Source organism: Serratia sp. UGAL515B_01, from assembly GCF_033095805.1.
Lineage (GTDB): Bacteria > Pseudomonadota > Gammaproteobacteria > Enterobacterales > Enterobacteriaceae > Chania.
This window is the reverse complement of sequence record NZ_CP109901.1, coordinates 517,485-632,827: the sequence shown is the minus strand read 5'-3', so window position 1 is coordinate 632,827 and position 115,343 is coordinate 517,485. Positions and strand designations below refer to the sequence as shown.

Genomic DNA, 115,343 nt, shown 5'->3' with positions numbered 1-115,343 from the left:
GCCGAAAAATCAAGACGATAGCGCTGGGTGCTAGCATCAATCGCAGGATGATTAAAATCTATAGTGAAATCTAAGCTGAATCCATTGTGCGGAGACAACTCGGCCCACTTATCACCATCTTCAACACGCACGGTATCTTTCAGTCGCAGGAACTTCTTCGCCGAATTCAACTCTTCAATGCCTGCATCCAACAGCAGAAAAACGAACGGGCTGGCGCTACCATCCATAATCGGAATTTCAGCAGCGTCAACTTCAATAATGATATTGTCGATGCCCAAGCCTGCCAGGGCAGCATTAAGATGTTCAACGGTAGAAATACGCACGTCATGCTCATTGACCAGGCAAGTACAGAGCATGGTATCACGCACGGATTTTGCATCAGCCGGAAAATCAACCGGTGGATTCAAGTCAGTGCGACGATAGATGACCCCGGTATTAGCCGACGCTGGGCGCATTGTCAAAGTAGCCTTTTTGCCGGTATGCAAACCGACACCAGTCGCCTGAACAATACGTTTTAAAGTCCTTTGTTTGATCATCGTGTTATCTCGCAGTGTTATCAATCCTACCAGCCCAGCATATAGCAAGGCTAGCGGAAAAGTGTAGCACAAAAAACGGAGATTCCAAATTATCGGGATATTCCTAGTCAGCCTGTTTGCGCAGGAAGGCTGGGATGTCCAGATAGTCAGGCTCTTTATTTGGCTGCGCGTTCTGATCGTTCACCACCTTAGCTACAGATTTAACTTCCTGTTGCAAGGGTGACATTCCGTGCTGTTGGTAACGATGCTCCATCACTGACTGGCTGGACTGTTTGTTAGTTACCAGAGTGATTTCTGGACGCTTATCCATACCGATACCAGTCGCAACAACGGTGACACGCAGCTCATCGTTCATTTCCGGATCCAACGAAGTACCGATAACCACCGTCGCATTATCAGAGGCGAATGCACGAATGGTATTACCTACAGTCTCAAACTCATCAAGACGCAGGTCAAAACCGGCTGTTATGTTAACCAACACACCACGGGCACCAGAAAGGTCGATATCTTCCAGCAGCGGGCTGGAAATTGCCATTTCTGCGGCCTCTTCAGCACGATCTTCACCACTTGCCACACCGGACCCCATCATCGCATAGCCCATTTCGGACATGACAGTACGCACGTCGGCAAAGTCGACGTTCATCAATCCTGGACGGGTGATCAGTTCAGCAATACCTTGCACAGCACCTTTTAGCACGTCGTTAGCTGCGCCAAACGCATCCAGCAGTGAAATGCCACGACCCAGAACTTTCAGCAACTTGTCATTCGGAATAGTGATCAGTGAGTCGACGTGTTTGGACAACTCTGCGATACCCTGCTCGGCAAATGCCATGCGCTTCTTGCCTTCAAAGTTGAAAGGCTTGGTCACCACGGCCACGGTCAGGATACCCAGATCTTTTGCCACTTCGGCAACAACGGGGGCTGCACCTGTGCCTGTACCACCTCCCATGCCAGCCGCGATGAAGACCATGTCTGCACCTTCCAGAGCGGTGCGCAGGGCTTCACGATCCTCTTCGGCCGAATTTCTGCCCACCTCCGGGTTAGCACCAGCCCCTAGCCCCTTGGTAATACCACTACCGATCTGGATCGTTTGGCCAACTGCCGTTTTGCGTAATGCCTGGGCGTCTGTATTAACGGCAAAGAATTCAACACCTTCGATACGCTCACGCACCATGTGTTCAACGGCGTTGCCACCGCCACCGCCGACGCCGATGACTTTAATCACCGCGTCATTGGTTAGTTCCATTGGTTCAAACATAGTTTCTCTCCGTTTTGTGCCTGTCGCTGCAAGATCAAAAAAAGACTTATGTATGATCTTTTTGTCTAAACGTTAAAACTCTTTTCTCAGCCAGCTATTGATACGCTTAAACCAATTGCCCACCGAGGCGCGTTTTTCTACTTCTGCCTCACTGTTCATGTGAGATTCTTTTCCGTAATGCAATAGCCCGACAGCTGTCGAATAGTAAGGTTCTTGTGCATAATCAGTCAGCCCCGTAATATTAAGGGGTTGACCAATGCGAACCTGAGTATGGAATACCCGTTGCGCGCAGGCAGCCAAGCCATCAATCTGAGCAGCCCCACCAGTCAGTACAATACCTGCGGCCAGATGATGTTTCACCCCTTGGCCCCGAAGTTGCTCTTGCAATTGCAAAATTTCATCGTTGACCAGATTCAATAACTCGGTGTAGCGCGGCTCAATAACTTCAGCCAGTGTCTGTCTTTGCAGACTACGCGGAGGACGCCCTCCGACGCTAGGAACCTCTACATTCTCATCCTTGCTGACAATTGCTCCAAGTGCACAGCCGTGTCGAACTTTTATCGCTTCTGCATCTGTTGGTGGCGTACCGAAGGCGTAGGCAATATCGCTGGTGACCACGTTCCCGGCATAGGGGATAACTTTAGTATGGCGCAGTGCACCACCAGTATAAACCGCTATATCCATGGTGCCACCGCCAATATCAACGACACAGACACCAAGTTCACGTTCATCTTCGGTCAACACTGCATAACTGGCAGCCAAACCGGCGAAAATAAGCTGGTCCACTTTCAGGCCACAACGTTCAACAGCTTTGACAATATTCTTCGCCATATCATTATGGCAGGTAATCAAGTGTACTTTAGCATGCATGCGTACGCCTGATAGACCAACCGGGTTCTTGATCCCTTCCTGATAGTCAATAGCGTATTCCTGGGGAATAACATGCAGGATACGGTGTTCATCACGTACACGCACAGATTTGGCAGTGTGTACCACGTTCTCTACGTCTTCCTGAGTCACTTCCTCTTCTGAAATAGGTACCATCCCAATTTCATTCTGACAACTGATATGTTTGCCAGATAATGCCAGATAAACCGAAGAAATCTGACAATCAGCCATCAGTTCAGCCTGATCGATAGCACGCTGTACGCATTTGACTACCGACTCCAGATCGTTAACGCCACCCTTATCCATTCCGCGAGACGGACAGCTACCCACCCCGATAATGTTGATCATGCCATCGGGTAGAACTTCCCCTACCAATGCGGAGACCTTTGCAGTACCTATCTCCAGTCCAACTACCAGTTTTCTGTCCGTCGACTTGATCATTGTTGTTTTGCCTGTGCCTGATTCTGTTGCTGATTGCTGTTTGTCCGATCGCCTGCCACCTGCCCGCTAACTGACGGATCGAAGAACGCCGGAGCCCAACCGACCGAAGCACCCGAGTCATAACGCAAGTCGACATAGCTGATACGTTTATTTTCCGCTTGCGCCTGTTGTAATAACACCGGATAAAGCCCAATAAAGCGTTGTAGACGCCCTACAGGGTCATCACGCCCCAGCTCCAACCGAACATCGTTATCCAAAACTAACTGCCATGAGTGCCGAGCAGTCATAGCCACCATTTTCAACGTATACTTGCTGGCTGCCAACACGCTGTTCATGGTGCGATAACCTTCCAGAACATCCTCTTCACTGCCTTCTGGGCCGTAAAGCAACGGTAATTTCTGTTTGCCTAAACGACCTGCCGGAACACTAAACGATTTACCGTCAACATCAATCATGTGCAAATCGTTCCAATATGCTACTGGAACGTATTCCACCAGATGGATCCTCAACTCATCAGGCCATTGCTTACGCACGCTGGCCTGCTTGATCCACGTCATACGTTCAATCTGCTGCTGAATAATGTCCACACCCTGTGTCATAAACGTTCCCGGCGCTCCCAGCGCCAGAATAGCCTGGCGAATATCATCGTTGGTGGTGTAATGGCGTTCACCTGTTACTACCAGCTTTGAAAGCGGTAAACGACTGGCATCTTTCATCCAACCAACAACTACCCATCCGCCCCACACAAGCGTTCCCAACACCAGCAGCAGAAAAATCATTCCTGCCAATTGGGTGCCGTTGCTACGACGCGTACCGTTATCCGTCTCGCGTTCGCGCGTATTTAGAGCAGCTTGCGGCATCTCAGTCGGCCAGCGCCAAAATTCTTGCGACCAACTGCGAGAAAGTTAAACCAAACTGACGCGCAGCCATCGGAACCAGACTGTGGCTGGTCATGCCAGGAGAAGTATTCACTTCCAAAAGATAGAAACCACTATCGCTATCCTGCATAACATCAACACGTCCCCAACCACTACAACCCAGCCCACGGTAAGCACGCAATGCCAGTTCAGCTATTTCGGCTTCCTGCTGTGCATCCAGGCCACTGGGGCAAAAATACTGCGTATCGTCCGAAAGATATTTGGCCTGATAATCGTAAAACACACCAGCCGGTTGGATACGTATAGAAGGTAGTACTTGATCACCCAGGATCGCCAGGGTGTATTCAGGGCCGCTCAACCACTTTTCTACCAGTACGTCATCATCATGGCGGAAAGCCTCTTCCAATGCGTTTTCAAGAGCGCTAAGTTCGATCACTTTGCTCATGCCAACGCTAGAACCTTCGCGACTTGGCTTAACGATCAATGGCAGGCCAAGACCGTCAATCGCTGCAAGCAAACTCCCTCGTTCACTGCCAAAATAGTGCTGACGACTCAGCGCAACGTAAGGTGCTACGGGTAGCCCCATAGATTGCCACACCATTTTGGTGCGCCACTTGTCCATGGTCAGTGCCGATGCCATCACGCCACTGCCGGTATAGGGTAGCTGTAAATAATCCAACAGGCCCTGTAACGTACCATCTTCACCACCACGGCCATGCAAGGCAATAAACACCTTGTTGAAGCCATGCTCTTTCAACTGTGTGACTGGAAAATCATGCGGATCGATAGCGTACGCATCAATCCCTGCTTCTCTCAACCCTGCAAGTACGGCAGCACCAGATTGCAAAGAAACTTCACGTTCTGCAGAGGCCCCACCCAGCAACACTGCAACTTTATCTGCCATGGTGCTCCTCCAATTTATTCAGTGCTTTCAGCTTCTGTTCTGCAAGTTTGCGCGCAATCTTACCAACATTACCCGCCCCTTGTACCAGCACCAGGTCATCACCTTGTATAAAGTGCGCTAAAGTCGCAGGTACAGTTTCCACGTCGGAAACCAAAATAGGATCAAGCTTGCCTCGATTACGAATAGTTCGGCATAAGCTACGGCTGTCGGCACCTGGAATAGGAGCCTCGCCTGCCGGGTAAACATCCAGCATCAGCAATACATCAACCTGTGACAAAACGTTCGCAAAATCATCGTACAAATCGCGAGTACGCGTATAACGGTGTGGCTGGAAAATCATCACCAACCGTTTACTTGGCCAACCCGCACGTGCTGCCTTGATAGTCGCATCAACTTCCGTTGGATGGTGGCCATAATCATCCACCAGCATCGCATTGCCCGACTTGCCGTTAACCCCTAACAGAGGGAACTCGCCCAGAAAATCGAAACGCCGTCCCGTCCCCTGAAAACCTTCCAAGGCAATTAGGATGGCCTCATCGGCGATACCTTCTTCCGTAGCGACTGCGACCGCTGCAGCCGCATTCAAGGCGTTATGCCTTCCTGGCGCATTCAAGGTGACTGTAAGCAGGGGTTTATCTTGGCGGCTCAGGGTAAAATGCCCTTGATGACCCACCTGGCGGTAGCTCTCTATGCGAACATCCGCATCTTCATTAAAGCCGTAGGTCGTGATATGGCGCCCAACACGCGGTAATAGCTCACGAACAACAGGGTCATCAACACACATTACTGCACGCCCATAAAACGGCAGGTTATGCAGAAAGTTAATGAAGGTCTGTTTCAAATTCTCGAAGTCACCATGGTAGGTATCCATATGGTCGGCTTCGATGTTGGTAACAATCGCCACCATCGGCTGCAAGTGCAAAAAAGACGCATCGCTTTCATCCGCTTCTGCAATCAGATAACGGCTGGAGCCCAAGCGTGCATGGGTGCCAGCTGCTTTGACCAATCCACCGTTAACAAACGTTGGGTCAAGGCCAGCCTCTGCATAAATGCTGGAAACCATCGCCGTTGTGGTTGTTTTGCCATGGGTACCAGCAATAGCGATACCATGGCGATAACGCATCAACTCCGCCAGCATCTCGGCCCGCTGGATCACCGGAATACGCGCCTCACGGGCTGCGACAATCTCCGGGTTATCCGCGGGGATAGCGGTGGAGACCACAACAACGCTGGCATCCAACACATTCTCTGGGCGATGATGAAAATAAATTGTTGCACCAAGTTCACTCAACTGTTGAGTTACCGCGTTCGGTGCCAGGTCGGAACCACTGATCTGATAACCTTCATTGGCCAACACCTCGGCGATACCACCCATGCCAGCGCCACCAATGCCAACAAAGTGTATGTGCCGGACGCGTCGCATCTCAGGCACGAAAGTACGTAATTTCGCCAATTGTTGTGTATTCATCACTCTCTCTATCCGGGTTCAATCTGCGAACCCCATCTGACCTATTCTTCATCAGGCCCGGCACACCAAGCCCTGTATTATTTGGCTACGCGAATAATTTCCGCTGCCACACGTTCCGTTGCATCAAGGATCGCAACCGTACGTGCTTTTTCAGCCATTGCCAGTAACGTTTGGCGATCCCAACTCGCTAGCAGATCAGCCACCACACTGGCAGTAAACTGAGGTTGTTCGATAATTTTTGCCGCACCAGCCTCTTCCAGCGGGCGTGCATTCCAGTATTGCTGGCGATCTTTGTGCTGAAATGGGACAAAAATGGCCGGTAATCCTGCCGCTGCCACTTCACTGACAGTCAGCGCACCAGAGCGGCACACCACCACATCCGCCCAAGCATAAGCCGCTGCCATATCATCAATGAACTCGGTCACTTTGTGTTGACTCTGCCCTAACCTTTCGTAGTCTTGCAAAACGGTTGTCAACGCGCCTTTACCAACCTGGTGCCAAAGCGTAATTCTATCGCCTAAAAGCGCGGCGACTTCAGGAACTGTCTGATTCAGTACACGAGCCCCCTGGCTTCCGCCAAACACCAATACGCGAACAGGCCCTAAACGACCACTCAAGCGTTCAGATGGTAGGGGAAGTGCCAGAACATCGGTACGAACAGGATTACCAACCACTGCTGCATTCGGAAAAGCTCCCGGAAAAGCCTGTAAAACCGTCCTGGCGATCCGGGCCAACCAACGATTGGTAAGGCCAGCAATGCCGTTTTGTTCATGCAGCACCACTGGAATACCGCATAACCAAGCCGCTAAGCCGCCAGGACCAGAAACGTAGCCCCCCATTCCCAGCACCACATCAGGCTGGTAGTTGTGCATAATCGTTTTTGCCTGACGTACCGCACGCCAGATCCTGACAGGAGCGGTAAGCAGAGCCTTCAGCCCTTTGCCGCGCAGGCCAGAAATACGAATAAAATCGATCTCTATCCCATGTTTAGGTACCAGATCGGCTTCCATCCTATCTGCAGTTCCAAGCCAGCGAACCTGCCAGCCCTGCGCCATCAGATGATGCGCGACAGCCAAACCAGGGAACACGTGCCCGCCGGTACCGCCTGCCATCACCATTAAACGCTTAGCTTTACCGCTCATCCGCTACCTCTTCACAAACGCCTGAGCTTTAGTCAGGCGTGTTTCATAATCAATGCGCAACAACAGTACAATCGCCGTCGACATAATAATTAGGCTTGAACCACCATAACTGATCAGCGGCAACGTCAACCCTTTGGTTGGCAGCATACCTGCGGCAGCACCAACGTTCACCAACGCCTGGAAGCTGAACCAGACGCCTATCGAACACGCCAGAAAACCGGAAAACCGTTGATCAATCTCCAACGCCCGGCGCCCAATCGACATAGCGCGAAAAGCGACGAAGAATATCATTAACAAGACCAAAACCACACCGATATAGCCCAATTCCTCACCTAAAATGGAGAAAATGAAGTCAGTGTGTGCCTCAGGTAAATATTCCAGTTTCTGCACTGAGTTCCCAAGTCCTTGCCCCCATAACTCTCCGCGCCCAAAAGCCATCAGCGATTGGGTCAGTTGATAGCCACTACCAAACGGATCGGCCCACGGATTCCAGAAAGAAGTGACACGGCGCATGCGGTAAGGCTCTGCAATGATCAACAGCACCACAGCAAACACACCGGAACCGATAATTGCCAGAAACTGCCACATTTTCGCCCCAGCAAGAAACAGCATCGCCAGAGTGGTAATAAACAAAACAACCACGGTTCCCAAATCAGGCTGCGCCAGCAGCAATACCGCCAATACTACCATCACCCCCATCGGCTTACAGAAGCCCCAAAAGTTGCTGCGAACTTCTTCAACCTTGCGTACCAGATAGCTCGACAGGTAGCAAAATAGCGCCAGCTTGGACAATTCGGCAGGCTGAATGCGCAATGGCCCCAGGGAGATCCAGCGTGATGCGCCATTAACGGAACTACCCACAACCAGAACGATTAATAGCATAACCATAGAAAGCAGTAGCATAACGTTGCTGTAACGCTGCCACACTTGCATGGGAATACGCAGCGTTACCAGTGCCAAAGCAAATGCTAAGGCAAGGTAGATCGCATCACGTTTGGCAAAAAGGAAAGGGTCCTCGGCCAAACGCTGGCCAATAGGCATTGATGCCGAAGTCACCATAACGAAACCAACAGTTGCCAGACCAAATGTCAGCCAAAGCAGGGTACGGTCATACAACACCATATTGACCTGATCGCTTTCACGCGACCCCATAACCCAATCTCTCAGTTTGTTAGCAAGACCAAACGTCGGCATCCGAAGTCTCATCCACCAAGCTCCTTCGCCAAACGGCAAAACTCATCGCCACGCTCTTCAAAATTACGGAACTGATCCAAGCTGGCGCAGGCTGGGGACAGTAGCACCATATCGCCCGACTTCACGCGGGAAGCAATGATTTGCATAGCTTGTTCCATCGTTTCAGTTCGCACAGACACTTCCGGGCGCAACCGTGCAAGCTGTTCTCCATCACGGCCAAAACAGTACAAGTGGATATTGCCACCCTGTAAATAACGCGCCAGCGATGAAAAATCAGCAGACTTGCCATCCCCCCCCAATAGCAGATGTAGAACCCCGTCGATATGCAACCCATTTAAGGCAGCTTCAGTGCTGCCAACGTTAGTCGCCTTAGAATCATTAATCCAGCGCACACCTTCATGCTCCCATACCAGTTGAAAGCGGTGCGCCAAGCCGGTAAAAATTGTCAAGGCTTTCAGGCTGGAAGCTCGTGGCACTTTGACGGCATCAGCCAACGCCAGAGCAGCAAGCGCATTGGTGTAGTTATGACGTCCAGTAAGTTTCATCTCGCGAGTATTGAGGATCTTCTCACCATTTACCCGCAGCCAGGTTTCCCCCTGCTGCCGATTAAGGTGGTAGTCACCGACGTCAACACCAAAGCTGATACAGCGTTTATCAGCACCATGCTCTGGCATAGTTAGCGCATCATCCGCGTTTACCACACAGACATCTGCATTTTCATAGATCCGCAGTTTGGCGGCACGATACTGTGGTAAACCCAATGGATAACGATCCATATGATCTTCGGTCACGTTCAGGATCGTGGCAGCAGCCGCACGCAGGCTGTGGGTGGTTTCCAGTTGGAAACTCGACAACTCCAACACGTAGAGTTCGTACTCGTTATTCAATAGGCTCAACGCTGGCAGACCGATGTTGCCACCAACACCTACCGCCCAACCTGCTGTTTTGGCCATTTCTCCGACCAGCGTAGTCACCGTACTCTTTCCGTTGGACCCGGTGATCGCCACGATAGGTGCCTTAGCTTCACGGCAGAATAATTCCACATCACCAACAATCTCTACCCCGGCATCTGCCGCTGCGTTCAAGAACGGGTTTGCCAACGCGACCCCTGGGCTGGCGACAATCAAATCTGCAGCCAGCAGCCACGCCTGATCCAGCCCCCCCAGATGCCGTTCAACGCTCTCTGGCAATTTATCCAACCCTGGCGGCGAAATACGGGTATCCATAACACGCGGCGTAACGCCTCTCGTCATAAAGAAATCAACACAAGACAGACCGGTGAGGCCCAACCCGATGATGACGATTTTTTTACCCTGATAATCCACCATAATTACCGTACCTTCAGGGTTGCCAGGCCAATTAGCACCAGCATCAATGAAATAATCCAGAAGCGTACGATGACGCGTGGTTCGGGCCAGCCTTTCAGTTCATAGTGATGATGAATCGGCGCCATGCGGAAAATACGTTGTCCACGTAATTTGAAAGACCCTACCTGCAAGATCACAGACAAAGTCTCTACCACAAACACACCGCCCATAATGACCAATAAGAACTCTTGGCGCAGTAGCACGGCGATGGTGCCTAACGCCCCTCCCAATGCCAAAGAACCAACGTCACCCATAAAGACCTGCGCCGGATAAGTGTTGAACCACAAGAAACCCAAGCCAGCACCGACTATTGCTGTACAAACAACCACCAATTCACCCGCATGACGCAGATAAGGGATATGCAGATAATTGGCGAAGTTCGTATTACCCGTCGCCCAAGCCACCAACGCGAACCCAGCAGCGACAAACACGGTTGGCATAATCGCCAATCCATCCAGCCCATCAGTCAAGTTGACCGCATTACTGGTGCCAACTATCACAAAATACGCCAGCAGCACATACAACAAACCAAGCTGTGGCATGATGTCTTTAAAAAATGGCACAACCAGCTCAGTGGCTGGCGTATCCTTTCCTACTGCGTACATGGTAAATGCGACCGTCAGTGCGATCACCGATTGCCAGAAATACTTCCAGCGGGCAATTAGCCCCCTGGTATCCTTGCGCACGACCTTGCGGTAATCATCAACAAAACCCACGATTCCATAACCCACCAGCACGAACAGTACGCACCAAACATAAGGATTCGACGGATATGCCCACATCAAAACCGAAATAGTAATTGAGGTCAGGATCAAGATACCGCCCATAGTCGGCGTACCACGTTTACTAAAGTGTGACTCTGGGCCGTCGTTGCGTACCACCTGACCAAATGACATTTCCTGCAGGCGCTTGATTACCCTTGGCCCCATCCACAGAGAGATAAACAGCGCAGTCAACAGGCTGACAATGGCTCTGAACGTCAGGTAAGAAAAGACGTTGAAACCCGAGTAATATTTAACTAAATGCTCGGACAGCCAAACTAACATGGTGCTTTCTCCTGTAAAGCGCGTACTACCTGCTCCATTGCGGCACTACGTGAGCCTTTAATTAACACGGTAATTACCGCATATGCTGACAGTAATTCCGCAACGCGCGCGGTCACTATTGTCTTGTCCTGACAATGTTCGCCGTTACTGGCAGCAGAACACAGTATTTTACTAAATGGCCCAACGCCGATGACTTTATCAATACCGGCTACTCGAGCAGCTTCACCCAACTGACGGTGATACTCTTCAGCTTCCTCCCCCAACTCAGCCATATCGCCGACGACCATCACGCGATAGCCGGGCATCTCAGCCAACGTCTGTACAGCGGCCTTCATTGACCCCACATTGGCGTTGTAACTGTCGTCCAGCAATAACTTGTCTTCTGCCAACACAATGGGGAATAATCGCCCCGGTACGGCTTGAAGTTGTTTTAATCCAGCGCTTACCGCTTCAAGTGATGCACCAACCGACATCGCCAGCGCTGCAGCTGCCAACGCATTAGCAACGTTATGGCGTCCCGGTAGCGGCAATACGATCGCCATCATTCCGAACGGGCTATGCAGAGTAAAATGAGTTTGTCCCCCTTTCACTTGTACATCGCTGGCATAGAAATCGACTGCTTCATTTGCCTGCAGCGAGAAGCGCCAGGCTTTTTTACCCTCTAATTGCACCCTCCAGCCTGGCTGGTCATTACTATCGGCATTGATAATTGCAATACCGTTCGCAGGCAAACCAGAATAAATCTCTCCTTTAGCCTGAGCGACACCAGCCAGTGAGCCGAAACCCTCTAGATGTGCGGCTGCCAGATTATTTACTAGCGCACTCTGCGGTTGCGTCAACGAGGTGGTATAGGCAATTTCACCAATATGATTCGCCCCCAACTCAATGACGGCAAAATCGTGCTGCGGCTCTAGACGAAGCAACGTCAGCGGTACGCCAATGTCGTTATTGAAATTACCGGCGGTGTGCAGAACATTGCCGCACTCGCGCAAAATTGAGGCTGTCATTTCCTTCACCGAGGTTTTGCCCGATGAACCGGTCAGCGCCACAACTTTAGCGGGTACCTGCTGGCGTACCCATGCACCAAGCAGACCCAAGGCAAGGCGAGTGTCTTTTACAATCAGTTGTGGCACATCCACCAATAAGCGCTTACTTACCAGGAGTGCACCGGCACCTGAGTCAACAGCATCAGCGGCAAAATCATGCGCATCAAAACGTTCGCCTTTAAGCGCAACAAACAGACAACCCGTAGTGATCTGCCGCGTATCCGTTGTCACTTCAGTAAGTTGGCAATCAGCGCCGAGCAATTCAGCGCCCAATATATCGGCCAACGCCTTAATTGAGACAGAGATCATGCCACACCTCCCAACAACCGTGCGACAGTAGTCCGATCAGAGTAATCTAATCGGCGGTTACCCACTAATTGGTAATCCTCGTGACCTTTTCCCGCCACCAAAACCACATCTTGTTCTTTTGCCTGCATAATAGCACTGGTAACGGCCTCTGCACGTCCATGGATCACCTGCACACGCCCCGAATCCAGCAACCCGGTCAGAATATCTTTGATGATCGACTGTGGATCTTCAGTACGGGGGTTATCGTCTGTCACGACTACACGGTCAGCAAACTGCTCGGCAATCCCTCCCATAAGTGGGCGCTTACCTTTGTCACGATCGCCTCCACAGCCAAACACACACCAAAGCTCTCCCTGACAATGCAGGCGAGCCGCTTCGAGGGCTTTTTCTAGCGCATCGGGGGTATGGGCATAATCTACTACAACGGTCGGTTTACCAGGGGCATTGAATACTTCCATACGGCCACAAACGGGCTGTAATTGATTGGCGGTTTTAACCAGTTCATCCAACGAATAACCGAGTGATAACAGTGTTGCCAGGGCAAGAAGCAGGTTACTGACGTTGAACGCCCCCATCAGACGACTTTCAATTTCACCCTCACCCCAACTTGAGCTAAAGTGAACGGTTGCGCCGTTATCGTGATAGTTCACCGCAATTGTTTTCAACCAACGCCCGCTGCAATCAGGCAACGAATTATCTTGCATAGTGACAGCAACTGCATCCGGTAATTTTGCCAACCAGCGCCGTCCGACTTCATCATCAGCATTGATGATTGCGTGCCCGACGTCATGATTAGCAAACAATGACCATTTCGCTGCTTCGTAGCTGGCCATATCACCATGGTAATCCAGATGATCACGGCTCAAATTGGTAAATACAGCAGCAACAAACGGTAAAGCAGCTACTCTGTGCTGCACCAGACCATGTGAAGAGACTTCCATTGCGGCAAAGGTTGCCCCAAGCTCCGTAAGGTCATGCAGGATATGCTGAATATCTACCGCTGAACCGGTAGTATTTTCTGTTGGGCAAATTTGATCCAGCAGCCCGTTGCCGACTGTTCCCATTACAGCCGCTTTCTCACCCAGCAGTTCACTCCATTGCGCCAGCAATTGTGTCGTAGTGGTTTTACCATTGGTACCCGTAACGCCAATCAAACTAAGGCGTTCTGCAGGCTGATGATAAAAACGCCCAGCCAAAGCAGAAAGACGCTGATTGAGCTGGTTCAAGTAGATCACTGGCACGCCATGCAGTTCACAGACTTTACCGTCTTCTGCCAGCCCTTCAGCCTCAGCGATAACAGCAGCAACACCTTGTGCGATGGCTTGCGGAATATACTGGCGTCCGTCCGTCTGATGCCCAACAACGGCTAAAAACAGATCCCCGGCAGCCGCGATACGGCTGTCTAATATCATTTCCCTAAGCCTGCGCTCGGGTGCTGATGGCACCCACGGAGCGAGTAAATCGCGCAAATTACGATCTGCCACCTGAACCCTCTTTACTGTTTATGACTAATTCGCTTTTGTCACCGGCAGGCAGCGCATCTGGCTCAATATTCATGATCCGTAGCACGCCTCCCATAATGGCACCGAACACCGGTGCAGAGATCGCACCGCCGTAATAGCTTTCACCTTGTGGGTCATTAATGACCACTACCAAAGCAAAACGCGGTTGGCTGGCAGGCGCTACGCCAGCAGTATAAGCGATATATCTGTTGACGTATTTACCATCCGGTCCGACTTTCTTTGCTGTACCAGTCTTAATCGCAATGCGGTAACCCTTAATGGCAGCTTTCACACCCCCACCGCCAGGTAAGGCGACGCTCTCCATCATATGCACCACCGTGCGTACTATTGGCTCAGGGAAGATTCGCTCCCCGGCAACCGGAGGATCGACTTTAGTGATCGATAGTGGGCGATATATGCCCAAACTGCCGATCGTTGCGTAGACTCGCGCTAACTGTAACGGTGTTACCATTAGCCCATAGCCGAAAGAGAAGGTGGCCCTCTCTATGTCAGACCACCGTTGTTTTTTTGGGTATAAGCCACTGCTTTCTCCGACCAGCCCCAAATTGGTCGCTTTTCCCAGCCCAAAACGTGAGTAAGTATCTACTAACGCTGAGGATGGCATCGCTAACGCCAGCTTTGAAACGCCGACGTTACTCGACTTCTGCAAGATCCCAGTAATGGTCAGTTCCGAATAACGTGCCACGTCTTTAATCTCATGGCCGTTAATGCGGTAAGGGATGGTATTGAGCACGCTGTTTTCTTTCACCACGCCATGCTGCAATGCCGTCATTACCACCATCGGCTTCACTGTGGAACCAGGTTCAAAAATATCGGTTATGGCACGGTTACGCATGGTGTCTTTTGGCGTATCCATCATATTGTTTGGGTTGTACGAGGGGCTATTGGCCATCGCTAATACTTCGCCGGTATTGACATCCACCAGCACGGCAGTACCGGACTCCGCCTTGTTGAAAGCCACTGCATTGCTCAGCTCCCGGTAAACCAAGGCTTGCAAACGTTCATCAATGCTCAATGCCAGATTATGCGCCGCCTGGCTGTCCACGGAAGAAATATCCTCGATGACACGACCGTAACGGTCTTTACGTACAATGCGTTCACCGGGTTGACCTGTCAGCCAGCGATCAAAGCTCTTTTCAACCCCTTCAATTCCTTCACCATCGATATTAGTCACACCAATAATATGAGAGGTTACTTGCCCTGCGGGGTAATAACGCCGAGATTCCTGACTTAGGTAGATCCCTGGCAGCTTCAGCTTATGGACGTAGTCACCTATTGCCGGGTTAACCTGGCGTGCAAGGTAAATAAACCGCCCTTTCGGATTGGCATTAATTCGATTCGAGAGCTGATCAAACGGAATTTCCAACGCTTCAGAAAGCGCCTTCCAACGCGAATCCAGCGTGATCCCACCATGCTCGTTTAGTTCTTTCGGATCTGCCCAAACGGCATTCACCGGGACACTCACGGCCAGTGGGCGCCCTGCTCGGTCACTGATCATGCCGCGTGCAGTAGGGACCTCCTGTACGCGTAATGAACGCATATCACCTTCTTTTACCAGTCGTTCAGGATTGATTACCTGCAGATAAGCCATACGCACGATGAGTCCCCCCAACGCCAGTAAAATACAGCCACACAACAGCGCAAAACGCCAGCTGACAAAGCTGGCTTGATCTTCCTGACGTTTGAGCTTACCTGGCCGTACTGCTTTCATGCGTTTCTCTTTTTGCTCCGTGTCGTTATTTCGGCTAAATCATTTATGGTTTGACGATGATATTTTCCTGTGAGGCATCAACGTGCTGCATGTGTAACTTCTCGATGGCGACTTGTTCTACACGACTATGATCGCCAAGCGCGTTCTCTTCCAAAATCAGGTTTCGCCATTCGATATCCAGCGCATCCCTCTCTAAAACAAGCTGCTCACGTTCAGCTGTCAACAAGCGCGTTCGATGCGCCGTCGTCACCACAAAAACAGCGGAAACCAGCGCGGCCAGCAAAAGAATCAGCGGGATCTTGCCATTACGCAGCAAATCACCGCCAATAACGCCGACTAAGCTGTGACGCTCGCCAATCACACTGGCATCCTCTCTGCTATACGTAGCACTGAGCTGCGAGCACGTGGGTTTTCCGCAACCTCAGTTTCAGAAGGCATCATTTTGCCCAATGCTTTTAGTGTGCGCCCCCCCATCTCACGAAGCTGTGCCTCTGTTAGCGGAATACCCGCTGGAACCTGTGCGCCACGGCTGTGATGACGCATAAAACGTTTGACGATGCGATCTTCAAGCGAATGGAAACTGATAATCGATAGGCGCCCCTGTGGGGCCAGTATCGCCAGTGCGCCATCAAGGGCACGTTCGATCTCTTCGAGTTCGCTGTTGATATAGATACGGATCGCCTGGAAACTGCGCGTTGCTGGATGCTTATGTTTTTCACGGACCGGGCTGGCATTAGCGATTAAATCAGCCAGTTCCTTGGTACGCGTCATCGGTTGCGCAAGGTTCCTTTCTACAATGGCGCGAGCAATACGTTTGGCAAAACGCTCTTCACCGAAAGTTTTCAGAACCCAAGCAATGTCATCCGCCTCAGCTTTCATCAGCCATTGAGAGGCTGATTGGCCACTAGAAGGATCCATGCGCATATCCAGCGGGCCATCACGCATGAAGGAAAACCCCCGCTCAGCGTCATCCAACTGAGGGGACGAAACACCAAGATCGAGCAGAACACCGTCGATTTTACCAACCAAACCACGCTCCTGTGCGTAGTGTGATAGCTCAGAAAACGGACCGTGTATGATAGTAAAACGCGGATCTTCAATAGACTGAGCCGCAGCAATTGCCTGCGGATCACGATCAATTGCCAACAGGCGCCCTTCTGGCCCCAGTTGAGACAGAATCAAACGAGAATGGCCACCGCGACCAAAAGTACCGTCGATGTATATTCCATTACTGCGAATGTTAAGGCCATTGACGGCCTCATCCAACAGGACGGTTGTATGCTTATAGTTTTGCTGCATGCTTATAATGACAAATCCTGTAGCCGCTCAGACAATGGTTGCTGAGTGGACTGTTCAGCGTCGATATCATCCTTGACTTGTTGATACCAGGTCTGTTCATCCCACAGTTCAAACTTGTTGAACTGCCCAACCAGCATCACTTCTTTGGTAAGCCCGGCATGTTGGCGCAGCGTACTGGCTAACAGCAACCGACCGGCACTATCCATCTGACACTCGCTGGCATGCCCTAAAAGTAAGCGTTGAACACGGCGCTCAGCGGGATTCATGCTCGACAGACGAGATAATTTTTGCTCAATGATTTCCCATTGGGGTAACGGGTAAAGCAGTAGGCAGGGCTGATGGAGATCAATGGTGCAAACCATTTGACCTTGCGATTCCTCATTCAGTAAATCCCGGTAGCGGGTAGGTACAGCAAGCCGACCTTTACTGTCGAGGTTAACCATCGTTGCTCCACGGAACATGCCTGAGCTACTCCCTGGTGACTTTTTTCACCACTTTACACCACAATTTCCCACACACATGGAGTTTACGGAGGGTATGAAAACCTTGTCAAGCCAGAGAAAGATCGGTTAGGCAATATTTCTCTAGTCATTTTGCGAACGAACTCACGAAAGGAACTTTATTTATTTAATAAATAAAAAATAACACCATGATTAAAGAGGATTATTTTACAATCGAGAAAAATGAGAACAAAACCATCAAAATTGACGATTAAATAACTCAATGACTTCCTTCTGCCACACAAGTCTCACTTTTCAACATAGCAATCACAGATGACCACCTGTTTAAATCCGCATTGGAAAAAGGCTTAACCTTGGTTAGTTCATTTGAGCTTGAATGTCATAACCCATTGACTTAATGAGCATAATGAGGACTTGGCGACTTACTACGCACTATTTTACTTCAATTATCTCTTTAAAAAACACGCGTAAAATTACACCATTTGGAGATGGCTTACCATGCAATACAATTTAAATCTAGCTGGCAAGATTTTTTCCAAAACACCCGTTTACAATTAATCTCAGGAACTCAGCAAATTTAAGAGTATTCCCATTAACGGTGTCATAAGAATCATAAAACAAAGAAAACACCATAACACATTGTTTTAAATGAGTTAAATAAAAAGATCATTCTTAATTTATTGGTTTTCTCCTTCATCAAGCAGGATGAAACTCAAGCAAACGGTAAAAAATAAGGTGACTCCTTGATTAAAAGTAAAATATAAAAATGGCAAAGTGCTTATAGCAGAGTATTTAACTACTTTTATACATAAAAGAACATTAACGCTATAGAGTTTAAGAAAAACGCTTCTCTGATTTTTGCCTTGATGACAAGCTGTTAGCGCTTACAGTTTGTGAGTTGAACGCGACTTTCGCCACACTCAGAGACGTGCTTCAGAATGAGGGGCATACATACAAAACACCCCCCTTTTGATTTATTTTCGACTCAAACTTCCGCGGCGGAATAAATTGCGACGAATACGCGTCAGACCTGCTTTAGGCTTATGCGGTTCGTCAAGACTGGCAAGCACGAGTTCAAGCACCCTTTCAGCAACATCACGATGGCGCTGCGCCACAGCGAGCACCGGACACTCAAGGAAATCAAGTAACTCATGATCACCAAAAGTAGCAATGGCTAAATCTGCCGGCAAACGTCCATATTGTTTAAGCGTCACATCCATTACCCCCTGTAACAGAGAAAAAGACGTGGTAAATAGCGCCTGCGGCATAGGATGTGTTTTTAGCCATTCGGCAAACAGAATACCCGCAGCATCACGCTCGTAGCTGTTAGCATAGAGATAATCCACCTGGCGTTCATCATCCTGCCAAGCCTGACGAAAACCCTGTTCACGAAGGAAGCTGACTGAAAGTTCAGGCAGAGCACCAAGATACAGCACCGATTTAGCCGGGAAGCCGCGAAGTTCCTGTGCAAGAGCAAATGAGTCCTCCTGATCGGAACCAACGACGCTGATAAAATGCTCACGATCTAGGGCACGATCCAATGCAATAATCGGGAACGGATCGTTGGCCCAGCGTTGATAGAAAGGATGTTCAGGCGGTAGTGCTGTTGAAACAATGATCGCATCAACCTGGCGCTGCAGTAGATGTTCAACGCAACGCATCTCATTGTCCGATTGATCTTCAGAACAGGCAATAAGCAGTTGATAACCTCGTTGACGTGCCTGACGTTCGAGATAATTGGCAATACGCGTGTAACTGGTATTTTCAAGATCAGGTATCACCAAACCGATTGATCTTGTGCGGCCTGCACGCAACCCAGCAGCGACAGCATTTGGGTGATAGTTGTGTTCCCTGACTACGGCCATCACTTTCTCGACGGTTTTATCACTGACACGATATTGCTTCGCTTTGCCATTGATGACATAACTGGCCGTAGTGCGCGAAACGCCTGCGAGACGCGCGATTTCATCCAGTTTCACGTTAACCCCTTTAATGACGCTGAAAATAGAATAGAAACAAAATTGCGGTTATACCTTAATCGCTTTCAACTTGCGCGCAAATGCAGCTGATTGAAAGGATAAAGATAAAAGTAACCCTGCCTCACAGGCACTATGATTATTCACCCCTGTATTTGGATCTAACAGCAGAACTCATTGATGAGCAATCGCTTTTGCAGATAAGGTGCCAGTAAAAGGGCAAAAAGTAAAAAGAAAGGGCGTGGTCTGCAAGCCACGCCCTCTATCCAGAACCAGACTGTTGACGTATGTTAAAAAGGTTTTAACCTATATTCTTCCGTTGCACTAGGCTGTGTATCTAAGACGAAAAAATACCTTGTCATCAACCTCAACAGTAAAGCAACTTTAACGCATGATCTTGTCACCGCGCGATACACCTACAATTCCCGAACGCGCCACTTCAACGATTTCAGCCACTTCACGTACAGTATTGAGGAAAGCATCGAGTTTATCACTGGTGCCCGCTAGCTGGACGGTGTAAAGGGAAGCGGTCACATCAACAATCTGCCCACGGAAAATATCTGTACTACGTTTTACTTCTTCACGCCCATAGCCACTAGCCTGGAGCTTCACCAGCATAATTTCGCGTTCAACGTGCGCCCCCTGGATCAATTCAGTAACACGCAGCACATCGACCAGTTTATGCAGCTGTTTTTCAATTTGTTCCAGGATCTTCTCATCTCCCACCGTCTGGATCGTCATACGTGACAGAGTAGGATCGTCCGTTGGTGCCACCGTCAAACTTTCTATGTTATAGCCGCGTTGAGAGAACAGTCCGACAACGCGCGACAACGCACCGGATTCATTTTCCAGTAAGACAGATAAGATACGGCGCTTCATCAAGTTCTCTCCGTTTTGCTTAACCACATTTCGTCCATGCTTCCACCGCGGATCTGCATCGGATAAACATGTTCGGTTTCATCGACGGTCACATCAACAAACACCAGACGTTCTTTTTCTGCCAACGCCTGTACCAACTTGCTTTCCAGCTCATCGGGTGTGCGAATTGCTATCCCTACGTGACCATAGGCTTCTGCCAGTTTGACAAAGTCTGGTAGGGAATCCATGTAGGACTGTGAATGACGGCCAGAATAGATCATATCCTGCCATTGCTTCACCATTCCGAGATAACGGTTGTTCAAGTTAACCACAACAACGGGCAAGTTGTACTGCAACGCGGTAGATAACTCCTGGATGTTCATCTGAATACTACCGTCACCAGTGACACACACTACCGTTTCTTCCGGCAGAGCCAGTTTTACCCCCAGTGCTGCAGGTAATCCGAACCCCATCGTTCCCAGCCCCCCGGAATTGATCCAACGACGCGGCTTATCAAACGGATAGTAAAGTGCAGCAAACATTTGGTGTTGACCTACATCAGACGTAACATAAGCATCACCTTTGGTCAGGCGGTGCAGAGTCTCAATTACAGCCTGGGGCTTAATCGTTCCGCTGTCTTTGTTGTAGCTTAGGCAATTACGCGCGCGCCATTGTTCAATGGATTGCCACCAATCACGCAGCGCATCAAAATCTTGTATTTGCCCATCCTGCTTCAGCAATTCCAACATCTCCATCAGTACCAGTTTGGCATCACCAACAATCGGGATGTCGGCATCAACCGTTTTTGAAATGGAGGTTGGATCAATATCAATATGTAATACTGTCGCATCCGGACAATATTTGAGCAGATTATTAGTAGTACGATCATCGAAACGCACACCGACAGCAAAAATAACGTCAGCATGGTGCATGGTGTTATTGGCTTCATAAGTGCCATGCATTCCCAGCATACCAACGCTTTGCCGATGAGTGCCTGGAAACGCACCAAGCCCCATCAGTGTGCAAGTAACCGGAAAATTGAGTTTTTCTGCCAACTGCAACAGCTCCTGGTGACAACCTGCATTGATCGCCCCGCCCCCTACATACATCACCGGTTTTTTGGCCGATAGCATGGTCTTCAGTGCACGTTTTATTTGCCCACGGTGCCCTTGAACCGTGGGATTGTAGGAGCGCATGCTGACTTCTTTTGGGTAGGAATATGGCATTTTCACTGCTGGACCAACGATATCTTTAGGCAGATCGATAACCACCGGCCCTGGACGGCCAGTAGAAGCTAGGTAGAATGCTTTCTTCAATACGGAAGGAATATCTTCTGTGCGTTTAACCAAAAAACTATGTTTAACTACAGGGCGGGAGATCCCGACCATATCGCATTCCTGAAAGGCGTCATAGCCAATCAGCGAGCTGGGAACCTGACCAGAAAGTATCACCATCGGGATAGAGTCCATGTAGGCAGTGGCAATGCCAGTTATAGCATTGGTTGCTCCTGGGCCTGACGTGACCAGCACAACCCCTACCTCTCCCGTAGCACGCGTATAGCCGTCGGCCATATGCACTGCACCCTGCTCATGCCTTACCAGTATATGATCTATTCCCCCAACCGTGTGGAGGGCATCATAAATATCAAGTACTGCACCGCCGGGATAGCCGAATACGTGCTTAACACCCTGGTCAATCAATGATCGGACGACCATCTCGGCCCCTGACAACATTTCCATGAGTTCGCCTCCAGGCTTACATATCTTCTATAACGCCAAAACACGGCGTCTGTAATGGGGATGACCCCCAAAAATTAATGAACTATCTAGGCTGTGTCCCTTAATTGTCCGTGGTGCCGTCGCAGACCCAAAAGCCCATTATCAAGGCGGAGGGTGAGGGGCAGAGTGCGGTCCTCTGTTCAAGCCCGACAACACAAAGAATGGGCTTTTGGGGCGCGCCCCTAAGGGCTGGGGCCATTTGCGCGTATTGCTGCGTTGTTCGCCGTTTATTTGGCCCACCAAACCTCACGGCTCACGCCTTGCTCTGCGCGTAAATGATCGCCAGCGGCTGTCGCGTACAGTTATGGGACACAGCCTAGGCTTTATCTCTTAACATAACGTTTGACTCAGGGTCAGGCAAACGACATAAAAATTAACAAAAGTAAGGGTATTGCTATCTTGCTGAGGATCGCCGGTCTAAAGTGACAATCCACTAGCTGGACGGAATTTCAGCTAGACATTGTTTTGCACAGTGAAACAATTACAGAAGTATTACTATCTACCCAACGCTCGTGGCATGAGTACCATCACTTTTCCTGATACATTGACTCAATCTCATTGTGATAATGCTGCAAGATGATCTTACGTCGTAGTTTTAGCGTTGGGGTCAGTTCCCCCAACTCCATTGAAAAAGCCCTCGGCAATAGAGTAAATTTTTTCACCTGCTCAAAGAGAGCCAGCTCCCTTTGCAACTCACACAACCGATTTTCGAACATTTCAATAATCTGACCGTTACGCAGCAACTCAAGTCGATCATGATACTTTAGGTTTATCGATTTGGCATATTCTTCCAGCGACTCAAAACTTGGCACAATCAACGCCGAAACAAACTTGCGTGCATCAGCAATGATAGCCACTTGTTCAATAAATCGATCTTGTACCAAGGTTCCTTCTAGCATTTGCGGGGCTATGTATTTACCGCCAGAAGTTTTCATCAGATCCTTTAACCGTTCGGTAATAAACAAGTTACCGTTATCATCGATCGCACCAGCATCACCAGTCTTGAGCCAACCGTCGACGGTAAACGCGCTTGCTGTTTCCAACGGCTTATTGAAATAACCACGCATAACGATTGGGCCGCGAACCTGTATTTCACTCTCGTCACCAATCCGCACGTCTATTCCCGGCAGCGGTTTACCAATAGAGCCAAAGCGAAAATTATTTTCTTCCCAGCAAGATACCGTGGCACAGGTCTCTGTCATACCGTAACCGTATTTTATGTTCACTCCCATCGCCTGGAAGAAAAGGATGACATTGTCATCCAGCCTGGCACCAGCAGCAGGCAAAAATCGAACACGACCACCTAAGAGTGAGCGTAATTTGCTCAACACCAGCTTATCTGCCCAACGATGCGAAAGATCAAACAGCTTGCCAAGCGGTTTTCCTGCTCGTTCCTGCAAGAATTTTCGCTCACCGCAAACAATAGCCCAATGAAATAAAGCTCGACGCAACCATGGAGCACGCGCAACTTTCTCATGCACTGCACTGAAAACCTTCTCATAAAAACGCGGTACTGCACACATTAGTGTTGGCTGTACGGCAACCATCGCTTCACGCACCCACTCGGTGTTTGGTAAATAAACATTCTGCGCACCGGTATGCATAATGAAGAAGCTCCAGGCACGCTCAAAAACATGCGACATCGGCAAGAAACAGAGGGAGACATCATCCTCAGTTACCGTCAGACGATCGTCATGCAATTGCAATTGTGCTGCCATATTTTGGTAATCGAGCATTACGCCTTTCGGCTCTCCAGTTGTACCCGAGGTGTAGATCAGCGTAAACAAGTCCTGCAAGTTACTCTCGGCAATCCGTTGCTGAAACAACTTATTAAAACTTTTAATTTCAACCGCTTGCTCAAAATGACTCAGGTACTCAGCAATATCGCAACCACGCAAATCGGCAGTATCATCGAACACAATAATATGTTTGAGTTGTGGGCACAGGCCACGAAGTGCAATTGCTGCATCTAGTTGCTCCTGTTCGCCGACAAAAACAACACGAATATCAGCATCATTGATTATAAATGCCGCCTGGGTAGGCGTATTGGTGGCATAAAGCGGTACACTGACAGCTCGCAACTGCAGGATCGCCAGATCAGCTAACGACCAAGCCATGCAGTTATTGGCAAAAATAGCGATGCGTTCCTGAACCTCCACACCGAGAGCAAGCAAAGCACAAGCAATATGATGGGTGTGTTGCCCGACCTGCAACCAACTCAGCCGTGTTTCTCCCTGAGGGGACCACTGGCGGAAAGCCGTACGCTCAGCGCGGTAGGAAATCTGATGTTGTATACGATGAACAAGATGGTATTGCGATAAAGTGTTGGTCATAAGCGCCCTGAGCCTGAAATGAATCAAACAGTAGACCGTGATCGAAATTTAAGCTTTCACATATCAGCTTACACGTGTTTACTTTTTTTGCGCAGTCTACCTACTCTATCTAAGCCAGAAAAGGAATTTCAGCGTAGTTGTGTGAGCTTAAATTCAGATTACTTTCACTACTTCGCTGCTGGATTTCGACAAATTGAGAGTCCTTCAGTATTACTGTAAGTACAGGTCGCTATCGAGTAACCCCCGATGACTTCACTCAGATAAGCGCTTCAGATGAGTAATAATTATACCTAAACAAATCGTTCGGAATCGATTTGCATGCCATAGAGGAAGCAACAAAAATGTAATTTCTGAATAGATGTGCTGAATACCGCGACATTTTAAGCTTCAGACGAGTTGGACATGGAACACAGACTCGCAGCGAGTCTTTATTTAGCGACTTGTGTCACATATCAACACCGCGTGAAAAAATTTATAAAATTTTCATTCAACGTGTGAGATAAAGATAAATACTGCAGTGATTCATTTAGTTTAAAACACCAATTATAACTTTTTTTTCAGAATTTCATTTCAAATAATTAAGAAATTTAAAAGTCACCGCTTAAAAAAGAGAACTTTCTTGATTGCTAGCAAACATGTTATTACCTCTTCCCCAATATCTACCAGCATTAACCCTACGCACACGCAAGTACGCAGGGTTAATAAATCACTGACTTAACGCAATAATTCAGATTGACTCAGCACGGACTTCATCCATTGATGTCCCTTATCACGTTCAGCGGACTCATGCCAAGAAAGATAACAAGCCACACTTTTCTTTTTCCATGGCAATTGAATTAATTTTAAACCGAGCATTTCCGCATGTTGCTGAGCAAACCATCGCGGGGTAATTGCCACCATTTCAGTCATTGAAACAATATTCAATACGCTGAAAAGATCGGTACATTGTTGCGTGATAACCCGCTGTATCACTTCTTCTCGGTAGTAGGGTTTACTAAAAGAGCAGAAACGTTCTAACGAAATGACTGCATGCTGCTCAGCCAACAGTTGTTCTTGGGTAAGACTATTCAACAACCGTGGATGTGAGTGTGCCGCAACCAGGATTAACTCATCATCAAATAATGTAATATTTTGAAAGTCAGGCTGTTCAAAGCGGGTATAACCAATAACGAAATCCATTTCTTGGTAACGTAACTGGTGCTCAATGTTCTTACTTAAATCGGATTTTGTCTGCAACCGCACATTAGGTGCCATTTTTTTGACGTTGTTGATTATTTTGGCTGTCAGACGTATGTCTAGCGGGCTACAAATAGAGAGCACAAAAGTACGCTCGCTGCTCAGGGCATCAAAACCTGCTCCAGGCAGCTCATTTTGGACCAATTGCAATGCCTGCCGTACGGGACCAAAAAGCTGGCGCGCACGCATAGTGGGTTGGATCCCACGGCCAAAACGAACAAAAAGCTCATCGTTGAACATAACTTTCAAACGCGCTACCGCATTACTTACCGCAGGCTGTGACATACCCAACGAATTTGCCGCACGAGTAATATTCTGCATCTGCATGACGGCATCAAAAACAGTAAGCAAATTAAGGTCCACGCTACGCAGGTGAATATCACTGTTTTCTTTTTCCAAGACAGTTCCTGAATTATATTCAGACATCTCACGCTCCACTAAGTCCTATGTAGATAATTCCGCCAACATGCAAGGCAATGTCACAGAAAGTGTGGTGTCATTGTTCCTGCATAGCAGAATTAGTTATCCCTATTGACTATCTACTGTAGATAACAATCGAGCATCATCCTATAAAAATGGTACAACACATTATATTAAGGTTTGGTTTGCAAACATATCACATCTGAAAAACCCATCTGAAACGTGCCAAAATTGTGTCCCTTAATTACACGTTATCGCCACTGGCAGTTATTTGAGTGCAGGGCAAAACTCGAGCCTTGAGTTAAGACATGAAAAAATAAGCAAAAAATAACGTCACAATGCAATCAAATGGGGCCACCCAAAAATCCCGTTCGTTCTTTGCGTTGTCAGGTTTGGATTAGCCTATCGATACCTTTAACATTGGCGACGTGCTTTTAGGGCTGCAACAACACCATAGACAATTAAAGGGGTACAACCTAATGACTCTCAAAATTTGGCAGGTAAACACCTGAGTAGCGAGCTCTTGAATAGCACTCATCAACTATCTGAACAGACCATAAAATCAGATGATGGACAATTATACACGATTCGAATAAGGAGATTTAGTCCCACTTCATTGACTCTCATGTATCATTCAATCCAATTAATATGTATAAACAATATAAAAAGACCATAAATTCACATAGTGAATACAATGGTGACTTTAGATTGTTTGCATCATCCTGTACCTACTCACCTTTTTGCAATTGGAGAGTTTAACCGAGCAGTTATTAGAATCAATGCCACAGCACAATATCGATGCAATTTATGCTAAAAAAATCGCAAAACAACTCCTTTTCTTCATCTAATCACCTTTTTTCTGCCTGTTGACCGGTAACGCCAGTTACTATGCTGTGTTTTAATTGCTTGCTAACACCACTGGCGATCTTTGGAGCACAGTGCTAAACGTGAACTGCATTGTAAGGTATGCCAAATAGACGACGAAAAATGTACCAATGCACTCAATGAGCACCAACCAGGAGGGCACTTCGGCAATTAAAAAACAGCCTACAGCACGCCTTCTTTTCCAGAAGGTATTGACATAACAAAGCCAATAAAGTATCAATCATGTAACGAAATAATTTTTGAGAAACCGATTGTGATGAACCGCACTAACCGCCTACTAAGCCTACTACTAAACGCATCTCTATTGCGCGGTATGCTGGTGGCCAGAGTTCAGTACTGATTCAGCCAATCATCTATAAGAACCCGCGCTACTGCGCGGGTTTTTTTTTGCCCGCTTAGCGTGAAACACATACGACAAGGAAAGACACGATGAGCCAACAAGTCATTATTTTCGATACCACATTACGTGATGGAGAGCAGGCATTACAGGCAAGCCTGAGCGTAAAGGAAAAGATTCAGATCGCCATGGCGCTGGAAAGGATGGGGGTCGATGTAATGGAGGTCGGTTTCCCGGTTTCTTCCCCTGGTGATTTTGAGTCCGTACAGACCATCGCACGCCAGATCAAAAATAGCCGAGTTTGCGGCCTGGCTCGCTGTGTTGATAAAGACATCGACGTCGCTGCCGAAGCGTTGCGCGTTGCCGAAGCTTTCCGTATCCACGTGTTCCTGGCCACCTCTACCTTACATATCGAATCAAAATTAAAACGTTCTTTCGACGAAGTTCTGGAGATGGCAGTACGTTCCGTGAAACGTGCCCGCAATTATACCGATGACGTTGAGTTCTCTTGTGAAGATGCAGGCCGCACGCCGATTGATAACCTGTGCCGAGTAGTCGAGGCCGCAATCAATGCTGGTGCTACCACCATCAATATTCCAGATACTGTCGGTTACACCACACCGAATCAGTTTGGCGGCATCATCACTACACTGTATAACCGCGTACCTAACATTGATAAAGCCATTATTTCCGTTCACTGTCACGACGATTTAGGTATGGCAGTGGGTAACTCTATAGCCGCAGTGCAGGCGGGGGCACGGCAGGTGGAAGGAACATTGAACGGTATTGGCGAACGTGCCGGTAACTGTTCACTGGAAGAAGTGATCATGGCGATCAAGGTCCGTCAGGACATTATGAATGTGCACACTAATATCAATCATCAGGAAATTTACCGTACCAGCCAGTTAGTCAGTCAACTGTGCAATATGCCAATCCCGGCCAATAAGGCTATCGTAGGCTCCAATGCCTTCGCGCACTCATCAGGCATCCATCAGGATGGCGTGTTGAAAAATCGTGAGAACTACGAAATCATGACACCGCAGACCATTGGTCTGAAAGATGTGCAGTTAAATTTGACCTCGCGTTCCGGCCGTGCTGCGGTAAAACACCGTATGGAAGAGATGGGCTACAAGGAACAGGATTACGATCTGGACGTTCTGTACACCGCTTTCCTGAAATTAGCCGACAAGAAAGGCCAAGTTTTTGATTACGATCTGGAAGCATTGGCTTTCATCAATAAGCAGCAGGAAGAGCCAGAGCAGTTCAGCCTGGAATACTTCAGCGTACAGTCCGGTAGCAGCATTATGGCAACCGCTTCGGTCAAGCTGATCTGCGGTAATGAAGAGAAATCAGAAGCCGCTACCGGAAATGGCCCGGTAGATGCCGTTTACCAAGCCATCAACCGCATTACCGAATACCCTATTGAACTGGTAAAATACCAACTGACCGCTAAAGGTCAGGGACGCGACGCGTTAGGTCAGGTTGATATCGTGGTTTCTTATAACGGCCGCCGTTTTCACGGCGTTGGTCTGGCAACCGACATTGTTGAATCTTCTGCCAAGGCAATGATTCACGTGCTGAATAATATTTGGCGCTCACAGCAGGTAGAAAAAGAAAAACAGCGTCTGCAGCAAAATAAACATCAAAATAATCAGGAAACGGTGTGAACATGACGAAGACTTACCATATTGCCGTCTTACCCGGAGACGGAATCGGCCCGGAAGTAATGTCCCAAGCACATAAAGTTTTGGATGCTGTCCGCCAGCGTTTTGGTATCCGCATCACCACCAGCGAGTACGACGTTGGAGGTATCGCCATCGATCGTCATGGCACACCGTTACCAGCAGCAACCATCGCTGGTTGTGAACAAGCCGATGCCATTTTATTCGGCTCAGTTGGTGGCCCAAAATGGGAACATCTGCCACCGGCAGAGCAACCTGAGCGCGGCGCACTGTTACCTCTGCGTAAACATTTTAAACTGTTTAGTAACCTGCGCCCCGCACGTCTATACCAGGGGCTAGAGGACTTTTGCCCACTGCGTGCCGACATAGCAGCAAGGGGTTTCGATATTCTGTGCGTTCGTGAGCTGACCGGCGGGATCTATTTTGGTCAGCCAAAGGGGCGTGAAGGCCAAGGTATGCATGAGCATGCTTTCGACACCGAAGTCTATTACCGCTTTGAGATCGAACGTATTGCGCGAATCGCCTTTGAATCTGCGCGTAAACGTCACCATAAAGTCACGTCTATTGATAAAGCTAACGTCTTGCAAAGTTCGGTTTTGTGGCGTGAAGTGGTTTCTCAAGTGGCGAAAGAATATCCTAATGTGTCGCTGTCACATATGTATATCGACAATGCCACCATGCAGTTAATCAAAGATCCATCCCAGTTCGATGTCATGCTGTGCTCTAACCTGTTCGGCGATATTCTGTCTGACGAATGCGCCATGATCACCGGTTCAATGGGTATGTTGCCGTCTGCCAGCCTGGATGAACAAGGCTTTGGCCTCTACGAACCCGCTGGGGGTTCTGCACCAGATATTGCGGGCAAAAATATCGCCAATCCGATAGCACAAATTCTGTCGGCCACTCTGTTGCTGCGTTACAGCCTAGGGGCAGATGAAGCTGCAGATGCAATTGAACGCGCTATCAATCAGGCATTGGAACAAGGTTATCGTACTGCCGATCTGGCAGGTGGTGGCAAAGCAATAGGTACGAATGAAATGGGTGATATTATTGCCCGCTTTGTGGCTCAGGGAGCATAAATCATGGCTAAGACGTTATATCAGAAATTATACGATGCCCACGTGGTTCATGAAGCGCCTAATGAAACACCACTGTTGTATATCGATCGCCATCTGGTACATGAAGTAACCTCTCCACAGGCTTTTGATGGTCTACGAGCAATGGGCCGTAAAGTACGCCAACCTAGCAAAACGTTTGCCACCATGGATCACAACGTTTCAACCCAGACGAAAGACATCAATGCCAGTGGTGAAATGGCACGTATTCAAATGCAGGAGCTGATCAAGAACTGCGCGGAATTCGGTGTCTCACTGTACGACCTGAATCACCCTTTCCAAGGGATTGTCCATGTTATCGGCCCTGAGCAAGGCATGACGCTGCCGGGCATGACTATTGTGTGCGGCGATTCCCATACAGCAACACACGGTGCTTTCGGTTCGTTAGCCTTTGGTATTGGCACCTCAGAAGTTGAACACGTATTGGCAACCCAGACCCTGAAACAGGGACGTGCCAAGACGATGAAAATTGAAGTAACGGGTGATGCCGCTGAAGGCATTACAGCAAAAGACATTGTGTTGGCGGTGATAGGTAAAACCGGCAGTGCTGGTGGTACAGGTCACGTTGTCGAGTTCTGTGGTAAAGCGATCGAGCAACTGACCATGGAAGGCCGTATGACGCTGTGTAACATGGCAATTGAAATGGGGGCAAAAGCTGGCCTGGTTGCTCCAGATGAAACCACCTTCAGTTACCTGAAAGGCCGTCAGTTTGCACCCACCGGTGACAACTGGGAGCAAGCAGTTGCCTATTGGCGCACGCTGAAATCTGATGCGGATGCGCAATTTGATACTGTTGTCACCTTACGTGCAGAAGACATCGCCCCGCAGGTTACTTGGGGAACCAACCCTGGTCAGGTTATCGCTGTCGATCAGATGATTCCAACGCCTGACTCCTTCAGCGATCCCGTTGAGCGGGCTTCAGCCGAAAAAGCGTTGGCTTACATGGATCTGAAACCTGGCATTAAGCTGACTGAAGTTCCCATCGACAAAGTGTTTATCGGTTCCTGTACTAACTCACGTATTGAAGATCTGCGCGCTGCGGCAGCCATCGCCAAAGGCAGGAAGGTAGCGGCTGGCGTTCAGGCTATCGTGGTACCGGGATCAGGCCCGGTAAAAGCTCAGGCGGAAGCAGAAGGTTTAGACAAAATCTTTATCGAAGCGGGTTTTGAATGGCGCCTACCGGGCTGCTCCATGTGTCTGGCAATGAACAATGACCGTCTAAACCCAGGCGAACGCTGTGCATCTACCAGCAACCGTAACTTCGAAGGCCGTCAGGGCCGGGGTGGCCGAACTCATTTGGTCAGCCCGGCGATGGCCGCTGCTGCTGCTGTTACCGGCCATTTTGCCGATATCCGTGAATTACACTAAGGAGCACCACCGTGGCTAAATTTACTCAACATACCGGCTTAGTGGTGCCTCTGGATGCGGCTAACGTCGATACCGACGCCATTATTCCCAAGCAGTTTCTACAAAAAGTAACGCGTACAGGCTTTGGTCAACACCTGTTCAATGATTGGCGTTTTCTGGATGACGCAGGCCAACAGCCAAACCCAGAGTTTGTTCTGAACAAGCCGCGTTACAAAGGGGCCAGCATTCTGTTAGCGCGAGAAAACTTTGGCTGTGGTTCATCACGCGAGCATGCCCCTTGGGCACTGAGCGATTATGGCTTTAAAGTGGTGATAGCTCCTAGCTTCGCGGATATTTTCTACGGTAATGCGTTTAACAACCAGTTACTGCCGGTCACACTGACCGAACAGGACATCGATGCACTGTTTAAACTGGTAGAAGAAAGCGAAGGCATAAAGTTCGTTGTCGATCTGGAAAACCAGACGGTGAACGCTGGCGGCAAAAGCTACCCATTTGAGATTGATAGCTTCCGTCGCCATTGCATGATTAACGGTTTGGACAGTATTGGGTTGACACTGCAGCACGAAGCGGAGATCTCTCGCTTTGAAGCGCAGCAACCCGCATTTCTGAACTAATCATCGCCAATGACTAATGGATTTTGAGATACAGCCAGGCGGCCACTGAGCAACAAACCAGTCACTGGGTAAACCAAGTGACTGGTGCGAGTAAAAGCAGCAGTCACTCCTACAGTTTGAAAGACGAGTGTTATTACCAGTACCCCAACCACTTCCACCACAACCCACCAATCACCATCCAGATCAACAGGTTGACCACACTCATAACAAAACCGGTTTTCCACCATTCTCCCAATGTCGTATAACCCGAACCAAAGATGATCGGCGCAGTACCGGTGCCATAATGGGTCAATGACATCATCAGTGAGGAAGAGAAAGCCAGGATCAAGCCAAGCAGCGCAGGGGGAGCGCCAAGAGCAATGCCAGCGGCAAAGAACGCGGCAAACATCGCCGTAACGTGCGCGGTAGCACTGGCAAAGAAATAATGCGAATACAGGTAGATAAGCGTCAGTAAAATTGTCCCGCCAACCCAACTCATTCCCATACTTTTGATACCTGCTCCCACCGTTTGTGAAAGCCATTCTATCAAGCCCAGTTTACCCAAATAGGTTGCCATCATAACCAATGCGGCAAACCAGACGACTGTATCCCAGGCCCCTTTATGTTTGAGTACGTCTTCCCAGCTCAATACCCCTGTTGCCAGCAAGACTGCCAGGCCAATCAACGCGGCAGTGGTTGGGTTAACTGCCAACGACGAGCCAAAAATCATGGCAGGGATCCCTGCCCATAGGAACAGCAACAAAGCAAACACGCCCAGTGTAATTTTCTCGGGCAACGTTATCTTACCGAGTGCTTGGAGCTTCTCTAGGGCAAAACGCGGTGCATCAGGCGTACTTTTAATTTCCGGTGGATAGAGCAGATACACCACTAACGGCACCATTATCAGCGAACAGATCCCAGGCACCAGAGCAGCAACCGCCCACATCGACCAGGTCAGTTCGAACTCAGAACCAGTGCCTTTAGCGATAAGGTTAACAATCAGTGGATTAGGCGCCGTTGCCGTAATAAACATTGCAGAGCTAACCGGATTGATGTTGTAGTTCACCAGTGCAAGGTAGCGGCCAATTTTGCCAGAAGTATTGAGTTCAGGCTTTGAGGCAAAACTATCGGCAATAGATTTCATGATTGGGTGAATAATCCCACCGCCACGAGCTGTATTACTTGGCGTCACCGGTGCCAGCACGGTTTCAGCCAAAGTTAACGCATAGGCAACCCCCAATGTTTTTTTGCCAAATAACGAAATGAAATAGTAACCAATGCGCGCACCCAATCCGGTTTTATTCAGACTGAGTGAAATCATGATAGAAAAACCGATTAACCAAATCAGTTGGTTGGAGAAACCGCTTAACGCGTCATCAAGCGCTGCTCCAGGGTTACCTGGATTGGTTACACCTGTTACGGCGACCAGCGCAATGGCAATGATGGAAACGGCACCAATCGGCATCGCCTTGCCTATGATGGCAATAATGGTACCAATAAAGAGCGCCAACAAATGCCAGGCGTTAGGAGTAACCCCAGCAGGCACCGGGATCACAAACCAGATGACCAGCGCGACGATAATGGCACAAAGGGAAGGAACAGGCTTGAGCGGTGTTAGTTTGTCCATAACATACCCACGTTCATCAAAGGAGCGACATCTTGTTACCAAGATGGAAATAGAGCGCGGAGTTCGCACTCTGAGCTCATTTATCTTAGTAAACAGGGGGCAACGTTATCAATGACCTTCATCAATTAACATCATGTTACACTTATCGCACCTTGGCACACATCCACAGAGCCAACAGAGCCAGCACGGTGAGCAGCCAATAAACCATCTTAGGTTGTGTCCCTTGTAATACCCCTGCCAGGATTACCCCGGTAGAAATACTGTTGGTAAACAGCGTGGTCTCTCCCTGGACTCCCCAGCATTAACTCCTGAAAATACAGCATGCCAATCCCGGCAATAATGCTAATACAGATGGCGTTGAGTAGGCTGTTGCCGGCGGTCATTATGCAACAGAGCAGGATAGGCTTACGCCGATCGCCATGGGCATCAGATCGTTTCGCCAGCAAAAAGCTGACGATAATCCCGGCGACGGCATTGGCGGTATAAAACATACCAACCCACAGCGGACAAACTTTTACCTCTGTGGTCAAAAGTGCTCAAAAGTGGTCAGCAATAGTCTTCACGTCGGAGCCTGTAGCGCTCCGGCAATACCGGTAAGCAAGGCAATCATCAGGAAGCGGCAAAAACGGGATTAAAACGGCGTAGAAACCTAAGCATGAAATTCATACCAGCATCCCTGACCAGAAGACGAAACGCTTATGCTACAAAAGGAAAATGCCGGAAGAAAGCGTCAACAGCGGATAAAAATGCCAGTGGGTTACCCCACTGGCTGGTGAAAAGCACCATTACTCAGAAACACTTTTCAGAGAAACAGAACGAAGCCACACTCATAAACCAAATAGGTTTTAAAGTTGCAATCAACAACGCCGCAGCTTTAAAAATGAGGGAATGCCTTTGCACTGTTTCAACTGCAAGAATTATCTGCGTAATATAAGGAAAGATAAATTGACGAATTATGCCTGAGAGTTCCTCTTTTATGCCCACATCGCGCTTACAACAGCAATTTATTCGCCTATGGCAGTACTGCCAAGGCTTACCAACCGAAACCACACTGCAGGAATTGGCAGAAGTGCTCAGTTGTTCACGTCGCCATATGCGTTCTCTTCTAGGGACCATGCAGCAGGCAGGCTGGCTGACCTGGCAGAGTGAGTCAGGACGCGGGAAGCGTTCGCTGCTAAAATTCCACTACACGGGTCTGGCTCTGCGACAACAGTGGGCCGAAGAGTTACTGGAGCAGGATCACATTGACCAGCTTGTTCAACTGGTCGGGGATAAAAATGCAGTACGCCAGATGTTGCTTTCGCAGTTAGGGCGCAGTTTTCGGCTGGGTAAGCATATCCTTCGTGTTCTTTACTATCGCCAGCTTTACAACCTGTTACCCGGTTCGGCACTACGCCGTTCAGAAACGCACCTGGCGAGGCAGATATTTAACGGTTTGACGCGCGTAAATGAGGAAAATGGGGAACTAACATCAGATTTATCACACCACTGGCAAACGATTACTCCGCTCCATTGGCGCTTTTATCTTCGCCCGGCAATCCATTTTCATCACGGCCGTGAATTGGAAATGGAGGATGTTATCTATTCGTTGAGTCGCCTGAAGCCACAATCTCTGTTTTCCCATATAAGCCAGATTGTTTCGCCAACGCCCCATGTTATCGATGTGCATTTACACACACCTGATTATTGGCTTCCTTGGCTGTTAGCCAGCGTGCATGCCATGATCCTGCCGCGTGAATGGCAAAGCCTGCCAGATTTTGCCCGCCATCCGATCGGTACAGGCCCTTATCGTGTCATACGCAATCATCAAAGCCAGATGAAAATCCACGCCTTTGATGACTATTTTGGCTATCGCGCGCTGATCGACGAAGTCAATATCTGGGTCTTACCGGAAGTGAGTGAAGCATTAGTACACTGCGGCGTACAATTGCAAGGGGATGATACGGGCAATAATGAATTGGAAAGCCGCTTGGAGGAAGGTTGCTACTTCCTGCTGTTTGACCAGCGCTCAATGCTGGCCGCAGCCCCTGAGATCCGCCGTTGGCTATGCGAGCTGATCAATCCAATCGCACTACTGAGTCACGCTGGCCCGTTGTATCAGCGTTACTGGGCACCGGCTTATGGAATTCTGCCTCGCTGGTTACATAATCGTGCGTTAGGGCTGCAACCCAAACCCGCAGGATTGAGTGCGTTGACACTGACGTTCTACAGCGAGCATTCTGAGTTTCATGCCATTCAGCAAGCCATGGCGGCGCTTCTGGTCGAGCATGATATCAAACTTAATGTACAAATCGTCAGCTACGACACCTGGCATAAAGGCGGTGCAGAAAGCGATCTGTGGCTTGGTAGCGCCAATTTTACTCTGCCATTGGAGTTTTCACTGTTTGCCACATTGTATGAATTACCGCTAATCCAACACTGTCTGAGTGAAGATATTACCCGGGATGCCGCACTGTGGCGCAAGAACTGCCTGCCAATGGCGGAATTTTGTCAGCGTCTGGTCAGCAGCCACCAGCTACATCCCTTGTTTCACCACTGGCTGCAACTACACGGCCAACGCAGTATGCGTGGAGTTAGGATGAACACCCTCGGTTGGTTTGATTTTAAATCTGCCTGGTTTGCGCCACCGGAAACATAATCGCCTTTCACCAGAGCCAGTTAATCTTTATAATGCCAGCGTCTCAACGGGGTGCGGAACACAACACTGTTGGTATAGGGCAAACAAGCCGTATTTTTCCGCTGAGAACACACCCGTCGAACCTGATCCGGTCAATACCGGCGGAGGGATTTGAGCATGGCGGGTTAAATGTCTTTTACCAATGCCTTCAGATACCTTTGCCCCTTACTTTTCAGGAGTGCAAAGTGGTCAAAAAATACCTACCCTACCTATTACTGCTCGCGGCAATGCCAGCGCTGGCAAAGCAAACGCTGACGGTCTATACCTATGATGCCTTCGCCGCCGAATGGGGGCCCGGTGCCGCGGTGAAAAAAGCCTTTGAGGCTGAATGCAACTGCGAACTGAAATTCGTTGCCTTGGAAGACGGCGTTTCGTTACTCAATCGCCTGCGTATGGAAGGTAAGAACAGTCCTGCCGACGTAGTTCTTGGGCTAGACAATAACCTGTTGCATGCCGCACAACAAACCGATTTGTTCGCTACCAGTAATGTCGATACCAACAAACTCAACATACCTAGCGGCTGGCAAAACAAAACTTTTGTACCTTTTGATTATGGATACTTTGCCTTTGTCTATAACCAAGACAAGCTGAAAAACCCACCTAAAAGCCTAAAAGAGCTGGTCAGTAGCGACCAACCTTGGAAGATCATCTACCAAGACCCGCGAACCAGTACGCCCGGGCTTGGCCTGCTGCTCTGGGTACAAAAAGTGTATGGTGATGAAGCGCCTCAAGCCTGGCAAAAACTGGCGAAAAAAACGGTTACCGTGACTAAAGGATGGAGTGAAGCTTACAACCTGTTTCTGAAAGGCGAAGGCGACATGGTGCTGAGCTATACCACCTCCCCCGCCTACCACCTGATAGAAGAGAAAAAAGATAACTATAGATCGGCAAATTTCAGTGAAGGACATTACCTGCAAATTGAAGTGGCAGGAAAGTTGAAAGCCAGCAAGCAGCCGGAACTGGCTGAACGTTTTATGGAGTTTATAGTTTCACCGGCTTTCCAGAATACCATTCCTACCGGTAGCTGGATGTATCCCGTCATCAACACGCAACTACCTGCCGGTTTTGAACAGATGACACAGCCACAGAAGGCGTTGGAATTCAGCGCAGAAGAAGTCGCACAGCAACGCAACAACTGGATACGTGCATGGCAAACCGCCGTCAGCCACTGATCCCTTGCTGGTTATGGCCAGGGCTGATTGCCGCGACATTGATCGGGATTGTTGCTCTGGCAGCAATCGGGTCACTGTGGCGACATGCACCGGGCAGTGACTGGCGTAGTCTATGGCAAGATGCTTACCTGTGGCACGTAGTACGATTTACCTTTTGGCAGGCGTTACTGTCCGCCTTGATTTCGGTTATCCCCGCTATCTGGCTGGCCCGTGCCCTTTATCGTCGGCGCTTTCCTGGCCGCGATCTGCTGTTGCGCCTGTGTGCCATGACGTTGGTGCTCCCTGTTCTAGTGGCAGTATTTGGCATACTGAGCGTCTATGGTAGACAAGGCTGGTTAGCAACGATCTGCGGTTGGTTAGGCGTTAACTACAGTTTCTCTCCTTATGGTCTGCAAGGTATTCTACTGGCCCATTTATTCTTTAACCTACCGCTGGCCACACGTTTGCTGTTACAAACGCTGGAGAACATTCCTACTGAACAACGCCAATTGGCGGCACAATTGGGAATGAACGACTGGCAACAGTTTCGTTTTCTGGACTGGCCAGCACTACGCCGCCAGATCCTGCCCAGTAGCGCATTGATTTTCATGCTCTGTTTTGCCAGTTTCGCTACCGTGCTTTCGCTGGGGGGGGGCCACAAGCAACAACCATCGAACTGGCTATCTATCAGGCATTGAGTTACGACTACGATCTCAGCCGAGGGGCACTACTGGCGTTGATCCAACTGGGGTGCTGCCTGGGACTGGTAGTCATTAGCCAACGGTTGAGCCAAGTACTCCCTGTAGGCCATACCCACGACCAACGCTGGCGCAATCCGGAAGACAACGTCTGGCAACGTAGCTGTGACACGTTGTTAATAGCAGCCACACTCTTGTTAATGCTTCCTCCCTTGCTGGCCGTCATTGTTGATGGTGCTAATCAGACCTTCGTTACCGTGCTACAACAACCGGTACTGTGGCAAGCCCTCTTAACCTCACTGCGTATTGCGCTCTGCGCTGGCTTGCTGTGTATCCTGTTAACCATGATGCTACTGTGGAGTAGCCGAGAGCTGAAACTGCGACAAAAAATTACCTGTGGGCAAACGCTGGAACTAAGTGGCATGGTGATCCTGGCGATGCCAGGTATCGTGCTAGCAACCGGTTTTTTCCTACTGTTGAACGACACTACTGGTCTGCCTCAATCTCCTTATTCTCTGGTAATCATCACCAATGCATTGATGGCCGTACCTTACGCGTTGAAACTATTGGAAAACCCCATGCGCGATCTGGCCGAGCGCTATAATCCCTTGTGCCTGTCACTGGATATCCGTGGCTACCAGCGGTTACGCTGGATCGAACTGAAAGCCCTAAAACGCCCGCTGGCACAGGCATTAGCTTTTGCCTGTGTGCTGTCGATTGGTGATTTTGGCGTAGTCGCCTTGTTTGGTAACGAGCAGTTCAAAACCCTACCTTTTTATCTGTATCAACAGATTGGGGCTTACCGCAGCAATAACGGAGCCGTCACCGCATTACTGTTATTGTTACTCTGCTTCCTGTTGTTTTCTCTGATTGAACGTTTACCGGGTCGCCATGCTGACACTTGAAAAACTGACTTACCTGTACGAGCACCTACCAATGCGTTTTGACCTACACATAAGGCCAGGAGAGTGCGTTGCCGTACTGGGGCCAAGCGGGGCAGGCAAGAGCACCCTGCTCAGTTTGATCGCTGGTTTTCTCACCGCCGCCAGTGGAAAATTGCTGCTGGGCGGACACGATCATACCCGCACATCTCCGGCCAAACGCCCGGTTTCTATGCTGTTTCAAGAAAACAACCTGTTTGCTCACCTCACTGTGTCACAAAATATCGGCCTAGGGCTAGACCCAGGCTTGAGATTGAAAACAGAGCAAAAAAAACAGTTACAACAGATTGCCCATCAGGTCGGGCTAGAAGGACATTTGCAGCGATTACCCTCACAGCTTTCCGGTGGGCAACGGCAACGGGCAGCGCTAGCACGTTGTCTGATCCGCCAACAGCCGATTCTGTTACTTGACGAACCTTTCTCTGCACTTGATCCCGCCCTACGCAGCGAAATGTTACAGTTACTCAACGACGTGTGTCGCCAACGCCAACTCACTCTACTGATGGTGTCGCACAACATTGACGATGCCGCTCGCATAGCGCCACGAACCTTGCTGGTAGTTGATGGCCGCATTTATTATGACGGTGCCACTCAGGCATTGATCGATGGCACTACGTCTGCAGCTCGTGTGTTAGGTATCCCACTCAAATCGTGATCTACCACGCGTTTTTTATGCTGAGCCAAGAAACCTGTTGTGTGAATTTTGCACCTGTGGTTTTATAAAATCCTGTTTTTTATTACTGATGATAAGGTTCCCTGTGATCGCATCCTCACTGACTTCGACTCTACTAGTTGCCGCGCTACCAGCCGCGGTAGTCGTCGTGCGTGTGGTGGTGGTCGTCGGCAATGCGCCGTAGGGTCCGAATCAACGTATCGATTCCCAAACTCCGCCGGCGCAACCAGGCGGGGTTTCTTGTTTTAGTCCCCTGCCCAGCGATGTGAACCGGCCCTAAGAAAGGATAGGAACATGGCAATTTCGGGCACGCCTCACCAAGGCCAACGCTTCACCGGTGCGCAGTTGATTATTCATCTGCTGGAGCGCCAAGGTATTACTACCATTGCAGGTATTCCCGGTGGTGCCGCGTTACCGCTGTACGATGCGCTGAGTCAAAGCCGCGTCATCAAACACGTACTGGCTCGCCATGAGCAAGGTGCCGGCTTTATGGCCCAGGGCATGGCGCGTACTAACGGCAAGGCGGCTGTTTGCATCGCCTCCAGTGGCCCAGGCGCGACCAATCTGGTCACAGCGATTGCCGACGCCAAACTCGATTCAATCCCGCTGGTATGTATCACTGGCCAAGTTCCCTCCTCAATGATCGGCACCGACGCCTTTCAGGAGGTTGATACCTACGGTATTTCAATACCAATCACCAAGTACAACCATCTAGTCCGTGATATCCGCGAACTACCGCAGGTGATTTGTGACGCCTTCCGTATCGCCGAATCGGGTCGCCCAGGCCCAGTATGGATCGACATTCCGAAAGACGTTCAAACCGCAGAAATTGACTGGGACCAGTTACCCCCCATCGCCGTACCTGACGCAGCCCCTGCCTTTGATCGCCTGCAGGTCGAGCAAGCCGCAGCGATGATTAATCAGGCCAAACGCCCGATAATGTATTTAGGAGGGGGGATCATCGGTGCAGAAGCTCATCAACCCGCACTAGAAATGGCAGAACGTGCAAACCTGCCCACCACCATGACGCTGATGGCACTGGGCGCAATGCCTGTTGAACATCCACTGTCTTTGGGAATGTTGGGAATGCATGCCGCACGCAGTACCAACTTTATCCTACAGGAAGCCGATCTGTTGATTGTACTGGGTGCCCGTTTCGACGATCGCGCCATCGGTAAAACCGAGCAGTTCTGCCCGAACGCAAAGATTATCCATGTAGATATTGATCGTGCCGAACTCGGCAAAGTGAAACAGGCCAATATCGCTATTCATGCCGATGTCGGGCAGGTGTTGCAACAACTGTTACCACTGATTGAAGCACAACCACGAAGTGAATGGCTGAAAACCGTTAACGACCTCAAGCGTGAGTTCCCGTTCAATATGCCAAACGTGGAAGATCCTCTAAGCCATTACGGTTTAATAAAAGCCACTGCTCGCTGCGTGGACGAAAATGCGATTATCACCACTGACGTGGGCCAACATCAGATGTGGGTCGCACAGGCTTACCCACTTAGTCGGGCGCGCCAATGGCTGACATCCGGGGTTTAGGCACTATGGGATTCGGCCTGCCGGCTGCGATAGGTGCCGCACTTGCCGCACCACAACGTAAGGTATTGTGTTTTTCCGGTGATGGTAGCCTGATGATGAATATTCAGGAAATGGCGACCGCTGTTGAACACGATCTAGATATAAAAATCATTCTGATGAACAATCAGGCGCTAGGGCTGGTGCACCAGCAGCAGACATTATTCTATCAGCAACATATCTTTGCTGCGGCTTACCCTAAACGCACCGACTTCCTGAAAATTGCCGCCGGTTTTGGCCTGGATACTTGCGATCTTAACGCGGAAGAAGATCCACAAGCCGCGCTGATGGCTGCGATCCAGCGCCCTGGTCCGTGCCTGATCCACGCGCTGATCGACATCAACGAAAAAGTATACCCTATGGTACCGCCGGGTGCCGCCAATATCGAAATGATTGGAGAATAAGCCATGCACTCACTACAGAAAAATCCACAGGTGATCCTGGAACTGGCGGTACGCAACCATCCAGGCGTAATGACTCACGTTTGTGGCCTTTTTGCCCGTCGCGCATTTAACGTAGAGGGCATTGTCTGTCTGCCGCTGAAAGACGGCACACAAAGCCGGATTTGGCTGCTCGTCGACGACGATCAGCGTTTAGTACAGATGATCAGCCAGGTTGAAAAACTGGAAGATGTGCTTCAGGTTAAACGCCATCACGAAGACGTTCGCGTGTTTGAGCAGTTAGAAGCATTCTTCCAGTAACCTTCTGCCATTGGATTTCAAGCTGCAGTCAATATTACTGCGGCTTGAAAAACATCAAGACGGTCAAGCGATCAACACTTTCTGCAAGAGCTTCCAGTAAACCGGCATCAACGGGTGTATAGACAGATAATACCAGCACACCAACGTTGCTACCCAACTCAGGCCACAAACAAATCGCAACCGGAGAGAATAGAGCCAGCGAGCCGACGGGCTAATGCCATTCTTAACCTCACGCCACCAGTGCCAACTCAGCCAAACGGCCAGCCCAAACAGCACCACTGCACCAAACAACAACCATTTGAATTGCCCGCTATCGGCGCTAGCGGGAATATAGATCGCTACTCCTGCCAAAATACCCGGTAAGAAATAGAACGGTGGCCAAATAAGGCAAGCGATAATGTTGGGTAAAGCAAATTTATAAGGAGGCAAATCAAGCATTCCGGCAACCATCGGCACAAGCGGGCGCATAGGTCCGATAAAGCGGCCAATCAATACGGTAACCATACTGTGCTGGTAAAGCGCGTGCTCGGTTTTATCCATCATCGCTTTGTTCTTCTTAAAAAATGACAAACGATGCAACGGCTCTTTGAAAGAACGTCCGATAAAATAGGAACACCAGTCCCCGAGCAGACACCCAATTACGCAGGCAGCCCATCCCATATAGAAATTCACCTGACCACCGCCAATCAGCGCACCAATGCTGGCCATCAATATCGTACCCGGCAATAACAAACCGACCAACGCTAATGACTCAAGAAATGTAACAAATACGATGACCACCAAGGTTAATGCCAACGAATGGGTAAGTAACTGTTGTAAGTAGGCTTCCATTAGACCTCTTTTCTTTAGCAAAAAACGCATGGCCGATAAATGACACGGAGTAGACAAAACTGAGCGACTCTTTAAATTGTATCCATAGTTGGTCAATCAGGCCAACTATGGACAGTTACTGTATAAAAAAACATACTGTAGATAATCATTAATCGTCGCTTTCTAGACTGGGATCAGAGTGAAGTCACTGCATCAGGGGTTCCTACTTACCCGCCATTGGCATGATACCCCGACCGGCACCGAAGTTGAGTTCTGGCTGGCCACCGACAGCGGGGCACAAAGGTTAAGGTTAGCTCCTCAAACGTCTGTCGCATTCATTCCCGCCGAACAACGTCAACGGGCTGAGTTGTTGCTGGGGAAAGAACAGCATATCGAGTTGAAATCCCTACCTCTGCGGGATTTTCACTCACGCCCTGTATTTGGCCTCTATTGCCGCCAACATCGCCAGTTGCTCAGGTTGGAGAAGCTGCTAAAAGAAGGCGGTATCAACGTATTTGAGGCCGATATCCGCCCACCGGAACGCTATCTTATGGAGCGTTTTATTACCGCGCCAGTATGGTTCAGCGGCGAACCGAATGGTAAGGGGCAATGGATCAATTGCCAGATGAAACCCTCACCCGATTATCGACCAACGCTGAAGTTGGTATCGCTCGATATTGAAACCACCACCCACGGCGAACTTTATTCGATTGCTCTCGAAGGATGCGGCCAACGCCAAGTGTATATGCTTGGCCCAGCTAATGGCAGTAACGAACCGCTGGATTTCGATCTGGAATACTGTAACAGCCGTCCACAACTGCTTGAACGTTTAAATCAATGGCTAGAACAGCACGATCCCGATGCCATTATCGGTTGGAATCTTGTTCAGTTCGATCTGCGAGTGCTGCAAAAACATGCTGAGCGCTACCAGATCCCACTACGTTTTGGGCGCGGTGGCAATCTACTCGAATGGCGCGAACATGGCTTTAAACAGAATCATTTCTTCGCCAGTGCAACTGGGAGATTGATTATTGATGGTATCGAAGCGCTAAAATCAGCAACCTGGAACTTTCCCTCATTCAGTCTGGAATATGTCGCAAAAACCCTGCTTGGGGAAGGTAAATCGATCGACAATCCTTACCAACGAATGGCAGAGATAGACCGGCGCTTTGCCGAAGACAAACCCGCTCTCGCACGCTATAACCTGAAAGATTGCGAACTGGTAACGCGCATTTTTGCCAAAACAGAGCTACTGACCTTCCTGCTAGAACGCGCAACCGTCACAGGCTTGGCTGTGGATCGCAGTGGTGGCTCAGTAGCAGCATTCAGCCATCTGTATATTCCACGTATGCATCGTCAGGGGTTTGTTGCTCCCAACCAGGGTGAGTTACCGGAAGAGCATAGCCCAGGCGGTTTTGTGATGGATTCCCAACCCGGCTTATATAACTCCGTGCTAGTGCTGGATTATAAAAGCCTGTACCCGTCAATAATTCGTACCTTCCTTATCGACCCTATAGGGTTGGTTGAAGGGCTGCAACATCCCGATGAGGAAAGCTCAATACCGGGATTCCGTCATGCCCGCTTCTCACGTAACACACACTGTTTGCCTGAGATTGTTCGTCAGATCTGGCAGGGGCGTGAGGAGGCAAAACGGCAGAACAATAAACCACTATCTCAGGCACTGAAGATCATTATGAACGCTTTCTATGGTGTACTGGGGTCAAGCGGCTGCCGTTTTTTTGATCCTCGTTTAGCCTCATCGATCACCCTGCGCGGTCATGAAATCATGCGCCAGACAAGAGAACTGATCGAACAAAAAGGCTATCAAGTGATCTATGGCGATACCGACTCAACGTTTGTATGGTTGAAAAAAGCTCACAGCGAGCAACAGGCCGCTGAAATTGGTCGCAAACTGGTTGCTCATGTGAATCAATGGTGGCAGCAACATCTACAGAACCAATATGGATTAGAAAGCACACTTGAGCTGGAATTCGAAACACATTATTCGCGCTTTCTTATGCCTACCATTCGGGGTGCAGAACAAGGCAGTAAAAAACGTTATGCCGGATTAATAACCAGGCCAGATGGCACTGAAGAGATAGTATACAAAGGCCTTGAGACGGTGCGTTCAGATTGGACTCCGCTGGCACAGATTTTCCAACAACAGCTCTATCAGCGTATTTTTAAACAGCAGCCTTATCAGGATCTTGTACGTGATTACGTTACCAAAACGCTGAATGGTGAATTTGACGATCAACTGGTATACCGCAAGCGCCTGCGGCGTAAACTGGGTGAGTATCAGCGCAATGTTCCTCCTCATGTTCGGGCAGCACGTATAGCAGATGACTACAACCGCCAACAAGGGCGACCATTGCAGTATCAGAATGGGGGGTGGATCAGCTATGTGATGACCATTTCCGGGCCTGAACCACTGGAAACCCGACAATCGGTGATCGATTACGATCATTATCTTGAACGTCAGCTTAAACCGATAGCAGACGCTATTCTTCCATTCCTGCACGACGATTTTGCTACACTGGTAACAGGCCAAATGGGGTTATTCTGATGAGTTAAAAGGCGAGATAGGCATCACCTTGTCAGATTTTACATCCATTTACCGTGTTCCTGGATGACATAAGAGAAGAAAATCATTGGGTTTTACAGGTGACGAACGCTTCTCCTTACATTACCATAGCGCCCTTTCTGCATTCTGAACCCATACTAGGCTGTGGCCCTCAACTGCATGCGAGTACTGCTGGTGGTCATTTGAACGCAGGGCGTGAGTCGTGAAATTTGTTGGGCCAAATAAGCGGCGAGCAACGCAGAAATGCTCTCAAATAGCCTCGCCCTGCGGCTTGTCCCCAACGTTTATATTCAGTGTTGTCGCGCTTTAAAGACCACATTGTCCTTCACCCTCAGCCTTTATGACAAGCTTTTGGGTCTGCGACGGCACGACGTGCAGTTAAGGAACACAGCCTAATAACGCCATTTGTCCGTGCCGTAACCAGATGCATGCATGGTAGCTATACTGCAGCCAAATGAATGCAAAGGGGTTCTATACTACTCTACATAACTCAAGTTGCGTGAAGGTAACGAGTCACTGAGTGCTGCCAACACAATGGCAACCTGAAGTATGACGGGTCAATCCAGCGTTAGCTGGAAAAATGCAGTGGATCGTAGACAGTTGAAACAGGTTATCGAGGCCCAACACCTGCCCGATAATAAGACTTACTTAATAAGAATCGAGCCAACAAACTATGCCTTTTACACTTGGTCAACGCTGGATCAGCGATACGGAAAGCGAATTGGGATTGGGAACTGTTGTAGCACTGGATGCGCGCATGATTACCCTGCTTTTCCCCGCAACCGGTGAAAACCGTCTCTATGCCAGAAACGACTCGCCAATTACCCGCGTGATGTTCAACCCAGGCGATACTATCAATAGCCACGAAGGCTGGCAGTTACATGTAGAGGAAGTCAAAGAGGAAAGTGGTCTGTTGACCTATATCGGAACTCGTCTTGATACACAAGAAAGTGGTGTATCAATGCGTGAAGTGCTGTTAGATAGCAAACTCACCTTCAGCAAGCCACAAGACCGCCTGTTTGCCGGACAGATTGACCGCATGGATCGCTTTGCACTGCGCTTTCGTGCCCGTAAATACCAAAGTGAGCAATACCGTCTGCCGTTTGCTGGCCTGCGCGGCATGCGTGCAAGCCTGATCCCACATCAGTTGCATATCGCCTACGAAGTAGGGCAACGCCATGCGCCGCGCGTACTGCTGGCGGATGAGGTCGGCCTGGGTAAAACCATTGAAGCCGGTATGATTGTTCATCAGCAACTGCTGGCTGGCCGCGCCGAGCGCGTGCTGATCGTGGTACCAGAAACCTTGCAGCATCAGTGGCTGGTTGAAATGATGCGCCGCTTCAACCTGTATTTCTCACTGTTTGATGACAGCCGTTATGCTGAAGCAGTGCAAGACAGCAGCAACCCATTCGAAACAGAACAGTTGGTGATCTGCTCATTGGATTTTGTTCGCCGTAACAAACAGCGCCTTGAGCAGTTGGCTGATGCCCACTGGGACCTTCTGGTGGTAGACGAAGCGCATCATCTGGCCTGGAGCGAAGAAGCACCGAGCCGCGAATATCAAGTGATTGAACAACTGGCAGAAAACACTCCTGGCGTATTGTTGTTAACCGCTACACCAGAGCAACTGGGCCAGCAAAGTCACTTTGCACGTCTGCGTCTGCTAGACCCTAGCCGCTTCCACGACTACGAAGAGTTTGTGACAGAACAGCAGAAATACCGCCCGGTTGCCGATGCTGTGGCACTGTTGCTAAGTGGTGAGCGTCTGGCTGATGACAAACTCAACCTGCTGGGAGAGTTGATCGACGAGCAAGACATCGAGCCACTGCTGAAAGCAGCCAACAGCAACACCGATAACAGCGAACAGGCACGTCAAGAGTTGGTCACCATGTTGATGGATCGCCATGGTACAAGTCGTGTACTGTTCCGCAACACCCGTAACGGTGTGAAGGGTTTCCCCCATCGCCAGCTACACCAAATCAAACTGCCATTACCAACGCAGTATCAAACAGCGATCAAGGTTTCCGGTATTATGGGCGCCAAGAAAAGCGTGGAAGCACGCGCACGCGATATGCTCTACCCTGAGCAAATTTATCAGGAATTCGAAGGGGAGAATGCGACTTGGTGGAACTTCGATCCACGAGTCGAGTGGCTACTGGACTACCTGATCGCCAACCGCCATGAAAAAGTGCTGGTGATTTGTGCCAAGGCTGCTACCGCACTTCAGCTCGAACAGGTATTACGTGAACGCGAAGCGATCCGTTCTGCGGTATTCCATGAGGGGCTAACAATTATAGAGCGTGACCGTGCAGCTGCTTACTTCGCATCCCAAGAGGAAGGTGCGCAGGTGCTATTGTGTTCTGAAATAGGTTCTGAAGGACGTAACTTCCAATTTGCCAGCAAGCTGGTAATGTTCGATCTGCCCTTTAATCCTGACCTTTTGGAACAGCGTATTGGTCGTCTAGACCGTATCGGCCAGATGCACGATATCCAAATCATGGTGCCTTATCTGGAAAACACGGCACAGGCTGTGCTCGGCCGCTGGTTCCATGAGGGGCTGGATGCCTTCGAGCACACCTGCCCGACCGGCCGCCATATTTACGACAGCTGCTACGAGCAACTGATTGGATACCTGGCTGCACCCGCAGAACAAGAAGGCCTGGATGAATTTATTCATACCTGTCGCCAGCAGCACAACCAGCTTAAAGCTCAATTGGAACAGGGCAGAGATCGCCTTCTGGAAATGCACTCCAACGGAGGTGAAAAAGCTCAGGCACTGGCAGAGGCTATTGCAGCACAAGACAATGACATCAGCTTGGTCAGTTTTGCGCTAAACCTGTTTGACATCGTTGGTATCAACCAGGATGACCGCAGCGATAACCTGATTGTTCTGACGCCGTCCGATCATATGTTGGTACCGGACTTTCCTGGATTACCGCAGGATGGATGTACGGTGACCTTCGATCGTGAACAAGCATTGTCGCGTGAAGATGCGCAGTTTGTCAGTTGGGAACATCCTATCATCCGTAACGGTCTGGACTTGATCCTCTCCGGCGATACAGGAAGTTGTGCTGTTTCCTTACTCAAGAACAAGGCGCTACCGGTCGGTACCCTGTTGGTTGAACTGATTTATGTGGTTGAGGCTCAGGCACCCAAACACTTGCAACTGACTCGTTTCTTGCCACCGACACCGATCCGGATGTTAATGGATCGCAAAGGAACCAATCTGGCAACACAAGTTGAGTTCGAAAGCTTCAATCGTCAGTTGAACTCGGTCAATCGCCACACCTCAAGCAAGCTGGTCAACGCAGTTCAGCAAGAAATACACGCCATGTTGCAGCAGGCTGAAATTTTGATTGAGGACCAGGCTCGCGGATTGATCGAAAGCGCTAAACACGAAGCAGATGACAAACTCAGCACCGAGTTAGCACGTCTAGAAGCGCTGAAAGCGGTTAATCCAAATATTCGTGATGATGAAGTCGAAACATTGGAATTCAATCGCCGTGAGGTATTGCGCAATCTGAACGAGGCAGGATGGCGTCTGGATGCCATTCGCGCAATTGTCGTAACACATCAGTGAGTTAATATGCGGGGAAGGAGCTTCCCCGCATAACGCGGTACCCACATGCCTGCTATTTCTGATGTACTAAACCAGAAGAGGGAAAGTAAATTCTCTAGCCAGTTCTTTGAACACTTCCGGTGACAGCGGGTATTTAGTTTTCCCTGCGGCATCCGTAATTGTATAGTTTGAAGGCGTCAATAGCCTGCTACCATCTGTAGTAAAAATTGCAATCAGCGGACCCTTATTGAATGGTGACTTATTATCAAACGTGATGATTTGACGGTTTATTTCCAGTTCCCCAAGAGATACGCTGCTATAGTTAGTGGCAAAACGGTATCCGATATTCCAATTCTGCTCGCCTGCCTGTTTAAAATTGAAATAATAAAAATCAACGTCTTTCGTCACCTGATACTGAGTTTCTTGAAAAGTGACAATACGCCCATTCAACGGAACAATAACCCTGGGGCTCTTGAGGCCTAAACCGATATCAACCAGATAAGCGTTTCCCTCAACATGGATAATGCTCAACACATGGGTTTCTTGCAAAGCAAGCCAATCGTTAGTCGCGTTATCGTAGACGGTTGCAGTGATCAGACTAGTCGAAACCCCATTCTCCTTCATCACCTCGTAAAACAGAGAGTTCAATTCATAGCACAAGCCTCCTTGCCCTTTTGTCAGTATCTTTTGCTCGACATACGCCCTTGTGAAAGGCGTGTCTGGTGAGTTAAAAACGCTCAGATTATCGAACGGTAATGACAATTGGCTGTATGCAATAATTTTATTGATTCCAGCTGGCGTCCAACTCACTTCTTCATTATTCAGCCCTATTCGTCGATAAAAAATTTGGCTGAGATTACCCATGGTTATCACTCAATTTTGACTCATCCGCAACAAATGAACGGATTTCAGGTGCAATAATATTGGCTAATACATCGATATTATTTTTTACCAATGCTTCCGGTAAAGCACCGGTATCAACATGAGCAAGAAACTGTTGTTGTTTGTAAAGCCGATACTGATATTTCAGTTTTTCTATAATAGTGGCTGGTGACCCAATCATCATCGCATTGTCTATGGCCAAGCTACGATGCAGAAACTCTTTCGGCACGGAATCAGAGCGCAATTCTTTCGTCATACCGTTGAAGTAAGGGTAGAACTCCTCGACCGCCTGTTCGTCAGTGTGTGCCGTATGGAACCAACTGGTGGTTGTAATCGGCAGGTCGAACGCTTGGTGCCCCGCTATTTCAGCGGTTTTCCGGAAGGCATCGATCGCTTGTTTGAAATTCAGCGATTCGCCCGCTAATGTGGTCAACATCATCGGCAACCCTCTTTTAGCCGCAGCGACAGCACTGCTGCTGTGCCCCCCAACAGCATGCCAGATCTTCAACTGCCTATCCTGCGGTTGAGGAAAGATTCTGGCATTAACCAGCGGAGGCCGAAATTTACCCTGCCAGTTTATCGGCCGTTTTTCTCCACTTGCACGATTAATAGTGGTGAGCAAGTCGATTTTTTCGTCGAACAATGCCTCGTAATCATTTGCAGAGTACCCCAGCAGACTAAAACCGCCCACTCGCGATCCCCTTCCAACAACAATTTCCGTCCGACCATTTGACAGCAAGTCTAAGGTTGCGAAATCTTCAAATGTACGGACAGGATCCAAAGTACTGATCACGGTTACGGAGCTCATCAACGTAATTTTTTGCGTAGCTTGAGCAATGGCACCAAGGATAACGGTATGAGCTGCGCTGACAAAACCTTCTTGGTGACTTTCACCAAGCGCATAAACATCAAGCCCCTCAGCTTCCGCCTGTATTGCCATATCAACCAATTGCCTAATACGTTCCTGCTCAGTCGTTTTTTTATTAGTAAGCGGATCACGCAGATGTGCCCCGATAGACGAGATACCTATTTTGAAGTGAGTTTTTTTTTCACTCATAACTTAATTCCCTTATGCCACTGATAAAATACTCAATATGTGATTGTAAGAATTGATGGAGGATGGCCGATATACAGCCTAATCTCAGCCTTTATAATTTATTTAGTCAGGCGACCATATACGCACCGTTATTGAAATATGTTGAAATGATTTTGTAGGATACTCTGGATTTTTTAGCCTGCGCCGCGACCTTCGCTTTAGCCTCCTCAATGGTTAAAGCTCTGACGCTGACGCTCTGAGCAACACTGCCAAATGAAACCAGATTAATTGCCACGGCTACAACAAATTTGTTGACGCTTTTCATGATAACCTCCTTTAATCATAAGGTTTATTTGTATTATCATTACCTTGATGTAGCAATAATACTCATAGTTATAGTAAGTTGAAACTACAACTCTCTGTACAAGTCTTTCAAAAAAAATGAACGCCATAAATAATCAACTTATCATGTCCAAAAATAAAGCCATTGAAGTTGATCTAGACCTATTCAAATTATAATTAGGCTACAAAAATCCCCAGACGCATAGCTAATCATGTGGTTAAGATGAGCGAGCGTCAGAATCGCATCAAAAAAATCATTATCAACCTCTACATCCAATAATACTGACCTCACTTTTTCCTGATTTTCGCATTTCTTTATCATTTCAGGGCTTATTTAACTTTTTAAGTTGTATAAGACTAACCTTCCTTCATCTTTTTATCACCCCAGAATAAACCAGAAGAAAAGAGAAGAAAATTAGGAAACATGAAGCAACACGAAGGATAACTTTGATATGGCTTCCTGTGTTTAAGCTTATTTTCATAAGTCCGCCTAGAGAGGCCCACAGAACTCCAACAGGAAAAAGAATAATGAGGAATACAGCCATAGCGTAAACGAAATTATCAATAGAAATAAAAGCCGTTTCCGGAATGATAGAACTGGAAAAAATTAATGCCTTTGGATTCAATAGAGTAGTAATGAAAACTTGGATGAAATCTGATTTTCCCTCTTTAGGTTCATCAAGATTTGAACTTATTCTCCACATTTTAAAAGCCAACCAAAATATATAAATAGCACATGTTATTCTTGTCCATTGAAAAATAGATGGTAAAAAATTTTCTATAGATAATAAAAAAGCACCCCAAAACGTAATTGCAAGGAAGTATCCAAACGCTTCAGCAAAAACTAGAGGTATCGTTTTAGATAGTCCGTTACGAACACCTGAAGACAGTAACAAAGTATTAGTAGGTCCTGGTATGATTAAAATAAGAGCGACATAACCTGCCATAGCGAGAAATTCATTTGATACTTGCATTTTTCTAATCCGTAAACGTGACTTAAGTATTGGAATACTTTTATTGTAGCCTAAATTTCGTATTTTTTACTCAGTGACAACATATTATATAAAAATTTTAGATATTGTAAAAAATTAATAAATTCACCTTATTCACGTAGTATATTTTTCGGTGCCTATGTGAGGGTAACTTGTCAAGATACATAAGATCGAGGCAACTACCCCATTCGTTAACAGAAAATATGCTACCTCATTTACATTCATCTATAACTAATTTTCACTTATTTTTTCAGGGGCTGGTTGTTATCAAAATATAATTTATATTTTTTACTGGTTTTTCTGGTCATGTATTCAATAAGTTGATGCTGCATCAAACGTAATATTAGCGTTCAAAGAAAGTATCGATGATCTTGTCGGCATTTCGGGTCGTGACGCACGATTTATTGATAGTGATGAATAGTAAAATACCCACCGATGATCTTATCGTGCATTTCCTCTGACTTCGAAAAGCAAATTGTTCTGCGGGTCAGTCGTTTGATATGTGTGCGAAGATTAGGATTATGCCGTTCTATCCTTTGGGTATATTTCTTGCTCACCACGTAGCTTGTTGCACTTAACAGGACCTTATAAACCGGCCACGCATCTGTCATATAAAAGGCAATGTTAAATTTGCTTAACAGGGCCAACAATCGTTGCAGAGTCGAGGTATTTCTCGGGCAGAAGACGTGGGCCAGAGCCCGTTTGCGGATACGGTCATCAGCGTAGAACAACCACCGGGGATTGGCTTTACACCGCACGTAAGACCACTGTTCATCGGCTTCACAGCAGATAACGACTTCCGCTTTAGCGGTCGATATTCTCAGCTACCTGTTTTGGCGAAATTTTTTTAAGTGCCGCAGAACGGTATTGAGGCTGATGCCGAGAACCCGTGCGGTATCGCGACATCCAGAACCATTCATCGCCATATTAACAATGGTTTGGTGTGTGTCTGGTTTGGCACCGGAATAGCTAAAGTTGAGCTGAAAGGTCTTTGAGCAGAGCTTGCAGATGTAACGCTGGGCACCGGATCCTGAATGTCCGTTACATCGTACACCCTGGGTTTCATTGCACTGAGGGCAGACGACATCAACTTTTGCCATGAATTTTATCCAAAGTGCGGAGCATACGCGATCAGCAAGTCTGCGTCACGACCCGAGATTAAATACTATTGAACTGAGCTCCTGAAATAATACAGGAGCGATTTAGGAGTTACATTATATAATAATGCCAATCAGTATATGGTCATAATTTCCTTGTATGAAAGTTAACCACTCAGTGTGTTCAGCTTTAATCATCTCGTTTCATTTTTATTATATCACCATTTTCATTCATACGATAATCATCGCCATCATACATAGTGAAAATTATTCTTTTATGCTTGTCATTATCAACCGTGAATATTATTTTTTTTTCAATGCAGTTTTTATTGGTTTTCATGTCATCAAAGCATCTTCTATCATATTTATCTTCTTTATAGCCTTCCCCAAAATCCCAGAAGGTAACAGAAAATAAACCATCTTGTGTAGGATTAGGGATGTTGTATTTTTCTTTCAGCATGTCTTTGTTTTCTAACCACCATTTTATTTTACCTTTATCAGTAAAAGGAAAGTTTTTTACCAGAATATCACTGTATTTAACTCTCTGATGTACATCGATAATTTCTACCGGATGTCGCAAAATCCAGAGTCCCAATCCCAACAGGATACTACAAAAAAAAATTATACTAATATATATTTTAATTTTCATTGCGTCTCCCTGTAATCTCTACAGTAGCTTCCATGTTAGTCATGAATGGTTTATAAACAAACTGATTGAATCGCTGCAGTACGAACCAAATACGAAATAATAAAGAGTAATTGCGAAACTTTCTAATATCATCGTCATCCAGTCCAAAGTGATCTTGAACATTATAATGCACAACAGCTCGGTAGCGGTCATTGTCAATCTGTAGAGATCTTATAGTGATATGTGCAGCATATATATCATGTACGGTAATACCTAGTCCGTTAACTCTATCCTGCAACCTGTCAAATTTTGGAAGTATGCCACCGAGGATAGCTTCTGTTATGTCAATCTTATTATCTGCCGGATAACATCTGTTTTCCCAGTCTATATACTTAGTTAAGGCTTTTTTGATCCGTAAGTATGTGCTATTGCCTAACACATCACTAAGAATTTGCTCTTTTAACGCTGCATTTAACAACATATCCCTAAACGGCACACCATTACCTTTCTGCATATGGTCAATCATCTTTCCGATAAGTTTCTGGTAGGGACCGTAAAAAGAAACTTGCTTTGAGAGGCTACGAAACTCATCAAAAAGGATATTCGCGCATTCTTGCCGTGTTATCTTCTTGCTTTTCAGATCCGTATCAGCCTCAAAGCCATAACCATAAGATCGGAGTTTTAGCTGTTTAGCCAACGTTAGGGTGTACGGGTTAACCTTGCTGGACACATCATTCAGTTTAAAATCATTTTTTAACTGCGTTTCGCTGAGATCACCACACCGCATATCATCAGCACCGTAATCATCCATGCGTCTTTGCGTTCTGAATACAGTACAAGGAAAGCGCAACGCTTCTACAGGTGATTGGGTGGTTTCTGACATAGAAAATTCCATTTTGTTGTTAACGGCTTCTCATCTTCCATATCAGACCAAGGGTTTACCCTAAACTGGGCTGTGGGAATGACTAGAAATGGAGTTTTATCAGGGTATTATAATCAAAAATAGTTCAAGTTGCAGGAGGTTAAGGAAATTGTAAACACAACTCGAAGTATGAAAATTATATACCTGCATCCATCCAATGCAAGAATATTCAATCTTTCCCATCAACGCCTTATGATAAGTACTACTGAAGGGCTAATGGTGTGCTCAACTCATTGACTTAAGAACATCAACAGAAAATCACTTTTTCAATGTATCGAGATAATCCGCCCATTTTTGCAGCCAAACCTTACACTCAGCCTTGTAGCGGTAGAGATCGTAAGTGCCTTCGATACCCTTACGTGAATGGCCTAAAACGGCTTCAGCGACTTCATTGGGGCATCCAATAGGGCCAAGCCAATACGCACGGTTCTGCGTAAATCGTGTGGTGTCCAAGGCTCTATATCTATCATTAAGCCCAACTTGCGTAACCGGTTTGAAGCCTCATTGAGGAAAGGCTGAGTGATCGGTTTGTTACGCCCACGGGAAGCAAAAAGATGATGGGCCGTAGAACACGGCGGAGGCGTGATGTAATGCGCCGCAAGCTGCTGGCTCATATGCTGCAAGGGTTGGAAAGCTTGGCTGTCTACCAATTTGTCTCTACTCATCGAGGTCTGATATGTGCGTTAGAGCACGATGGGTTTATTTCTTACCGCTTGATTGATGAAAGTTGGCATCATCCATACTTAAAGATCAATTTGAAAAATCAAGCATCGTAGCAATTTACCTTGGATGAGCAGCGGCTGGTGCATCTATTGTCGTCTAGCCGCTTTTAATGGCATTATGGGAAGCTCGTATTACTTGTACGCGAGATTAAATACTATTGAAGTGAGCTCCTGTATTATTTCAGGAGAGATTTAGGAGTTGCATTACATAATAATACCAATCAGTATATGGTCATACTTTTCTTGTGTGAAAGTTAACCACTCAATGTGTTCAGCTTTTATCATCTTGCTTCATTTTTATTATTTTATTACTTTCTCCCAATAGATATCTACTTCCATTGAATGAAAAAAATGGTTCTTCATTATTGAACTTATAAATAGTCATATATTTTTCTTTTTCTATACAGTTTTTATCAGTTTTCATATCATTGAAACATAATCTGTCATATTTCCCTTCTTCTTTATAACCATCTCCAAAATCCCAGAAAATAATAGTGAAACTTCCATCAGGTGCATGTTTTGGAATATTGAATTTAGCTTCCAGCATATCTCTGTTTTCAAGCCACCAATTTATTTTCCCTTTATCGGTCAATGGGAAATTTTTCACTAAAACAGAACTGAAATTATAATCTTGATGAACTGCAATAATTTCTACTGCACGGTTTGAGAGCCATAGAAAATAACTAGTGATAGCAATAAAAATCAGTAATAGTATACAGATGTTTTTTTTATTTTTGCTTGTCATTACGAACTCCTGTAATTTCTATGGTAGCTTCCATGTTCGTCATGAATGGTTTATAAGCGAACTGATTGAATCGCTGTAGTACGAACCAAATACGAAATAATAAAGAGTAATTGCGAAATTTTCTAATATCATCGTCATCCAGTCCAAAGTGATCTTGAACATTATAATGAACAACAGCGCGGTAGCGGTCATTGTCAATCTGTAGAGATCTTATAGTGATATGTGCTGCATATATATCGTGTACGGTAATACCTAGTCCGTTAACGCGATCCTTCAACCTGTCAAATTTTGGCAATCTCCCAAAAGATATAGCATTTCTAATAGCGCTCTCTTTTTCTGCTGGATAACACTTGTTTTTCCAGTCTATATTTTTATCAAAAATTAATTTCAATAATAAACGTGAACTATTATCTGATGATGTATCCTCAAGAATTTGCTCTTTTAACGCTGCATTTAACAATATATCTCTGAACGGTGCACCATTCCCTTTCTGCATATGATCAATCATCTTTCCGATAAGTTTCTGGTAGGGACCGTAAAAAGAAACTTGCTTTGAGAGGCTACGAAACTCATCAAAAAGGATATTCGCGCATTCTTGCCGTGTTATCTTCTTGCTTTTCAGATCCGTATCAGCCTCAAAGCCATAACCATAAGATCGGAGTTTTAGCTGTTTAGCCAACGTTAGGGTGTACGGGTTAACCTTGCTGGACACATCATTCAGTTTAAAATCATTTTTTAACTGCGTTTCGCTGAGATCACCACACCGCATATCATCAGCACCGTAATCATCCATGCGTCTTTGCGTTCTGAATACAGTACAAGGAAAGCGCAACGCTTCTACAGATGATTGGGTGGTTTCTGACATAGAAAATTCCATTTTGTTGTTAACGGCTTCTCATCTTCCATATCAGACCAAGGGTTTACCCTAAACTGGGCTGTGGGAGTCACTAGAAATGGAGTTTTATCAGGGTACTATAATCAAAAATAGTTCAAGTTGCAGGAGGTTAAGGAAATTGTAAACACAACTCGAAGTATGAAAATTATATACCTGCATCCATCCAATGCAAGAATATTCAATCTTTCCCATCAACGCCTTATGATAAGTACTACTGAAGGGCTAATGGTGTGCTTAACTCATTGACTTAAGAACATCAACAGAAAATCACTTTTTCAACGTATCGTGATAATCTGCCCATTTTTGCAGCCACTCTTTACACTCAGCCTCGTAGTGGTGGAGGTCATAAGTACCTTCAATACCCTTGCGTGAATGCCCTAAAACGGCTTCAGCAACCTCACTGGGGCATCCAATACGGGCCAAGCCAGTTCGCACGGTTCTGCGTAAATCGTGTGGTGTCCAAGGCTCTATATCTATCATTAAGCCCAACTTGCGTAACCGGTTTGAAGCCTCATTGAGGAAAGGCTGAGTGATCGGTTTGTTACGCCCACGGGAAGCAAAAAGATGATGGGCCGTAGAAGATGCTCTGAGTGATTCAAGAAAGGCTATCGCCTGGCGCGATAACTGAACATGGCGCTCAATACCTGTCTTGGTTTCTCGCAGGTGGATTGTCCCTCTTTGCAGATCAACATTATCCCACGCCAGTGCACAGACTTCCCCAGTACGGCACCCTGTTAGAAGCGTCAATTGCAAAACATTTTTAATATTAGACGGGTAACTCGATGTTGGTAGCCACCGCAGAAATTGAGCTAATTCGCCGTCGGTTAGCACTCGCTTGCCGGGCGTAGAGGTCAGTTTCATCTTGGCTTGTGTCAGACTGGCTTTGGCCAGCAACGCTGGGTTAACAAAATTTTCATCCAGCTTGCCCAGTCCAAGAGCAAACTCGTAAGCCGCACAGAGTTCGCGTAGAATAATTCCGGCAAGCACATTAGCGCCGCGTTGAACAACAGCCATAACTAGATCGACAACATCCTTACGGGTGACTTCCTGCGCAGGAGACTGGCCGATTTTATCCACCACATCTTTGGTTAAAGTTCTTCGGGTAGCGTACTGGCTTTGCGGTTTTCTGGCTCCTTGGATGATTTTGTTATCTTTTCCATGACGATCTTCAATATGTTGGGTCAAATACAGTTCGACCAAATCTTTGACGGTGAAAACAGCCTTTTTCTCAGCGAGTTCCGTTTGCTGTTTGTGGTGCCTTTCTGCTTTCAGTTCACTGGCAGGGCAGCGACCTTCATTCTTTACCAGCTTAAGTGTTTGTAGTTCAGTACGAGCCTGAGCAAGTGAGATATTAGGGAAATGACCGATCTTAACTTGGGTAAGTTTGTGAGTCAGGGGACTGATGTAACGGTAGAAGAAAGTTTTAATGCCGGTAGCGCCGCAAGTAAGCCGTAATCCCCTATTTTCGCCGGTATCAGCTTTATCTTTGTCACCGGGTTTCATGGCTTCAATGGCTTTGGTTGACAGTGGTTTTCTCTCTTTTTTTTCCACCTAGTTAGCTCCATGTGTAAGTAACTATAGTATGACTGATTATACCATAGGCAAACTAACAAACTACATTATGACCTATACTAAAAAGTAGGATTCAGTGGTTTTGGATGAGATTTGATGGGACAACAAAAGATGAAAAAAACCATAAAAATATTTAAAATCAAATAAATAACACACAAAAAAGCATTAAAATCAGATAGAGATAAACTTATATGATAGTAATTTACCAGGATGAACATATCATCGTGATCAACAAGCAAAGCGGGTTGCTTTCAGTTCCTGGGCGTTTGCCGGAAAATAAAGACAGTCTGATGACGCGTCTGCAGGTGAACTTCCCTAAAGCAGAGTCGGTACATCGTCTGGATATGGCTACCAGCGGCGTCATTGTCGTTGCGTTGAACAAGCCTGCCGAGCGCGAGCTCAAACGCCAATTCCGTGAACGCGAGCCGAAGAAATCTTATATCGCTCGTGTTTGGGGACACATGGAACATGATGAAGGATTGGTAGATTTACCGTTGATTTGCGACTGGCCAAACCGGCCATTACAGAAAGTATGTTTTGAAACCGGTAAATCAGCACAGACTGAATATCTGGTCCTTTCTCGTGATGCAGATGGCAGTACACGTGTAAAACTAACGCCCATTACCGGGCGTTCGCATCAGTTGCGCGTTCACATGCTTGCATTAGGGCACCCCATCCTCGGGGACAGCTTTTACGCACATCCCGAAGCCAAAGCGATGGCTCCGCGTCTTCAATTACACGCGCAAGAACTGCGTATCACTCACCCTGCATATCAGACACCTATGCATTTTCACGCTGAACCAGATTTCTAATTCGAATCAAAAGGGGCCCCCTAAATCGCGCCCCCATTTTGATAAATAGAGGACTTATTTAAAACCTTTCTCGCGCTTGATCAGATCATAGGCAGCCTGTATTTCCTGCGCTTTCTGTTTAGCCATTTCCATCATTTCCGGTGGCAAGCCTTTCGCTACCAATTTATCAGGATGATGCTCACTCATCAGTTTGCGGTAGGCCCTTTTTATGGTTGTTGCATCATCGCCAGTGCCGACACCCAATACTTTACACGCATCTTCCAGCGTAGGGCCTTGTTGCGTTTGTTGATAGCCACCATGGGAATAATATCCCTGCTGTCCCCCACCAAACTGTCGACCACCTTCCATCATGCTCAGGAACTGATCGAACTGCGCCTGGGAAATACCCAATTCCTCGGCTATCACATACAGTACCTGCCTTTCATTCGGGTGCAGAGAACCATCAGCAAAAGCAGCCTGGATTTGAATCTCCAGAAACATGCGAATCAGATCAAAACGTCCAAAACAGATGCTACGCAACTGCTGTAGCGTTTCGCGTAACGGAAACTGGCTCTCTTTACCTTCACGAAATGCATTCTGCGCAGCTGTACGAGCTTCGCCATGTAACTGCAAACGATCCATAAACAGGCTAGCTATCTGTATATCAGCTTCAGTGACACGCCCTTTTGATTTGGTCAGATGCCCCATCACTTGAAAAGTGGTGCGGAAAAACAACGTCTGCCGCGTCTGTTGATCGGAAAAAAAACCCCGACTGCGCTTATTTTTACGCGCAGTATCGATCATATGGCCAACAATCAGCCCTAAAACTACTCCCCAGAATCCAGCACCAGACCAAACGGCGACAATCACTCCAAGCAGTTTTCCCCAATACGGCATAGATTCCCCAACTATCGATCATAATTCGCACATCCCCTTTATTAACTTGAAGTTAAAGCACTAATGGCTAAATGCAGTTTCGCAATCACATACCGGGGTATGAAATTGGAGAGGCAAACTCCCCTTACCCTGCTATAACTTCAATTACTTCGGGTAGTTCAACCTTGGTTCACACAAGGGTTATGGCGATTTTTTCCAAGATTTCGATTATCATACCTGTCATTTATCTCAGCACCTAACGACGACGCTGTTGAGCCACGGTATTTAGCACTAGCGCAACACCGATGAGTGATATAGTCTCTGACCGTTTGCCGGACACGACGCCTCTGATGACGGAACACCGAAACCACGTATGAAAAAAAGTTTCCCAACACTGCTGGCCACTTTAATTTGGACCGCACTTTACAGTCAGCCTACGCTGGCAGATCTGGCCGAGCAATGTATGCTCGGTGTACCAACTTACAATAAACCCGTCATCACAGGCGATCCCGATGCCCTGCCTATTACTATCCGTTCCAATGACTCACATGCCGATTTTCCGGGCAGCGCGTTGTTTAGTGGTGACGTTCATATCGAGCAAGGGAACAGCACTCTTACAGCAAAACAGGTTGAACTGAGTCAAACACAAAAAGATGGACAACCTGACCCCATACGAACCGTCACCGCGACGGGCGATGTGCACTACTCCGATCATCAGATAAAACTGCAAGGGCCGAAAGCTTGGTCAAACCTCAATACCAAAGATACTGATGTCTATCAGGGCAACTATCAGATGGTAGGCAGGCAAGGGCGTGGTGAGGCAGACAAAATGAAAATGCGCGGGCAAAACCGCTATACCATTTTGGAAAACGGATCTTTTACTTCCTGTTTGCCAGGCGACAACAGTTGGAGCGTGGTGGGGTCAGAAGTGATCCAAGATCGCGACGAGGAAGTGGCTGAAATATGGAATGCACGTTTCAAAATTGGCAAAGTGCCGGTATTCTACAGCCCTTATCTGCAATTGCCGATAGGTAGTAAACGTCGTTCAGGTTTTCTTATCCCAAACGCGAAATACACCAGCAACAGCGGTTTCGAGTTTATCCTACCGTACTATTGGAACATTGCACCAAACTTTGATGCCACCATCACGCCTCATTATATGTCGCGACGGGGCATGCAATGGCAAAATGAATTCCGTTACTTGGTTCAACCCGGTGCGGGTACTCTAGCGTTCGACTGGCTGCCAAGCGACCGCCAGTTTAAGAATGACTATGGAGATACCAAAGACAACGAGCGCTGGTTGTTCTACTGGGGACATAGTGGTGTAATGGATCAGGTGTGGCGCTTCAACATCAACTTTACCAAGGTAAGTGATCCCTATTACTTCACCGATCTGTTTTCAAACTATGGTTCTACCACTGACGGCTATGCTACGCAGATATTCAGTGCCGGTTACGCCGATGAGAACTGGGATGCAACGCTGTCCTCGAAGCAATTCCAGATTTTCAGCGGTGCAGGCAACCAAAATGCCTACCGCGCACAGCCGCAATTGGATCTAAACTATTACCTGACAGATATCGGTCCGTTCGATTCACACACATACGCTCAGGTTGCAAAGTTCTCCAGCGTGAATCCAAATAATCCAGAGGCTACACGCTGGCATATTGAACCAACTATCAATCTGCCGTTGGCCAACAATTGGGGAAGCTTAAATACCGAAGCCAAGCTGATGGCAACGCATTTCCAGCAGGATATTCCTAACGGATTTTTCGCAGACTATACCAACCGTAAATACGGAAGCCAGGCTCCAAAACTTGACGACTCGGTCAACCGTATCCTGCCGCAGCTCAAAACCGAAGGCAAAGTCGTCTTTGAGCGCACTATGGATTGGTCACAAGACTATACCCAAACGGTTGAACCACGCGTTCAGTATCTGTATGTGCCATACCGCGATCAGAGTAATATCTATACCTATGATTCAACTCTGTTACAGACCGACTACTTTGGTTTGTTCCGCGACCGTTCATACAGTGGCTTGGACCGTATTGCTTCACAGAATCGACTCGCTACAGGGCTCACTTCGCGCATTTATGATGATGCATTGATTGAACGTTTCAACGTTTCTGTTGGTCAAATCTATTACCTAAGCCGTTCACAGACCGGGGATAACACCAGTAACTTTGATAAGAATGATGACACAGGCAGCGTAGTATGGGCCGGTGACACTTATTGGAAGATTGATGACCGTTGGGGCCTGCGTGGCGGTGTACAATATGATACCCGTCTTGCCACCATCGCGTTAGGCGATGGTGTCGTGGAATACCGTAAAGATGAAAATCGTGTTGTTCAGCTAAACTATCGTTATGCAAGCCCGGAATATATTTCGGCTACCCTGCCGGATATCAGTAACCCCGGCTATCAGGACGGTATTTCACAAGTAGGTGTGGTCGCCAGTTGGCCGATTGCTGACCGATGGGCCGTTGTTGGTGCATATTACTATGACACCAGAGTGAAACAGACTGCCAACCAGTTAGTTGGCTTTCGGTATAACACCTGTTGTTGGGCTTTCAACGTGGGGTACGAACGAAAAATCGTTGACTGGGATTACGGCAACCAACTCAGTAAGTACGATAATAGATTTACATTCAATATTGAATTACGCGGCTTGAGCAACGATCACAGCCTGGGTAGCAACGAAATGTTGCGCGCAGGTATTCTGCCTTACCAGCGCGCATTCTGATATTTTAGCACATGAAAAACGACAACTTTCACCCGCATTTGCGGACTAGATAATGGGAAATGTATGAAGAACTGGAGAACGCTTCTTCTCGGATTGGCCGTTTGTGCCAATACCGCGTTCGCAGCACCCCAAGAAGTAGATAAAATCGCTGCCGTCGTCGATAACGGTGTAGTACTTGAAAGCGACGTAAACGGTTTAATGCAATCGGTAAAACTCAACGCGCAGCAGGCTGGCCAGCAATTGCCAGACGATAAAACACTGCGCCACCAGATCCTTGACCGTCTGATCATGGATAACATCCAATTGCAGATGGCTCAGAAAATGGGGATCACCATATCCGATGCAGAATTGGATAAAGCGATTACTGGCATCGCGGCCCAGAATAATATGTCTCTCGACCAAATGCGTAGCCGTCTGGCTTATGAAGGTCTGAACTACAACACTTACCGTGCGCAGATCCGCAAAGAAATGCTGATCTCAGAAGTGCGTAATAATGAAGTTCGTCGTCGTGTGAACATACTGCCGCAGGAAGTTGAAGCATTGGCCAAACAGGTTGGTGCTCAGAATGGCGGTGAGACAGAAATTAATCTCAGCCATATCCTGATCCCTCTGCCGGAAAACCCATCTCAGAAGCAAGTGAATGAGTCTGAAGCTCTGGCAAAACGCCTGGTTAACGAACTCAATACCGGCGCAGACTTCGCTAAACTGGCAATCACTTACTCTGCAGACTCTCAGGCTTTGCAAGGCGGCCAGATGGGCTGGGGTAAACTACAAGAAATACCGACGCTATTTGCAGAAAAACTTGTGGATGCGAAGAAAGGTGATGTGGTTGGCCCCATTCGCTCTGGCGTTGGTTTTCATATTCTGAAAGTGAACGATCTTCGTGGAAACGCCCAGTCCATTTCCGTGACCGAAGTGCAGGCACGCCATATTCTGTTAAAAACTTCGGTTGTGATGACTGATGACCAAGCTCGGGCAAAACTGCAGGAAGTTGCAGCGTCTATCAAGAGTGGTAAAACGACATTTGCCGACGAAGCCAAGCAACTTTCTCAGGATCCTGGTTCTGCACTGCAAGGCGGTGATCTTGGCTGGTCATCCCCTGATGCTTACGATCCAGCCTTCCGCGATGCGCTTCTAAAACTGCAAAAAGGAGAAGTAAGCCAACCGGTTCACTCTTCATTCGGCTGGCATCTGATTCAATTGATGGATACACGCCAGGTTGATAAAACCGATGCGGCGCAAAAAGATCGTGCTTACCGAATGCTGTTCAACCGCAAATTTGCTGAAGAAGCACAAACCTGGATGCAAGAGCAACGCGCAGCCGCTTACGTGAAAATCCTTGATGGAAGCGATGCAAAGCAATAAACGTATCGTCATAACCCCCGGCGAACCAGCCGGGGTCGGTCCGGATCTGGTTGTACTACTGGCACAACAGGATTGGCCTGTTGAACTGGTTGTATGTGCCGATCCGGCTTTGTTGCTTGATCGAGCACGCCAACTAAAGTTGCCGCTGATGCTGCGTGATTACCGCGCAGATCAGCCCGCACATCCCCAACGTGCCAGTACACTGACGCTGCTCCCCTTTGCAACTCATGCGAAAGTTGTAGCAGGCGAACTGAATGTAGCCAACAGCGCATACGTGGTGCAAACTCTGGCACGAGCCTGTGACGGTTGCCTGAAAGGTGAGTTTGCAGCGATAGTGACCGGGCCAGTCAACAAAGGGGTCATCAACGACGGCGGTGTTCCGTTTATCGGCCATACTGAATTTTTCGCCGAGCGTAGCCACTGCGAACGCGTGGTGATGATGCTGGCCACTGAAGAGTTGCGCGTTGCGTTGGCAACAACGCATCTGCCCTTACTGGCCGTTCCCGGGGCTATCACCCAACAGAGTCTGTTCGAGGTGATTACCATTCTTGATAACGATCTGAAAACCAAATTCGGCATCGTAAAACCCAAGATTTATGTTTGCGGTCTGAATCCGCACGCAGGGGAAGACGGTCATATAGGGCGTGAGGAATTGGATGTCATCATTCCTGCCCTCGAAACCCTTCGTGGTCACGGCATCCATCTAGTGGGACCACTCCCTGCAGATACGTTATTCCAGCCGAAATATTTGCAACATGCAGATGCGGTTTTGGCGATGTATCACGATCAGGGCCTGCCCGTCTTAAAATACCAGGGGTTTGGTCGGGCGGTGAATATCACGCTTGGTTTGCCTTTCATACGCACCTCGGTCGATCACGGTACCGCATTGGAATTAGCTAGCAGCGGCACCGCCGACGTAGGTAGTTTCAAAACGGCCTTAAATCTCGCCATTAAAATGATAATGAATTGTAATGAATAATAGAGTCCACCAAGGGCACGTTGCCCGCAAACGCTTTGGACAAAACTTTTTAACCGATCAGTTTGTCATCGACAGTATTGTTTCTGCCATTCATCCGCAGCCGGGTGAAGCCGTCATTGAGATCGGTCCGGGCCTTGGTGCGTTAACAGAACCCGTAGGGGCGCGCATGGATCGCATGACTGTGATCGAACTGGATCGCGATCTGGCCGCTCGCCTGGCTAATCATCCACAACTAAAAGACAAGCTCACCATCCATCAGCAAGATGCTATGACGGTGAATTTCTCAGAAATAGCAGCAGAAGCAGGCCAACCACTGCGCGTATTTGGTAATTTGCCATATAACATCTCAACGCCGCTAATGTTCCATCTTTTCAGCTATACTTCTGCTATTCGCGACATGCACTTTATGTTGCAAAAAGAAGTGGTCAATCGCCTAGTTGCAGGCCCAAACAGCAAAGCATACGGGCGCTTGACTGTGATGGCGCAGTATTACTGCAATGTTATTCCGGTGCTGGAAGTGCCACCAACCGCATTCGCTCCACCACCCAAAGTAGATTCCGCCGTAGTACGTTTAGTGCCACACACAGTGATCCCACATCCAGTCGGTGATGTACGAATGCTAAGCCGTATTACAACCCAGGCGTTTAACCAGCGTAGGAAAACCATCCGCAACAGCCTGGGCGATTTGTTCTCACCGGAACAATTGACGGAACTCGGCGTTGATCCGACGCTCAGAGCTGAAAATATTTCTGTTGCGCAGTACTGTAAGCTGGCAAACTGGCTTTCAGCACAACAGGCGCAACAGCAATAGGAGAGTGGTCATGATTGATTCGCCCCGTGTCTGTATTCAGGTTCAAAGCATTTATGTGGAATCACAGTCGATACCTGAAGAAGAGCGTTACGTTTTCGCATATACCATCACAATCCGCAATCTAGGGCGTTTTGACGTACAACTGCTAGGCCGTTACTGGCTAATAACCAACAGTAATGGCCGCCAAACCGAAGTTCAGGGTGAAGGGGTGATCGGTGAGCAACCGATTATCCATCCTGGCAGCGAGTTTCAATATACCAGCGGTGCCGTTCTCGAAACGCCATTGGGTACTATGGAAGGCCATTACGAAATGGTTGACCATCAGGGGCAACCGTTCCGTGCGGCTATTCCAGTCTTCCGTTTAGCTATCCCTACGTTGATCCATTAATATGTCGACATATCTTATCGGCGACGTTCACGGATGTTTAGATGAACTACAGTCGCTATTAGCACGGGTTAATTTCAACCCATATCATGACCAAGTGTGGCTAACAGGCGATTTGGTTGCTCGTGGCCCCGACTCCCTTAACGTGTTGCGTTATGTCCGTTCACTGGGAACAGCTGCACGTATGGTACTGGGTAATCATGACCTGCATTTGCTGGCCGTGTATGCTGGCATCAGCCGTAACAAACCCAAAGATCGGCTCACGCCGCTGCTGGAAGCCCCTGATGGCGATGAACTCATCAATTGGTTGCGACGTCAACCTGTACTGCAGGTAGATCATGAGCTTAAGCTGATCATGGCCCATGCTGGCATTACACCACAGTGGGATATTGAAACCGCACAAATATGCGCACGTGAAGTAGAAGCGGTACTCAGTAGCGACAGCTATCCGCTGTTTCTCGACTCAATGTACGGCGATATGCCAAATAATTGGTCTCCTGAATTGAGTGGTCTATCACGCCTTCGTTTCAGTACCAATGCACTGACCCGCATGCGCTACTGTTTTCCGAATGGCCAATTAGACATGATCTGCAAAGACGCTCCAGGTGATGCTCCTTCGCCATTGAAACCCTGGTTTGATTTGCCAAGCCTGATCGACCCTGAATTCACCCTCATTTTCGGCCACTGGGCTTCGCTGGAAGGTAAAGGAACACCGGCAGGCATCATCGGCCTGGATACCGGCTGCTGCTGGGGCGGAGATCTGACCATGTTGCGTTGGGAAGACAAACAATACTTCACTCAACCCGCCAATCAGCGCGACGTATTTGACGGAACCGATTAGTCGGCTGTACTTTAAAAAACAAAATAGCGAAAAACACAACGGGCACCGGTTGAAACTACAACGGGTGCCCGTTTCTGTTAACAACCTTAACGATGTTCTAAAATCTCAAAACAAAAGCTGTGTGAATTCATCTCATCAGCATCATGGAATTCACTAAACGAGGTTTCCCATTCATCGGGTTCATAATCTGGAAAGTAAGTGTCCCCCTCTACTTCAGCATCAATATGCGTCAGATATAGTCGATTGGCATGAGGCAGAAACTGGGTATAAACCCGTCCCCCTCCCATCACCATAACTTCTTCCGCATCACCAGCCGCGACCAACGCTTCATCCAGTGAAGTTACCCAAGTCACCCCCGACTCAGAGCCAGGGCTACTGCTTAGAACAATATTATGACGCTCCGGTAAAGGGCGGCCAATTGACTCAAATGTCTTACGCCCCATAATAACTGGCTTATTCAAGGTGTTACGTTTAAACCACGCTAGATCTGCCGGCAGGTGCCACGGCATGGCGTTTTCCATACCAATAACGCGATCTGCCGCCAAGGCAGCAATCAGGCTGATGATCATTATTTAACCCTGTGTAGGCAGAAAAATTATTCACACTATACGTAAAGCCCCTGTGACCGTCGATAGGCTAATCGATCAATGTGAATATCTAAGACAGCTCTTATTTTGATATCAAATATACCAATCATAATTCAATATACCGCAGTGGTGGATGTATAACTTCCCGACCGAGTTGTTCTGCCAGATTTAACCTATCCAACGCCTTGGGCCCTCTAAGTGGGTCTTTCCCTACGCACAGTACAGCCGCGTAAAAATACGTTAAACACCCGGTTTTTTGCGATACAACCACAACCCTGGTACCGACAGGCCAATCGATAATGCACCCACGATAAAACAGGCTTTGAGGAAGTTCGAAATCATTAGCGACATAAGCGCCGCGCTGTAACCAAGGTGTGAGATCTCTACCACGCTGATCATCGCGGTATAGGCAGAGATACCAGGAAACATGGGAATAACGGCAGCAACGGTGAAAACCTTTGGATGTGCCAGCAACCAGCGCGACCAGTTAATGCCGATAACCCCGATCAAGATCGCCGCTAGAAAAGACGCCCACTCAATATTCATGCCGAAATGGATCATCAGCATACGTGAACCATGCCCTAAAGCGCCAAGCAAAGCGCAGTAACGCAGCGCACGCTTCGGCACATTGAATACCATGGCAAAACCCAACGCAGGAACGGCAGCCAACAGCATGTCTTGCAAAAGTATCCACAGTAAACTCATGACCATCCCCGCAACCCCCATAGAGACATGGCCATCACAACACCGATACACGTTGCCAGCGTCAGCAAACTGGCCATTGCCCACCTAGCCAGCCCAGTGTTCACATGGCCTTTAAACATATCGGCCACAGCATTAATCAGCGGGAACCCTGGTACCAGCAGCAAAACACTGGCAGCCATTGAGACACTTGAGGTCTGGCTGAATAACGGTAACCGCAACAGTAGACCAGAAATCGATGTCGCAACAAATGCAGTCAGGCAGAAGTTGATCAATGGATTCATGTGGTGCGCAGTCAACACCTGGCGTACGAACATCGCACATCCACTAGCCATAAATGTTACGATAAAAGCATCAATCCCACCGCCGTTAAGCATACTGAAACAACCACAAGACAACCCAACCATCAAAACAACCAGCCAGCGGGGATAACGCAGTGGATGGAGCTTTTCAAAACGCCGGGCAACCTCGTGCGCGTCAGCCAATCGGTGTTCGGCGAGGATCACGATATGCTGAACCTTCGTTACCATTTGCATGTTAATCCCACGTTCGATGTTCTTTCGCGTCGTGGTCAAGCAAGCATCATTGTGGATCGTGGTCAATACAACCGCATTGGCAGAGATCGAGCTTTCCACACCATCCATACCCAGTGCTAGCCCTAAACGGGTTGATAGTTGTTCCACGAGCATGCTTTCAGCACCGTGTTGCAATAGCAACAACGCGCACTGAATGCACAAACGGGTAATTTGCCGCTGCTGCCTGCTTACTGCCGATATTTCTTTGGTTAATGCCTTATCCATGTGACTCAACCATTTTCACAGTACGGATGTTCATCATATAGCCAAAGATGCGAACGATAGGTTGATGCGCGTCAGAAGGAATGGCGTTTTTAGCAGTAGAAACAAACCTTTTTCTCAACGGCTCCAACCACTTTTCGTTTCTACCACATTCTCTTCTGGCGCTTTACCGTCTATGCTGCCCCGCCAGCCCGTTTGCCGCACGAGAGACAATCGGTCCTTGTCCTGTTCAATAGCTTCTGCAAGCATATCTTTCGATCGTTGCAAACTGGCAATACGGAATTCGGTATCCTCATAGTTCTCCAACGTATCTTCAAGCATCTTCAGGTTATAACGGCGGAAGATATCTGCTTTTTCCCTGGCTTCATAGGCATCCAAACCCAGTAATTCAAGTGTTTCTCGCCCAGTGAGCAGTGAACTTTCAAAAGTTTCACGTGATGGCCTTTCTACTCCCAAGCGCCGCAATTGATACCAGTGGTCCACATCACGGGCTCGCGCTACCACTTTCAAATGTGGGAAATGGCGTTTAGCCAACGCCGTCAATTGCAGGTTGGCCTCAACATCGTCGATAGCGTTAATCAATACCTTGGCATGTTCCGCGCCCGCTGCTTCGAGCAGGTCGGCACGAGTCGCATCGCCATAAAACACTTTGGTGCCGAATTTACGCAGCGTTTCGATATGGTCGGGATCATGATCCAGTACCACTGTGCTTACTCCGTTGACCAGCAGCATACGCCCCGCGATTTGGCCGAAACGCCCAAAACCGGCAATGATCACACTAACATTCTCTTCATCGATCACATCTGCGGGTCGCTCGTCTTTCGGGGTTTTCTTTGCCAACAAAGCGGAAGCGACCAATAACAATGGCGTGGCAGCCATTGAGAGTGCTACCGCCAGCGTTAACGGTTTGGCCCACTCTTGAGGCAGGACGCCGGCCATCTGAGCCGCACCAAAAATCACAAAAGCAAACTCACTGCCTTGTCCCAGTAAAATGGCAAACAAAGCACGCTGACGCTTTGGCACACCTAGCATCGGAGCAATCAACCATAACAGCAGCGCTTTCAGCAATATAAAACCAAACAGCAGCGAAGCAATTAATAAAGGATGGTGAAACAAGGTACCGAAATCGATCGACATGCCAACACCAATAAAGAACAGACCGAGCAGTAGGCCTTTAAACGGCTGGATATCACTTTCCAATGCATGGCGGTACTCAGAGCTGGCCAACAGCACTCCCGCAAGAAATGCCCCCATCGCCATCGAAAGACCAGCCATTTCCAGCAAGAGACCAAAGCCAAACACTAGAAACAGCGCGACAGCACTGAATACTTCGCGCATGCCTGATCGTGCCACAAAATGCAGCAAAGGCCGGGTGACATAGCGCCCCAACGCCACCACTACCGCTAAAGCCCCAACCACCTTGGTTGCAGATAGTGCAAACGCGCCCAGCGTCGTTGCAGCACCGCTACTTGTCAATAGCGGTATCATCGCAACCAGCGGTATCGCAGCAATATCCTGAAATAACAGTACCGCAAACGCACTGCGGCCTATAGGCGTGGGCATTAGGTTTCGTTCGCTCATCGCCTGCATAGCAATGGCGGTGGAAGAGAGTGCCAGCGTCAGACCAATCAGCAAGGCGACCATCCAGTCCAGCCCCAGAAAATAGCAAAAGGCGCTCAATACCAGGCCACAACCTATCATCTGAATACTACCGCCACCGAATACAGGAACCCGCAGTGTCCACAGTCTATTAGGATCCAGTTCGAGCCCGATGATAAACAGCATTAATACAACACCAATCTCGGCAAAAGCCAGGATAGACTCCGGATTAGACACCAGCTTCAAACCCCAGGGACCAATAATGCAGCCCGCAATCAAATATCCCAGCACGGAGCCCAAACCTAACCGTACAGCGATGGGTACTAGTAATCCAGCGGCGCCCAGATAGATCAGCCCCTCTATCATCATGCCGTGATTATCCATGTGCTGTTCCTTGTTCTGCTATTTGATCGCTGTGTTCCATAAGGTACTGCATTAACCGCTGACGATAAGCTTCACCAGCCGTTATCAACACTGTATCACTACAGGTAAAGGTGCCATGTACCGCAAAATACGGCTGCCAGTTCATACCACAATAAATCGCCATGGCCTGCAGGGGCTGGCCAAGTACCGCAAAGTTGGGGTAATCCCCAAGAACAAAATGCTGTTCATCGCCACCGCTGGTCACTGCCCATAAGAAGTCTTTCCCGACCAACGCTTTCCCTTTGTGGCCATAAGCCCAACCGTGTTCCAATACTTTATCGATCCAAAGTTTCAGAAGCGGCGGCAAGCTATACCACTGCATCGGGTGTTGCAGCACGACCATATCCGCCCGTTCAAGTGCACGCTGTTCAGCTTTGATATCGATATTGAAATCTGGATATAGCTCGTACAGAACGCGGACCTCCACATTTGGGATGTCTTTTACTGCCTGTAATAGTCGCTGGTTGGCATGGGAATGCCGAGGATAGGGATGAGCGTAAATAATCAGGATCATGAGCTTCTTACCGTTTGATGTCATTTTTAAAAAATAGACCGATGCCATAGGATGACATTTTAGAAAAGGATTGATAGCCGAAATTTTTATCGGTGATGGACAAATTGACCGATGAATGACAACAAAAAATATGATTTCCCTATCAATGAAAGCAGGGAAAATAGACGTAGTGAGCTAACGGCTTTGTTTTGACCCTAGGCTTTGTCCCTCAATTGCCCGTGGTGCCGTCGCAGACCCAACAAGCACGTTATCAAAGCGGAGGGTTAAGGGCTGAGTGGCCCTCTGTTCAAGCCCGACAACACACAGAAAGAGCGGGCATCTGGGGAATGCCCCTTCGGGCTGGGGCCATTAGCGTGCCATTGAGGGGCACAGCCTAATACAAAAAAACTAAACGCAGCACTCCATGGATAAAAATAGGCTAGAGAAGAAGCAAGGAGGGAAAAGGCGTTATGGCGGATTTATGCAAATACCCGCCTCAGCCGAGGCCAAGGCGGGTTATCGGTTTATTTACCAATGCGCGCGTGTAATTCCTGTACTGAACTCACCTGCTCGGTAGGGTCAGCTTTCAACGCCATCGCGGTGGCAAAACCGCCGTTAAGCGTGGTGTCGTAATGCACTTTGTATTGCAGTGCACTGCGGCGGATCAGTTTGGAGTCTTCTATCGCCTGACGCCCTGCAGTGGTATTGACGATATAGGTATACTCACCATTCTTGATACGATCCTGAATGTGCGGACGCCCTTCATGCACTTTGTTAACCAAACGAGGGTTAATTCCTGCTTCGCCAAGCACCACGGCAGTACCGTGTGTCGCATCCAGTTCAAAGCCCTGCTTGAGCAGGCTGGCCGCCAAATCTACGACGCGAGTCTTATCCCCTTCACGCACCGACAGCAGCGCACGCCCCTGTTTTTTCATCCCTGAGTTACTGCCCAGCATCGCTTTGGAAAATGCTTCAGCAAAGGTGCGGCCAACGCCCATCACTTCCCCGGTCGAACGCATTTCTGGCCCGAGAATAGGGTCTACACCTGGAAACTTATTGAAAGGCAGTACCACTTCTTTCACCGAATAGTACGGTGGAATAATTTCTTCGGTCACGCCTTGTTCAGCCAGCGATTTACCTGCCATGACTCGCGCTGCTACTTTCGCCAGCGGCACACCGGTAGCTTTGGAGACAAACGGCACCGTACGTGCTGCACGTGGGTTCACTTCAATCAGGTAAACTTCGTTATTTTTCACCGCAAACTGCACATTCATCAAACCACGGACCTGCAGCTCAAAAGCCAGTTTTTCAACCTGCTGGCGCATCACGTCCTGGATCTCTTTGCTCAGGGTGTAAGCAGGCAGTGAACATGCGGAATCACCAGAGTGAACGCCAGCCTGTTCGATGTGTTCCATAATGCCACCGATCAGCACGCGTTCGCCGTCGCAGATAGCATCCACATCCACCTCCACAGCATCATCCAGGAAGCGATCCAGCAGTACCGGAGCATCATTCGACACGCTGACCGCATTCTGAAAATAGCGACGCAGGTCTATTTCGTCATAAACGATCTCCATCGCACGGCCACCCAGTACGTATGACGGGCGAACCACCAACGGATAACCGATACCCGCTGCCTTTTCTACCGCCTGTTCGATGGTTGCCACAGTGGCATTGGCTGGTTGCTTTAATCCCAGACGATTGACCGCCTGTTGGAAACGCTCACGGTCTTCCGCACGATCAATCGCATCCGGGCTAGTCCCGATAATCGGCACACCTGCTGCTTCCAACTCACGTGCCAACTTCAGTGGAGTTTGCCCACCGTATTGTACGATCACGCCTTTTGGTTTCTCGATGCGTACAATTTCAAGCACGTCTTCCAGCGTCACTGGTTCAAAGTACAGGCGATCTGAAGTGTCGTAATCGGTAGAAACAGTTTCCGGGTTACAGTTGACCATAATGGTCTCGTAGCCATCTTCGCGCAGGGCTAAAGAAGCATGTACACAACAGTAATCGAATTCGATACCTTGCCCGATACGGTTTGGCCCTCCGCCAAGCACCATCACTTTAGGGCGGTCATTAGTCGGGTTGGATTCACATTCCTCTTCATAAGTGGAATACATATAGGCGGTATCGGTAGCGAACTCTGCTGCACAAGTATCTACACGCTTGTATACCGGGTGCAGGTTGAAGCTATGGCGCAACTTGCGGATTTCGTTTTCAGAAACGCCCGCCAGCTTGGCCAAGCGCGCATCAGCAAAACCTTTGCGTTTTAACATTCGCAAGAAAGCTTCATTCAGGCCGTTGATACCTTTTTCAGCAACCTGCTCTTCCAGGCGCACCAACTCTTCGATCTGTACCAGGAACCAGCGGTCAACGTTAGTCAGATTGAATACACCGTCAACAGACATACCGGCACGGAAAGCATCGGCGATATACCAGATACGATCTGAACCGGCATCTTTCAGTTCACGACGGATCTTGGTTAGTGCCTCCGGATCGTCCAGGCTGACTTTCGGATCAAAACCGGTAGCACCAACCTCCAAACCACGCAGCGCTTTCTGCAAAGACTCCTGCTGGGTACGACCAATCGCCATCACTTCACCCACGGATTTCATCTGCGTAGTCAGCCGGTCATTAGCACCGACAAATTTCTCGAAGTTAAAACGCGGAATTTTGGTCACAACGTAATCGATTGAAGGTTCAAACGAGGCAGGCGTACGGCCACCGGTAATATCATTCATCAATTCATCGAGGGTGTAACCCACAGCCAGCTTGGCGGCAATTTTGGCTATGGGAAAACCGGTCGCTTTCGATGCCAGTGCCGATGAACGGGATACGCGTGGGTTCATTTCGATCACGATCAAACGACCGGTTTTCGGATTCACCGAGAACTGTACGTTGGAGCCACCAGTCTCAACGCCAATCTCACGCAGCACCGCCATCGAGGCGTTACGCATAATTTGGTATTCTTTATCGGTCAACGTCTGCGCAGGTGCAACGGTAATCGAATCACCGGTATGGATACCCATAGCATCGAAATTTTCAATGGAGCAGACAATGATGCAGTTATCATTCTTATCACGCACCACTTCCATTTCGTACTCTTTCCAACCAATCAGCGATTCATCAATCAGCAGCTCTTTGGTCGGCGATAGATCCAAACCGCGCTCGCAGATCTCTTCAAATTCTTCACGATTGTAGGCGATCCCCCCACCGGTTCCCCCCATGGTAAATGAAGGTCGAATAATGCACGGGAAGCCCACATCAGCGGCTACCGCCAACGCCTCTTCCATGTTATGGGCAATTCCTGAACGCGCCGTATCCAGGCCGATCTTCTTCATGGCGATATCAAAACGGCGGCGATCTTCGGCTTTGTCGATGGCATCTGCCGTAGCGCCGATCATCGTTACGCCAAATTCGGCCAGGACTCCCTGACGTTCCAACTCCAGCGCACAGTTCAGGGCCGTTTGCCCGCCCATGGTCGGCAACACCGCATCCGGGCGTTCTTTTTCAATGATTTTACGTACTACTTCCCAGTGAATAGGCTCGATATAGGTCGCATCGGCCATTTCAGGGTCAGTCATGATAGTTGCTGGATTAGAGTTGACCAAAATAACGCGATACCCCTCTTCACGCAGCGCTTTACACGCCTGGGCACCAGAGTAATCGAACTCACACGCCTGGCCGATGACGATCGGGCCAGCACCGAGGATCAGGATGCTTTTTATATCTGTACGTTTTGGCATGGCTAAAATGGCTCCTGATGCTGATTATTTAGCGTTGGTACGGTAAGTCTCAATCAGTTCGATAAAGTGATCGAACAGCGGTGCAGCGTCATGCGGGCCGGGGCTGGCTTCTGGATGCCCCTGGAAGCTGAACGCCGCTTTATCGGTGCGGTGGATGCCCTGAACCGTGTGGTCAAACAGGGATTTGTGCGTCACCCGCAGATGAGCTGGCAGGTTATTTTCATCCACGGCAAAACCATGGTTTTGCGCGGTGATCATCACGGTATTGTTATCCAAATCTTTGACCGGGTGGTTACCGCCGTGGTGGCCGAGCCTCATTTTTATGGTTTTCGCACCACTGGCCAGTGCCAGCAGTTGGTGGCCAAGACAGATACCGAATACCGGGATGTCGCTTTCCAGAAACTTCTTGATGGCGTTAATCGCATACTCACATGGCTCAGGATCGCCAGGACCATTGGAGAGGAAGATGCCGTCTGGTGCCATTTTCAATACCTCTTCAGCAGGCGTTTGTGCTGGCACCACGGTCAGGCGGCAACCGCGATCCACCAACATCCGCAAAATATTACGTTTCGCGCCGAAATCATAAGCGATGACATGGTAAGGCAGTTCATCTGCCGTTTTTGCCTGCGGTAGATCGCCTTCCATTGTCCAGCTCCCCTGTTGCCAGGTGTAGGCTTCTTTAGTGGTAACTTCCTTGGCCAGATCCATGCCTTTCAGGCCCGGGAATGCTTTGGCTTTCTGCAGCGCCAGTTCAGCATCAGTAACGTCACCTACAATGATGCAGCCATTTTGTGCACCTTTCTCACGCAAAAGACGCGTCAATTTTCGGGTGTCTATATCGGCAATCGCCACAATATTATTGCGCTTGAGGTATTCCGATAACCCTTCTTCGCTACGGTAGTTACTGGCAATCAGAGGAAGGTCGCGAATGACTAGGCCTTGAGCATGGACAGAGGAGGATTCTTCGTCGGAAGCATTGGTGCCGACATTGCCGATATGAGGATAAGTAAGAGTAACGATTTGGCGGGAGTAGGAAGGATCAGTGAGGATTTCTTGATAGCCGGTCATCGACGTATTGAAGACCACTTCCCCCACTGCCGTACCTTGTGCCCCAATGGCCCGACCGTGGAATTGGGTTCCGTCTTCCAGAACCAATAGCGCTGACTTATTCAAAACACCCTCCAAGGAATAATAAATCAATATATTTGCATATTAATTCAGATATCACGATCTAAATCAATGCAAAAATCACCCTCAAGGCTAATTTTTGGCAAATTGGGCGCATTCTAATAATGGGATCGATTTTTGTCCATAAAAAGTACCCTTTTTCATCTCAATTTTACCAACCTCAAACAAAAAGTTACCTCATCCCTATAAAAACATATAGAAACCTGGTTTAGTAAACGGTTGCCCGGCAACAATAACAAAAAAATAACATAAAAAATCTAAAACTGACCGACTTAAAACAAAAACACCCATTAAAACGGCTTAAAACAAAAGATAACAACAAAAAAAATCAACAATATATAAATATTAAATCGTAACACTTATTTTAAATCATTTAAAAAAGGGCAATAAATTTATCACCCTTTTATCATAATGTTACAATCAATTTCACCATATAAAAGCGGAGTTTAATTCACTACAACCGGTCTAAATCAAGCACATCTCGCATATCAAATAGTCCATTATGACGCTTTGAAACCCAGGATGCTGCACGTACTGCACCATTGGCAAAAGTCATACGGCTTGATGCTTTATGGGTAATCTCCACGCGTTCACCAATATCTGCAAACATAGCGGTATGTTCACCCACAATATCCCCAGCGCGGATTGTGGCAAAACCTATGCTTTTTGGATCACGCTCGCCGGTATGACCCACGCGTTGGTAAACAGCGCATTCTTTTAAATCGCGGCCTAACGCATCGGCAATCGCCTCCCCCATAGCGAGAGCAGTACCAGAAGGTGCATCGACCTTATGACGGTGATGGGCCTCCACAATTTCGATATCGGTGTAATCCCCCATGACCTTAGCCGCTTTTTCCAACAGCTTGAGCACCACGTTCACACCAACACTGAAGTTGGCGGCAAATACGATACTAATCTGTTGTGCAGCAATCTGGATCGCCGCTTTACCCGCATCATCAAAACCGGTAGTACCAATCACCATACCTTTTTTATGAGCCATACAGCATGCCAGATGAGCTAAGGTGCCTTCCGGACGGGTGAAATCGATCAGGATATCAAAATCATTGACAACGCTATCAAGGTTGTCGCTAACGGTTACACCAACCACACCGACACCAGCAAACTCACCGGCATCAGTACCCACCAAGCTTGAGCCAGTGCGCTCCAGTGCAGCTCCCAACACTACGCCTGGTGCCAGTTGCACTGCCTGGATTAATTGACGCCCCATACGGCCACCGGCCCCCGCAATCGCAATGCGGATCTGTGAATCAGTCATGCTTATCTCTCTTGTTGGTCAAAAGCCAATCCTCGGCTATTGGTGCAGAGTAACTTTCTCACCTCACCACTACCAGAGGATTTCATTGCGGATTAGAAAATTATGATATTTGTGGCATTTCATCAGCAACACCGTCAATTAATTAACAATGTCCCGCTAAAAACGGCAGCACCGTTTTACATAATCATGCACTATCCATGCAACCAAATGAATGCGCTAAAATTGGTTACTTCACGCTGCTCTCGGAGCGTGGTAAACCAAGTGACCAAGGTAAGAAAAGGCAGCCAACACCCGTTCAGCTTGAAGGGGGACGGGGATATATCTGTAAATGCAAAACGGGGAGCCTTGGCTCCCCGCTGTTTTATCACCACGCCGACCTCAGTCGATCTGCTTGATGTCCATCCTCAACTCTTTTGGGACTTCAAACACGATGTTCTCTTCACGCCCGCTAATTTCATGAACGTCTTGGCAACCTAACGCCTTCAAGCAGTTGATCACGTCCTGAACTAGCACGTCTGGTGCAGAGGCTCCGGCGGTGACGCCGATATTGATGGCGTCTTTCAACCAGACTTCCTGAATATCTGCCGCAGAATCTATCAGGTAGGCAGGTTTACCTACACGCTGTGCCAGTTCTGCCAAACGATTAGAGTTAGAGGAGTTTTTAGAGCCAACAACCAGAACCACATCAGCATCACCTGCCAAGCTGCGGACCGCTTCCTGACGGTTGGTCGTGGCATAACAGATATCGTCTTTACGCGGCCCGATAATACTCGGGAAGCGCTTACGCAACGCGTCGATCACATCAGAGGTATCATCCACCGACAGCGTAGTCTGCGTCATAAAGCACAGGTTGCTCTCATTCTTTACCTGTAACTTCCAGACATCCTCTGGTGACTCTACTAGGTACATCCCACCTTTAGGGTTGCTATACTGGCCCATGGTCCCTTCAACTTCCGGATGCCCGGCGTGACCAATCAGGATAGCTTCAGTTCCCTTACGGCTGGCACGCGCCACTTCCATATGCACTTTAGTTACCAGCGGACAGGTCGCATCAAACAGCATAGTGAGATCACGCGCTTTGGCTTCTGCACGAACCGCTTGTGAAACGCCATGTGCGGAGAAGATCAGTATCGAGCCGTCTGGCACTTCCGCGATCTCTTCAATGAACACCGCGCCACGCTCTCGCAGGCTATCTACCACATAGCGGTTGTGTACCACTTCGTGGCGAACGTAAATCGGTGCACCGTAAATCTCTAACGCCCGTTCCACGATGCTGATCGCACGATCAACCCCCGCGCAAAAACCACGTGGGTTAGCCAATAATATCTGCATGCTTGACCTCCTGCCGAGGGTCGATCTCCAACACTTCGATATCAAATGTTACCGTGCGCCCCGCCAGAGGATGGTTGAAATCAACAGTGATAGAATCCTCTGCCACTTCACGCACCATACCAGGCATTTCGCTGCCATCCATTGCCGTAAACAACATAATGGTGCCAACATCCGGCACGCCCGTCTCGGTAAAATCGCGACGCGAAAAGAACTGGATCAAATCGGGATTCTCGCTGCCAAACGCCGCTTCAGGCTGAAGGGTAAAGGTACATTTCTCTCCGACCCGCAGGCCAAGCAGTTGCTGCTCCAACGCCGCTGACAGGCTACCATCACCTAAACGAAACAGCGCTGGTTTACCATTAGAATGGGTTGATTCGGCGGTCGTTCCATCAGCCAGTTTCAGCGTAAAATGTGCCAGCACTGCGCTATTACTGTTAACCTGAGCCGTCATGTTACTTACCTTCGCTATTGACACTTTTCTTCCTTGGCAAGAACCCTTCCAGTACGATCATCACAGCACCAATGCAGATAAAGCTGTCAGCCAGATTGAAAGTTGGGTAATGCCAGTTTCCGATATAAAAGTCGATGAAGTCGACCACAAAACCATGCCATACACGATCAAACAGGTTACCGAGCGCCCCGCCAATAATAAAGGCATAGGCAATATTATTCAGCTTCTGCTGGGCACTACTGCGATACATCATCACCAACAGTACCACCACGATGGCAATGGCAATACCGGCAAAGAACCAACGCTGCCAACCATCGTGGTCAGCAAGAAAACTGAACGCTGCTCCGTAGTTACGTGCATAGTACAGATTGAATGATGGAAACAACGGCTGGGTCTGACCCAGCACGAAGTTATTCAGGACCCACTGTTTGCTAGCCAGATCCATTACCAACACGACAACAACTAACCATAGCCAGCGTAAGCCGGTCGAACTTATCGGTCTACTCATCAGGCGTTTGTTCTCAAGCAAAGTTACGTTTTTCGCCGTCACCGGCTACGTTAGTTACGCAGCGACCGCAGAGCTCTGCGTGCTCTGCCACTTGGCCAATGTCGGTGGTGTAATGCCAGCAACGCGGGCATTTTTCACCAACAGCGGTGCTGAACGCGATTTTCAGCCCTTTCATCAACTCACTTTGCTGTGCATCCGCTGGTGCATCCGCAAGCGGTGCCACACTGGCTGCCGAGGTCAACAGGACAAAACGCAGTTCATCCTGCAGACTGTTCAAGCTCGCAGCCAAGTCGCCGTCTGCATATAACGTGACCGCTGCCTCCAAGGAGCCGCCAATGCGCTTATCCGCACGTGCCTGCTCCAGCACCTTGTTCACTTCGCCGCGTACTTTTAGCATCTCGGCCCAGAAAGCATCATTCATACCTTCACCGTCAGCCAAATCGAACAGGCCATCGTACCACTCTTCAGTGAACACAAACTGCGCACGTTTGCCTGGCAAGAACCCCCAGATTTCGTCGGCGGTAAACGACATGATCGGCGCCATCCAGCGTACCAGCGCTTCTGCAATGTGGAACAGTGCCGTCTGGCAGCTACGGCGGGCAACGCTATCGCTTTTCGCAGTGTATTGGCGGTCTTTAATGATATCCAGATAGAAGGAACCCATTTCGACCGAGCAGAACTGCATCAGACGCTGTACTACCTCATGGAAATCATAGTTGGCATAAGCCTGTTCAATATCCCGCTGAGCTGCCAAGGCACAGCCTACGGCCCAACGATCCAGCGTCACCATCTCATCTGCTGGCACGCTGTCAGTGCTTGGGTCAAACCCGTTCAGGTTAGCCAGCAGGAAGCGCGCAGTATTACGAATACGGCGATAAGAATCGGCTGCACGTTTGAGGATCTCATCGGAAACCGCAATTTCACCGGTATAATCGGTTGAGGCGACCCATAGACGCAGGATATCACCCCCCAGCTTATTCATTACATCTTGAGGACTGACAGTGTTGCCGATGGATTTCGACATTTTACGACCTTGCCCATCAACGGTGAAACCGTGCGTCAGAACTTCTTTATAAGGGGCTTTCCCCTTCATGGCCGTTGAAATCATCAGTGACGACATAAACCAACCGCGGTGTTGGTCAGAACCTTCCAGATACATATCGGCGCCATGCCCGTTGAATTCTGGGCGCACATCCACTACTGATGAGTGTGTTGATCCAGAGTCAAACCACACATCCAGCGTATCGGGAACTTTCACATAATCAGCCGCGTCCACACCGAGAATCTCGGCAGCGTCCAGATCCCACCAAGCCTGAATACCGTCTTGTTCTACACGCTTGGCCACTTCTTCCATCAGCTCTACGCTGCGCGGATGAAGCTGCTCTGTCTCTTTGTGAACAAACAGAGACATTGGCACCCCCCAGGTACGTTGGCGAGAAATACACCAGTCTGGGCGGTTTGCCACCATCGTTTCTATACGCGCTTGCCCCCATTCTGGTATCCACTGTACGCCTTTGATCTCTTCCAGCGACTGCTTACGCAAACCATTCTGATCCATGCTAATGAACCACTGCGGCGTAGCGCGGAAGATGATCGGCGTTTTGTGCCGCCAGCAGCACGGATAGCTATGCTGTAATTTTTCAACGTGCAGTAGTGCACCTTTTTCACGCAACAACTCAACGATCAGATCGTTGGCCTTGAACACAAACTTACCGTCCAGAGAGGGGTAAGTGCCCACAAGGTAGCAACCGTTAGGACCAACCGGATTGGCCACTTCAAGGCCGTATTTCTGGCCGATGACAAAGTCATCCGGGCCATGGCCTGGCGCGGTATGTACCGCGCCAGTGCCGGCATCCAGCGTGACGTGATCGCCAAGGACGACTGGCACGTCACAGCCCATGAACGGATGGGTGAAGCGCATTAGCTCCAGATCGCTGCCTTTGCAGCTACCCAGCACTTCCCAGTGGGTAATACCTGCGCGCTTCATCACGCTTTCAACTAATTCAGCCGCCAAAATCAAACATTGGCCTTCAACCTGCACCAGTTGATAGACAAATTCCGGGTTCAGCGAAATAGCGCGGTTGGCTGGCAACGTCCACGGTGTGGTCGTCCAGATCACCAGAGAAACCGGGCCATTAACACTGCTGACACCAAATTTTGCAGTCACAGCCGCGGCATCAACAGCATTGAAAGCCACATCGATGGATGGCGAGGTTTTATCGTAGTATTCAACCTCTGCTTCCGCCAAGGAAGAACCACAATCCGTACACCAATGCACCGGCTTGGCACCTTTCAACAGGTGACCATTGCTGATGATCTTGCCAAGTGCACGGATAATGTTGGCTTCGGTTTTGAAGTCCATGGTCAGATAAGGATGGTTCCAGTCGCCCAGAACCCCCATACGGATAAAGTCTTTTTTCTGGCCTTCTATCTGCTCAGCGGCATATTCACGGCATTTTTTGCGGAACTCTGCAGACGTCAGCTTATCGCCCGGTTTGCCATACAACTGTTCAACCTTCAATTCGATCGGCAAGCCGTGGCAGTCCCAGCCGGGAACGTAAGGCGAGTCGAAACCGGCCATCCCTTTAGACTTGATAATAATATCTTTAAGGATCTTGTTTACCGAGTGACCAATATGAAGGCTGCCATTCGCATACGGAGGCCCATCATGCAAAATGAAGGATTTCTTACCCTTTTTGGCAGCACGAATGATCCCGTACAAACCCTGTTCATCCCAACGGTTGAGCATGCCAGGTTCGCGCTTGGCGAGATCGCCGCGCATCGGGAACCCTGTTTCCGGCAAGTTCAGGGTATTCTTATAGTCACTCATCAGATTCTCGATCTCGTTTCGGTTCGTAAGATTAAGCCGGTGTCTGTAGCCCGAAGAACTTTCGGGCAGTCACCACATCATTGGCGATTTGCTGCTTCAGCGCATCGAGCGAAGCAAAACGCTGTTCATTGCGCAATTTTGCGCGGAGCACCACATCCAGATGGCGCCCGTATAGATCTATTGTGATATCCAGCAAATGCACTTCAAGCTGCTGGCGTACACCCGCTACCGTAGGACGCGTACCAATATTGGCAACACCCGGTAAAGGCTCAGGACCAAGGCCATAAACATCGACCGCATAAACCCCATTGACAGGAGCAACGAGGCGTTTAAGCGGCAGGTTGGCCGTCGGGAAACCGATGGTTCGTCCGAGCTCATCGCCATGCACCACTCGCCCTGAAATACTATAAGGATGCCCAAGTAGGGTTTCCGACAAGAGTAGATCGTCATCACGCAGGGCATTGCGAATGGCGGTGCTACTGATGCGCTGGTTGCCTTCACGGAAAGTCGGCGTGCTGACTACCTCAAAACCATATTCCATCCCGGCCTTCTGCAGCAAAGGGTAATCGCCCATGCGGCCAGCACCAAAACGGAAGTCATCCCCTACCATCAAGAATTTCACCCCCAGTTTATCCACCAACAGCTCAGCGACAAACGTCTGTGCAGTATTAGCGGCAAAACGAGGGTCAAATTTGACACATAGCAGATAGTCAACCCCGGTTTTCGCCAGATATTTAGCCTTGTCACGCAGGCGCGTAAGACGTGCTGGTGCCTTCTCGGCGGCAAACAGCTCCAACGGCTGCGGTTCAAAGACCATGACAATCACCGGCAAACCAAGGCGTTGCCCTTCATGTTTTAACTGATCCAACAGCGCTTTATGACCACGATGTACGCCGTCAAAATTGCCGATAGTGAGCACACAACCATGGTGGCGTGCCCGAATGTTATGGATGCCGCGAATTAGCTGCATAGCTGGCTCAAAAACGATGGAAATCGGCGGATTATACCTTGTACAACGGTTAAGGTTAACCCGCGATTGTTTTGTTTGACGTAATAGTCATACCATACCGGAGGTAAATCGCCTTAACCACCCTTTATCCGCATCAATCCGTGCTATTTCACTCGACCTTTTACAAGATGCACCTCAAAGACTGTGGGAGAATTTCTTGGCAGCTGAACGACTCGCTGAATGCAATACACATCATGTAGCGATTTTTATTGCGAAACACTGTATTCCCATAGCCGAAGCTGGTAAAATCCTGCGCCATCACAACATAGCAAGTGCCGCCCGTACAAACGGCGCTTATTTGCACAAATCCGTTGACAAACGAAGGCTAAAAGGGCATATTCCTCGGCCTTTGAATTGTCCTCAATAGATATATTTGGGAGTTGGAACTTGGCTAATATCAAATCAGCTAAGAAACGCGCCATACAGTCTGAGAAACGCCGCAAGCATAACGCTAGCCGTCGCTCAATGGTGCGTACCTTTATCAAGAAGGTAGACGCAGCTATCGCAGCTGGCGATAAAGCAGCAGCAGAAAGTGCATTCCTGGTAATGCAACCACTTGTGGATCGTCAGGCAGCAAAAGGCCTGATCCACAAAAACAAAGCAGCACGTCATAAGTCAAACCTGACTGCACGTATCAACGCAATGCAATAAGCCTTATGTTGACTGCTTGTTAAAAAAACCGGCCAAGGCCGGTTTTTTTACGCTTGGTGCGTGAACAACGCAGAAAAATCCATGCCACTCGCACGCTGAATGCGGCATAGTTCGGCAACATTTGTGCATTCAATGCCTGCTATGTAACAACCTTGTTCGGCACTCATTTCCAATGACTTATCTCTCCCCCTACTTTTCACACCTATTACACAGAATAAAACCAGTGACGGCATTGTTAATAATATATTTCACTTTTCAAAAAGGTTTAAAAAATAAATTTACCACTTATTAAATGCATTACTAATGATATCAGTTACCACTTAGTAACATTTAGTGATTATCTTTTATTATAATATACAGAAACATTTAAAACGATCGACTTCATTGATCATAACTCTAGCTTTCGCTATCCTTCACGCAACATACTCGATGTAAATCAATGGAATGAGGAGTTCATCTTGACTAGCTATAGATATAAGATCTTTAGTGTCCTTAACCGTGAATGCAAAACTTTATGTAAGGTGAATATCTTCCAGCAAGAGAATACGATTAAGGCAGCGATAATATCAGGTTATAAAATAAAATTAACTTTACTACTTTTTCTTGTTTTGCTTGGGAAGCAAACCGCCTATGCCAATGTGCCAAATACCATTTGGGCTAATCCTGGGGAAAATGATTTTATCGTAGAGATGGGCAATATATCTTTCCCGAGCTACCTAGCAGGAACTACCGTGGTGGCATCCTACGTAACGCAAGTTGGTCCCAGTGGCTATGCCGTAAACCTTGATAATGAGACAGGTAAAAGTGCTGTCTACTACTATGCTTTAGTAGACTCCCCTCTTCCTGTTTCCGATATCAATCCCGGTTATCTAAAATTGAGTGACTTTCTTGACATAAAGATTTTTATTTTATCGGGCGGAATATTGGATTCTTGGTTTTTTATGGGCACCTACGCGGCGGGTAAAGGTCCTAGCAGGTCTCCTAAAACGTGGAGGATTGGACTCAATGGATACTTATCCTTAAGACTCCGTAAGGATGTTATTGGTGGCGCTGCAATAATGCCACGAGACCAGGTAGTTGCCTCTAATTTTTTTCTCTCAATGTTTGTCAACGGGATGGCAGAAATTCCACGAAACCCACTCCCAGTTTTTCGCATCATTCTTAAAGGGCAAACGCTTCCAGTACCTGTACAATGCAGTATCCAGGCTGATAAAAGGGATGTGGATTTTAGAGATCTAAGCAGTACAGATATTACCCTGGACGGTAGCCGCTATGGTCAGGAGATCCAACTCACTTACCGTTGCAACACCCCACGTACCTTGCCGATAAAAATCAATATGCTCGCTGATAACAGCACCTTCTCCAGCAATTATATCGCGACCAGTAATCCCGATCTGGGCATCGTGGTGAAACACAGCGGTAAAACGGTTAAACCCTGGACTAGTTTTGACAGTAGGCTGGTCAATGGTACAGGAAGCGATCGTATCTATGTCGCTCCGGTAAAAAATCCTACGGCCAAAACGATCGCAACTGGTGACTTTACCGCCAACGCCGTTCTGGTACTTTCCATTCAGTAATAAAATTTTTTTATTAAATTTATCTACCGGCACTCTCCCGTAGTAAATTTAAATCAAAAACCTACCGGTCAACTATACACAAAATAATTCGAGTTGCTTGTAGGCGGCAAGCACTGGAGCCCCCCGGGAGCATAGCCCACTATGTGACTGGGGCAACAGGGCGCAGCCAACACCCAAGCAACTTGAAGTATGAAGTGTCTAGACGATTTCTATGCCTAAAGTGCAAACAGCGCTGAGAAATCTTTATTGCATACCCGCTGTACCGCCGGGTGCTGGATCATTCTTTCGGCAAAAATGATGTAATACTCTTCCTGAACACTGTCTATACGCCCTATTTCAACCACATCATCATCGTTATAAATATCTCGGGCATAGAGCGTAGGTGCAACAAAGATTGCGTTGTGATACAAGCCAAAGGCCTTCATCAACGCCGCATCGTCAAACTCTCCCAGTATTTCAACCTGGATCCCCTGCGTATTGAACCAGTTGAGCAGTTTCCTCCCCAGCATGGAGCGCCTTCCCGGGATCAGTAACCTGCGCTGCTCCAGGCAAGCAGGGAATGGTAGGTCCGGTGCAGGTTGGCGGCAAAAGAAACTGACCCCGCACTCGCCCAGCTTTAGTGAAAATAAGCCTTCTTGCTGGCTTGAATCGACCGGGCAATCCGAAAGGATCATATCTAGTTTATGCTGGCTTAGTTGCTCGAGCAGCATCTCATGAGTTGATTCAAAACAGCGCAGGTGAATTTGTTCGTTATCTACCACCACTGCGGTTTCTAATACCTGGCTGACCAAACGTTTAGACAACGCATCCGCGACCCCAACATCAAACAGCAGGTTAGACTCCTTGCGATAATTCACGATATCCAGCATTTCCTGGCTGAGCATGAACATTTTATCGGCATAACGGAAAACCAACTGGCCTAATTCAGAAGGCACCAATCCACGTCCCTGACGCTTGAATAGTTTACCGTCGAGACGTTCCTCCAGCGCTTTAATCTGGCCGGTAATAGTCTGCGGAGTGAGAAATAAAGCTTCTGCGGCACCAACCACCGAGCCCGCCTTGCAAACCTGCCAGAAGTAATACAGATGGTTAAAGTTGATGTGCGACATTCTCACGAACGTGTTCTCCTGCAGTTTCTCATTGGTAAACTGTTTGCCGTTATATCCGTCATATTTCAAGCTGCATTTACGTGATCTTTCCTGCAACTCGAACTATTTAGCGCATATCAGCAGCTAGTTCCCTTTTTATTTCAGACAACCGCAAAGCGACATTTATACCAAGCAGCAAGCGAAGCAATTCGGCTGTCGCACCTAACTGCTCCGCAAACCCAGTAAGGGATTATTTGCTGCGCGGCAATGCTTGGCGCAGCAAAACGTAACCAATCAGTGCTGCGCTTGTCGACCCAAATAATATCCCTAATTTGGAATAGGTAACGAGAGCCGCATCAGCATCTGCAAATGCCAATGAGGCAATAAAAATCGACATGGTAAAACCAATGCCACAGAGCACAGAAACAGCAAAAACTTGCTTAAAATTAATATCTTCTGGCAACTTTGCAATACCCATTTTCACGGCCAACCAGCTGAATGCGAAAATCCCCAATGGCTTGCCAATTAATAACCCCGCCGCAATGCCTAGCGGCAGCAATGAAGTCAAGCCACTCAAAGAGACACCTTGCAACGGAACACCCGCATTGGCAAAGGCAAACAATGGCAGGATGAGAAACGCAACCCAAGGATGCAATTCATGCTCGAGCGTTTCGGAAGGTGATGGCCCATTATTAACATTCAGCGGTATCATAAAACCAACAATCACCCCGGCTAGCGTGGCATGTACACCAGATTTAAGGATCGCCACCCAAAGCACCAAACCGACAATCATATATAGAGAGGTTTTACCCACACCACGCCAATTCATTACGGCTAATACTGCTATTGCAGCGGCCGCGACGCCCAACGCCACCATCGATACCTGATAGGTATAAAACAGCGCAATCACGATAATGACCCCGAGGTCATCAATAATCGCCAGCGCCAGTAAAAATACCTTTAGACTGGTCGGCACGCGATTGCCCAACAGTGCCATCACACCTAATGCAAAAGCAATATCCGTTGCAGCCGGGATCGCCCAGCCTTGACGTGTTACTTCATCAGCCCCGTTGAATAACAGATAGATCAACGCAGGCACCAGCATACCACCAAGAGCAGCAATCGCTGGAAATATAGCCTTATCGCGCCCAGCCAGTGAACCTTGCATCAGTTCACGTTTGACCTCCAGGCCAACCACCAGGAAAAAGATAGCCATCAGTCCATCGTTAATCCACAGCAACAAAGGCTTAGCAATCTCCAGCGAGGAAATTTTCACCATCACGGGCAAGTTAAGGAAGGCCTGATAAACTCCCTGCAAAGGAGTATTAGCCATAAGCAACGCTACGACAGCGGCAACAATTAGGATAATGCCCCCGGCTGCCTCCTGCCGTAGAAATTGACGAATAATATTAGTCACAGTACGTCACTCCAGATAATGAACCCGTCGTCACTCAAGCCCCAGGGGTGTTAGTGACCTGCTGCTTGGAGTAACTTGAGTCGGCGTTGTCGCCTTTAATTTCCATACAATATATTGAGTATAGGATAAGTTTAACCTCGAAAAAACAAGTTTATAACCGTTAAACAACTCGTTTTAACAGAGTAATTTAGGCATTGCGCCACATTTTTTATGAGGTACTTATAGCAATGCTAAAAAATAAAAACCCCGGCCTTTACAGCCGGGGTTTATTGTGTTGCAAACGAAAACAGCCAATTAACGAGTCAGGTCGTCAAAAAACTTTTTCACACCGTCGAAAAAGCTTTTCGAACGCGGGCTATTTTTATCACCGGAAGGGCCTACTAGGCTTTCTTCCAGCTCTTTCAGCAATTGTTTCTGTTTGTCGTTCAGATTCACAGGAGTTTCTACCACTACACGGCAAAGCAAATCGCCCTGGCTACCACCACGCACTGATTTCACCCCTTTGCCGCGCATACGGAACAGCTTGCCGGTCTGAGTTTCAGCAGGCACTTTCAGTTTAACGCGGCCATCCAGCGTAGGAACCTCAATCTCGCCACCCAACGCGGCCATCGCGAAGTTAATCGGGACTTCACAATAGAGGTTATTACCCTCTCGCTCAAAGATCTGGTGTGCTTTCACCTGAACCTGAACATACAGATCCCCTGCAGGTGCACCGTGTTCACCAGCTTCCCCCTCACCAGCCAAGCGGATACGATCACCGGTATCAACACCAGACGGGATCTTCACCGACAATGTTTTGGATTTTTTTATGCGTCCGTGACCGTGACATGTGTTGCACGGATCCTTGATGATCTGCCCACGCCCATGACAGTGTGGACAAGTCTGCTGGACGCTGAAGAACCCTTGACGCATCTGTACCTGACCTTGCCCATGGCAGGTTGGGCAGGTTATCGGGGAACTGCCAGGCTTAGCACCACTCCCATGACAGCTACCACACTCTTCAAGCGTCGGAATACGGATCTCTTTGGTAACGCCTCGTACCGCTTCCTCCAGAGTGAGATCCAGGTTGTAACGCAAATCGGAACCACGGCTAGCGCGTTGGCGGCGCCCTCCGCCGAAAATATCCCCGAATACGTCACCAAAAATATCGCTGAAGTCTGCACTCCCGCCACCAAAACCACCACCGCCCATGCCGCCTTGTTCAAAAGCGGCATGACCGTACTGGTCATAGGCTGCACGCTTTTGAGCGTCATTCAGAACCTCGTAGGCTTCCTTGATTTCTTTAAATTTGGCTTCGGCGTCTTGTTCCTGATTTCGGTCTGGGTGAAACTTCATCGCCAGGCGTTTATAAGCCTTTTTGATCTCGCGCTCATCTGCCGACTTGGCTACGCCGAGGATCTCGTAATAGTCTTTCTTCGCCATTATTATACTTACCCTTAACATGCATACACGGGCGTAGAGTTGCCTCGACGCCCGTGCTGGTTTCCGGTTATAGCCTTTGGCCGTACCGTGCCCGCTTAAGGGCGATTATTTTTTGTCTTTGACTTCTTCAAACTCAGCATCAACAACGTTGTCATCTTTCTGAGCCGCGTTATCTGCACCCGCATCAGTGCCTTGAGTCTGTGCCTGAGCCATTTCCAACAGCTTGCCAGAAACTTGCACCAGAGCCTGGGTTTTTGCTTCGATCTCGGCTTTATCTTCGCCCTTAACCGCAGTTTCCAGATCTTTCAGTGCCGCTTCGATAGCTGTTTTGTCTTCAGCAGGCAATTTGTCGCCTGCTTCTTCCAGTTGCTTACGAGTACTATGTACCAGATGATCCGCCTGGTTACGCGTCTGCACCAACTCTTCGAACTTACGGTCTGCTTCAGCATTTACTTCTGCATCGCGCACCATTTTCTGGATTTCTTCTTCGTTCAAGCCTGAAGATGCCTTAATGGTGATCTTCTGCTCACGACCCGTATTCTTGTCCTTGGCAGATACATGCAAAATACCGTCAGCATCAATATCGAAAGTCACTTCGATCTGCGCCATACCGCGTGGTGCAGGTTGGATACCGTCAAGATTGAACTGCCCCAATGACTTGTTGTCCGCTGCACGTTTACGTTCCCCCTGCAGCACATGGATGGTCACTGCAGCTTGATTATCTTCCGCAGTAGAGAACACCTGGCTGTGTTTGGTTGGGATCGTGGTGTTTTTGGTGATCAGCGGCGTCATAACACTGCCCATGGTTTCGATACCCAGTGACAACGGGGTAACGTCCAGCAGGAGAACGTCTTTCACATCACCGGCCAACACACCGCCCTGAACTGCAGCACCAACCGCAACGGCTTCGTCTGGGTTAACGTCTTTACGTGGTTCTTTACCAAAGAAATCAGCAACTTTCTTCTGAACCATTGGCATACGAGTCTGACCACCGACCAGGATCACATCCTGAATATCAGAAACGGATAAACCTGCGTCCTTCAGTGCTACTTTCAACGGTTCGATGGAGCGTGCAACCAGATCTTCCACCAGTGACTCGAGCTTAGCGCGGGTCACTTTGATATTCATGTGTTTTGGACCGCTGCCGTCTGCGGTGATATACGGCAGGTTAACATCGGTCTGTTGAGCAGAAGAAAGTTCGATCTTCGCTTTTTCGGCTGCTTCTTTCAAACGCTGCATTGCCAGCGGATCGTTACGCAGATCCATGCCCTGATCTTTCTTAAATTCTTCAACCAGATAGTTGATCAGGCGGCTGTCGAAGTCTTCGCCACCTAGGTGGGTATCACCGTTGGTTGCCAATACTTCAAAGGTTTTCTCACCATCAACATCGTCGATCTCAATAATTGAGATATCGAAAGTGCCACCACCTAAGTCATAGACTGCGATAGTGCGGTTGCCTACTTCTTTGTCCAAGCCATAAGCCAGTGCTGCTGCAGTAGGTTCGTTGATGATACGTTTAACTTCCAGGCCAGCAATACGACCGGCGTCTTTGGTTGCCTGACGCTGAGCATCGTTGAAGTAGGCTGGTACAGTGATAACCGCTTCAGTTACCGGCTCACCCAGGTAATCTTCTGCTGTTTTCTTCATTTTTTTCAGCACTTCAGCTGAAATCTGCGGTGGTGCCATTTTTTGGCCTTTCACTTCCAGCCAAGCATCACCATTGTCAGCTTCAACGATTTTATAAGGCATAATGGCCTTGTCACGTTGTGCTTCTTCGTCCTGAAAACGGCGGCCAATAAGGCGTTTGATCGCAAACAGTGTATTTTGTGGGTTGGTAACCGCCTGACGCTTAGCAGGCTGACCAACCAAAATTTCACCATCCTGTGTGTATGCAATGATTGAAGGAGTGGTGCGATCGCCTTCAGCGTTTTCCAACACTTTTGCCTTGGCACCATCCATAATTGCTACACAAGAGTTGGTTGTACCCAGGTCGATACCAATAATTTTGCCCATCTAAACATCTCCACTAATAAATTCATAATTGGTCAGGTTGCTAACCTATATGCGGGCTGTTTTTTACTTTTCAACTGCCCACGGGTTCAGTTTTACCCACGGTTAGCAACTGCGGTTGACAATAAGATGGGGCCATCCGCAACAGCATCAAGGGTCAGAATAAAAAAATATTCGTTTTTAACAGCTATCAGATCATTGTTTCCTTCCGTGGGGATCATTATGATGCCGCGCGCTTTAATGGCAATTATGGTTTTTTCGTCCATTCGAGCCACTTATTAACTCACTTATCCATTTTCATTAAAATTCTGTTATCACAGAGGAAATATGCATACCAACAAGTTGGCGAATCCTGGCCCACTGGGTCTGATGGGCTTCGGGATGACCACCGTCTTGCTGAACCTCCACAATGCCGGTTTTTTCCCACTGACTTCCGTCATCATCAGTATGGGGATTTTCTTCGGTGGCATGGCACAGATTTTTGCCGGCATTCTTGAATATAAGAAAGGCAATACTTTCGGCTTGACCGCTTTTACCTCCTACGGCTGCTTCTGGCTGAGCCTGGTAGGCCTGCTACTGCTGCCGCGTATGGGCCTGGCGGAACCAAGCAACGCCGCGTCCCTTGGTGCCTATTTGGCACTATGGGGTGTATTTACTCTGTTTATGTTCTTTGGAACGCTGTGTGCAAACCGCGTACTACAGTTCGTGTTTGCTAGCTTGACACTGTTATTCGCCCTGCTGGCCGTGGGCAATATGACTGGTAACCACGCGATCCTGACGTTTGCCGGTTATGAAGGGATCATCTGCGGTGGCAGCGCTATTTATCTGGCCATGGCCGAAGTCATCAATGAGCAGTTAGGACGTACCGTGTTGCCGATCGGTGCTGTTGAAGTCCAACCGAAAGCACAAGCCGCAGTCACTGCCTAGTAGTGATGGGGTTTCGTTGCGTGACCAAAAAGCCCTGCTAGGTAAAACAGCAGGGCTTTTTTCGGTCAATCGTGTTTATCACTGTTCAAATCACGGTGAAAATAGATCCCCAGCAACAAACCTACCGCAGACAATGTCAGGACATAATAAGCGGGGGCTAACGGAGTTAGCTTCATAAGCAACGTGACAAGTATCGGGGTTGAACCACCAAAAATGGCATATGCAACGTTATATGAAAACGAGATCCCACTAAATCGCACTTCAGCCGGGAAAGCCTTTACCATTACGTAAGGCACTGCACCTACGATACCGACGCTGAACCCCACTAAAGCGTAAGTAGCAAACAACATCTCTGGATGCGTTCCTACTGACTGATAAAATAACCAGCTACACGCACCTAGCAGAAGACCGCCGACAATAAAGGTTTTGCTGGCGCCAAAACGATCCGCGGCCGAACCCGATACAATGCACCCAATTATCAACATCACAATAGCAACACTGTTAGCCTGCAGCGACAATGCAGGGGCAATGCCAAACTGTTTTTGCAGGTAGGTTGGTGTCATCAGGATCACAACGACAATGCCTGCGGACAACAGCCAAGTCAGCAGCATCGACACAACCACTTCTTTCTTATGGTTTACTACTACAGACTTGAGCGGTAGCTCTTCCGCCAACGCCTTACGCGTCTGCATCTCAATAAAAACAGGGGTTTCCTGCAACCAGCGGCGCAGGTACATGGCAAACAGGCCAAAGATACCGCCCAAGAAGAATGGAATACGCCAGCCACCGTCATGGATAGCTTGTTGACTGAGCGTGGTATTGATAAGGGTAGCCACCAGCGAACCAATCAAAATACCGGCAGTTAGACCCGCAGTGAGCGTGCCACAGGCAAAACCGATACGCTTACGTGGCACATGCTCAGCCACAAAGACCCAGGCTCCTGGAACCTCACCACCGATAGCCGCACCTTGCAGTATACGCATTAACAGCAGCAATAAGGGGGCAGCAATGCCGATACTCGCATAGGTTGGCAGCATGCCCATTGCCAACGTGGGTAATGCCATCAGCAAAATACTCAGGGTGAACATCTTTTTTCGGCCCACTAGATCGCCAAAATGCGCCATGATGATCCCCCCCAGCGGCCTTGCTAAATAACCCGCTGCGAAAATACCAAAAGTCTGCACCTGGCGAAGCCATTCTGGTATGTCTGCTGGAAAAAACAAATCACCCATGACTGCCGCAAAGAAAACAAAAATGATGAAGTCATAAAACTCCAACGCACCGCCCAAGGCAGCTAACGTCAGAGTCTTATAGTCTTGCCGGTTAAGCCGACGATTGTTATCGAGATGCATAAAATACCGTTAGAGGAAACAAAAACAGAAAAAGCACAATGGCTGCCTGTAAAAAGAACATTACTATAACGGCAAATTATTTTCACACCAGATCGGCTGAACAATTTTTACAGATTGCACAAACTCATAGTGTTATCTCACGGCGTGCATTCTTGGGACGAAATGCGCTAACCACTGTCTCGTGGGTTTCTACGTAGGGGCCATCCAACAACTGTATACAGTAGGGAACACTTGCAAAAATACCGTGAACCACCACCTTACCCAGTGGGTCCTTCACACCTTCCAGCGTCTCCTGGATCGACTTGGGTTGCCCTGGCAGGTTGATAATCAGCGCCTGTTTACGGATCACACCGACCTGACGTGAAAGAATTGCCGTTGGTACAAAATGTAGGCTGATTTGCCGCATTTGTTCGCCAAAGCCAGGCATCACACGATCGGCGATCGCCAATGTGGCATCGGGGGTAACATCGCGTCGAGCCGGGCCTGTCCCGCCAGTCGTTAATACCAGATGGCATCCCATTTCATCCACCAGTTCGCACAGGGTATGCTCGATCAGCATCTGCTCATCAGGGATCAGCCTCGTTTCCAGTTTGAACGATGTCGCTAATGCCCGGCTTAACCATGCTTCCAATGCTGGGATCCCTTTGTCTTGATAAACTCCCCCAGAAGCGCGGTCAGAAATAGAAACTAAACCAATACGTAATGTGTCCATGCTTAACCTCTGTCGCTAATTGACTTCAGGCAGGTTCATTTCCTAGCCTGTCTTCCCTTTCTATAGTGCCAATCAAGATTTTTTGAAGCGTGTTGGAACGATGGAAAAGGGATTAATGGCAAAAGTATACGGTGTCTGCTCAGCAGCGTGGATATCAGCAATAAAAAAAGGTGGCCTAGGCCACCTCTATCCGCACGTATTGCCATTATTACAGCAGGTCGGCGATCATTTTTTCCAGCTTGCCTTGGTCTACAGCAAACTTGCGGATACCATCGGTCAGTTTTTCAACCGCCATTGGGTCCAGGTTATGCTGCCAATAGAATTCAGGCTCAGTCAGCGGTGCTGGCCGTGCTTTCACTTCCCCGGTATAGGACAATTTGAGCTCTAGAGTGCCCTGAGCTTCGGCCAACTCTTTCAGCAATGCAGGAGCGATGGTTAAACGGTCGCATCCTGCAAGTTCAATAATTTCACCAACGTTACGGAAACTTGCCCCCATCACGACGGTTTCATAACCATGTTGTTTGTAGTACTGGTAGATTTCAGATACAGACACCACGCCCGGATCTTCATGCGGCGCAAACTCTTTCTTATCTCCATTGGCTTTATACCAGTCAAGGATACGGCCAACAAAGGGGGAGATCAGATAAACACCGGCTTCGGCACAGGCCCGCGCTTGTGCAAAGGAGAACAGCAGTGTCAGGTTACAATTGATACCTTCTTTTTCCAGGCGTTCCGCGGCACGAATACCCTGCCAGGTTGAAGCCAGCTTGATCAGGATACGATCGTTACCGATGCCCGCTTGGTTATAAAGTTTGATCAGGCGCTTAGCTTTGGCAACGCTCGCTTCCGTGTCATAAGAGAGCCGTGCATCTACTTCAGTGGAAATACGGCCCGGAACCAATTTCAGGATTTCGAGACCGATATTAACTGCCAGTTTATCGGCAGCATCGGCCACTTGCCGATCACGATCGTTACTTTGCTCACGCGCCCAAGCGATGGCATCGTCAATCAGCTTACGGTATTCAGGAATTTGAGCGGCATTAAGGATCAGAGAAGGGTTAGTTGTGGCATCTTGTGGTTGATACAACTTCATTGCGGCAATATCCCCCGTATCCGCAACCACTGTAGTGAACTGGCGTAGGGAAGTTAATTTATCGGTCATGTTGGCATTATCTCATCGTTTGTGCATGAACTTTTGGCATCGTTCAATCCTGCCCTAGGCTGATAATAACATGCACGAAGCGAGGTGCAAGGCGGGAAAATCATGTCCAGACAATGGTGGTTTTATCCTTGTATGTGCAACCGTTTACGCCAGAAAAATTCGTAAATAACGAATAAACAGGACGGTATTAATGCACTCTCAGCAGTACAAATTATGTTAATTTTTTGCCAAATTAAGTATTAAAAGCTATAAAACAAGAAAAATCTCAATAACATTTGATTGCGATAATTTTAGCTAATCTATTGTAAATATTGCTTTAACGTATTCTGCCCTATGATGACATAAGCACAATACGTTACAGAATTGAACTAGGAGAAACCGGTGACGGACCTGATCAACTTTATCAACGATATCCTTTGGGGTTCGGTACTGATCTATTTGCTGCTGGGTACCGGGATCTATTTCACTCTGCGTACACGATTCATACAGATCTGCCACTTTCGCCACATATTTTCAGTTTTGAAAAACAGCACAAAAAGCGACCGTGCTGGTATCTCTTCTTTCCAGGCATTATGTACTTCGCTGGCAGCACGTGTCGGCACCGGTAATCTCACAGGAGTAGCGATAGCACTCACTGCCGGTGGCCCTGGAGCTATCTTCTGGATGTGGCTGATCGCCTTCATAGGTATGGCGACATCTTTCATTGAAAATACTCTAGCCCAGCTTTATAAAACCAAAGATGGTAACGGCAACTACCGTGGTGGCCCCGCTTTCTATATGGAAAAAGGGCTAGGTATGCGCTGGATGGGTATCCTGTTTTCGATTTTCCTGATTGTTTCTTTCGGTATGGTATTCAATGCGGTACAAGCCAATGCGATTGCTCAGGCCAGCGCTGTTGCTTTTAATTTCAACCCAATGTACGTCGGGATTGCTCTGGTTACTCTGAGTGGTATCGTGATCTTTGGTGGTCTTCGTTCCATCGCTCGCGTAGCAGAAAAAATCATTCCTCTTATGGCTGGTGCCTATCTGTTGCTGGCGCTCTGGATAATTGGCCAAAACATTGAGCATATCCCAGCAATTCTGGCGTTGATTTTCAAAAGTGCTTTTGGTCTTCAAGAAGCGGCCGTTGGCACCCTGAGTTACACTATTTCCCAAGCGATGACTCAGGGCGTACAGCGTGGGCTGTTCTCTAACGAAGCGGGGATGGGCTCAGCGCCTAATGCGGCAGCTTCCGCAACCCCTTACCCACCTCATCCTGCCTCACAGGGGTATGTACAAATGCTTGGCGTTTTTGTCGATACCATCGTGATTTGCACTGCAACGGCAATGATCATTCTGGCTTCTGGTGCACTGAATCACCCCACTACCGATATCAGTGGCATTGAACTGACTCAACGAGCGTTATCCCTGGCTGTTGGCTCATGGGGCGCGCCTTTCGTCGCGATTGCCATCTTCTTCTTTGCCTTTACCTCAATCATTGCCAATTATGCCTACGCAGAAAACAACCTGATCTTCCTTGAACGTAATCATCCCGTCGTGTTGCTACTTTTCCGCTGCATTACCTTGGGAATGGTCATGTTCGGTTCAACCGCAGAATTAGCATTAGTATGGAAAATGGCCGACATCACCATGGCCCTGATGGCTATCACTAATCTGACCGCGATCCTTTTACTGTCAGACGTCGCACTCAAACTGGCAGAAGACTACAACCACCAACGATTGATTGGCAAATCTCCCACGTTTGATATTCGTCGTTATCCAGAACTGGAGTCTCAGTTAGAACCCGGTATTTGGAAACCTCTCAAACAGCGCTAACACCATCAGAGTGTGCGCAAAGTTCGCCCTGTCACTCCTGATGTGATGCACTTTTTGCTACAGTACCCGCACTTAGATAAAACAGGATGTGCTCATGCTCGTTATTATTTCACCTGCCAAGACTTTGGATTATGAAAACCCATTAGCGACCAAACGCTTTACGCACCCTGAGTTACTGAATGAGTCAGCGGAATTGATCAAAATTTGCCGTTTGCTAACACCTGCACAAATCTCCAGCCTGATGGGTATCAGCGACAAGCTCGCCGGCCTCAATGCCGCACGCTTTGCAGAGTGGCAACCTGCATTCACCCTAGAAAATGCGCGCCAGGCCCTGTTAGCATTCAAAGGCGATGTGTATACCGGTTTACAGGCCCAAAACTTCAGCGAAGAGGATTTCGATTTTGCACAACAACATCTGCGAATGTTGTCTGGCCTTTACGGTGTCTTGCGCCCGCTGGATCTGATGATGCCCTACCGGCTAGAAATGGGCCTCAAGTTGGAGACCCAAAAAGGTAAAGACCTGTATAGCTTCTGGGGCAACCGAATCACCCAAAAACTCAACGAAGCGCTGGAGCAACAAGGGGACGACGTGATCGTTAATTTGGCTTCTGATGAATATTTTAAGTCGGTAGTCACGACCAAGTTGAAGGGGTCACTGATCAAACCGGTGTTCCTTGACGAGAAAAACGGCAAATATAAAGTCATCAGTTTCTATGCCAAGAAAGCACGTGGACTCATGAGCCGCTTTATCATCAAGAACCGCCTGAAAAAAAGAGCACAACTGGTTGATTTCAATCTGGAAGGATATGCCTTCGACGAGGCATCTTCTGCCGGTAACGAATTGGTATTCAAACGCCCTGAACAATAAAGTAGTGGCCCCTTTCAACAGCAGAGGGGCCGGTAGAAACTTACGCTGGCAAAGTCATCAAAAATTGACGCAACCCAGCAAAATCGGCTGCCATATTATGTGACAACAAAGGTAACTGTGCGCGCTCAGCTAAAGCATTTGGCAAAGGCAACGCCTGATCAAGAATGGCTTCCACACTCTCTTTGAACTTGGCGGGGTGTGCGGTGCCTAAGAACAGGCCAAACTCCCCTTCTTTCAGTTGATCACGCAAAAGGCGATAGGCAATCGCCGCATGAGGTTCTGAGATATACCCCAAGGCGGCCAGCTCTTTCATCGTGTCTTTTGTCGTTTCATCACTCACCGCACCACGCCCCAAATCTTTGAGCTGCCACACTTTGCGACGGAACAGTTCTTCCACTCGGGGCCAGTTGTTTGGCTGGCTGACATCCATAGCGTTGGAAAGGGTCGCCACCGTGGTATGCGGTTGCCATTGCCCATTATTCAGGAAACGTGGCACGGTATCGTTAGCATTGGTGGCCGCGATAAAACGCTTTACCGGCAGGCCTAAGGATTTCGCCAACAACCCGGCGGTCAAATCACCAAAGTTACCACTTGGCACAGAAATCACCAATTGGTTACGGGCTTCCTGTGGTAATTGTGCAGCGGCTTCAAAGTAGTAACAGATCTGCGCCAACAAGCGACTGATGTTGATCGAGTTTGCCGAATTCAGATGGACAGCTTCTTTCAATTCCTGGTCGTCAAACGCCTGTTTAACTAGCGCTTGGCAAGCATCAAAATCACCGTCGATCGCTATGGTGTGGATATTGCCCCCCAGAGTACAGAACAGTTTTTCCTGCAGCGCGCTGATCTTGCCTTTCGGATACAGGATCACCACACGCACGTTCTTCAACCCGTAAAACGCATGAGCAACGGCAGCACCAGTATCACCGGAAGTCGCAGTTAGGATAGTAACAGGTTCATCACCCGCCACTTCTGCCAACATTTGCGCCATAAAACGGCCACCAAAGTCTTTGAACGCCAGCGTTGGGCCATGGAACAACTCCAGACAGGCAATATCATTCTCAACCTGCACCACAGGTGCAGGAAACTCAAAAGCAGCTTTTACACGTTTATACAGCGCTTCTTCAGCAATCTCATCGCCAATAAAAGCGGATAAAATCTTGGTGCTGCGGGTGACAAAATCCATTTCCAGCAGTTGGTCAATTTGTGTTAATTCAAATTCAGGCAATTCCAGCGGAAAGAAAAGCCCTTGCTGTTTACCCAAACCCTGCTTGATCGCCTGAGCAAAATTGACCTGTTCGTTATGATCTTTAAGGTTGTACAGTTTCATGCGTTATCCAATAGTCGAGCGCCGGCAGTATCCAGACGGCAAATATGAACAAAACCTTCATCGTTTTGCAGATAGTTATTAGTCAGCCAATCAGCCATGCGCTGAGCCGTAGCACCGTCATCGCAAACGGCAAACAGCGTTGGGCCGGAACCGGAAATGCCACAAGCCAGCGCACCAATATCCTGTGCCGCTTTACGCGCCTCGGTAAAACCAGGCAGCAGGCGGGTGCGATACGGTTCAGCGATCACATCCTGCATCATCTTGGCCGCCAGACGCGGTTGTTGGGTATGGCAAGCGTGAATAAAACCTGCCAGATTACGACCATGGGCGATACAGTCCTGCCGACGATACTGCGCTGGCAAAATAGCACGTGCTTCCGCCGTAGAAACCTTGATACCCGGGTAAGCCATTACCCAGAGCCATTCTTTAAAACAAGGAACTTCCTGACAGAGATAGCCTTCCTCTTCCAGCATCAATTGCAAGCCACCGAGATAACAAGGCGCAACATTGTCGTAATGCACGCTGCCAGAAATACGCCCTTCAAGTTCGCCCATCAGCGTCAACAGTTGCATTTTATCGAGAGGATTGTCGCAAAACTCATTCATCGCCATCAACCCTGCTACCACCGAACAAGCGCTGGAGCCCAATCCAGAACCGATCGGCATATTTTTCTCTAAGCGCATCGCTACTGGGATTTCACGGCCAATTTCCTGGCAAAAACGTTCCCAGCATTGGTAAACAATGTTCTCTTTCGGATCGGTCGGCAATTTACCAACAAAACGCCCGCCATTCTCCAGGCTAAACCGAGAGGCTGCTTCCACACTTACGCAATCACCAAGTAGTGTGCCACCGATGGGGGAAACTGCAGCTCCCAGTACGTCGAATCCAACGCTTACGTTACCAATTGAGGCCGGTGCATACACCTTAACCATATTAGACTCCCAACTTCCATGACAGTGTGCGCAACAGGTCGGCAAACACACCTGCAGCGGTCACATCATTACCGGCACCGTAACCACGCAGCACTAGCGGTAATGGTTGATAGTAACGGCTATAGAAGGCCAATGCATTCTCGCCGTTCTTGACTTTGTACAATGGGTCGTTGCCATCGACCGCATCAATACGTACCTGACAGCGGCCCTCTTCAATTACGCCAACATAACGTAATACCTTACCTTCCTCTGCCGCTGTAGACACGCGGCGTTTGAACTCAGTATCCAGTTCAGGTAAACGCGCCATAAAGGTTTCCACATCACCACTAGCGTCGAAGGATGGCGGTAGTACCGACTCAACTTCAATATCGCCCAGTTCAAGCGCATAACCCGTCTCACGAGCCAGGATCAGCAGTTTGCGGGCAACGTCCATTCCGGAAAGATCGTCACGCGGATCGGGTTCGGTATAACCGTTGGCCTTGGCCTGTGATGTGGCCGCAGACAACGACATTCCTTCATCAAGCTTGCCGAAAATAAAGGATAGTGAGCCAGACAGGATGCCAGAAAAACGTGTCAATTCATCACCAGCATTCAGCAAGTTTTGCAGGTTTTCGATAACAGGCAGGCCAGCCCCCACGTTGGTGTCATACAGAAATTTGCGGCGTGACTTTGCTGCGGCGGTGCGCAGTTGCTGATAGTAGTTCATCGACGAAGTGTTGGCTTTTTTGTTTGGCGTTACCACGTGGAAACCATCTGTCAGAAAATCAGCATACTGATCGGCCACGGCCTGGCTGGACGTACAGTCAACAATGACCGGGTTCAGCAGATGACACTCTTTCACCAGACGGATCAAGCGGCCAAGATTAAACGGCTCTTTTGCGCCCGCCAGTTCATCACGCCAGCTTTCGAGATTAATACCGTGAACATCCGTCAGCATAGCGCGCGAATTGGCAATACCACAAACACGCAGTTCGATGTGTTTTTGCTTTAGCCAAGGTTGTTGGCGATAGATCTGCTCTATCAGCGCACCACCTACCCCCCCAACGCCAATCACAAATACCTCAATCACCTGATCGGTGTTGAACAACATCTGGTGGCTGACACGCACCCCGGTGGTCGCAGAATCGTTGCTGACGACTACTGAAATCGAACGTTCTGACGACCCTTGGGCAATTGCAACAATATTGATGTTGGCACGGGCCAGTGCAGAGAAGAAGCGCGCAGAAATGCCGCGTAGCGTTCGCATACCGTCACCCACGACAGAGATGATCGCGAGGCGTTCCATGACGTCCAGTGGCTCCAGTACGCCGTCTTTCAGCTCCAGGTAGAACTCATCCTCCAGTGCACGACGCGCGCGTTGCAGCTCGCTCTGGGGCACACAGAAACTGATGCTGTACTCGGAAGAGGACTGGGTGATCAGAACGACCGAAATTTTGGCCCGGGACATCACGGCAAACACCCGTGCCGCCATACCCACCATCCCTTTCATTCCTGGCCCTGATACGTTGATCATCGCCATATTATTCAGGTTGGTGATACCTTTTACCGGCATATTGTCATCCACGCCTTCACCGCCGATTAACGTGCCGGGGGCTTGCGGGTTAGAGGTGTTTTTAATCAGGCAGGGAATTTGGAACTGGGCAATCGGAGTGATGGTTCGGGGATGAAGCACCTTGGCACCGAAATAAGAGAGCTCCATCGCCTCCTGATAGGACATCGATTTTAATAATCTGGCGTCGGGCACCGTACGTGGATCGCAGGTATAAACACCATCCACATCAGTCCAGATCTCGCAACAGTCAGCACGCAGGCAGGCAGCCAGTACCGCAGCGGAATAATCGGAACCATTACGCCCCAACACCACCAGTTCGCCTTTATCGTTACCCGCAGTAAAGCCCGCCATCAGCACAATATGGTCGGCAGGAATGGCCAACGCGGCTATGCGTCGTGTGGACTCGGTAATATCCACAGTAGATTCCAGATAGTGCCCCTGCGCCAACAATTTATCGACCGGGTTGATCACGGTGACCGGATACCCTTTGGCTTTGAATACTCCCTCCATAATGGCAATAGAGAGCTTTTCGCCTCTGCAGATGATAGCCGCATTGACGCTGTCAGGACACTGGCCCAGCAATGCAACACCATGCAATACCTGTTTCAACTGGGCGAACTCCTGATCGACCAATCCCTTCAGGCGATCGTACTCAAAACCAGGCAGCACTTGTGCCAAACCCGTCAATAAATCAGCGAAGATGCGCTCGGCATCACTCATCGTAGGCTGAATATCGAGACTCGTTGCCGTTTTTTCAATCATTGCCACTAAATAATTGGTGATCTTGGCGGGTGCGGACAATACCGTGGCCACCTGTCCCTGACGTGCATTGCTTTCCACGATGTCGGCAACGCGCAGAAAACGTTCCGCATTCGCTACCGAGGTTCCACCAAATTTCAGCACTCGCATTTCTGTTATCTCCTGAATTTATGCCGAAAAAAAAGCCCACACTAGTTAGGTGCGGGCTTTTTTCTTCTGTTGTTTCCTGTACGCGTCAGCCCGCCCCGTTACCTGTGGTATCGGTTGTGGTAATAATTGTGGTGTTCAGGCTGATGTTTCGCATTTCGTCTGTCTGTCTCATTAGAATTTCTGTCACCTCTACTGGTTAAAGCAATCGTCTTCCCAAGTCAAATAATTTCTTTATTCTGTTCATTTAATACTCAACGAAAAATTTTTGAGATGATACAGATAAAAACATAATTGCAGAATAAAAAACCAATTAAAAACCAAACTAACAGATGATTAATCTAAAAAAAAATCAAAAACGCCATCATCAATTCATCAATTTTTTTTCTATATCGTGCAACAAGGTATGTAGCATAACGATGTCCCGTTGTTGCAAAACTCCCAGCCGCTGATGGAACCAATCGCGCAATTTTTGGTCATCCGCCACCTCAAGGTTTTCCAACAACGCCTCCCCCCGCCGGCGCAATGCTTTCAGTTGCCCGGCGTCGACAAGATGTTCCTGTGGTGCCTTAACTGACATCAATTCTGCAAGCTGATAACAGTAAACCATCACTGATTGCCCGAGATTAAGTGAAGGGTAATCAGTAATCATTGGCACACCAGTCAGTAAATCGGCCAATTCGAGTTCTTCATTAGTCAACCCTGAATCCTCGCGACCAAATACCAATGCAGCCTGTTGGATCCATGCTTGCCTTTCCAACAGTTGCTCAGTCAGCTGTTGTGGGGTGCAATAGTAATGAAAACGGGCACGGCTTCGTGCCGTGGTCGCAATGGTAAAATCCACATCCGTCAGTGCCAGCTCCAGTGTTGGGAACGTCTGTACCGAGTCAATAATGTCACCTGCACCATGAGCCACCCAGCGAGCTGCGGGTTGTAAGTGGGCTTCACTGTCTACAATACGCAATGAGGTGAATCCCATAGTTTTCATCGCACGAGCCGCTGCGCCAACGTTTTCTGGTCGAGCGGGTGCCACTAACACGATATGAAGCTGCATTAATACTCCAGCGGAATTGTGAAGTTTATACTGCGTTGTGCCCCTTGCTGCACGCAAGTGCCGCTAACAGTCAATAGGCACAGCCTAGTCCTACTTCAAGTTGTCTGCATATAGGCCAAGCTCAGTAACTTGGCCTATCAATGGCACTTGTCCTTTCGGTCCAGCGCAAACCGTGTTCAAATCTGCTCTCGGCAGATTTTTTCCCAAGCTTTCGGCCTTCTGCAATTTGAGTTATTGAGAATATCGTTATTTGGCTGCTTTGAGGCTCTGAATTATTTTTACATAATATTAACATAATCAAGATCAGCCTTATGAAACATATTTAAATAGAATATTTAGTCAATAAATACGATGAATTCATCATATATACAAATCACAAAAAAATAACAATATTATTCATAAGGTTATTTTAAACTAAAGACTATATTAAAAATTTTATAACGTATAAGACTTAAAATTGCTGAATCGTTCACAGAATTTGCCGTTCTGTGTCATAACTCGCCATATCTATAAGTGTTTTTCACAAATCTGTTAACGTGCTACTATTGAATTTGATATATGTCAACAAAGCGCAGTTTTGTTGGGTGGTGAATTCGGTACATACTGTTATGTTGCTGTTAATAGGGTTAGGATATGCGCCGTTTTGGCATCATTGGGGCTGTAGGACATAGCATCCCCACCAAGCTAGCGATCTTGTTGACATTGATGGAAAGTGCATCAAGAACGAGTTTACGTACTTAAGTCGTTTGATATATATCCAAATGACTTCAAAATACAGGTGGCAATTGCCCTCTTGTATCCTGAAGAGCAATGGGTATTGAGGGAATGTGAGCAGTATCTCTGCCCTCCATCAAGAAAGCCAAGACTTCTGTACTTCCTATTTTCTATTTTGTTGGCAATTTTAGGTAGCAAATATGCAGACCCCGCACATTCTGATTGTCGAAGACGAGTTAGTCACTCGTAACACCCTGAAGAGCATTTTCGAGGCGGAAGGCTATATTGTTCATGAAGCCAATGACGGTGCTGAAATGCACAATATTCTGTCTGAAAATGATATCAACCTGGTTATCATGGACATCAATCTGCCTGGAAAGAACGGTTTACTGCTCGCACGTGAACTTCGTGAACAAGCTAGTGTTGCGTTAATGTTCCTGACAGGGCGTGATAACGAAGTAGATAAAATACTTGGCCTGGAAATCGGCGCTGACGATTACATCACCAAACCGTTTAATCCCCGCGAACTGACCATTCGTGCACGCAACCTGCTGTCTCGTACAATGAATCTGAGTAATACGGGTGACGAACGTAGATTGGTTGAAAGCTACAGGTTCAACGGTTGGGAACTGGATATAAATAGTCGTTCATTAATCAACCCGGAAGGGGAACAGTACAAGCTGCCACGTAGTGAATTCCGCGCTATGCTACACTTCTGCGAAAACCCAGGCAAAATCCAGTCTCGTGGCGAATTACTGAAGAAAATGACCGGCCGTGAACTGAAACCACATGACCGCACGGTAGACGTTACCATCCGCCGCATTCGTAAACATTTCGAATCTACGCCAGATACGCCAGAGATCATTGCCACTATCCATGGTGAAGGCTATCGCTTCTGCGGAGAACTGGAGGAATAAGCCTGATTCAAAAGGGGATCAGCATGCTGACCCCCTATAGTATAGCTTTACTTGCTTTCGTTCCAAGGAATGATCGGTACTGCACTCAAGGCATTCTTTGGTGAACCATCAATGACACGATCAGAATAACTCAGGTAGATTAGCGTGTTACGGTTAGCATCATAAAAACGTACCACCTGCAGCTTTTTAAACACTAGAGAAGTGCGTTTCTGAAACACCACACTCCCTTCTGTCTTACCATTTTTGATTTTATCGCTTAACACGATCGGGCCAACCTGCTGGCAGGAAATAGCGGCATCCGAAGTATCCTCAGCCAAGCCAAGCCCGCCCTTTAACCCCCCTGTTTTTGCTCTGCTGATATAACAGGTTACATTTTTAACATCAGGATCATCGAACGCTTCAACCACTATTTTATGATCCGGGCCGAACAGTTTGAACACCGTATCCACCGACCCCACCTGCTCCGCCAACGCACCGTTCACTGTCGCGCAAACCAGACCGAGCAAAAATATCCATTCTTTTTTCATTCACTTAACTCCGGGAGTATCGCTTGCCGAATAACAAGGTTACGATTGAGAAGGCTTATATTCCAAGCTAACAAAGAGGGATTTCTTGAACCAGAACCCACCTTTTAGCACAAGACGCTACAAAAATCTTTGTGAGTCGTGGGGGTAAAAAATTGCTATGATGCGGCATCGCTATTTCTACATGCCCCCTGTATACCTTTGCCGTTGCACTCAGCATATGGAAAAGGCACAGCATGCAATGCAACATATTGATAAATAGTCCATTGTTGTTAGGTGCCAGCATGAAAAATTAAACAGTTCGGGTTTCGGCCCCCTAAGTTCTACGAGGACGATCCATGGATCAAGCAGGTATCATTCGTGATCTGCTCAGTTGGCTGGAAAGCCATCTGGACCAACCTTTATCACTCGACAACGTGGCAGCCAAAGCAGGTTATTCCAAATGGCATCTACAAAGGATGTTCAAAGATATTACAGGTAATGCTATAGGCGCTTACATTCGGGCAAGAAGACTGTCAAAAGCCGCTGTTGCATTACGTCTGACCAGCCGCCCCATTCTGGACATTGCCTTACAATATCGTTTTGACTCACAACAGACTTTTACCCGTGCATTCAAAAAGCAATTTGCCCAAACTCCGGCGCTTTATCGTCGTGCAGAAGATTGGAAAGCATTTGGTATTTGCGCTCCAATCCGCTTGGACTCATTCACTTTACCAACACCTCAATTTGTCACCCTACCAGAGTTGCATCTCATTGGTTTAACAAAGAGCTATTCCTGCACTCTGGAGCAGTTATCCAGCTTTCGCACCGAGCTACGCTTACAATTCTGGCACCAGTATCTGGGCGAAGTTAAAACATTGCCCTCAGTGCTGTACGGCCTGCATCATTCAAGGCCAAGTCAGGAAAAAGACGACGAGCAAGAAGTGCTCTACACCACGGCATTGGATCCCCACCACATACCATCCAACATACAGGAAGGCCTACCAATCGTACTGCAAGGAGGGGATTATGCCATGTTCAGCTATCAAGGCGCCGCTTCAGGCCTGCAAGATTTCATTCTGATGCTATACGATACCTGCTTACCCACACTGGCGTTAATCCGTCGTAAGGGTCAGGATGTCGAACGCTTCTACCCACAAGATGTAAACAGACAATCTCAAGCCCCCACAGAGATCTATTGCGATTATCTGATCCCAATACGCCGCTAGCGTTGCAGTTCATCCAGCGCAGGCATGTCCAGGTGTGAAACATCGCCAGCCGTCTCGACAATCCACCCAGCAGCCAACCATTGGCTTTGCTGGTAGTCAACGCGGGACAGCGAGCAGTTTCGTAAACGCATACGGCGTTCGGCATAGGCAGGTAGCCCCAGAACTGTGCTGATCAAGCAACCCAAAGCGATTCCGTGGCTAACCATCAATGGTCTACTGCCTTGCGGCAGCGCCAGACAGCTTTCAAGTGCAGCACGCATGCGCACACCCAATTCCACCATAGACTCCCCTTGAGGGATACGACCATCCGCAGTACCATCAACCATCTGTTTACGCCACAGCTCTTCTTGCGGTGTCAGACTGTCAATAAGACGTTCTTCCAGAACGCCCATGTGCAGTTCTCGCAGCCTTACGTCTTCGATAACACCACAACCGCAAGCGTTAGCAATAATTTGTGCTGTGCGACGGGTACGGCCCAGATCGCTGGTAATCACGTGAGTGATGCGCTCTCGCTTAACGCGCTCGCCAACCAGATGGGCTTGGTGTTCACCTTTTGCAGTTAATGGGCTATCAGATTGTCCCTGAATGCGGCGTGCCGCGTTCCATTCCGTTTCGCCATGGCGAACAAGGTATACCTGTAACATTTTTCTTTTCCGTTATACTGCGTGAAACTTGAGTTTATCTGTGGCGAGTATCTCGCTTTGCATTTGAATATGCCGAACTGGCTTTCAAAAAAATGGCAAGATACAGCCTCACATTAAGGAAGCTAAACCCGTTATGTATCATGTTGTCGCTGCAACTACCAACCCTGCAAAGATCAAGGCTATTCAATCAGCCTTTGCAGATACCTTTGGCGCTGACCAATGTCGCATAGAATCTATTGACGTCGCCAGCGGCGTATCACTGCAGCCAATTGGTAATGCCGAAACCCGAACCGGCGCACGCCAGCGCGTCATGGAAGCACGGCAAGTACGACCAGAAGCCGACTTCTGGGTCGGAGTCGAAGCCGGGATCGAGGAGAACATGACATTCGCCTGGATGACTATAGAAAATACAACAATTCGTGGCGAATCGCGTTCTGCGAGCCTGATGTTGCCAGAATCAATTTTACAGGGAATTCGAGCTGGCCGCGAATTGGGCAGTGAAATGGCCTTGCTGACGGGAAACACCGACGTTAAACGCCAAGGTGGCGCAATCAGCATTTTTACTGACGGCAGATTGAGTCGTTCCAGCGTTTATCACCAAGCGTTACTCCTAGCGCTGGTGCCATTTCATAATCCTGTTTATCGTAGCCACATCATCAACACACCACATCAATAATTGACCTGGGTGATGTTATTGATCACCCAGCAGTTGTAGCTCCAGCCACTGTTTAAGCGCAGGGGTTGCCGCCTTGAGACTGTTAGAACCACGGGTAATGGTAGCGATACCTGCCCCCAGTTGATTCTTCAGTTCACGCTGGCTCATTTCCCCTCGCATCAGCTCCTGAATAATTCTCACCCTTGTTCCCAATGCAGTGCGTTCATCTGGCGTCAACAACAATTGCATCAGTTGCTGGTGCAAATCCTGAGAAAATGAATTCTGCAGCAGTGCAACAAAACGCAGCCAATCTTCATTACCTTGTTCTGAAAGTGCAGGGTCGTTAAGTGATAATTGGGTCATTACAGCCACCATACTATTTAACTAGTACAGCAGCATAACATAGACCCGTTATCCTTCAAAAGGCAGGATAGGCAAAATGACAATCTAAACAGATTGCCATTGCTCTCTTGAGAATGTTACGGCACCACTAGCAATTAAAAGCGATAGCCTAATAACGTCTTTGCCACTCAGCATCAGTCAGCACTTTCGCTGGGTGGTGCATGAAGTAACGATAAAATGCGTCATAAGCCAACACGTTCTTCACGTAAGAACGTGTTTCCGAGAACGGAATACTCTCCACAAAAGCGACAGCATCAACACGCCCGTCAGTATTGGCCAACCAGGTGTTCACCCTTGAAGGGCCTGCATTATAGGCGGCCGCAGCAAGAATGCGATTACGACCAAATTGCTGATAGACCGACTCGAGATAACGGGTACCAATAGTAATGTTGGTTTTTGGATCATAGAGTTGACTTGGGTTGGAATAGCCTGGAATACCGTACCTTTCTACCGTATGTTGCGCAGTCCGCGGCATGACCTGCATTAAGCCTGCCGCCCCCACCGGTGATTGAGCTTTAGGATTCCAGGCACTTTCCTGACGAGCGATCGCCATGGCGTAGCTTGGCGTAATACCTTTATCCTCTGTCGTACGTCGAAACTCCTGCGGCCATGCCAGAGGAAAGCGCTCCTCTAAGTGATCCCAAAGTTTAGCCACGATTGTGGCCTGTACGCTTAGGTCAGCCCAGTTCTGTTCAAAAGCATAGCGCGCCAGTGCTTCCTGTTCGGAGCGATTCCGGCTGGCCACAAATGCACTCCATTCGTTACGAGCCTGGTTATCCATATTCCAGTACATCAGTTCACGGACGCGAGCAATCTCTGGTGCCTGAACTAAATCTGCCTGGGGCTTAGCCGCCACGGCTACCTTGACGGGATAAGGAACATTCAGCTTTTGCGCGGCAACCATAGGATAGAAACCGCGTTGATTCATCAGGCTACGGAGTATCGCCTCACCTTCACTGCGTTGGCCGTCATTGATCAACTCACTCGCACGCCAGTATCGCCATTCGTCTTTATCACGCGAGTCTTCAGGTAAACGTGACAACCAGGTTTTTAACCCCTGGCGATCGCCTGCCCCTAACGCCATACGAACACGGCGTTCCAGCAACGCTGGCAATTGACTGCGTAGGATCACCTGATCACGCCACTGAGCCTGTTCAAACGTCGCATCGCTTCCCATCCAACGCCAAGCCACAGCCTCTTCCAATTCAAGTTTCTCGCTTTCACTCATCTTCTGCAGGCGGGCAACGGTTGAAATCATAGCACGGGCGCTTTCCGCATTCTGACGAGCAAAACGCTCAAAAGCGATAATGGTTGCCGAACGTGTAAAATCTGTTGGGCCAACGTTGCGAGCAAAAGACTCTACCGTACTGGGATCTTTTTGCAAACGTACCAACGCATCGCCCATGGTCTGATACTCAGCAGGAAGCTGGCGATACAGGGCGTTCACTAGGCTGCTATTTCCCTCTTTCATAGCTAGTTTCATGCGCGCCAATGTATTCGATGGCGTTTGTTTACCGGCAGCCTGCCAGACACTGAACAGTTTGTCACAAGAGGCAGGCAGGGATTGACCATTCATCCAGATATCGTCTGCCCCTTTCCAAGCTGCTTGCTGATCGCCAGTAGCCCACTTGGCATAATAATAATTACAACGCGCTGCGGCAGATTTTGGCTCCTGCGGACTGAATACCAGCAATGAGCGCCAGTCTTCTCGGCGTGCCAGCTCATTGACAAAACGGGATGAAAGCGATTTAGCAGGCGGCAACGTTGGGTGCTGCTGTAAGAACTGGCTGACCTGAGTCACGCTGGCGGAACCGAGATCCTGAGTCAATTGGCGATACTCCAGATACGGATACAACGGATAATCCTTTAGCGTGGGCATCAGCTGCTGCACCACCTCCATCTGATTACCGTCCCAAGCCTGCTTTATTTGTAGATAACGTTGGCGCTGGGCATCCAAAGAGTCTGCCAATACCGCACCAGAAAATACTGTGAGGCAAAGGCCTAAAGCCAAAAGCCGCAACTTGTCCACCTTTACCATACTTACTCTTTCCTCACTGGGTCGTCTTACAAGGATCGGTTTATGCGATTGCCACACCGTATCAACAATTAGCGGGGCTGTGAAACTGGTTTCTGAGTGTCTCACGCCTTTCCTTGCGCACAATGCCTACAGCCCGAATGAACACCGTTCAACCGTTCTCTGTGTTGTCGGGCTTCAAGCGAAGGGTCCCTCCGCCTTGATAACGGGCTTTTGGGTCTGCGGCAACACCTGCGTGCTGTTAAAGGACACAGCCTCGAATTTAGCATAGACAACAAAAACGTTTATCCATTCATAGGTTATAAGCGCTTTTGTACCTTAGGCAATTATCACAGGAAAAGCTCTAGGCCAATGAGAAAAAGAGGTTTTTATAATTCAGCGGAGTCTGCAAATGTTTCCATCACAGACCAAACGGTATTCTATAGTTTTGTATGTAGTCATTCATTTTTATAAAAATTACATGCTGTAGACGTTAAAAGAAAAACATTTGCATACTTGACTCACTCAACGAAAAGGGGCCAAGGCAGATAGCAAATTATGTCCGACTTACTTCAGGAGAAGCTTAAATGCCAACACCGACCTCAAGCGGCTACCATGAGCCACCGAAACCGGATAAAGCATGGTATCAGTATGATATTGAAGACACACTCCAACATTTAAATAGCCAGCATACTGGTCTGAGTGAACAAGAAGTTAAGCAACGCCTGCAAAAATTTGGTCCGAATGCACTACCAGAAAAAGCCGGAAAAAGCGCGTTCATGCGTTTTATTGCGCACTTCAACGATGTCCTTATTTACATTCTGCTCGGCGCCGCCTTCCTGAAAGGCATCATGGGCCATTGGATCGATACCGTTGTTATTCTGGGCGTTGCCGTGATTAACGCACTGATTGGTTTCGTGCAAGAGAATAGCGCGGAGAAATCGCTGAAAGGCATTCAAAATATGCTTTCCAGCCAAGCGGTCGTGGTACGTGACGGCATTAACCATACGGTAAATGCCGAAGACTTGGTCCCTGGTGATATCGTATTGTTGCGCCCGGGCGATAAAATTCCCGCAGACCTGCGGCTGATTGAATCCCATAACCTACAGGTTGAGGAAGCCATCCTGACCGGCGAATCCACCGTTGTTTCCAAACAAACTGATGCCATTACAGAAGAAGTAATGATCGGCGATCGCACCAATCTATTATTCTCAGGCACCACGATCAGTGCCGGTAACGCCAAAGGCGTGGTCATTGCGACTGGAGGGCACACCGAGCTTGGCCACATCAGCGAAATGATTTCCGCCGTTAAAACCCAACGCACGCCGCTGCTGCAACAGATGGATAATCTTGGCAAAGGGATTTTCATCCTGATCCTAGTGATGATGGTTCTGCTGTTCCTGTTTGCCTTTACTCTGCGTGATATGCCGCTCGGTGAACTTTTGGTGGCGCTGATCAGCCTGGCGGTAGCTTCAGTGCCCGAAGGTCTACCCGCGATTATCTCAATAATCCTGTCATTGGGTGTACAGACGATGGCGCGTAACCGTGCCATCATCCGCAAATTGCCAACGGTAGAAACCCTAGGCTCCATGACGGTAATCTGTTCTGACAAGACCGGCACCCTGACCATGAACGAAATGACAGCAAAAAACGTCATCATGGCCGACCATGCTTTCCGCGTTGAAGGAGAAAGTTACCAACCCGTTGGCGGTATCTTCCCCATCGATAGTGACAAGCAAGTGCAGGTGCAGGATTTCCCTCCACTGATCCAATTTATCACCGCTATCACTTTGTGTAACGACAGCCAGGTAAAACAGGAGGAAAACGGCCGCTGGGTGGTCACAGGCAGCCCGACTGAGGGGGCGCTGAAAGTCCTGGCGATGAAAGCAAAACTGCAACTGGGCGAAACACGCCAACTGGCCAAAATCCCGTTTGACTCCAGCTACAAGTACATGGCAGTCCGCAGCCAAGTAGCGGGAAACCATCAAGTGTTCCTTACCGGTGCGCCTGATGTACTGTTTTCTCTGTGTGAGTTTGAACTGACAAACTCCGGTATTCAACCGTTCCGCCGTGACTACTGGGAAGCCGAGATGTCTCGCTTTGCTGAGCAGGGTTTACGCATGGTTGCAGCAGCCAGTAAAACCGCGCCAGATGGCAAAGTGGAACTAGTTCATGAAGACATCTGCCAACAGATGGTGTTTATCGGTATTGCCGGAGTCATGGACCCACCACGTCCAGAAGCCGTCGCTGCTATTGCTGAATGCCAACAGGCAGGGATACGGGTGAAAATGATCACCGGCGATCACCAAAAAACCGCGATGGCAATCGGTGCCATGCTTGGTATCGGCAACAGCCAAGACTCCATTACCGGTTCCCAACTGGAACATATGGATGATAAAGAACTGGCAGCGGCCGCTGTACGTTACGATATCTTTGCCCGTACCAGCCCAGAGCATAAATTGCGTCTGGTGAAAGCCTTGCAGGATAAAGGTGGCGTGGTCGGGATGACCGGTGACGGCGTCAACGATGCACCAGCGCTGAAACAGGCTGACGTCGGTATCGCGATGGGGATCAAGGGTACCGAAGTGACCAAAGAAGCCGCAGACATGGTGTTGACTGACGATAACTTCGCCACCATTGCCAATGCGGTTAAAGAGGGGCGTCGGGTCTATGACAACCTGAAGAAAACCATTCTATTCGTATTGCCGACCAACCTGGCACAAGGCTTACTGATTATTATCGCTATTCTGGCCGGTGCCATGCTCCCGCTGACACCTATCCAGATCCTATGGATGAATATGGCAACGTCTACAACGCTGTCGTTTGGCTTGGCCTATGAACCCGCCGAAAAAGGGCTAATGCACCGTA

Annotated in this window: 92 protein-coding genes, 5 pseudogenes, 1 riboswitch and 1 other annotated feature (2 of these 99 cut by a window edge); of the genes and pseudogenes, 30 read left to right on the top strand and 67 right to left on the bottom strand. The window is 48.4% G+C overall.

Annotated features, from left to right (window positions below; genetic code table 11):
* The 21 genes from lpxC to leuO form a co-directional block, all read right to left on the bottom strand.
* Positions 1-536, bottom strand: partial view of a UDP-3-O-acyl-N-acetylglucosamine deacetylase gene (gene lpxC, locus OK023_RS03020; protein WP_317694716.1) — the 5' portion only. The gene continues 382 nt to the left of window position 1, outside the view; only the first 536 of its 918 coding nucleotides appear in the window; it begins with the start codon at positions 534-536; the stop codon falls past the left edge of the window.
* A gap of 103 nt (positions 537-639) precedes the next feature.
* Entirely contained in the window at positions 640-1,794 is a 1,155-nt protein-coding gene (gene ftsZ / locus OK023_RS03015) for a cell division protein FtsZ (protein WP_317694715.1), read from the bottom strand.
* 72 nt (positions 1,795-1,866) lie between these two features.
* Positions 1,867-3,123, bottom strand: coding sequence for a cell division protein FtsA (gene ftsA, locus OK023_RS03010; RefSeq protein WP_317694714.1), 1,257 nt, complete (start codon positions 3,121-3,123; stop codon positions 1,867-1,869).
* Positions 3,120-3,983 (bottom strand): cell division protein FtsQ, encoded by an 864-nt coding sequence (gene ftsQ / locus OK023_RS03005; RefSeq protein WP_317694713.1) that lies wholly within the window; start codon positions 3,981-3,983, stop codon positions 3,120-3,122. Before ftsQ ends, ftsA begins: the two co-directional genes overlap by 4 nt.
* A 1-nt stretch (position 3,984) precedes the next feature.
* Positions 3,985-4,905, bottom strand: a complete 921-nt coding sequence (locus OK023_RS03000; protein WP_317694712.1) for a D-alanine--D-alanine ligase — start codon at positions 4,903-4,905, stop codon at positions 3,985-3,987.
* On the bottom strand, positions 4,895-6,373 hold the full coding sequence (murC, locus tag OK023_RS02995) for a UDP-N-acetylmuramate--L-alanine ligase (RefSeq protein WP_317694711.1): 1,479 nt from the start codon (positions 6,371-6,373) through the stop codon (positions 4,895-4,897). Before murC ends, OK023_RS03000 begins: the two co-directional genes overlap by 11 nt.
* A 77-nt stretch (positions 6,374-6,450) precedes the next feature.
* The gene (gene murG / locus OK023_RS02990) at positions 6,451-7,515 is read right to left on the bottom strand and encodes an undecaprenyldiphospho-muramoylpentapeptide beta-N-acetylglucosaminyltransferase (RefSeq protein WP_317694710.1); all 1,065 of its coding nucleotides are present in this window, start codon (positions 7,513-7,515) and stop codon (positions 6,451-6,453) included.
* 3 nt (positions 7,516-7,518) lie between these two features.
* Positions 7,519-8,721 (bottom strand): cell division protein FtsW, encoded by a 1,203-nt coding sequence (gene ftsW, locus OK023_RS02985; RefSeq protein WP_317694709.1) that lies wholly within the window; start codon positions 8,719-8,721, stop codon positions 7,519-7,521.
* On the bottom strand, positions 8,718-10,037 hold the full coding sequence (gene murD / locus OK023_RS02980; protein WP_317694708.1) for a UDP-N-acetylmuramoyl-L-alanine--D-glutamate ligase: 1,320 nt from the start codon (positions 10,035-10,037) through the stop codon (positions 8,718-8,720). Before murD ends, ftsW begins: the two co-directional genes overlap by 4 nt.
* Before the next feature lie 2 nt (positions 10,038-10,039).
* Positions 10,040-11,122 carry a phospho-N-acetylmuramoyl-pentapeptide-transferase gene (mraY, locus tag OK023_RS02975; RefSeq protein ID WP_317694707.1) on the bottom strand — a complete coding sequence of 361 codons (1,083 nt, stop codon included), beginning with the start codon at positions 11,120-11,122 and terminating at the stop codon, positions 10,040-10,042.
* Positions 11,116-12,477, bottom strand: a complete 1,362-nt coding sequence (gene murF / locus OK023_RS02970; RefSeq protein WP_317694706.1) for a UDP-N-acetylmuramoyl-tripeptide--D-alanyl-D-alanine ligase — start codon at positions 12,475-12,477, stop codon at positions 11,116-11,118. The genes mraY and murF overlap by 7 nt, the downstream gene beginning before the upstream one ends.
* Positions 12,474-13,961 carry a UDP-N-acetylmuramoyl-L-alanyl-D-glutamate--2,6-diaminopimelate ligase gene (murE, locus tag OK023_RS02965; RefSeq protein ID WP_317694705.1) on the bottom strand — a complete coding sequence of 496 codons (1,488 nt, stop codon included), beginning with the start codon at positions 13,959-13,961 and terminating at the stop codon, positions 12,474-12,476. The genes murF and murE overlap by 4 nt, the downstream gene beginning before the upstream one ends.
* The gene (locus OK023_RS02960) at positions 13,948-15,711 is read right to left on the bottom strand and encodes a peptidoglycan glycosyltransferase FtsI (RefSeq protein ID WP_317694704.1); all 1,764 of its coding nucleotides are present in this window, start codon (positions 15,709-15,711) and stop codon (positions 13,948-13,950) included. Before OK023_RS02960 ends, murE begins: the two co-directional genes overlap by 14 nt.
* 43 nt (positions 15,712-15,754) lie before the next feature.
* Positions 15,755-16,072, bottom strand: coding sequence for a cell division protein FtsL (gene ftsL / locus OK023_RS02955; RefSeq protein ID WP_317694703.1), 318 nt, complete (start codon positions 16,070-16,072; stop codon positions 15,755-15,757).
* Positions 16,069-17,010 carry a 16S rRNA (cytosine(1402)-N(4))-methyltransferase RsmH gene (gene rsmH, locus OK023_RS02950; protein WP_317694702.1) on the bottom strand — a complete coding sequence of 314 codons (942 nt, stop codon included), beginning with the start codon at positions 17,008-17,010 and terminating at the stop codon, positions 16,069-16,071. Before rsmH ends, ftsL begins: the two co-directional genes overlap by 4 nt.
* Positions 17,011-17,012: 2 nt before the next feature.
* A complete protein-coding gene (gene mraZ, locus OK023_RS02945) occupies positions 17,013-17,471 on the bottom strand; it encodes a division/cell wall cluster transcriptional repressor MraZ (protein WP_317694701.1) in 459 nt (152 codons plus the stop codon).
* 974 nt (positions 17,472-18,445) lie between these two features.
* Positions 18,446-19,450 carry a catabolite repressor/activator gene (gene cra, locus OK023_RS02940; protein WP_317694700.1) on the bottom strand — a complete coding sequence of 335 codons (1,005 nt, stop codon included), beginning with the start codon at positions 19,448-19,450 and terminating at the stop codon, positions 18,446-18,448.
* A 381-nt stretch (positions 19,451-19,831) separates the two neighbouring features.
* On the bottom strand, positions 19,832-20,326 hold the full coding sequence (ilvN, locus tag OK023_RS02935) for an acetolactate synthase small subunit (protein WP_317694699.1): 495 nt from the start codon (positions 20,324-20,326) through the stop codon (positions 19,832-19,834).
* Positions 20,326-22,044, bottom strand: a complete 1,719-nt coding sequence (gene ilvI / locus OK023_RS02930) for an acetolactate synthase 3 large subunit (RefSeq protein WP_317694698.1) — start codon at positions 22,042-22,044, stop codon at positions 20,326-20,328. Before ilvI ends, ilvN (OK023_RS02935) begins: the two co-directional genes overlap by 1 nt.
* 566 nt (positions 22,045-22,610) lie before the next feature.
* Complete coding sequence (locus OK023_RS02925; RefSeq protein ID WP_317694697.1) at positions 22,611-24,416, bottom strand: long-chain fatty acid--CoA ligase; 1,806 nt, start codon at positions 24,414-24,416, stop codon at positions 22,611-22,613.
* Positions 24,417-25,130: 714 nt separating this feature from the next.
* Complete coding sequence (gene leuO / locus OK023_RS02920; protein WP_317694696.1) at positions 25,131-26,078, bottom strand: transcriptional regulator LeuO; 948 nt, start codon at positions 26,076-26,078, stop codon at positions 25,131-25,133.
* A gap of 1,308 nt (positions 26,079-27,386) precedes the next feature.
* Here leuO and leuA point away from each other — a divergent pair.
* From leuA to leuD, 4 genes are read left to right on the top strand one after another with little or no spacing between them, the layout of a single operon-like run.
* Positions 27,387-28,961 carry a 2-isopropylmalate synthase gene (gene leuA, locus OK023_RS02915; protein ID WP_317694695.1) on the top strand — a complete coding sequence of 525 codons (1,575 nt, stop codon included), beginning with the start codon at positions 27,387-27,389 and terminating at the stop codon, positions 28,959-28,961.
* A gap of 2 nt (positions 28,962-28,963) precedes the next feature.
* A complete protein-coding gene (gene leuB, locus OK023_RS02910) occupies positions 28,964-30,055 on the top strand; it encodes a 3-isopropylmalate dehydrogenase (RefSeq protein ID WP_317694694.1) in 1,092 nt (363 codons plus the stop codon).
* 3 nt (positions 30,056-30,058) lie between these two features.
* On the top strand, positions 30,059-31,459 hold the full coding sequence (leuC, locus tag OK023_RS02905; protein WP_317694693.1) for a 3-isopropylmalate dehydratase large subunit: 1,401 nt from the start codon (positions 30,059-30,061) through the stop codon (positions 31,457-31,459).
* 11 nt (positions 31,460-31,470) lie between these two features.
* On the top strand, positions 31,471-32,073 hold the full coding sequence (leuD, locus tag OK023_RS02900) for a 3-isopropylmalate dehydratase small subunit (RefSeq protein WP_317694692.1): 603 nt from the start codon (positions 31,471-31,473) through the stop codon (positions 32,071-32,073).
* 133 nt (positions 32,074-32,206) lie between these two features.
* Here leuD and OK023_RS02895 read toward each other — a convergent pair whose 3' ends face one another.
* On the bottom strand, positions 32,207-33,679 hold the full coding sequence (locus tag OK023_RS02895; protein ID WP_317694691.1) for a DASS family sodium-coupled anion symporter: 1,473 nt from the start codon (positions 33,677-33,679) through the stop codon (positions 32,207-32,209).
* Between the two features lie 353 nt (positions 33,680-34,032).
* Positions 34,033-34,345, bottom strand: a pseudogene (locus OK023_RS19125) (MFS transporter); the annotation flags it as partial.
* Between OK023_RS19125 and OK023_RS02885 the strand changes: the two are divergent.
* The 8 genes and pseudogenes from OK023_RS02885 to ilvN (OK023_RS02850) all read left to right on the top strand — a co-directional run bounded on the left by OK023_RS02885 (position 34,335) and on the right by ilvN (OK023_RS02850) (position 42,104).
* On the top strand, positions 34,335-34,613 hold the full coding sequence (locus tag OK023_RS02885) for a hypothetical protein (RefSeq protein WP_317694690.1): 279 nt from the start codon (positions 34,335-34,337) through the stop codon (positions 34,611-34,613). The pseudogene OK023_RS19125 and the gene OK023_RS02885 overlap by 11 nt on opposite strands.
* 42 nt (positions 34,614-34,655) lie before the next feature.
* Positions 34,656-36,317, top strand: coding sequence for an HTH-type transcriptional regulator SgrR (gene sgrR, locus OK023_RS02880; RefSeq protein ID WP_317694689.1), 1,662 nt, complete (start codon positions 34,656-34,658; stop codon positions 36,315-36,317).
* A 37-nt stretch (positions 36,318-36,354) separates the two neighbouring features.
* Positions 36,355-36,484: riboswitch (TPP riboswitch) on the top strand.
* A 57-nt stretch (positions 36,485-36,541) separates the two neighbouring features.
* Positions 36,542-37,528 carry a thiamine ABC transporter substrate binding subunit gene (thiB, locus tag OK023_RS02875; RefSeq protein WP_317694688.1) on the top strand — a complete coding sequence of 329 codons (987 nt, stop codon included), beginning with the start codon at positions 36,542-36,544 and terminating at the stop codon, positions 37,526-37,528.
* Positions 37,504-39,110 (top strand): annotated as a pseudogene (gene thiP / locus OK023_RS02870) (thiamine/thiamine pyrophosphate ABC transporter permease ThiP). The gene thiB and the pseudogene thiP overlap by 25 nt, the downstream one beginning before the upstream one ends.
* Positions 39,097-39,801, top strand: a complete 705-nt coding sequence (thiQ, locus tag OK023_RS02865) for a thiamine ABC transporter ATP-binding protein ThiQ (protein ID WP_317694687.1) — start codon at positions 39,097-39,099, stop codon at positions 39,799-39,801. Before thiP ends, thiQ begins: the two are co-directional and overlap by 14 nt.
* Positions 39,802-39,889: 88 nt before the next feature.
* Positions 39,890-40,003: an ilvB operon leader peptide IvbL gene (ivbL, locus tag OK023_RS02860; protein WP_411569382.1), complete on the top strand. Its 114-nt coding sequence runs from the start codon at positions 39,890-39,892 to the stop codon at positions 40,001-40,003.
* A 110-nt stretch (positions 40,004-40,113) separates the two neighbouring features.
* Positions 40,114-41,807, top strand: a pseudogene (gene ilvB, locus OK023_RS02855) (acetolactate synthase large subunit).
* A 3-nt stretch (positions 41,808-41,810) separates the two neighbouring features.
* Complete coding sequence (gene ilvN, locus OK023_RS02850) at positions 41,811-42,104, top strand: acetolactate synthase small subunit (RefSeq protein WP_317694686.1); 294 nt, start codon at positions 41,811-41,813, stop codon at positions 42,102-42,104.
* 63 nt (positions 42,105-42,167) lie between these two features.
* On the opposite strand, the gene OK023_RS02845 is transcribed toward ilvN (OK023_RS02850), so the two are convergent.
* Complete coding sequence (locus OK023_RS02845) at positions 42,168-42,935, bottom strand: DedA family protein (RefSeq protein ID WP_317694685.1); 768 nt, start codon at positions 42,933-42,935, stop codon at positions 42,168-42,170.
* 178 nt (positions 42,936-43,113) lie between these two features.
* Here OK023_RS02845 and OK023_RS02840 point away from each other — a divergent pair, with 178 nt between their 5' ends.
* Both OK023_RS02840 and rapA read left to right on the top strand, forming a co-directional pair.
* Entirely contained in the window at positions 43,114-45,480 is a 2,367-nt protein-coding gene (locus tag OK023_RS02840; protein ID WP_317694684.1) for a DNA polymerase II, read from the top strand.
* Between the two features lie 691 nt (positions 45,481-46,171).
* A complete protein-coding gene (gene rapA, locus OK023_RS02835; protein WP_317694683.1) occupies positions 46,172-49,078 on the top strand; it encodes an RNA polymerase-associated protein RapA in 2,907 nt (968 codons plus the stop codon).
* Between the two features lie 66 nt (positions 49,079-49,144).
* Here rapA and OK023_RS02830 read toward each other — a convergent pair whose 3' ends face one another.
* The 11 genes and pseudogenes from OK023_RS02830 to OK023_RS02780 all read right to left on the bottom strand — a co-directional run bounded on the left by OK023_RS02830 (position 49,145) and on the right by OK023_RS02780 (position 58,869).
* Positions 49,145-49,921, bottom strand: a complete 777-nt coding sequence (locus OK023_RS02830; RefSeq protein ID WP_317694682.1) for an arylamine N-acetyltransferase family protein — start codon at positions 49,919-49,921, stop codon at positions 49,145-49,147.
* Complete coding sequence (locus tag OK023_RS02825; RefSeq protein WP_317694681.1) at positions 49,914-50,996, bottom strand: LLM class flavin-dependent oxidoreductase; 1,083 nt, start codon at positions 50,994-50,996, stop codon at positions 49,914-49,916. Before OK023_RS02825 ends, OK023_RS02830 begins: the two co-directional genes overlap by 8 nt.
* Before the next feature lie 106 nt (positions 50,997-51,102).
* Complete coding sequence (locus OK023_RS02820; RefSeq protein ID WP_317694680.1) at positions 51,103-51,300, bottom strand: DUF1471 domain-containing protein; 198 nt, start codon at positions 51,298-51,300, stop codon at positions 51,103-51,105.
* 385 nt (positions 51,301-51,685) lie between these two features.
* Positions 51,686-52,291 carry a LysE family translocator gene (locus tag OK023_RS02815; RefSeq protein ID WP_317694679.1) on the bottom strand — a complete coding sequence of 202 codons (606 nt, stop codon included), beginning with the start codon at positions 52,289-52,291 and terminating at the stop codon, positions 51,686-51,688.
* Positions 52,292-52,710: 419 nt separating this feature from the next.
* Positions 52,711-53,409, bottom strand: a pseudogene (locus tag OK023_RS02810) (IS1 family transposase).
* Positions 53,410-53,596: 187 nt separating this feature from the next.
* Positions 53,597-54,055 (bottom strand): DUF943 family protein, encoded by a 459-nt coding sequence (locus OK023_RS02805; RefSeq protein WP_317694678.1) that lies wholly within the window; start codon positions 54,053-54,055, stop codon positions 53,597-53,599.
* Positions 54,045-54,917 (bottom strand): YPO3983 family protein, encoded by an 873-nt coding sequence (locus tag OK023_RS02800; protein ID WP_317694677.1) that lies wholly within the window; start codon positions 54,915-54,917, stop codon positions 54,045-54,047. The genes OK023_RS02805 and OK023_RS02800 overlap by 11 nt, the downstream gene beginning before the upstream one ends.
* A 407-nt stretch (positions 54,918-55,324) precedes the next feature.
* Complete coding sequence (locus OK023_RS02795; protein ID WP_317694676.1) at positions 55,325-55,621, bottom strand: hypothetical protein; 297 nt, start codon at positions 55,619-55,621, stop codon at positions 55,325-55,327.
* A 328-nt stretch (positions 55,622-55,949) separates the two neighbouring features.
* Entirely contained in the window at positions 55,950-56,423 is a 474-nt protein-coding gene (locus OK023_RS02790) for a DUF943 family protein (protein WP_317694675.1), read from the bottom strand.
* Positions 56,407-57,288 carry a YPO3983 family protein gene (locus OK023_RS02785; protein ID WP_317694674.1) on the bottom strand — a complete coding sequence of 294 codons (882 nt, stop codon included), beginning with the start codon at positions 57,286-57,288 and terminating at the stop codon, positions 56,407-56,409. The genes OK023_RS02790 and OK023_RS02785 overlap by 17 nt, the downstream gene beginning before the upstream one ends.
* 297 nt (positions 57,289-57,585) lie before the next feature.
* Positions 57,586-58,869 (bottom strand): tyrosine-type recombinase/integrase, encoded by a 1,284-nt coding sequence (locus OK023_RS02780; RefSeq protein ID WP_317694673.1) that lies wholly within the window; start codon positions 58,867-58,869, stop codon positions 57,586-57,588.
* 212 nt (positions 58,870-59,081) lie between these two features.
* Between OK023_RS02780 and rluA the strand changes: the two genes are divergently transcribed.
* Positions 59,082-59,702 (top strand): bifunctional tRNA pseudouridine(32) synthase/23S rRNA pseudouridine(746) synthase RluA, encoded by a 621-nt coding sequence (rluA, locus tag OK023_RS02775; protein ID WP_317694672.1) that lies wholly within the window; start codon positions 59,082-59,084, stop codon positions 59,700-59,702.
* Between the two features lie 54 nt (positions 59,703-59,756).
* On the opposite strand, the gene djlA is transcribed toward rluA, so the two are convergent.
* Positions 59,757-60,578, bottom strand: coding sequence for a co-chaperone DjlA (gene djlA, locus OK023_RS02770; protein WP_317694671.1), 822 nt, complete (start codon positions 60,576-60,578; stop codon positions 59,757-59,759).
* Positions 60,579-60,930: 352 nt separating this feature from the next.
* Between djlA and lptD the strand changes: the two genes are divergently transcribed.
* The 6 genes from lptD to apaH all read left to right on the top strand — a co-directional run bounded on the left by lptD (position 60,931) and on the right by apaH (position 67,678).
* On the top strand, positions 60,931-63,297 hold the full coding sequence (gene lptD / locus OK023_RS02765) for an LPS assembly protein LptD (RefSeq protein ID WP_317694670.1): 2,367 nt from the start codon (positions 60,931-60,933) through the stop codon (positions 63,295-63,297).
* 63 nt (positions 63,298-63,360) lie between these two features.
* Positions 63,361-64,662 (top strand): peptidylprolyl isomerase SurA, encoded by a 1,302-nt coding sequence (gene surA / locus OK023_RS02760; RefSeq protein ID WP_317694669.1) that lies wholly within the window; start codon positions 63,361-63,363, stop codon positions 64,660-64,662.
* Positions 64,649-65,641: a 4-hydroxythreonine-4-phosphate dehydrogenase PdxA gene (gene pdxA, locus OK023_RS02755; protein WP_317694668.1), complete on the top strand. Its 993-nt coding sequence runs from the start codon at positions 64,649-64,651 to the stop codon at positions 65,639-65,641. The genes surA and pdxA overlap by 14 nt, the downstream gene beginning before the upstream one ends.
* A complete protein-coding gene (gene rsmA, locus OK023_RS02750; protein ID WP_317694667.1) occupies positions 65,634-66,452 on the top strand; it encodes a 16S rRNA (adenine(1518)-N(6)/adenine(1519)-N(6))-dimethyltransferase RsmA in 819 nt (272 codons plus the stop codon). Before pdxA ends, rsmA begins: the two co-directional genes overlap by 8 nt.
* A 10-nt stretch (positions 66,453-66,462) precedes the next feature.
* Positions 66,463-66,840 carry a Co2+/Mg2+ efflux protein ApaG gene (gene apaG / locus OK023_RS02745; RefSeq protein ID WP_317694666.1) on the top strand — a complete coding sequence of 126 codons (378 nt, stop codon included), beginning with the start codon at positions 66,463-66,465 and terminating at the stop codon, positions 66,838-66,840.
* Position 66,841: 1 nt separating this feature from the next.
* Entirely contained in the window at positions 66,842-67,678 is an 837-nt protein-coding gene (gene apaH / locus OK023_RS02740; RefSeq protein ID WP_317694665.1) for a bis(5'-nucleosyl)-tetraphosphatase (symmetrical) ApaH, read from the top strand.
* Positions 67,679-67,764: 86 nt separating this feature from the next.
* Here the strand turns inward: apaH and folA are convergent, their stop codons facing one another.
* The 13 genes from folA to ribF all read right to left on the bottom strand — a co-directional run bounded on the left by folA (position 67,765) and on the right by ribF (position 84,583).
* On the bottom strand, positions 67,765-68,247 hold the full coding sequence (gene folA / locus OK023_RS02735; protein WP_317694664.1) for a type 3 dihydrofolate reductase: 483 nt from the start codon (positions 68,245-68,247) through the stop codon (positions 67,765-67,767).
* A 258-nt stretch (positions 68,248-68,505) separates the two neighbouring features.
* A complete protein-coding gene (locus OK023_RS02730; RefSeq protein ID WP_317694663.1) occupies positions 68,506-68,970 on the bottom strand; it encodes a threonine/serine exporter in 465 nt (154 codons plus the stop codon).
* Positions 68,967-69,767 (bottom strand): threonine/serine exporter ThrE family protein, encoded by an 801-nt coding sequence (locus OK023_RS02725; RefSeq protein ID WP_317694662.1) that lies wholly within the window; start codon positions 69,765-69,767, stop codon positions 68,967-68,969. The genes OK023_RS02730 and OK023_RS02725 overlap by 4 nt, the downstream gene beginning before the upstream one ends.
* A gap of 114 nt (positions 69,768-69,881) precedes the next feature.
* Complete coding sequence (gene kefC, locus OK023_RS02720) at positions 69,882-71,747, bottom strand: glutathione-regulated potassium-efflux system protein KefC (protein ID WP_317694661.1); 1,866 nt, start codon at positions 71,745-71,747, stop codon at positions 69,882-69,884.
* Positions 71,740-72,300 carry a glutathione-regulated potassium-efflux system oxidoreductase KefF gene (kefF, locus tag OK023_RS02715; RefSeq protein WP_317694660.1) on the bottom strand — a complete coding sequence of 187 codons (561 nt, stop codon included), beginning with the start codon at positions 72,298-72,300 and terminating at the stop codon, positions 71,740-71,742. Before kefF ends, kefC begins: the two co-directional genes overlap by 8 nt.
* Before the next feature lie 503 nt (positions 72,301-72,803).
* A complete protein-coding gene (gene carB, locus OK023_RS02710; protein ID WP_317694659.1) occupies positions 72,804-76,028 on the bottom strand; it encodes a carbamoyl-phosphate synthase large subunit in 3,225 nt (1,074 codons plus the stop codon).
* Positions 76,029-76,052: 24 nt separating this feature from the next.
* Complete coding sequence (gene carA / locus OK023_RS02705; protein WP_317694658.1) at positions 76,053-77,201, bottom strand: glutamine-hydrolyzing carbamoyl-phosphate synthase small subunit; 1,149 nt, start codon at positions 77,199-77,201, stop codon at positions 76,053-76,055.
* A gap of 469 nt (positions 77,202-77,670) precedes the next feature.
* Complete coding sequence (gene dapB, locus OK023_RS02700) at positions 77,671-78,492, bottom strand: 4-hydroxy-tetrahydrodipicolinate reductase (RefSeq protein WP_317694657.1); 822 nt, start codon at positions 78,490-78,492, stop codon at positions 77,671-77,673.
* Between the two features lie 378 nt (positions 78,493-78,870).
* Positions 78,871-79,824, bottom strand: coding sequence for a 4-hydroxy-3-methylbut-2-enyl diphosphate reductase (ispH, locus tag OK023_RS02695; RefSeq protein ID WP_317694656.1), 954 nt, complete (start codon positions 79,822-79,824; stop codon positions 78,871-78,873).
* Entirely contained in the window at positions 79,805-80,275 is a 471-nt protein-coding gene (fkpB, locus tag OK023_RS02690; RefSeq protein WP_317694655.1) for an FKBP-type peptidyl-prolyl cis-trans isomerase, read from the bottom strand. The genes ispH and fkpB overlap by 20 nt, the downstream gene beginning before the upstream one ends.
* 1 nt (position 80,276) lies before the next feature.
* The gene (lspA, locus tag OK023_RS02685; RefSeq protein WP_317694654.1) at positions 80,277-80,783 is read right to left on the bottom strand and encodes a signal peptidase II; all 507 of its coding nucleotides are present in this window, start codon (positions 80,781-80,783) and stop codon (positions 80,277-80,279) included.
* Between the two features lie 13 nt (positions 80,784-80,796).
* Entirely contained in the window at positions 80,797-83,613 is a 2,817-nt protein-coding gene (ileS, locus tag OK023_RS02680; RefSeq protein WP_317694653.1) for an isoleucine--tRNA ligase, read from the bottom strand.
* 31 nt (positions 83,614-83,644) lie between these two features.
* Complete coding sequence (gene ribF / locus OK023_RS02675; protein ID WP_317694652.1) at positions 83,645-84,583, bottom strand: bifunctional riboflavin kinase/FAD synthetase; 939 nt, start codon at positions 84,581-84,583, stop codon at positions 83,645-83,647.
* 426 nt (positions 84,584-85,009) lie between these two features.
* On the opposite strand from ribF, the gene rpsT reads away from it, so the two are divergent.
* Both rpsT and OK023_RS02665 read left to right on the top strand, forming a co-directional pair.
* Positions 85,010-85,273 carry a 30S ribosomal protein S20 gene (gene rpsT, locus OK023_RS02670; RefSeq protein ID WP_317694651.1) on the top strand — a complete coding sequence of 88 codons (264 nt, stop codon included), beginning with the start codon at positions 85,010-85,012 and terminating at the stop codon, positions 85,271-85,273.
* Between the two features lie 458 nt (positions 85,274-85,731).
* Complete coding sequence (locus OK023_RS02665; protein ID WP_317694650.1) at positions 85,732-86,850, top strand: fimbrial protein; 1,119 nt, start codon at positions 85,732-85,734, stop codon at positions 86,848-86,850.
* Between the two features lie 215 nt (positions 86,851-87,065).
* Here OK023_RS02665 and nhaR read toward each other — a convergent pair whose 3' ends face one another.
* The 5 genes from nhaR to OK023_RS02640 all read right to left on the bottom strand — a co-directional run bounded on the left by nhaR (position 87,066) and on the right by OK023_RS02640 (position 93,053).
* The gene (gene nhaR, locus OK023_RS02660; protein WP_317694649.1) at positions 87,066-87,965 is read right to left on the bottom strand and encodes a transcriptional activator NhaR; all 900 of its coding nucleotides are present in this window, start codon (positions 87,963-87,965) and stop codon (positions 87,066-87,068) included.
* Between the two features lie 223 nt (positions 87,966-88,188).
* Positions 88,189-89,355: a Na+/H+ antiporter NhaA gene (nhaA, locus tag OK023_RS02655; protein ID WP_317694648.1), complete on the bottom strand. Its 1,167-nt coding sequence runs from the start codon at positions 89,353-89,355 to the stop codon at positions 88,189-88,191.
* A gap of 294 nt (positions 89,356-89,649) precedes the next feature.
* Positions 89,650-90,777, bottom strand: coding sequence for a molecular chaperone DnaJ (gene dnaJ / locus OK023_RS02650; RefSeq protein WP_317694647.1), 1,128 nt, complete (start codon positions 90,775-90,777; stop codon positions 89,650-89,652).
* Positions 90,778-90,882: 105 nt separating this feature from the next.
* The gene (gene dnaK, locus OK023_RS02645; protein WP_317694646.1) at positions 90,883-92,790 is read right to left on the bottom strand and encodes a molecular chaperone DnaK; all 1,908 of its coding nucleotides are present in this window, start codon (positions 92,788-92,790) and stop codon (positions 90,883-90,885) included.
* Positions 92,791-92,882: 92 nt separating this feature from the next.
* Positions 92,883-93,053 carry a hypothetical protein gene (locus OK023_RS02640; protein ID WP_317694645.1) on the bottom strand — a complete coding sequence of 57 codons (171 nt, stop codon included), beginning with the start codon at positions 93,051-93,053 and terminating at the stop codon, positions 92,883-92,885.
* A gap of 61 nt (positions 93,054-93,114) precedes the next feature.
* Here OK023_RS02640 and satP point away from each other — a divergent pair, with 61 nt between their 5' ends.
* Positions 93,115-93,714: an acetate uptake transporter gene (satP, locus tag OK023_RS02635; protein WP_317694644.1), complete on the top strand. Its 600-nt coding sequence runs from the start codon at positions 93,115-93,117 to the stop codon at positions 93,712-93,714.
* 65 nt (positions 93,715-93,779) lie between these two features.
* Here the strand turns inward: satP and OK023_RS02630 are convergent, their stop codons facing one another.
* The 3 genes from OK023_RS02630 to tal all read right to left on the bottom strand — a co-directional run bounded on the left by OK023_RS02630 (position 93,780) and on the right by tal (position 96,940).
* The gene (locus OK023_RS02630; RefSeq protein ID WP_317694643.1) at positions 93,780-95,066 is read right to left on the bottom strand and encodes an MFS transporter; all 1,287 of its coding nucleotides are present in this window, start codon (positions 95,064-95,066) and stop codon (positions 93,780-93,782) included.
* A gap of 124 nt (positions 95,067-95,190) precedes the next feature.
* A complete protein-coding gene (gene mog / locus OK023_RS02625) occupies positions 95,191-95,778 on the bottom strand; it encodes a molybdopterin adenylyltransferase (RefSeq protein WP_317694642.1) in 588 nt (195 codons plus the stop codon).
* A gap of 208 nt (positions 95,779-95,986) precedes the next feature.
* Complete coding sequence (gene tal / locus OK023_RS02620; RefSeq protein WP_317694641.1) at positions 95,987-96,940, bottom strand: transaldolase; 954 nt, start codon at positions 96,938-96,940, stop codon at positions 95,987-95,989.
* 381 nt (positions 96,941-97,321) lie between these two features.
* Between tal and OK023_RS02615 the strand changes: the two genes are divergently transcribed.
* Together OK023_RS02615 and yaaA are read left to right on the top strand one after the other, a co-directional pair.
* Complete coding sequence (locus OK023_RS02615) at positions 97,322-98,755, top strand: sodium:alanine symporter family protein (RefSeq protein ID WP_317694640.1); 1,434 nt, start codon at positions 97,322-97,324, stop codon at positions 98,753-98,755.
* A gap of 94 nt (positions 98,756-98,849) precedes the next feature.
* Complete coding sequence (yaaA, locus tag OK023_RS02610) at positions 98,850-99,623, top strand: peroxide stress protein YaaA (RefSeq protein ID WP_317694639.1); 774 nt, start codon at positions 98,850-98,852, stop codon at positions 99,621-99,623.
* Positions 99,624-99,663: 40 nt separating this feature from the next.
* On the opposite strand, the gene thrC is transcribed toward yaaA, so the two are convergent.
* The 6 genes and pseudogenes from thrC to OK023_RS02580 form a co-directional block, all read right to left on the bottom strand.
* Positions 99,664-100,953 (bottom strand): threonine synthase, encoded by a 1,290-nt coding sequence (gene thrC, locus OK023_RS02605; RefSeq protein WP_317694638.1) that lies wholly within the window; start codon positions 100,951-100,953, stop codon positions 99,664-99,666.
* Positions 100,950-101,885, bottom strand: a complete 936-nt coding sequence (thrB, locus tag OK023_RS02600; RefSeq protein ID WP_317694637.1) for a homoserine kinase — start codon at positions 101,883-101,885, stop codon at positions 100,950-100,952. The genes thrC and thrB overlap by 4 nt, the downstream gene beginning before the upstream one ends.
* A gap of 1 nt (position 101,886) precedes the next feature.
* Entirely contained in the window at positions 101,887-104,346 is a 2,460-nt protein-coding gene (thrA, locus tag OK023_RS02595; RefSeq protein ID WP_317694636.1) for a bifunctional aspartate kinase/homoserine dehydrogenase I, read from the bottom strand.
* A gap of 25 nt (positions 104,347-104,371) precedes the next feature.
* Positions 104,372-104,493 (bottom strand) — a sequence feature (Thr leader region).
* A complete protein-coding gene (gene thrL, locus OK023_RS02590) occupies positions 104,432-104,500 on the bottom strand; it encodes a thr operon leader peptide (RefSeq protein WP_071998276.1) in 69 nt (22 codons plus the stop codon). (Overlaps the previous feature by 62 nt.)
* 210 nt (positions 104,501-104,710) lie before the next feature.
* Positions 104,711-105,397 (bottom strand): tRNA/rRNA methyltransferase, encoded by a 687-nt coding sequence (locus OK023_RS02585; protein ID WP_317694635.1) that lies wholly within the window; start codon positions 105,395-105,397, stop codon positions 104,711-104,713.
* Between the two features lie 606 nt (positions 105,398-106,003).
* Positions 106,004-106,134, bottom strand: a pseudogene (locus tag OK023_RS02580) (hypothetical protein); the annotation flags it as partial.
* 177 nt (positions 106,135-106,311) lie between these two features.
* Between OK023_RS02580 and arcA the strand changes: the two are divergent.
* Entirely contained in the window at positions 106,312-107,028 is a 717-nt protein-coding gene (gene arcA / locus OK023_RS02575; protein ID WP_317694634.1) for a two-component system response regulator ArcA, read from the top strand.
* Positions 107,029-107,075: 47 nt separating this feature from the next.
* Here the strand turns inward: arcA and creA are convergent, their stop codons facing one another.
* The gene (creA, locus tag OK023_RS02570; protein WP_317694633.1) at positions 107,076-107,555 is read right to left on the bottom strand and encodes a protein CreA; all 480 of its coding nucleotides are present in this window, start codon (positions 107,553-107,555) and stop codon (positions 107,076-107,078) included.
* Between the two features lie 335 nt (positions 107,556-107,890).
* Between creA and robA the strand changes: the two genes are divergently transcribed.
* Positions 107,891-108,760: an MDR efflux pump AcrAB transcriptional activator RobA gene (gene robA, locus OK023_RS02565; protein ID WP_317694632.1), complete on the top strand. Its 870-nt coding sequence runs from the start codon at positions 107,891-107,893 to the stop codon at positions 108,758-108,760.
* On the opposite strand, the gene gpmB is transcribed toward robA, so the two are convergent.
* The gene (gene gpmB / locus OK023_RS02560; protein WP_317694631.1) at positions 108,757-109,404 is read right to left on the bottom strand and encodes a 2,3-diphosphoglycerate-dependent phosphoglycerate mutase GpmB; all 648 of its coding nucleotides are present in this window, start codon (positions 109,402-109,404) and stop codon (positions 108,757-108,759) included. The two genes, robA and gpmB, sit on opposite strands and share 4 nt — an antisense overlap.
* A gap of 133 nt (positions 109,405-109,537) precedes the next feature.
* Here gpmB and yjjX point away from each other — a divergent pair, with 133 nt between their 5' ends.
* A complete protein-coding gene (gene yjjX, locus OK023_RS02555; protein ID WP_317694630.1) occupies positions 109,538-110,080 on the top strand; it encodes an inosine/xanthosine triphosphatase in 543 nt (180 codons plus the stop codon).
* Between the two features lie 15 nt (positions 110,081-110,095).
* Here yjjX and trpR read toward each other — a convergent pair whose 3' ends face one another.
* Together trpR and sltY are read right to left on the bottom strand one after the other, a co-directional pair.
* Positions 110,096-110,422 carry a trp operon repressor gene (trpR, locus tag OK023_RS02550; protein WP_317694629.1) on the bottom strand — a complete coding sequence of 109 codons (327 nt, stop codon included), beginning with the start codon at positions 110,420-110,422 and terminating at the stop codon, positions 110,096-110,098.
* 148 nt (positions 110,423-110,570) lie between these two features.
* The gene (gene sltY, locus OK023_RS02545; protein ID WP_317697456.1) at positions 110,571-112,490 is read right to left on the bottom strand and encodes a murein transglycosylase; all 1,920 of its coding nucleotides are present in this window, start codon (positions 112,488-112,490) and stop codon (positions 110,571-110,573) included.
* A 572-nt stretch (positions 112,491-113,062) separates the two neighbouring features.
* Between sltY and OK023_RS02540 the strand changes: the two genes are divergently transcribed.
* Positions 113,063-115,343, top strand: the 5' portion of a protein-coding gene (locus OK023_RS02540; protein WP_317694628.1) for a cation-transporting P-type ATPase. The gene runs 449 nt beyond the window's last position; only the first 2,281 of its 2,730 coding nucleotides appear in the window; the start codon lies at positions 113,063-113,065; its stop codon lies beyond the right edge, outside the window.

What these genes read in the sequence shown, in the direction of transcription:
- ftsZ (WP_317694715.1), bottom strand. Translation starts at nt 1,794, where the DNA reads ATGTTTGAACCAATGGAACTAACCAATGACGCGGTGATTAAAGTCATC.
- ftsA (WP_317694714.1), bottom strand. Translation starts at nt 3,123, where the DNA reads ATGATCAAGTCGACGGACAGAAAACTGGTAGTTGGACTGGAGATAGGT.
- ftsQ (WP_317694713.1), bottom strand. Translation starts at nt 3,983, where the DNA reads ATGCCGCAAGCTGCTCTAAATACGCGCGAACGCGAGACGGATAACGGT.
- OK023_RS03000 (WP_317694712.1), bottom strand. Translation starts at nt 4,905, where the DNA reads ATGGCAGATAAAGTTGCAGTGTTGCTGGGTGGGGCCTCTGCAGAACGT.
- murC (WP_317694711.1), bottom strand. Translation starts at nt 6,373, where the DNA reads ATGAATACACAACAATTGGCGAAATTACGTACTTTCGTGCCTGAGATG.
- murG (WP_317694710.1), bottom strand. Translation starts at nt 7,515, where the DNA reads ATGAGCGGTAAAGCTAAGCGTTTAATGGTGATGGCAGGCGGTACCGGC.
- ftsW (WP_317694709.1), bottom strand. Translation starts at nt 8,721, where the DNA reads ATGAGACTTCGGATGCCGACGTTTGGTCTTGCTAACAAACTGAGAGAT.
- murD (WP_317694708.1), bottom strand. Translation starts at nt 10,037, where the DNA reads ATGGTGGATTATCAGGGTAAAAAAATCGTCATCATCGGGTTGGGCCTC.
- mraY (WP_317694707.1), bottom strand. Translation starts at nt 11,122, where the DNA reads ATGTTAGTTTGGCTGTCCGAGCATTTAGTTAAATATTACTCGGGTTTC.
- murF (WP_317694706.1), bottom strand. Translation starts at nt 12,477, where the DNA reads ATGATCTCTGTCTCAATTAAGGCGTTGGCCGATATATTGGGCGCTGAA.
- OK023_RS02960 (WP_317694704.1), bottom strand. Translation starts at nt 15,711, where the DNA reads ATGAAAGCAGTACGGCCAGGTAAGCTCAAACGTCAGGAAGATCAAGCC.
- rsmH (WP_317694702.1), bottom strand. Translation starts at nt 17,010, where the DNA reads ATGCAGCAAAACTATAAGCATACAACCGTCCTGTTGGATGAGGCCGTC.
- mraZ (WP_317694701.1), bottom strand. Translation starts at nt 17,471, where the DNA reads ATGTTCCGTGGAGCAACGATGGTTAACCTCGACAGTAAAGGTCGGCTT.
- ilvN (WP_317694699.1), bottom strand. Translation starts at nt 20,326, where the DNA reads ATGAAGCGCCGTATCTTATCTGTCTTACTGGAAAATGAATCCGGTGCG.
- ilvI (WP_317694698.1), bottom strand. Translation starts at nt 22,044, where the DNA reads ATGGAAATGTTGTCAGGGGCCGAGATGGTCGTCCGATCATTGATTGAC.
- OK023_RS02925 (WP_317694697.1), bottom strand. Translation starts at nt 24,416, where the DNA reads ATGACCAACACTTTATCGCAATACCATCTTGTTCATCGTATACAACAT.
- leuO (WP_317694696.1), bottom strand. Translation starts at nt 26,078, where the DNA reads ATGTCTGAATATAATTCAGGAACTGTCTTGGAAAAAGAAAACAGTGAT.
- leuA (WP_317694695.1), top strand. Translation starts at nt 27,387, where the DNA reads ATGAGCCAACAAGTCATTATTTTCGATACCACATTACGTGATGGAGAG.
- leuB (WP_317694694.1), top strand. Translation starts at nt 28,964, where the DNA reads ATGACGAAGACTTACCATATTGCCGTCTTACCCGGAGACGGAATCGGC.
- leuC (WP_317694693.1), top strand. Translation starts at nt 30,059, where the DNA reads ATGGCTAAGACGTTATATCAGAAATTATACGATGCCCACGTGGTTCAT.
- OK023_RS02895 (WP_317694691.1), bottom strand. Translation starts at nt 33,679, where the DNA reads ATGGACAAACTAACACCGCTCAAGCCTGTTCCTTCCCTTTGTGCCATT.
- OK023_RS02885 (WP_317694690.1), top strand. Translation starts at nt 34,335, where the DNA reads ATGAAATTCATACCAGCATCCCTGACCAGAAGACGAAACGCTTATGCT.
- sgrR (WP_317694689.1), top strand. Translation starts at nt 34,656, where the DNA reads ATGCCCACATCGCGCTTACAACAGCAATTTATTCGCCTATGGCAGTAC.
- thiQ (WP_317694687.1), top strand. Translation starts at nt 39,097, where the DNA reads ATGCTGACACTTGAAAAACTGACTTACCTGTACGAGCACCTACCAATG.
- ivbL (WP_411569382.1), top strand. Translation starts at nt 39,890, where the DNA reads ATGATAAGGTTCCCTGTGATCGCATCCTCACTGACTTCGACTCTACTA.
- ilvN (WP_317694686.1), top strand. Translation starts at nt 41,811, where the DNA reads ATGCACTCACTACAGAAAAATCCACAGGTGATCCTGGAACTGGCGGTA.
- OK023_RS02845 (WP_317694685.1), bottom strand. Translation starts at nt 42,935, where the DNA reads ATGGAAGCCTACTTACAACAGTTACTTACCCATTCGTTGGCATTAACC.
- rapA (WP_317694683.1), top strand. Translation starts at nt 46,172, where the DNA reads ATGCCTTTTACACTTGGTCAACGCTGGATCAGCGATACGGAAAGCGAA.
- OK023_RS02830 (WP_317694682.1), bottom strand. Translation starts at nt 49,921, where the DNA reads ATGGGTAATCTCAGCCAAATTTTTTATCGACGAATAGGGCTGAATAAT.
- OK023_RS02825 (WP_317694681.1), bottom strand. Translation starts at nt 50,996, where the DNA reads ATGAGTGAAAAAAAAACTCACTTCAAAATAGGTATCTCGTCTATCGGG.
- OK023_RS02820 (WP_317694680.1), bottom strand. Translation starts at nt 51,300, where the DNA reads ATGAAAAGCGTCAACAAATTTGTTGTAGCCGTGGCAATTAATCTGGTT.
- OK023_RS02815 (WP_317694679.1), bottom strand. Translation starts at nt 52,291, where the DNA reads ATGCAAGTATCAAATGAATTTCTCGCTATGGCAGGTTATGTCGCTCTT.
- OK023_RS02805 (WP_317694678.1), bottom strand. Translation starts at nt 54,055, where the DNA reads ATGAAAATTAAAATATATATTAGTATAATTTTTTTTTGTAGTATCCTG.
- OK023_RS02800 (WP_317694677.1), bottom strand. Translation starts at nt 54,917, where the DNA reads ATGTCAGAAACCACCCAATCACCTGTAGAAGCGTTGCGCTTTCCTTGT.
- OK023_RS02795 (WP_317694676.1), bottom strand. Translation starts at nt 55,621, where the DNA reads ATGAGTAGAGACAAATTGGTAGACAGCCAAGCTTTCCAACCCTTGCAG.
- OK023_RS02790 (WP_317694675.1), bottom strand. Translation starts at nt 56,423, where the DNA reads ATGACAAGCAAAAATAAAAAAAACATCTGTATACTATTACTGATTTTT.
- OK023_RS02785 (WP_317694674.1), bottom strand. Translation starts at nt 57,288, where the DNA reads ATGTCAGAAACCACCCAATCATCTGTAGAAGCGTTGCGCTTTCCTTGT.
- rluA (WP_317694672.1), top strand. Translation starts at nt 59,082, where the DNA reads ATGATAGTAATTTACCAGGATGAACATATCATCGTGATCAACAAGCAA.
- djlA (WP_317694671.1), bottom strand. Translation starts at nt 60,578, where the DNA reads ATGCCGTATTGGGGAAAACTGCTTGGAGTGATTGTCGCCGTTTGGTCT.
- lptD (WP_317694670.1), top strand. Translation starts at nt 60,931, where the DNA reads ATGAAAAAAAGTTTCCCAACACTGCTGGCCACTTTAATTTGGACCGCA.
- surA (WP_317694669.1), top strand. Translation starts at nt 63,361, where the DNA reads ATGAAGAACTGGAGAACGCTTCTTCTCGGATTGGCCGTTTGTGCCAAT.
- pdxA (WP_317694668.1), top strand. Translation starts at nt 64,649, where the DNA reads ATGCAAAGCAATAAACGTATCGTCATAACCCCCGGCGAACCAGCCGGG.
- rsmA (WP_317694667.1), top strand. Translation starts at nt 65,634, where the DNA reads ATGAATAATAGAGTCCACCAAGGGCACGTTGCCCGCAAACGCTTTGGA.
- apaG (WP_317694666.1), top strand. Translation starts at nt 66,463, where the DNA reads ATGATTGATTCGCCCCGTGTCTGTATTCAGGTTCAAAGCATTTATGTG.
- apaH (WP_317694665.1), top strand. Translation starts at nt 66,842, where the DNA reads ATGTCGACATATCTTATCGGCGACGTTCACGGATGTTTAGATGAACTA.
- folA (WP_317694664.1), bottom strand. Translation starts at nt 68,247, where the DNA reads ATGATCATCAGCCTGATTGCTGCCTTGGCGGCAGATCGCGTTATTGGT.
- OK023_RS02730 (WP_317694663.1), bottom strand. Translation starts at nt 68,970, where the DNA reads ATGAGTTTACTGTGGATACTTTTGCAAGACATGCTGTTGGCTGCCGTT.
- OK023_RS02725 (WP_317694662.1), bottom strand. Translation starts at nt 69,767, where the DNA reads ATGGATAAGGCATTAACCAAAGAAATATCGGCAGTAAGCAGGCAGCAG.
- kefC (WP_317694661.1), bottom strand. Translation starts at nt 71,747, where the DNA reads ATGGATAATCACGGCATGATGATAGAGGGGCTGATCTATCTGGGCGCC.
- kefF (WP_317694660.1), bottom strand. Translation starts at nt 72,300, where the DNA reads ATGATCCTGATTATTTACGCTCATCCCTATCCTCGGCATTCCCATGCC.
- carB (WP_317694659.1), bottom strand. Translation starts at nt 76,028, where the DNA reads ATGCCAAAACGTACAGATATAAAAAGCATCCTGATCCTCGGTGCTGGC.
- dapB (WP_317694657.1), bottom strand. Translation starts at nt 78,492, where the DNA reads ATGACTGATTCACAGATCCGCATTGCGATTGCGGGGGCCGGTGGCCGT.
- ispH (WP_317694656.1), bottom strand. Translation starts at nt 79,824, where the DNA reads ATGCAGATATTATTGGCTAACCCACGTGGTTTTTGCGCGGGGGTTGAT.
- fkpB (WP_317694655.1), bottom strand. Translation starts at nt 80,275, where the DNA reads ATGACGGCTCAGGTTAACAGTAATAGCGCAGTGCTGGCACATTTTACG.
- lspA (WP_317694654.1), bottom strand. Translation starts at nt 80,783, where the DNA reads ATGAGTAGACCGATAAGTTCGACCGGCTTACGCTGGCTATGGTTAGTT.
- ileS (WP_317694653.1), bottom strand. Translation starts at nt 83,613, where the DNA reads ATGAGTGACTATAAGAATACCCTGAACTTGCCGGAAACAGGGTTCCCG.
- ribF (WP_317694652.1), bottom strand. Translation starts at nt 84,583, where the DNA reads ATGCAGCTAATTCGCGGCATCCATAACATTCGGGCACGCCACCATGGT.
- dnaJ (WP_317694647.1), bottom strand. Translation starts at nt 90,777, where the DNA reads ATGGCGAAGAAAGACTATTACGAGATCCTCGGCGTAGCCAAGTCGGCA.
- dnaK (WP_317694646.1), bottom strand. Translation starts at nt 92,790, where the DNA reads ATGGGCAAAATTATTGGTATCGACCTGGGTACAACCAACTCTTGTGTA.
- OK023_RS02640 (WP_317694645.1), bottom strand. Translation starts at nt 93,053, where the DNA reads ATGGACGAAAAAACCATAATTGCCATTAAAGCGCGCGGCATCATAATG.
- satP (WP_317694644.1), top strand. Translation starts at nt 93,115, where the DNA reads ATGCATACCAACAAGTTGGCGAATCCTGGCCCACTGGGTCTGATGGGC.
- OK023_RS02630 (WP_317694643.1), bottom strand. Translation starts at nt 95,066, where the DNA reads ATGCATCTCGATAACAATCGTCGGCTTAACCGGCAAGACTATAAGACT.
- mog (WP_317694642.1), bottom strand. Translation starts at nt 95,778, where the DNA reads ATGGACACATTACGTATTGGTTTAGTTTCTATTTCTGACCGCGCTTCT.
- tal (WP_317694641.1), bottom strand. Translation starts at nt 96,940, where the DNA reads ATGACCGATAAATTAACTTCCCTACGCCAGTTCACTACAGTGGTTGCG.
- yaaA (WP_317694639.1), top strand. Translation starts at nt 98,850, where the DNA reads ATGCTCGTTATTATTTCACCTGCCAAGACTTTGGATTATGAAAACCCA.
- thrC (WP_317694638.1), bottom strand. Translation starts at nt 100,953, where the DNA reads ATGAAACTGTACAACCTTAAAGATCATAACGAACAGGTCAATTTTGCT.
- thrB (WP_317694637.1), bottom strand. Translation starts at nt 101,885, where the DNA reads ATGGTTAAGGTGTATGCACCGGCCTCAATTGGTAACGTAAGCGTTGGA.
- thrA (WP_317694636.1), bottom strand. Translation starts at nt 104,346, where the DNA reads ATGCGAGTGCTGAAATTTGGTGGAACCTCGGTAGCGAATGCGGAACGT.
- OK023_RS02585 (WP_317694635.1), bottom strand. Translation starts at nt 105,397, where the DNA reads ATGCAGCTTCATATCGTGTTAGTGGCACCCGCTCGACCAGAAAACGTT.
- arcA (WP_317694634.1), top strand. Translation starts at nt 106,312, where the DNA reads ATGCAGACCCCGCACATTCTGATTGTCGAAGACGAGTTAGTCACTCGT.
- creA (WP_317694633.1), bottom strand. Translation starts at nt 107,555, where the DNA reads ATGAAAAAAGAATGGATATTTTTGCTCGGTCTGGTTTGCGCGACAGTG.
- robA (WP_317694632.1), top strand. Translation starts at nt 107,891, where the DNA reads ATGGATCAAGCAGGTATCATTCGTGATCTGCTCAGTTGGCTGGAAAGC.
- gpmB (WP_317694631.1), bottom strand. Translation starts at nt 109,404, where the DNA reads ATGTTACAGGTATACCTTGTTCGCCATGGCGAAACGGAATGGAACGCG.
- yjjX (WP_317694630.1), top strand. Translation starts at nt 109,538, where the DNA reads ATGTATCATGTTGTCGCTGCAACTACCAACCCTGCAAAGATCAAGGCT.
- trpR (WP_317694629.1), bottom strand. Translation starts at nt 110,422, where the DNA reads ATGACCCAATTATCACTTAACGACCCTGCACTTTCAGAACAAGGTAAT.